A 98,266-nucleotide genomic window follows, 5' to 3' on the forward strand; every position below is an offset into this window, starting at 1 on the left:
TAGCGAAATTCCTTGTCGGGTAAGTTCCGACCTGCACGAATGGCGTAACGACTTCTCGACTGTCTCAACCATAGGCTCGGCGAAATTGCACTACGAGTAAAGATGCTCGTTACGCGCGGCAGGACGGAAAGACCCCGGGACCTTTACTATAGCTTGATATTGGTGTTCGGTTCGGCTTGTGTAGGATAGGTGGGAGACTGTGAAGCTTGGACGCCAGTTCAGGTGGAGTCGCCGTTGAAATACCACTCTGGTCGAATTGGATGTCTAACCTCGGTCCGTGATCCGGATCAGGGACAGTGTCAGGTGGGTAGTTTAACTGGGGCGGTTGCCTCCAAAAATGTAACGGAGGCGCCCAAAGGTTCCCTCAGCCTGGTTGGCAATCAGGTGTCGAGTGCAAGTGCACAAGGGAGCTTGACTGTGAGACAGACATGTCGAGCAGGGACGAAAGTCGGGACTAGTGATCCGGCACTGGCTTGTGGAAGCGGTGTCGCTCAACGGATAAAAGGTACCCCGGGGATAACAGGCTGATCTTGCCCAAGAGTCCATATCGACGGCAAGGTTTGGCACCTCGATGTCGGCTCGTCACATCCTGGGGCTGGAGTAGGTCCCAAGGGTTGGGCTGTTCGCCCATTAAAGTGGCACGCGAGCTGGGTTTAGAACGTCGTGAGACAGTTCGGTCCCTATCCGCCGCGCGCGCAGGAGACTTGAGAAGAGCTGTCCCTAGTACGAGAGGACCGGGACGGACGAACCTCTGGTGTGACAGTTGTCGTGCCAACGGCACTGCTGTTTAGCTACGTTCGGCAGGGATAACCGCTGAAAGCATCTAAGCGGGAAGCTCGCTTCAAGATGAGGTCTCCCACAGGGTCAACCTGGTAAGGCCCCCGACTAGACCATCGGGTTGATAGGCCGGAAGTGGAAGCCGAGCAATCGGTGCAGCTGACCGGTACTAATAGGCCGAGGGCTTGACCACAAACTGCTGCTGACTCCGGCTCCGCCGGAAAGGCATGCGCGTCCACTGTGCGGTTCCCGAGAAGCGGTCGGGAACCCGAACCACTTCCCGCAACGACCACGCGGGAAGCGGGTGCACCACCACATCTCCATAGAGTTACGGCGACCATGGCGAAAGGGAAACGCCCGGCTCCATTCCGAACCCGGAAGCTAAGCCTTTCAGCGCCGATGGTACTGCACGGGAGACTGTGTGGGAGAGTAGGACGTCGCCGGACAATCTTTGACGAGGCCCATCCACCCAGTGGATGGGCCTCGTCGCGTATGGGCCCAAGATATGCCGCAGGAGGCAGGACAGCATGGTGGTTCCCCAGGAGGATGCTGTAGGAGGCGGTGCCGGCCGCGCTGCGCGACCGGCACGCTCTGGCCCGGGCGCCGCACCATCGCGGCCGGGCCTGGGGGGCCGGGGGGCGGGCCGCGCCGCCCGGCCCGCTCGGGGAGACGTCCCGCCGGGTGATCCCGCCCGGGGCGGGCGGTCCGGCCGGCCATCCGGTGGGCCAGCCGCGGGTGCTCGCGGAAACCCCCAGAAGGCGAGGCAGCAGGGCGGCCGTCCGTCTGCCGGGCGGCCCGACGTGAGCCGCGAGCAGCTCGAGCAGCGGGTGTACGACCCGCGGCGCGAGGAGCGTCGCAAGGCCACCCGCGTGGCCCTGCCGGACGACATCGACCCGCGCATGCTCGACCCGGAGGTGCGTAAGGAGCTGCGCAGCCTTTCACGCGAGACCGGGGACCTGGTGGCCCGCCACCTCGTCGTCACGGGACAGTTGCTCGACGAGGAGCCGGACCGGGCGCTGACCCACGCTCGCGCAGCTCGCGCGCTGGCCGGGCGGATCGGCGTGGTGCGCGAGGCGGCCGGGCTGGCTGCCTACGCGGCCGGGGAGTGGCCGGAGGCGCTGTCCGAACTCCGCGCTGCCCGGCGGATCACCGGCCAGCCGGACCACCTGGGCATCTGTGCCGACTGCGAGCGGGCCCTGGGTCGGCCGGAGCGTGCGCTGGCCTACGCCGATGACCCGGACGTAGCCCGGCTGAGTCAGGACCAGCGGGTGGAGTTGGTCATCGTGCTCGCCGGTGCGCGTCGTGACCTCGGGCAGCACGATGCCGCGGTGCTCACGCTGCAGGATCCGGCTCGTCGGACAAGCGAGAAGCGGCCGTGGGCGGCCCGGCTCTGGTATGCCTACGCCGACGCCCTGCTGGCGGCAGGGCGGACGGCGGAGGCGAGGGACTGGTTCGCGCGAGCGGCCGACGTCGACCTCCACGGGGCCACCGATGCCGGCGACCGGGTCCTCGGGCTCGACGGGGTCGTTCTGGAGGACCTCGACGGGGACGAGCCTGCAGAGCGGGAGGATGTGCCGGGCCCGCAGGAGCTGGCGGAGTACGCCCGCAGCATGCAGCCCCTGGCCCAGGTGCCTGCTGAAGCGCCTGCTGAGCCGCCTGCTGAGCCGCCTGCCCCGCTGCTGGGCGCCGGACCGGACAGCGGCGGGGCAACCCGGAGCCGCGGGACACCGGGGATTGCAGAATCCCCGCGCAGCGGCGTCGTGCCGCCGCCCTTCATCGCCGCCCCGGCCGGGGACGAGGAGCACCCGACCCTGTTCGATTAGCCCGCGGCACCCACGCCGACCTGCTCTGCGTGGGAGGGAGGACGTGCACCTGCCCTGACCGGCTGCACGGCGACGTCAACACCGTGCGGCATCGGCGGTTCGATCCGGACGGTGCGGCCGGACGTGCACGTCCTCGCTCCCGGTACGGACCCGGAGCGGGCGCAGGTCGCCCTGTGGCGACGCGCGTCCACAGGGAGGCTGCTCGTCCACATGCGGGCGGGCACACCGCACCCGACAGCTCGGGGCGTCGCATCGTCGTTCCTGGCCGCCCGTCGGTGGCGGCGGAGGGAGGAGCGGTGCGATGGCGGCACGGGCAGTGCAGGCGCAGGTGCAGGAGGAGGCGCAGCCGGCCACGGTCGGACGCAACGAGGTGCTGCTCGTCGGCCGGGTGTCGGGGGCGCCGCAGGAGCGTGAGCTGCCCAGTGGGGATGCGCTGGTGTCGTGGCGGGTGATCGTCGACCGTCCGGCGCCGCGGCGGGCCCCGCCGGAGGGGGTGCGCCGGATCGCGATCGACACGCTTGACTGTGTTGCATGGACGGCGGCGCTGCGCAGCAAGGCGCGCAGGCTGGTGGATGGCGACATCGTGCACGTCGAGGGGGCGCTGCGGCGGCGTTTCTGGCGGGCCGGGGCGGGGGCGACGAGCCGCACCGAGGTGGAGGTCGGGCAGCTGCGTCGGCTCGCCCGTCGCGAGTCGGCGTAGACCCGCCGCCAGCTGCCGTGGGACCCGTCGCGAGTCGGCGTAGGAGCCGCCAGCCGCCGTAGGACTCTCCTCCAGGCGGCGCTGCAGACGCGTTCAGGCGTCTCGGTGGTCGCGGATGACCAGGCCGGTGCTGGGCTTGGGCGTGAACAACGTCGACTTGCGGGGCATCCGCTCGCCCGCTCCGGCAACCGCGGCGACCGCCTCGACCGGCGTCGGGTTGAGCAGCACGGCCGTCCCACCGGTGCGGGAGGCGGCGGCGAGCGCCGCCTCGGCCGAGTGCTCGTAGCCGACGTGCTCGATGTCGTCGGGCAGGCCCCACAGCGCGGTCACCAGGTAGGCGTGCAGCACGCTGACGTCCAGCGCTGCCCAGGCGGCCGAGCGGCCGGGCGGCACCGCCGCGGCGAGCTGCGCCGGGTCGGGTTCGGTGACCAGGTGCAACTCGGCGCCGTCACCGGAGGAGAGCAGGAAGGCCGCACCGCGGGTGCCGGCTTCGGCCAGGGTCGCCAGCGCCTCGTCCAGCCCGCCGGTCAGCCGGCGTACGGCCGCGCCTACGGCGGTGCGGAGCGCGAGCTCGGCGGCCGGCACCCCGGGGAGGTAGCGATGGATGGGATGCACCTGCGGGCCGAACGCGGTGGCGTCCACCAGCAGACACAGCCCGAAATCCCACGGACCGGGCCCGGCGCCGGCCTCGTGTCGTGCCGCCTGGCGGCGCAGGTAGGTGGCGTAGCGGTGGTGCCCGTCGGCGATCAGCGCCCTGCGGGGGTGCAGGTCGTCGGCGACGGCGGCCAGTGCCGCGCGGTCACTGAGCGCCCACAGCCGGTGTCGCAGGCCGTCGGCGAGGACCGCGTCCGCCAGCAGCGCCGGACCGGTGTCGCCGGGGCCCGGGTCGTCCACCGACGCGACGGCCCGGCTCGCCGCGCCGCCGCCGTCGTACACCAGGAAGATCGGCTCGAGGTCGGCGTCGGCCGCCGTGTAGAGCGCCAGCCGGTCGCTGACCGGTCCGGCCATCGTGTTCTCGTGCGGCAGGACGATCTCGTCCTCGGGTGGAGTGAGGGCGAGTGCCCCGAGCAGCCCACGCTGCACGTGGCCGTCCGGGGCCGCCTGCTCGTACACATACAGCGCGGGCTCGGGATCGGGCACCAGGATGCCGTCCGCCCGCCACCGCCGCAGCGTCGCCGCGGCCCGCGCGTAGCGGTCCTGCCGGGCATCGGTGCCGTCGCGTGGGAGGATGAGGCGTACGACGTTGTGCTCGCTGACTGCCTCGAGCGCGGCCACCCCGTCGGCGTCGATCACGTCGTACGGCGGGGAGGTCAGTGCGGCCAGGCCGCCGGAGAGCGCCGGGTCGTAGCGCAGCGCCCGGAAGGGCGAGAGCACCAGGCCGCCCGGACGGGGAAGGGAGCAGGACGCGGGACCCACAGGTGACGGGTCCTCGGGCCCAGGCCCGCTCTGGAGGCTGCCGATGCTCATGCGGCGACACTAGAGGTGCGGCCCGCACCGCACGACGAGGACGACCCAGGAGGAGACGGCGTGTCTGAGAGCCGGTACGACCCGAGGTACGACCCGCGCGCGCCCGACGAGGAGCGCCCGCGCCCGTTCTCCGACCTGCCGCCGCCGCCGGCCGACGTGGTGCCTTCCGGTGAGGTCTACGACTGGTACATCCGCGGCTGCGACCTGCTCGACAACGGTGACACCAACGCGGCCGTCCAGCTGCTCAGCCACTGCGCCCAGGCCGAGCCGGAATCGCGTGCGATCCGCGAGGCGTTGGCCCGTTCGCAGTTCGACATCGGGATGTACGACGAGGCCCGCGAGAACTTCGAGTGGATCATCTCGGTCAATCCGGCGGACGACTACGCGCAGTTCGGCCTCGGCCTGGCCGCCACCAAGGCCGGCGACCTGAAGTCGGCGGTGGAGCATCTGGCGCTGGCGGCGGCGATGCGCCCGGACATCGCCTACTACTCGACTGCGCTGCGCGGCGCGCGCGCAGCGCTGACTGCGGCACAGCGCTGACCACCTTGACGGAGCGGGGCCACCGGCTCGGCTCCTGTGACCGGCCGCTCACCGACCGTTACGACGCGGTGCTCTGCGATCTGGACGGCGTGCTCTACCTCGGCGACGAGCCGGTCGTGCACGCCGCCGCGACCGTGGCCGCGGCCCGTGCGGCGGGTATGCGCTTCGCCTACGTCACCAACAACGCCTCGCGCGCACCCGCGGTCGTGGCCGAGCAGCTGGCCTCCCTCGGCATCCCGGCGGAGCCCGCGGACGTGGTCACCAGCGCGCAGGCCGCAGCACGCATGCTGGCGCTGCACCTGTCTCCGGGAGCGGCCGTCCTGGTGGTCGGGAGCGACGCGCTGGCCGACGAGGTCGCGGGCGTCGGCCTGCGGCCGGTGCGGACCGTGGACGAGGCGGGGGAGCAGGGTCCGGTGGCGGTGGTGCAGGGGCTGTCGCAGACGATCGGCTGGCCGGAGCTCGCCGAGGCCGCCGTCGCTCTGCAGCGCGGCGCCCTGTGGGTCGCCGGCAACACCGACACCACCCTGCCGACGCCGCGCGGACCGTTGCCGGGCAACGGTGCGTTCGTCGCCGCGCTGCGCGCGGTCACCGGCAGGGAGCCGCTCGTCGCCGGCAAGCCGGACCCGGCGCTGCACCGGCTCTCGATGGAGCGGGTCGGCGCAACCCGCCCGCTGGTGGTGGGGGACCGGCTGGACACCGACATTCTCGGGGCCGTGCGAGGCGGTGCGGACAGCCTGCTGGTGCTCACCGGGCTGGCCGACGTCGAGCAGCTGGTGCAGGCGCCATCGGGCAGCCGCCCGACCTACGTCGCCAGCGACCTGCGCGGCCTGCTGGAGCCGCACCCTGACGTCCAGGTCGACGGAGCCGGCGCCCGTTGCCGAGGGGCCACCGCGACGTACCAGGACGGCGTCGTGCGGTCGTCGGACAGCTCCGACGACGGGTTGCGGGCGCGGGTCGCGCTGGCCTGGAGCTGCGCCGACCAGGGTCTGCCGGTGGCTCTCGGGTGACGAGCGGCCGGTATCGGGGGTTCGGTTGCCGCAGGCCAGCCGTGGCGCGGCGGGTCAGAGCAGCGCGCGGAGCTTGAGCAGGTCCAGCGGGCTGGCCTGCACCTTGAGCCGGCCCGTCGCCCAGGCCGCCGGCGCGGACAGCTCGCCCTCGACCAGGGCCACCAGGTCGTCGCTGTCGGCGACCAGGCGCACCTGGGCACCTTCGGTGTCCGCGCCGTCGCGGCAGCGAAGCCGGCTGATGCCGTCGTCGTCGAGGGTGGCAAGGAATACCACGTCCAGGTCGGGCACCCGGCAGGCGAGCGTGCGCTGGACGACGTGGCGGGCACGCACGTCCGGGTCGATGGCGGCGAGACGCTCGGCGAGCCCCTGCAGGGCCAGCACGCACTCCTGCAGCGTTGCCAAGCCCAGCCTCCCGTCCGCCGACCCGTGCGCCTTTCCCGGGGCGCGGACGTTCCACGCTACTGCCGGCTCTGCGCTGAGTCCCGCGGTAGCGTCCGGCTCCTCGAGGACAGGGGGCCGCGACGTGGACGACCAGCAAGGCCGAGAGGTGAACGAGGTGCCGGCCGGCGTGGCGACAGCGCTGAGCCGCCTCGAAGCGCTCGGCGGAAGGCCCGTCAGCGAGCATGTCGAGGTGTTCGACGAAGCGCACCGGCTGCTGCAGGACGCGCTCGCAACCCTCGACGAGGCCTGAACTGGCCCGCCGCGCCCGGCTCGACGCCGAGCTCGTCCGCCGCGGCCTGGCCCGCAGCCGTGAGCAGGCCGCCGAACTCGTCGCCGCGGGACTGGTGAAGGTCGGCGGCACGACCGCCACCAAGTCGGCGACCGCCGTCGAGCCGGCGACCGCGCTGCTCGTCGAGCAGCCCGCCGGCCCGTCGTACGTCTCGCGGGGCGGGCACAAGCTGGCCGGCGCGCTGGACACCTTCGGCTACCACCCGGCCGGAAAGCGGGTGCTGGACGCCGGGGCGAGCACCGGTGGCTTCACCGACGTCCTGCTCCGTCGCGGCGCCGCCCACGTGGTGGCGGCCGACGTCGGCTACGGGCAGCTGGCCTGGTCGCTGCAGACCGACGAGCGGGTGACGGTGCTCGACCGTACGAACGTGCGGGCGCTCGAACCCGAGCAGATCGGCGACCCGGTCGACCTGGTCGTCGCGGACCTGTCGTTCATCCCGCTCGGGCTGGTCCTGCCGGCGCTCGTGCGCTGCTGCACGCCCGCCGCCGACCTGCTGCCGATGGTCAAGCCGCAGTTCGAGGTGGGCAGAGAGGGGCTGCCGGCCGGTGGGGTGGTGCGCGACCCGGCGCTGCGCGCCGCGGCGGTACGCGGGGTGGCCCGGTCAGCGGCCGCGCTGGGCCTCGGCGTGCGGGCCGTCACGGCCAGTCCGTTGCCCGGCCCGAGCGGCAACGTCGAGTACTTCCTGTGGCTGACGGCCTCGGCACCGCCGCTGGACGAGGACCTGCTCGCCGCTGCCGTGGCGGCAGGTCCACAGTGAGCGCGGCCGGCGAACTGCCTGCGCCGGTGCAGGCGGTTCGGCACCGTCCCGGTGCAGCTGCCGCGGCCCGGCGGTGACAAGGTGTCCGCCGTGACCCGGTCCATCCTGCTGCTGACCCACACCGGCCGCCGCGACATCGCCGAGACCGCGCGGCACGCCGCCCGTCGGCTGCAGGACGCCGGCATCGAGGTGCGGGTGCTGGCGCAGGAGGCCGCCGACATCGGCCTGACCGGCATCCAGCACTGCGACGGCGGTCCGGGCTCTGCCGACGGTGCCGAGCTGGTGCTGGTCCTCGGCGGTGACGGGACGATCCTGCGCGCGGCCGAGCTGGCCCGGGCGGCCGCCGTACCGCTGCTCGGGGTGAACCTGGGGCGCATCGGCTTCCTGGCCGAGGCCGAGTCCGCCGACCTGGACGTGACGATCGACCGGATCCTGGACCGGGACGTGGAGATCGAGGAGCGGATGACCCTCGACGTGGACGTCGTCCTCGACGGCGAGCTCGTCGACACCGGCTGGGCGCTCAACGAGTGCAGCGTCGAGAAGGCAGCTCGCGAGCGGATGCTCGAGCTGCTCGTCGAGATCGACGGCCGGCCGCTGTCGCGCTGGGGCTGCGACGGGGTGGTGGCCGCCACGCCGACCGGCTCGACGGCCTACGCCTTCTCCGGTGGCGGCCCGGTCGTCTGGCCGACGGTCGAGGCGCTGCTCGTGGTGCCGATCAGTGCCCATGCGCTGTTCGCCCGGCCGCTGGTCGTGGCGCCGTCCTCGGTGATCGCCCTCAACGTCCTGCCGACGGGGACGACCGCCGGCATGGCCTGTGACGGCCGGCGCACACGGGACCTGCCGCACGGTGCGCGCGTCGAGATCCGCCGGGGGAGCGACCCGGTGCTGCTCGCGCGCGCCCCCGGCATGCCCTTCACCGACACGCTGGTCCGCAAGTTCGCGCTGCCGGTGGAGGGTTGGCGCGGCGTACGGGAGAACGTCCGCCGCGCGACCTAGTCTGCGGGGCGTGTTGGAGGAGATGCGGATCCGCGGTCTCGGTGTCATCGACGACGCCGTCCTGCAACTCGGGCCGGGGCTGACGGTGGTGACCGGGGAGACCGGCGCCGGCAAGACGATGGTGGTCCAGGGGCTGAGCCTGCTGTTCGGCGGTCGTTCCGACGCCGGCCGCATCCGTCCCGGCGCCGAGCGGGCGCTGGTCGAGGGCCGGCTGGTGCTGCCGGTCGGCTCTGCCGCCCTCTCGCGGGCCGCCGACGCCGGTGCCGAGCTCGATGACGATGCCCTGCTGGTCAGCCGCAGCGTCGGCGCGGATGGCCGCTCCCGGGCCCATCTCGGTGGCCGCAGTGTGCCGGTGGGCGTCCTGGGCGAGCTGGGCGAGAGCGTGCTGGCGCTGCACGGGCAGAGCGACCAGCAGCGCCTGCTCAAGCCGGCTCAGCAGCGCGCGGCGCTGGACCGCTACGCGGGCGCGCCGGTGGTGTCGCTGCGGGAGCGTTTCGCAGCCTCCTGGGCGCAGTGGCGTGACGTCCGCGCGACGCTCGAGCAGCTGCGGGCCGAGGCCGCCGAGCGGGCACGCGAGGCCGAGCTGCTGCGGCTCGGGCTGGCGGAGGTCGAGGCGGCCGCACCCGCGCCGGGCGAGGACACCGCGCTCGTCGCTGAGATCGAGCGGCTGGCCAACGCCGACGATCTGCGCGCCGCCGCGGCCGGCGCCTCGCAGGCGCTCACCGGCGACGAGTCGGCCCCTGACGCGGGCGATGCGCTCGCGCTGGTGACCGCCGCCCGGCGGGCGCTCGAGACGGCGCCGGGGCACGATCCCGACCTCGCCGCGCTGGCCGCCCGGCTGGGCGAGCTCGGGCACCTGGTGAGCGACGTGGCGCTGGAGCTGTCCTCCTACCTCGCCTCCGTCGACGCCGACCCGGTGCGGCTGTCGGTCGCGCAGGAGCGGCTCGCCGTCCTGACCGCCCTGGTGCGCCGGCACGGCGCCGCCGACCTGGACGGTGTGCTGGCCTGGGCCGCCCGCGCCTCGGACCGGCTGCTCGAGCTGGACCGGACGGACGATCGGGTCGCCGCGCTCGAGGAGCAGGACACCGCCCTCGAGAGGTCCCTCGGTCCGCTGGCGGCGGAGCTCAGCGCCGCCCGCGTCGCCGCGGCCACCCGGTTCGGCACCGCGGTCAGCACCGAGCTGGCGGAGCTGGCCATGCCGCAGGCCCGGGTCACCGCGCAGGTGACGCAGCGCGAGGAGCCCGACGGGCTGCCCGTCGGGGGGCACCGGCTGGCCGCCACCGCCGACGGCGTGGACGAGGTCGAGCTGCTGCTCGAGCCGCATCCCGGCGCCCCCGCGCGGGCGCTGCAGAAGGGCGCGTCGGGGGGTGAGCTCTCCCGCGTGATGCTGGCGGTCGAGGTCGTCTTCGCCGGGTCCGACCCCGTACCACTCATGGTCTTCGACGAGGTGGACGCGGGCGTCGGGGGCCGTGCGGCCGTCGAGGTCGGGCGCCGGCTGGCCCGGCTGGCCCGGGAGCACCAGGTCCTCGTCGTGACCCACCTACCGCAGGTCGCCGCCTTCGCCGACCGACACCTGCAGGTGGTCAAGGACAGCGACGGTTCGGTGACGCGCAGCGGTGTGGTGCCGCTCGACGACGCGGAACGGGTGGCGGAGCTGTCCCGGATGCTGGCCGGCGCCGATACGGGGCTGGCCCGCGGCCACGCCGAGGAGCTGCTCGTGGCGGCGGCACAGGAGCGCGCCGGGCAGGCCTGACCCGCGGCGGTTCCGCCCGCGCGCCTGTCGAGCCGGACAGGGCTGCTCTGGCAGACTCGACGGCGATGAGGCTGGTGACACTGCGACGCAGCCGGAATGCCGAACGGCTGCCCGGCACCGTCGGCGTCGCCCGGCTCGACCGCCGTACCAAGAACCTCACCAGGCGGTTGCGGCCGGGCGAGATCGCCGTCGTGGACCATGTCGACATCGACCGGGTCAGCGCCGACGCGCTGGTCAACGCCAAGGTGGCGGCCGTCGTCAACGCGGCCCCGAGCACCAGCGGGCGTTACCCGAACCTCGGGCCGGAGATCCTGCTCGCGGCCGGGATCCCGCTGCTCGACCGCGTAGGGGACACCGTCTTCGGCGAGCTGCGCGAGGGTGACGTCGTCCGGCTCGACGGCGACACGCTCTACGACCATCGCGAGCGGGTGCTGGCCACCGGCACGCCGCAGGACGCCGAGTCGATCGGGGCCGCCGCGGCCGAGGCCCGCGCGGGCTTGGCCACCCAGCTCGAGGCCTTCGCCGCGAACACCATGGAGTACCTGCTCAAGGAGCGTGACCTGCTCCTGGACGGCGTCGGGGTCCCGGAGATCCGCACGAAGCTGGAGGGCCGGCACGCGCTGATCGTCGTCCGCGGCTACGACTACCGCGAGGACCTGCGGGCGCTGCGGCCCTACATCCGGGAGTACCGTCCGATCCTGATCGGCGTGGACGGTGGCGCGGACGCGCTCGTCGAGGACGGCTACACCCCCGACCTGATCGTCGGGGACATGGACTCGGTCTCCGACGAGGTGCTGCGCGGCGGCGCCGAGGTCGTCGTGCACGCCTACGCAGACGGGGACGCCCCCGGACTGCAGCGGGTGCAGGACCTCGGCGTGCAGGCGATCGTCTTCCCGGCCGCCGGCACCAGCGAAGACGTCGCGATGCTGCTGGCCGACGAGGCGGGTGCGTCGCTGATCGTCGCGGTGGGGACGCACGCGACGCTGGTGGAGTTCCTGGACAAGGGCCGGCAGGGGATGGCCTCGACGTTCCTCACCCGGCTGCGGGTCGGTGGCAAGCTGGTGGACGCCAAGGGCGTGAGCCGGCTCTACCGCCAGCGCATCTCGGGCTGGTCGCTGGTGCTGCTGGTGTTGGCGACGCTGGTCGCCATGGCCGCGGCGGTGTCGGTGTCCGCTGCGGGTCAGGCCTACGGCAGCCTGCTCACCGATGTCTGGGCCAGCTTCGTCTTCTGGATCCAGGGGCTGTTCTAGATGGTCGACTTCCGCTACCACCTGGTGTCGATCATCGCGGTGTTCCTGGCCCTGGCCGTCGGGATCGTCGTGGGAACCGCGGCGCTCAACGGCCCGATCCAGGACAAGCTGAACGACAACATCAGCCGGTTGACGTCGGACAAGCGGGCGCTCGAGGCCGATCTGCGTGGGCTGCAGGGGGAGCTCACGGCCGCCGACGCGTTCGCCACCGCCTTCGGCCCGCAGCTCGTGGACGGTGCGCTGGAGGACCAGCGCGTGCTCTTCGTGACGACGCCGCAGACCCCCACCGATCTGGCCGAGCGGCTGCGCCCGCTGCTGAGCGACGCCGGCGCCACCGTCACCGGTTCCGTGGAGGTGCGGCCGACGCTGGCGGACCCTCAGCAGCGCCGGCTGCTCGAGGACCTCGTCGCGCAGGTGCTGCCGGCCGGTGTCGAGCTGCCGGACGGAGACCCGGTGGAGCGGGCCGCCGCCGAGCTCGCCGCGGCGCTGACCCACGGACGCCAGGACCCGGTCGACCGGGGTGAGGCGCAGGCCGTGGTGTCCGCCTTCCAGGAGGCCGGCCTGATCGGTTTCAGTGCGGATCCGGACACCAAGGACACGATCGCCTCCGCCACGGTCGTCGTGCTGCTCGCCTCGCCCGGCCTGGGTCGGGAGCCGGGGACCGCGGAGCAGCAGCAGCTCGAGGCGCTGCTGACCGTCGCCGCCGCCTTCGACACCCGCTCGCGCGGGGCCGTCCTTGCCGGTCCGGCGCAGTCCGCGGTGGACGGCGGGCTGATCCGCGCGCTGCGCACCTCCTCGACGCTGGCCCGCGGCGTGTCCTCCGTCGACAACGCCGACCGGGGCCCCGGCCGGATCGCGGTGGTCCTGGCGGTGGCCGAGCAGGTCGAGAAGGGCGTGGGGCAGTACGGCGCTGGGCCGGGTGCGTCCGCACCACTGCCGGCTGCGGCGACGTCGTGACCGACCGGCCCCGGTGAGCCCCGCGGCGGGCGCGCGAGCCGCCGCCGTCGGAGCCATGACCGCCCGGGTCGTCTGGATGACCCTGACCGCCCGGCCGCCCGGCGGCGCGCAGCGCTGGGAGCGGGTCAACCACCGCGGCCGGCCGCTGTCCTTGCTGTCCGGCCCGGCCCTGGTGGCCGCGCTCGCGGCCTCCACCGACCTGCCGCGCGCCGCCGCGGTCGTGGCGGCTGTCGGCGCCGGAGCCGTCGGCGGTTACGACGACGCCACCGGCAGCCGCTGCCCCCAGGACAGGGGGCTGCGCGGGCATGCCGCCGCGCTCCGCGCCGGCCGGCTCACCGGGGGGGCGGTGAAGGTCGTCGGGATCAGCGCGGTCGGCCTCCTGGCGACCCGGCTGCTGGGACGCACCCGTCCCGTCGACCTGCTGCTGGGCGGCGCCGTGGTGGCCGGCAGCGCGAACCTGGTGAACCTGCTCGACCTGCGGCCCGGCCGGGCGCTGAAGGCCGGCGGCGTCGCGGCGCTGCTGCTCGGCCAGCCCGGCCCCGCCGCCGCGACCGCCGCCCTGCTGACCGACGACCTGCACGAGCGCGCGATGCTGGGTGACGCCGGCGCCAACGCGCTCGGCGCCGTCCTGGGTCTGGCGCTGCTGCAGCGGCACCCGGAGCGGCGCCGCGCCGCCCTCGCCGTCCTCGTGGGGCTGACTGCCGCGAGCGAGATCGTGTCGTTCAGCCGGGTCATCGACGCCGTCGCGCCGCTGCGTTGGGTCGATCGGGCCGGTCGGCTGCCGTGAGGCCGCTGGCCAGGGGACTGTTGGGGGCGGCCGCCGGCATCGCCCTGGTCACCGTCGCCGCCCGCGTGGTCGGCTTCGGGCGCACGGCGGTGCTGTCCCGCACCCTGGGCACCTCCTGCGTCGGCGACGTCTACTCCGCGGTCAACGCCGTGCCGAACGTCGTCTTCGAGGTCGTCGCCGGCGGGGCCCTCGCCTCTGTCGTCGTGCCGGTGCTGGCGGGCGCCGTCGCGTCCGGAGACCACGCGGCGGCATCGCGTACGGCCAGTGCGTTGCTGTCCTGGACGGTCGCGCTGCTCGTGCCGGTCGCGCTGCTGGGTGCGCTGGCGGCGCCGCAGATCGTGCGGGCGCTGCTGGGTCCCGACCCGGCCTGCGCGGCTGCGGTCGGCAGCGGCAGCCGGATGCTGGTGGTGTTCATGCCGCAGGTCGTCCTGTACGGCATCGGCGTCGTGCTGACCGGCGTGCTGCAGGCACATCGGCGCTTTCTCGGCCCGGCGCTCGCGCCGCTGCTGTCCAGCCTCGTCGTGGTCATGGCCTACCTGGCCTACGCCGCGCGCGGTCCGGTCGAGGACGTCGCCGCGCTGCCGCGCGGGCAGGAACTCGTGCTGTCGGTCGGCACGACGCTCGGCGTCGCGGTGCTGGCGCTCAGCCTGCTCGTGCCGCTGCGCCGCTGCGACCTGCGGCTGCGGCCGACCTTCGCCTTCCCACCCGGCGTGGCTGCCCGGGTCCGCCGGCTGGCCGGCGCGGGGGTCGCCGGCCTGGCCGCCCAGCAGCTCGCACTGGTCGTCGCGCTGCGGCTCGCGCTGGGCGGCTCGCCCGGCTCCGTCGTCGTGTTCGCGGTGGCGACCGCGCTGTTCCTGCTCCCGTGGGCGGTGCTGGCCGTCCCCGTCGCCACCAGCGCGTTCCCGGCGCTGTCGGCCAGTGCCTCCGCCGGCCAGGAGCAGGAGTACGCGGCGGTCGCCCGGCGGTCGCTGCGCGTGGTGCTGCTCGCGATGACGCTGTCGGCGGCGGTGCTCGCGGCGGTGGCCCGGCCGGTCGCCCGGCTGCTCGTGCAGGGTGCGCCGGGGGTGGAGAGCAGCGAGGTCCTGGCCCGCGCGACGCTGGCCTTCGCGCCGGGACTGGTCGGCTACGGGCTGCTGGCCCTGCTCGGGCGTGCGCTCTACGCGCGGGGGGACGCTCGCACGTCCGGGGCCGCCACCGTCAGTGGCTGGCTGGCGGTGGCGGCCGCCGACGTGCTGCTCGTGCGCGCGTTGCCGGAGGTCGACCGGGTGGTGCTCCTGGGGGTGGGCAACACCATCGGCGTGAGCGTGGCGGGGGTCCTGTTGCTGGTGGGCCTGCAGCGGGCCGCCGGCCCTACGGCGCTGGCCGGCGCCGGTCGCTCGGCGCTGGTCGGCATCGTGGCCGGCGCCGTGGCGCTGGGCGGCACCGGGCTGCTCGACCTGCCGGCCGGGGGGGTGCTGCGCGACCTGCTCGGCGCGCTGCTCGCCGCGGGAGTCGTCGCCGGCGTCTTCCTCGCCGTCGTCCGGCTGCTCGATGCCCCCGGGCTGCGGGCCGTGCGAGGTGGCTGACGTGCGGGTGCTGCTGGTGCTGGCCACGAGCACCGGCGGCGTCGGCCGGCACGTCGCGTCGCTGGCGGCCGGGCTGGTGGCCCGGGGGTACCGGGTGACGGTGGCCGGGCCGGCGTCCAGCGGTGAGCTGTTCGACCTGCCATCGCACGAGGTGGTGGACATCGGGACCGGCCCGCGTCCGGTGCGGGATGTGGCGGCGGCGGCGCGGTTGCGTTCCCTGGCGCGCAGGTCCGATCTCGTGCACGCGCACGGGCTGCGGGCCGGCGCGCTCTCGGCGGTGTCGCCGCGGCCGCTCGTCGTGACGCTGCACAACCAGGTCACCGGCCGGACAGCCGCAGTACTCGAGCATCTGGTCGCCCGGCGGGCAGACGTGCTGCTCGCCGCGTGGGCCGACCTGGCGGCCCGGGCTCGCGAGGTGGGCGCCCGCGACGTGCGGCTCGCGCCGGTCTCCGCGCCGCCGCTGCTGCCGAGCGGTGTCGATCCTGGGCTCGGGCATCCGCTGGTGCTCGCCGTCGGACGGCTGCACCCGCAGAAGGGTTACGACACGCTCGTCACGGCGCTGCCGGCCTGGCCGGATGCGGTCGTCGCGGTCGCCGGGGACGGGCCGCTGCGCGCCGAGCTGGAGCGGGCGGCACCGTCGGTGCGCTGGCTGGGGCGGCGGGACGACGTCGCCGATCTGCTGGCGGCGGCGGACGTGGTGGTGCTGCCGTCGGTGTGGGAGGCCCGCTCGCTCACCGCACAGGAGGCGTTGCGGGCCGGCCGGCCTCTGGTCGCCAGCGCGGTCGGTGGGGTGCCGGATCTGGTCGGGAACGGCGCGCTGCTGGTCCCGCCCCGGGATCCGGCCGCGCTGGCCGCGGCGGTACGCCGGCTGCTCGACGATCCGGCGGAGGCGGCGGCGGTGGCGGCGCGGGGGCGGGCCGTCGCGGCCGGCTGGCCGGACGAGGCCGACACCGTGGCCCAGGTAGCGGGGGTCTACACGGAGTTGCTCTCGTGAGCCGGCCGGCCGGCGGCGGATGCGGCACGGCCCGGCGCCTGCTGCTGCTCGGGCTCCTGCTGGCGGCCTGGCTCGGGCCGGCCGCACCGGCGTCGGCGTCGCTGCTCTGCCTGCCGGACTGCGCTCCCGTGGTGGTCGTCGGTGTTCCGGGACTGCGCTGGAGCGACGTGGGGGCGGCGACCCCCACACTGCAGCGGCTGGCGGGCGAGAGCGCCGTCGGCGCGCTGTCGGTGAAGGCGGTGCCGGCCGTCAGCTGCCCCGCCGACGGATGGTTGACCCTCGGCGCGGGCAACCGCGCCGAGGCGGTCGGCGTCCGGCGTGACCCCTGCGGTGCGGATCTGCCGGGCGCTGGGACGCAGGTGGCGGCCGGCGCCGCGGAGCGCGAGGGGACAGAGCCCGGTGCCCTCGCCCGTGCGCTGGAGAACTCCGGCGGTGGCCCCGGCCGCTGCGTGCAGACGCAGGGACGCGGCCCCGCGCTGGCGACGGGCAACCGGGGCGGTGCCGACGCCGGGCGCGTCGAGCCCTGCCTGGTCCGGCTGCGGGCGGCGCCGGCCGTGAGTGGGGAGGGGGACGGACGTGCCGCGAGCGCACGGGTGGCCGACCGCGCCGTGGCCGCGCTCGTGCCGGAGGCAGCAACACTGCTCGTCGTCGGGCTGTCGGAGGCGCCCGGCGACCGGACCGCGGGGTTGCACGTCGCCCTCGCGCACGGCCCGTCCTTCGCGCCGGGCGCGCTGCGCTCGCCGTCGACGCGGCGGGCGCCCTACGTCCAGCTCGTCGACGTCGCGCCGACGGTCCTGGAGCTGGTCGGGGTGCCGGCCCCCGCCTCGATGACCGGGCAGCCGTGGCGCTCGGCCGGCCCGGCCCCCTCGCCCTCGGCGCTGGCCGGTGTCGCGCTGCAGGCCGAGGTGCACAAGGCGGTGACCGTGCCGTTCTTCGTGACGCTGCTCGCCGCCCAGCTGGTCCTGATCCTGCTGGCCCTGTGGCGGCGGTGGCCGCACCTGGCCGAGCTGATCGCGCTGGGCGGCGTCGCCGCACTGGGTGCGTCCTATCTGGCGAACCTGGTGCCGTGGTGGCGCTCGCCCGCACCGCTGCCCACCCTGCTGGTGGTCGTCGTCGCGTTGGCCGCGGCTGTCGTCGCCCTGTCGATGGCGACGGGCGGGCGGCGGCTGCTGCGTCCGGTGGGCCTGGTGTGCGGCTTCACCGCCGCCGTCCTGCTGCTCGACCTGGTGACCGGCGCGCACCTGCAGATGTCCAGCGTGGCCGGCTACAGCCCGCTGGTGGCCGGCCGCTTCGCCGGCATCGGCAACGTCGCCTTCGGCGTGCTGGCCGCCTCCGTGCTGCTCGCCACCGCCGCGCTGACCCGCCGCGCGCGCACGGTCGCCGCGGTCGGCGTCGTCACCGTGGCCGTCGACGGCGCAGCGCCGTGGGGAAGCGACGTCGGCGGCGTCCTCGCGCTGGTGCCAGCCTTCGTCCTGCTGGCGATGCTGCTGGCCGGCCGGCGCGTCACGCTGCTGCGACTGGCGCTGGCCGGTCTCGCGGGGGTCGCCGTCATCACCGCCTTCGCGCTGGTCGACTGGTCACGACGTCCTGCTGAGCGGACACACCTCGGGCGCTTCGTGCAGGACGTAGCGGAGGGGACGGCGGGCACGTTGCTGCGCCGTAAGGCCGAGGCAGTCCTCGGGCTACTGTTCGCCAGCCCGGTGACCGCCCTGCTGCCGCTGGCCGTCGCCGCCGCGGTCTACCTCCTCGTACGCCCTCCCGCTGCCCTGGAGCACGTCTTTCGGCGGGCGCCAGGCTGGCGGGCCGGTCTGCTGGCGACCGGTCTGGCCGGTGCGGTCGGCTTCGCCGTCAACGACAGTGGCGCCGCGGTGGTGGCACTGGCGCTGGCGGTCGCCGCGCCCGCCACCGCCGCCGTCGTGCTGCGCGCGCGTCGCGCGCCGGAAGTCCCGCCCTCGCTGCTAGCCTGAACCTCCGTGCAGCGGACCGGCCGGTCCGCTCCGAGCACGGGGAGCGACAGTGCCGCGTACGAGCCACCTGTTCGTGACCGGCGGCGTCGCCAGCTCGCTCGGCAAGGGGCTCACCGCCTCCAGCCTGGGCCGTCTGCTGAAGGCGCGCGGGCTCAGGGTCACGATGCAGAAGCTGGACCCGTATCTCAACGTCGATCCCGGCACGATGAACCCCTTCCAGCACGGCGAGGTCTTCGTGACCGACGACGGCGCCGAGACCGACCTCGACGTCGGCCATTACGAGCGGTTCCTCGACGAGAGCCTGCACGGCAGCGCGAATGTCACGACCGGGCAGGTCTACAGCGCGGTGATCGCCAAGGAGCGGCGCGGGGAGTACCTCGGCGACACCGTGCAGGTGATCCCGCACATCACCAACGAGATCAAGGAGCGCGTCCTCGCGCTCGGCGGGCCGGACGTCGACGTCGTCATCACCGAGGTGGGCGGCACCGTCGGGGACATCGAGTCGCTGCCGTTCCTGGAGGCGGCCCGGCAGGTCCGCCAGGAGGTCGGCCGCGACCGCTGCTTCTTCCTGCACGTCAGCCTGATTCCCTACATCGGCCCCAGCGGGGAGTTGAAGACCAAGCCGACCCAGCACTCAGTGCAGGCGCTGCGCACCATCGGCATCACCCCGGACGCCATCGTCTGCCGCTCCGACCGGCCGATCAACGATTCGATCAAGCGCAAGGTCGCCAACATGTGCGACGTCGAACAGGAGGCGGTCGTCTCCGCCGTCGACGCGCCCTCGATCTACGACATCCCGCGGGTGCTGCACGCCGAGGGGCTGGACGCCTACGTGGTGCGCCGGCTCGGGCTGTCCTTCCGCGACGTCGACTGGACCGACTGGGACCGGCTGCTGCAGCGGGTGCACAGGCCGGCGAAGCAGGTGACGGTCGCGCTGGTCGGCAAGTACGTCGACCTGCCGGACGCCTACCTCTCGGTCACCGAGGCGCTGCGCGCGGGCGGCTTCGCCAATGACGCGGGGGTGGAGATCCGCTGGGTGGCCTCGGCCGACTGCGAGACCCCGCAGGGTGTGGTGCGGGCGCTCGAGGGCGTCGACGGGGTGCTGATCCCGGGCGGCTTCGGAGTGCGCGGCATCGAGGGCAAACTGGGGGCGATCCGGTACGCCCGCGAGCGGTCGATCCCCACGCTGGGGCTGTGTCTGGGCCTGCAATGCATGGTGATCGAGGTGGCCCGTGACCTGGCCGGGATCGAGAAGGCCGACTCCGCGGAGTTCGACCCGATCACGCCCGATCCCGTCATCGCGACGATGGCCGACCAGCAGGACGTCGTGGCCGGCGAGCGGGACATGGGCGGCACGATGCGGCTGGGCCTGTGGCCGACGGCGCTGAAGAAGGGTTCGGTGGCCGCGCGGGCGTACGGGGACGACCCGGCGACCGAGCGGCACCGGCACCGGTACGAGGTCAACAACGCCTACCGCCCGCAGCTCGAGGCAGCGGGGCTGGTGTTCTCCGGGACCTCGCCCGACGGCAGGCTGGTCGAGATCGCCGAACTCCCCGCGGAGGTGCACCCGTTCTTCGTCGGGACACAGGCACACCCGGAGTTCCGGTCGCGACCGACCCGCGCGCACCCGCTGTTCTCGGCGTTCGTCGCGGCGTCGGTGAAGAACGCCGAGGGGCGCATGCTGCCGCTCTGACCGGGCGTGCCGGGTCAGCCGACCGGCAGCGCCTTCCGGGCCTTCTTGGCGCTCTTCTTCACCGACTTCCTGGTGTTCTTCGCGGCATCCTTCGTGCCGTCGATCAGCCCGTCGGCGACCAGCGCGAGGCCCACGCCGAGCATCCACACGTCCTTGGCGATCGGCGTGCCGGCCTGCGTGGGTCGGACCCCGTCGGACTCGGTGAGGCCGGGCGTGCTGCGGTACATCTGGAGCAGTCCGGCGCTGAAGGCCGTGAGCGCGGCCCCGGCCACCAGCGGCGACACGAACGGTGTCAGCAGCACCGCACCGAGGGCGATTTCGGTGGTGGAGAGTGTCTTGCCGAACTGCTCGGGGGGCATCTTCGCCAGCGAGGGGGCCTGCGGGAAGGCCCCCGCGGCCATGCTCTGCATGCCTGCGGCGCTGTCCGCGTCCAGGTGGCGCTTGGCGAGACCGGCGTTGAGGATGAAGGCGCCGGTGGCGAGGCGGAGGGGTATGTGGCTCAGTCGCATGGCCTGCCGCTACCCCACGACGACCGGTACCGAACGTCTCGCCGGGACCGACGGCGGGCAGACTGCGGCCATGCCAGGACGTCGCCCCGCTGTTGATCAGGACCAGGACCGTGAGCACGACTACGACGTCGTGTCCTCGGAGACGAGGTACCGCGGGCGGATCATCTCGGTCCGCAAGGACGTCGTGAAGATGCCGGGAGACACGACCTCTCCGCGCGATGTCGTCGAGCATCCCGGCGCCGTCGGGGTCGTCGCACTCGACGGGACCGGGCGGGTGCTGCTGGTCAACCAGTATCGGCACCCGGTCCGCCGCCGGCTCGACGAGCTGCCGGCAGGGCTGCTGGACGTCGAGGGGGAGCCGGCGCTGGAGACGGCCAAGCGTGAGCTGGCCGAGGAGGCCGGCTACGCCGCCGACACCTGGCACGTGCTGGTCGACACGCTGACCAGCTCCGGGATGACCGACGAGGCGATCCGGGTCTTCCTGGCCCGCGACCTGCGCGTGGTCGACCGCGACGTGCAGGAGCACGAGGAGGCCGACATGACCTCCTGCTGGCTCGACCTGCCGGTGGCGGTCCAGCGTGTGATGGCCGGGGAGCTCGAGAACGGCATGGCCGCCGTCGGGCTGCTCGCGGCCGATCGGGCGGCGCGGGACGGCTTCACCGGGCTGCGGCCGTCCGACGCGCCGTGGCCGTCGCGCAAGACCGGCGCCTGAGCCGGGGGCGCGCCTGAGCCGGGGGCGCGCAGGTCTCAGGCGCGCAGGCCCCGCGCCCGCAGCTCCAGCGCGGCCAGCGCCTCGGCCGCCCCCGGCTCGCCGCGCCGCCAGCGCCCGACCGGGTCCGGCCCCAGCCGGGCCAGCTCGGACAGCGGCCGATGCACCGCCGCGCGCAGCGCGAACAGCTCGACGTCGTTCCGCAGCCCGGCGGCAGCGCCCGCCTGCCGCGCCCAGCCGAGCCGCTGCGGCAGCCACCGCTGCAGCGCCCACGCGATCGGGATCCCGGCCAGCAGCAGCGCCAGCACCAGGGCCAGGGTGCCGACCGCCTCCTGCTGCGCCACACCGGCGCGGGCGCCGGCGTCCCCGGCGCCGGCCGCCACGTCCAGCGGCGCGCGCAGGCCGCCGCCCACGACCGGAACGTCGTCGGCCCGCTCGGCCGCCCGTCCCAGCCCGGCTGACAGTCCGCCGCCTGCCTCCTCGAGCTCGCGGCCCGGGGCAGCCAGCCGGCGCACCGCGTCGTACACCAGCATCCCTGCCCGGACCCACACCAGGAGCCACAGTGCGAGGGCGGCGTCGGTGAGCAGCTGACGGATGCGCAGGGGCCCGGTCTCGGCATACCACCTCATGCGGCGGCTCCTGCCCGGTGGGCGAACCCGCACCCGTGCACGAGGTCGGCGCCCTCGCACTGTGGATGCCGCCGGGGCGGGCAGCCGTGCGCTGCAGCATCCTCGCACAGGGACTTAGGATCACGTGATGACCTTGTTGCCTCACGTCATCGTGGCAGGGTATGCACAGCTACCGCAGACGACCGGCGCTGGCGTCCTGCACCGGCACCTCACGATCATCGTGAAGGTCGAGAGACGGACGAGTCTTGTCGTTGATGTTTCTACGTCGCTTGCCACCAGGGTGGCCGACGAGTTCGTGAGGGAGAATCTGCAGGGGCGGACACTCGGCAGCGCCGGGGACGACGAGGACTTCGTGCGCACGATCGAGGAGAACTACATCGGCAACGGCCAGAAGGCCATCGTCGGCGCCTACAGGGACCTGTGTCGCCGGTACTCCCACGGCGGGCGGGGCGTCAGCGACAGCCAATAGTTCGGCCAGCGAGTAGCACGGCCCGGGCTTTCTCTGCTGCTTGACGCGACAAGGCGCGACGCGTTTACTGGCGCAGCCCGGACGTGCGACACGCCGGATACACCGTTCCCTGGTGGGCCCTGCGCTTGCAAGCGCATACGACCCGCCCGTAGACAGCGGTGCAGCTTCTCGCTGTGCTCCGTCTACGAAAGGTTGGAACGTGGCGTCCCGCTCGGCACTCACACCCATCAAGATTGGCAGCACGACCCTGTCGAACAGGGTTGCGTTCCTCGCGACGGTGAACAACCTCGGACACAACCTGCAGGTCACCGACGCACAGGTCGCCTTCTACGAGGCACGCGCCCGAGGCGGTGCCGGACTCGTCGTGACGGAGGGCCTGTCGGTCCATCGCACCTCGGTGCCGAACGGCACCGTCCCGCTCGCCTACGACGAGAGCATGATCGCGGGCTTTGCTCGCATCGCCGACGCGGTGCACGCGCACGGCCGAGCGGTCGTCGGCCAGCTGTGGCACGTCGGTCGACAGGCTCTGTGGAATCCCTCGCTCCAGCCCTGGTCCCCGTCCGGCGAACGCGACCCCTACAGCGGTTCTACGCCGCACGCCGTGACAGCGACGGAGATCGCGGAGGTGGTCAGGGGGTATGTGCAGTCGGCCGCGAACCTGCAGCGGGCCGGTTTCGACGGGATCGAGCTGCACGGAGCACACGGCTACCTGATCACGCAGTTCTTGTCACCGTCCAGCAACCGGCGAACCGACGCCTACGGCGGCGACACCGCCGGCCGGACCAGGATGCTCATCGAGATCATCGCGGGCATCCGTGACCGGTGCGGCAATGACTTCATCCTCGGGCTGAAGCTCACTGCCCACGAGTACGTGCCGAACGGGCTGGATCTCGACGAGACTCAGCGGATCGTGGCGTTGCTGGCCGAGCAGCAGCGGCCTGACTACCTCGGCGTCAGCCAGGCGAACTTCAGTCCGAGCCTCGAGTACCACGTCCCGGACATGGCATTTCCCGACGTTCCCTTCGCGCACCTCTCGGCTGGTGTCCGGGAGGTCGCTGACGGCATTCCCACCATGGCACTGGCGAAGATCCCCGACGTGGAGACCGCCAGCGGGTTGATCGACACTGGTGTGGCGGACTTCGTCGGCATGTCGCGGGCATGGCTGGCCGATCCGGAGTTCGTGGTGCGCGTTGAACGCGGGGAGCGTCCGCGACCGTGTACGTATTGCAACATCTGCTGGGATTACATCCACACCGGACGTGCGGTGGCCTGCATGTACGCGCCGGAGACGGGCCGCGAGTCGGTGACGGCGCCGCTTGCGGAGCTGCCTGAGTCGCGCCGTCTCTCCGTGCACGTGATCGGCGCGGGACCGGCCGGACTCGAAGCCGCCCGGGTCGCGGCGACGCTGGGACACGACGTCGAGTTGCACGAGGCGGGCTCCCAGGCGGGTGGACGCCTGGCCTGGGAGGCAACCGTGCCGGGCCGTGAGCGCATGGGCGCGGCAGCGGAATGGCTGCTGGAAGCGGCCAAGGACGCGGGGGCCCGGGTCTACCTCGACGACGCTGTCGACAGCGACAGGAAGCGGGCATGGGAGGCGGACGCCGCGGTGATCGACGCCACCGGCGGATCGCCCGTGGTGGCTCCTCTCCCAGGAGCTGCACCCATCTCGCTTCAGGAAGCCTGGGAGCGCCGGGCTGAGCTCGTGGGGCCGATCGTCATCGTGGACGAGATGGAGGAGGAGCCGGTCTACGCGATCGCCACGGCACTGGCCGCTTCCGGATCGAAGGTCCATCTGGTGACGCGGCGCGAAGCTGTCGCCCGGCGGGTGGCCTTCGTGAGCAGGATTGGTCTGCTGCGACGCCTGGACCAACAGCAGATCGACATCCACACGCAGGTCGTGCCCGAGCGCGTCGAGGCCGGAGAGCTGACCGGGGTCCATGTCTTCTCGGGTCGTGAGCGGGTGATATGCCCAGTGGGGACGGTCGTGCGCGCCGGTCCTTACGCTGCCACGGCGTCCACGAATCCGGGCAGCACCATCGTGATCGGTGACGCTTCAGCACCGCGGGACTATGTCGCCGTCACGCAAGAAGCACGACGCGCTGTCGTCGCTCTCGGCGACCTCGTCGTTTCTGAAGGTCAGGCATGAGTAAGGCTGCCGAGGAGGATGCCGGCGACCTGGTACGCATGGTCCGCGAGTTCGTCAGGGAAGAAGTTGTCCCTGTCGTCAGCGAGTACGAGCGCTCCGATCGGTACCCGCACGAGCTCGTGGAACAGATGGCGGGCCTTGGCTTCTTCGGCCTGACCATCTCGGAGGAGTACGGCGGTTCAGGTGTCTCCACGCTCGCTTACTCGCAGGTCGTCGAGGAACTCTGCGCTGGCTGGATGAGCCTTGCGGGCGTCATCAACAGCCACCTGATCATGGCTTTCATCATCGGCCGGTTCGGGACCCCTGAGCAGAAACAGGACTATTTGCCGCGCATGGCCAGTGGCCACTTCCGCGGCGCACTGGGTCTGTCCGAAGCAGACGCTGGCAGCGATGCTGCAGCGATCCGCACGAGCGCCGTGCGTGACGGGAACGCCTACGTCGTCAACGGCAGCAAGCTGTGGGTCACGAACGGGAGGCATGGCAGCGGCATGATTCTCGCCGCCAAGACCGACCCGTCGGCCGAGCCCGCACGAAAAGGGATCAGCCTCTTCATCGCTGAGCATGGCGAGGGCTACCACGTGCAGCGAGATCACGACAAGCTCGGCTACAAGGGTGTGGAGACCAGCGAGATCGTGCTTGACGGATACCGCGCCGACAGCTCGAAGCTGTTGGGGGGGCGTGAAGGCGAGGGCTTCGCTCAGGTTCTGGCCGGCCTCGAGCTCGGCAGGGTGAACGTGGCGGCACGTGCTGTCGGCGTCGCCAGGGCCGCCTTCGAGCACGCGCTCGCCTACGCCCAGCAGCGAGAGACCTTCGGAAAGCCGATTGCGCAGCATCAGACCGTGCAGAACCAGCTGGCGGACATGGCCACGAACCTTCGCGCCGCGCGGCTGCTCACCAGGAGTGCTGCCGAGAAGATGGACCGCGGTGAGCGCGCCGACCTGGAGGCAGGGATGGCCAAGCTCTTCGCCTCCGAGACAGCAGCTTCGAACGCGTTGACAGCAATGCGGATCCACGGCGGATTCGGGTTCACCAAGGAGTTCGCTGTCGAGAGGTTCTACCGCGACGCACCTTTGATGCTCATCGGGGAAGGAACGAGCGAGATCCAGCGCCTCGTCATCGCCCGCGCCCTGCTCAAGGGGGGACAGCCGTGAGCAGCCGGATCGAGCAGCGCTACGGCCGTGCCTACGAGGACTTCGAGGTGGGAGCGATCTATGCCCACCGGCCGGGACGGACGATCACGGAGTATGACAACCTCTCGTTCTCCCTGCTCACCCAGAACCAGCATCCCCTGCACATCGACGCCGCCTACGCAGCTGAGACGCGATTCGGTCAACAGCTCGTGGTCGGCGTTCTGGTTCTGTCCGTGTCGGTCGGCCAGTCGGTCGCCGACATCAGCGGGATGGCTGTAGCCAACCTGGGCTACGAGCAGGTTCGGCATCTCGCCCCCACCTATCACGGCGACACGCTCTACTCCGAGACCGAGGTCCTGGACAAGCGTGTCAGCAGCAGTGACGCCGCGAACGGCATCGTCTATGTAGAGACGCGCGCCAACAATCAACGGGACGAGACGGTTCTGGTCTTCCGTCGCCACATCCTGGTGCCGTTGAGCAGGGTCCAGGGCCGGGAACGATGACTCTGCTGACCGGGCTCCGTGTGCTGACGGTGGACCAGTACGGGGCTGGCCCCTACGCCGGTCTGCATCTCGCCGACATGGGCGCAGACGTCATCAAGATCGAACCGCCGGAAGGCGGTGACTATGGGCGGAGTGTCCCACCGTTCACGACGGACACGGGTGACGACAGCCTGTTCTTCCAGGCGTTCAACCGAAACAAGCGGAGTGTCGCGCTCGACCTCGCGCACCCGCTCGGCGCCGACACGTTTCGCCGCCTGACGGCACGTGCCGATGCCGTGCTGACCAATCTCCGTGGCGATGCCGCACGCAGGCTCGGTCTCGGATACGAATTGCTTTGCGACGTGAACCCCCGGATCGTGTGCGCCTTCCTGACCGGATTCGGGAGAGACGGCCCGAGGTCGAACGACGCGGGCTTCGACTACATGCTGCAGGCGGAGTCGGGAATCATGAGCCTGGCGGGAGAGCCGGGCGGTCCGCCCGTCAAGGCGGGCGTGTCGATCATCGACTTCGCGGCGGGCATCTCCAGCGCGATGTCCCTGCTGGCGGGTGTGCTTTCGGCGCGCGAGAAGGGTCGTGGCGGAGATGTCGACGTCTCGCTGCAGGACACCGCAGCCAGCCTGCTCAACTACGTGGCGACATGGCAGCTGACCCGCGGCTACGAGACGCCCAGGTTGGCTCAGTCCGCGCACCCATCCCTCGTGCCGTCACAGCTGTTCGACTGCCTGGACCGCCCCATCATGGTGATGGTGAACAAAGAGGCGTTCTGGCCTCGCCTGGCAGCTGCCGTCGGTCGTCCGGAGTGGATGGATGCGCCGGACCGGGCTGATTTTTCGCAGCGGCTACGCAACCGGCAGGTGGTGACGAGCGACCTGCAGGACGTCTTCACGACGGGCACGGCAGCGCACTGGCTGGAGCGACTTGCTGCCCACGGGGTGCCCAGCGCTCCCGTGCGGACGGTGTCCGAAGCCTTCTGCGCGCCGGGATATGCCGACCGGACGGTGAGCTTCCCGCATGAGGAGTTCGGCGAGGTCCGCAGTCCTGGACCCCTGGTGAGCGCAGGGCCGCCGGTGGTGCCGCGGCGCGGTCCCTCGTTGGGTCAGCACACGGAGGAGGTGCTCGCTTCGGTTGCCGGGATGACGGCAACCGAGATCTCAGATCTTAAGTCCGCTGGTGTCATCCCAACGAAAGGTTGAGAACCATGTCCATGCACGTCAAGAGGAAGCTCATGCTCCTCAGGCTCGGCACGTTGGCGCTGTCTGCAGTACTCCTTTCGACCGGCTGCGCCGAAGTCGGCGAAACATCTGCGGACGATGACGGAAGCGGGCAGGCGTCGAAGGCTGCCGCGGCCCCCGAAGGATATCCGCAGCGGCCTGTGGAGCTGAATGTCGTCTACCCGGCCGGCGGTGGTATGGACGTCACCGCGCGCGCGCTCGCGGCCGCCGCCGAGGAGGTGATCGGCGACAAGTACCGCGTCGTCAACCGCGAGGGCGCCGGCGGGCTGGTGGGCCACACGTACCTCGCCAAGCAGGCCAAGCCCGAGGGGTACGAGCTGGGCGTCATCGCGGTGGACTTCCTGTTCTTCGACATCACGCTCCGCGATGCCACCTTCGGCAAAGACGATCTGGCGCCGCTGGCCTACATCGCGTTCGAGCCGGTCGTGCAGGTTGTGCGGGCCGACTCCGAGCTGGCCGACATGGAGTACAAGCAGATCCTGGCCCAGGCGAAGGAGAATCCCGGAGACCTTCGGGTCGGAGTGGTGCCGAACACGACGTTCGACGTGTTCACGAAGGTGGTGTCGCAGCAGTCGGGCGCCGAGTTCACCACCGTGCCTTTCGACGGGGGAAAGCCCGGTGTCACAGCTCTGCTGAGCGGGGACATCGACATCACGAATGCCTTCTACGGTGAGGTACAGGCATTCATCGACAGCGGTGATCTGGTGCCGATCGCGATCAGCGACAACACTGCATACGCGGCCCTGCCCGACGTCCCCACCATGAGCGACGTCGACATCGACGTCCCCGACAAGACCTTCGGGGCAGGTCGCATGCTCGTGGCTCCTGCCGGGATGGATCGCAACTTCCAGGAGTACCTCGCTCAGCAGTTCCTGGAAGTCCTGCAGAGCGACGCCGCGGTCAAGCAGTTCGAGGAGGTCGGTGCACCACTCGACCCAGCCGGGATCGAGCAGGCGCGGGAGCTGTATGCCTCCGTCTTCGAGGAGCTGCCGAAGGTGCTGGAGGAAGCGGGGAATGGGTGACCCGGACCGCGCGCACGGTCGACATCCGACGGACGTCCTGGCCCGGTATGCCCCTCCTGCGGTGGTGGCCGGGCTCGTCCTGGCAGCCGGGGCGGCCGTACTCACGCTGAGGACGCTTGATTTTCCGGAAACGTCGCGGGGTCATCCGCTCGTCGTGCTCGGGGGGGCCAGCGTCCTACTGGCCCTCTCGGCGCTCAAGAACCGTCAGTCACTCCCGTCGCAGTCCTCACCTGCGGCGAAGCCGACTTTCGATGCTCGTGTGTCAGCATTTTTTGGTATTTGGCTGCTGTACCCCATCGCGTTGCTGGCAGCCGGTTTCCTCGGCTCGACGATCGCGGCACTGGCTGCTTCGTTGTCCCTGCTCGGGATCAAGCGCCGTTGGGCCTGGGCTGCCGGCACTGTGCCGGTCACCTTGATGATCTTCGCACTGCTACAGGTGGTGCTGAACATCGCGATGCCGCAGAGTGTGGCGGACAGGCTGGTCGCCGACTTCCTCTACGGGCTGCGGGGCTGAGCCTGGTGGACGGCGCGCTGCTCGAAGGCATCCTGCTGGCCCTGCAACCGGTCAGCCTTGCCGCCGCCGTCGTCGGTGTCCTGCTCGGGGTGCTGGTGGGAGCCATTCCGGGTCTCACCGCCACGCTGGGTGTCGCGCTGCTTGTTCCGGTGACCTTCGTGCTGGATCCCAGCACGGGGATGATCATGCTCACGGGTGTTTACGCGGGCGCCATCTACGCCGGTGCCATCACGGCCATCTTGTTACGGATCCCCGGCACTCCGGCGTCCATCCCGGCGACGTGGGACGGGTACCCGCTGACGCAGCGCGGGCAGGCCCGTCTCGCGCTGGGGACGGCAGCCTTCGCCTCCGGGATCGGCGGGCTTCTGTCCGGGGTCGCCCTCTTCAGCTTGTCACCGTTGCTGGCACGGCTCGCGCTGAGCTTCGGCGCTGTCGAGTATGTGGCTCTCGTGCTGTTCGGGCTGATCGTGGTCGTCTTCCTCCTCGACGGCTCCCTCCTGCACTCCTGTGCTGGGGTCTTCGTGGGCATGTCGCTGGGTCTGGTCGGTCTGGACCCTGAGTTCGGCTTTGCGCGGTACGTCTTCGGCCGCTTCGAGCTGGCAGGCGGCCTGGGGGTCGTCCCCGTCCTCATCGGCGTGTTCTGCATCACGGAGGCGGGTCGGCTGGCAGCGCTGACCAGGTCTGACTACCGCCCGGGGGAGTCGGTGTCCATGGCGCCGGGCCGGCGTCTCCCTTCGCTTCGGGACGTGCGGAGCAACGGATGGAACCTGGGGCGCTCGTCCGCTATCGGTGTCGGGCTGGGTGTCCTGCCCGCGGTCGGACCCGAGACGACGCCCTTCATCAGCTATGCGGCGGCGCGCCGCGCGTCGAAGCGCAAGGACCTCTACGGGAAGGGGTCATTGGAGGGCCTCATGGCGGCAGAGGCCTCGAACAACGCCAACGTCGGTGGCTCCCTGATCCCGACGCTCGCGCTCGGCATCCCCGGCAGCGCCGTTGCGGCCGTCTTCCTGGGAGCCCTGACACTGCAGGGGCTACGTCCGGGGCCGCTGTTGTTCGTGGAGCAACCCGTCCTGGTGTACTCGATCTTTACCGGATTCATGCTCGTCAACCTGTTCATGCTGGTCGCGGGCATCGTCTTCGTCCGGCAGTTCGCCGTGGTGCTCCGCCTTCCGCACGCCGCGCTGGCCACAGCAGTCGCGTTCTTCTCCGTCATCGGTGCCTTCGCCATCGGCAGTAACATCTTCAATGTCTGGGTGATGTTCGCCGCCGGGCTGCTCGCGGCGCTGCTGCTGGCAGCACGGATTCCCCTGGCGCCGGTTGTCCTCGGACTGATCCTGGGTCCGATCCTGGAAACCAACCTCGTCCGGGCGCTCGCTGCCTCGCAGGGGGACTGGAGCATCTTTGTGCAGCGGCCGATCTCCCTGGGCTTCCTGCTGGCCGGGCTGGTCGTCGTTGCCGTCGTCTCCGTCGGACGCCTGCGCCGGGCTCGGGGCCGGACAGGGGAGCAGGCTGTCGCCGATTCCCTCGATGTCCGCTGACGGGGTGCGGTGGACACCGAACGCGCCGGCCAGGATGTCCTGTGCCCGGCCCCTGTGTCACCGACGCCTGCTGCTGACGGTCTGGGTAAAGGCCTGGGCCGGATCATGCGCGTAGGCGTCCAGCACGGGGTCAAGACCCAGCAGCGCTGACGTACGACGCCGTAGGTAAGACAGGGTGCGCAGCCAAGAGTCCGAGTGACATGGTGACGGCGTGCTGATCGAGATTGCAGCCGAGGACGACGTCTCCGATCTTGCAGTCCTTCTTGTGGATGCCGTAGCAGGCGGGGCCTGCCTGGGCTTCCTGGCCGGGGTCAGGCTCGAAGAGGCTGAGAACTTCTGGCGGGAGTCGCTGCGCGATGCCGACACCTGGGTGGCGCGGCTGGCCAAGGCAGGCCCTGCGGTCGGCGTCGTGCAACTGCACCCGGCCAGGTTGCCGAACGGGCAACACCGGGCGGAGATTGCCAAGTTGATCGTGCATCGTTCGGCGCGCCACGGGGGAGTCGCAAGGCAACTCATGCGCACGGCCGAGCAGGCGGCATCGTGGCAAGGCAGGTGGCTGGCACGGCCGAGCAGGCGGCATCGTGGCAAGGCAGGTGGCTGCTGCAGCTCGACACTGAGACCGGCAGCCCAGCCGAGCAGTTGTACGCGCGATCAGGGTGGCAGGTTCTTGGTGTGATCCCGGAACACGCCGTTCGACCGGACGGCGTGCTGGCTCCCATCACACCTCTTGTGCGGCGGCTCCTCGGCAGTTGATCTTCTGGATGCTGGATTCGCAGCAGACGCGCCGGCGTGTCCGCTGCCGATCCAGCAACCAAAAGATCACCAGGCGTGAAGATCTTGGTCGGGCCCCACGGTACTGGCTCTGCGGCGCCGCAGGAGTAGTCCCGTCGGCCGAGCCTCATGCGCGGGACACCGCTGACGGACTGTTGCTTGCGGACGAAGCCCATCGGCTGACCCCTACTCTGGCCGCATGTCCAGCCCTGCGGTCGGCAGCGCGCCCCAAGAATTGTCGAGGGTTTGTCAGCCATTCGCCGTTCCTGTGGGTTCTTCTGGGTTCCCGACACTCACGCTGTCGCCCGCTCTGACCTGCATCTACAGGAGATGCGGCTCATGCGTGTAGGCATCCCCCGCGAGATGAAGGACCACGAGTACCGCGTCGCGATCACCCCGGCCGGGGTGCAGGAACTCGTTGCCCACGGCCACACCGTGCAGGTCGAGAAGGACGCCGGCGTCGGATCCTCTATCCCGGACCAGGAGTACATCGCCGCCGGTGCCGTCATCATCGGCTCCGCCGACGACCTGTGGGCCGAGGCCGAGCTGGTGCTCAAGGTCAAGGAGCCGGTGCCTGAGGAGTATCCCCGTATGCGCCGCGGCCAGGTGCTGTTCACCTACCTGCACCTGGCCGCCTCCCGAGCGTGCACGGATGCCCTGCTGGCGGCCGGGACGACCGCCGTGGCGTACGAGACGGTGCAGCTGCCGGACCGCTCGCTGCCGCTGCTCGCGCCGATGTCGGAGGTCGCCGGCCGGATGGCGCCGCAGGCCGGCGCGCACTTCCTGGAGCGCGCCGCCGGCGGCCGGGGAGTCCTGCTGGGCGGCGTCTCGGGGGTCCACGCCGGCCGGGTGGTCGTCCTCGGGGCCGGCGTCTCGGGTCGCAACGCCGCCACCATCGCGCTCGGCATGCAGGCCGAGGTCCTGCTGCTCGACAGGAACGTCGCCCCGCTGCGGGAGGTCGACCGGATCTACCACGGCCACCTGCAGACCGTCACCTCCAACACCTTCGAGGTGGAGCGGGCCGTGCTCGCCGCCGACCTGGTGATCGGTGCCGTGCTCGTGCCGGGCGCCAAGGCACCCACGCTGGTATCCGATGAGTTGGTCGCCGCGATGAAGCCCGGCGCGGTGCTCGTCGACATCGCGGTCGACCAGGGCGGCTGCTTCGCGTCGAGCCGGCCGACCACGCACTCCGACCCGGTCTTCGAGGTCCACGGGTGCCTGTTCTACTGCGTCGCGAACATGCCCGGCGCCGTACCCAACACCTCCACGTACGCGCTGGCGAACGTCACGCTGCCGTACGCGGTGGAGATCGCCGACCGGGGGCTCGCCGCCGCGGTGCGCGCCGACCCCGCGCTGGCCCTCGGCGTGAACACCGTCGGCGGCTCGGTGGTTCACCCCGCCGTCGGGGCGGCGCACGGGCTGCCGGTCGCCGAGCTGTCCGAGGTGCTGCGCTGAGCGTCCGCACCCCCCTCGAACCCCCCGCCGGCCGTGCTGTCGAGGTCTACCTCGACCACCTCGCCGTCGAACGCGGGCTGGCGGCGAACACGCTGGCGTCCTACCGGCGCGACCTGACCCGCTGGGTCGGCTGGTTGGGCGCCACGGGCAGGGGCCGGCTGAGCGAGGTGACGGAGGCCGACGTGGCGGAGTTCCTCGCCTCGCTGCGTGCAGGCGACGCGGAGCACCCGGCGCTGTCGGCGTCCTCGGCCGGGCGGGCCGTCGTCGCCGTGCGCGGGCTGCACCGCTTCGCGCTCCGCGAGGGCTGGACCGACGTCGATGTCGCCCGCGAGGTCCGCCCGCCGGTTCCGGCGCGGCGGCTGCCCAAGGCGATCAGCGTGATCCAAGTGGAGGCGCTGCTCGCCGCACCGGACGCGAACACGCCGCTCGGGCTGCGCGATCGCGCGCTGTTGGAGTTGCTGTACGGGACGGGTGCCCGCATCTCCGAGGCGGTCGGGCTCGACGTCGACGACCTCGATCGGCACGTCGGGCTGGTGCGGCTGTCCGGCAAGGGCGGCAGGCAGCGGGTCGTGCCGTACGGCAGCTGTGCCGGGAGGGCGGTGGAGGCCTACCTGGTGCGGGCGCGGCCGGGGCTGTCGGCGGCCGGGGCCGGGACGTCGGCGCTGTTCCTCAACGCCCGTGGCGGCCGGCTGTCGCGGCAGAGCGCGTGGACGGTGTTGCGGGCCGCCGCCGTCCGGGCGGGGGTGCCGGGCGAGGTCTCGCCGCACACCCTGCGGCACTGCTTCGCCACCCACCTGCTGGACGGCGGCGCCGACGTCCGGGTCGTCCAGGAGCTGCTCGGGCACGCCTCCGTCACGACAACGCAGGTGTACACCCTGGTGACGGTCGACCGGCTGCGCGAGGTCTACGCCACGGCGCACCCCCGGGCCCGTTCCTGAGATAGCTGGCCCCGAGCGCGTTGATCCGTAGGGCCCGCTCCCCGTAGAGTCCCGCCCGACACCGTGCCGGTCTGCGCCGACGTGAGTTGTCGCGCCCACTGCCTCGGCGACGCGATCTGGAGACCCATGCCCAAGTCGACTTCCGGCGGCCGCCCAAGCGGCCGGGCACCGCGAGCGGCGTCGGCGCGCACGGTGGCGGCCCCCGGGAAGAAGACAGCGCCCGCGCAGAAGACAGCGCCGGCGCAGAAGGCGACGCCGGCGAAGGCGACGCCGGCGAAGGCAGCAGCCACGAAGAAGGCAGCGCGGCCGGCACGGGATCTGTCCAGCGCTGCCGAGGCCGCCAAGACGGTGGCCGGGGCGAAGCCGTCCCACGACGGCACCATTCCGGCGAGCGAGGCCCGTGCGCGCGCTGCCGGCGTGGGCCCCACCGGCCGCAGGAAGCCCGTCTTCGCCGACCCGAAGCCGCTCAGGAAGCACGGTCCGGCGCGCATCCTGGCGATGTGCAACCAGAAAGGTGGGGTCGGCAAGACCACGAGCACCATCAACCTGGGTGCCGCGCTGAGCGAGCTCGGTCGCCGCGTCCTGCTCGTCGACTTCGACCCACAGGGAGCGCTGTCGGTGGGCCTCGGCGTCAACCCGCTCGCGCTCGAGCAGACCGTCTACAACCTGCTCATGCAGCCCGGCGTCGCCGCCGACGACGTGCTGCTCAAGACCGGCGTGCCCGGCCTGGACCTGCTGCCCAGCAACATCGACCTGTCCGCCGCCGAGGTGCAGCTGGTCAACGAGGTCGCCCGCGAGCAGACGCTGGCCCGCGCACTCGGGCCGATCGTGGACGACTACGACGTCATCCTGATCGACTGCCAACCCTCGCTGGGCCTGCTGACGGTCAATGCGTTGACCGCTGCGCACGGCGTCATCATCCCGTCGGAGTGCGAGTTCTTCGCGCTGCGCGGCGTCGCGCTGCTCATCCAGACGATCGAGAAGATCCGCGAGCGGCTCAACCCCGAGCTCGAGCTCGAGGGCATCCTTGCCACGATGTACGACTCGCGGACCCTGCACGGTCGCGAGGTGCTGGCCCGCATCGTCGAGGCCTTCGGTGACCGGGTCTTCCACACCGTCATCAATCGCACCGTGCGCTTCCCCGAGACCACGGTCGCCGGCGAACCGATCACGACGTACGCCTCGGAGTCCGCGGGTGCGACGGCCTACCGGGAGCTGGCCAAGGAGCTGCTCGCGCGATGACCGCCCGAGAGCGCTGACGTGCTGTATGCCCTGGGCAGCCCCGGCTCGCTGGCCCTGTTGCTGGTGTCCTTCGTCGTCGCGGTGACCCTGCACGGCTGGGTCCAGTCCGTCGTGGCCGCCCGCGCCGGCGACCGGACACCGGCGGTCGAGGGGCGCACGGCGCCGGACCCCCGCCGGCAGCTGGACCCGTTCGGTGCCGTGTCCGCGGCCATCGTCGGGATCGGCTGGTCCAAGCAGGTCGAGCCGCCGGACCACCGCCAGCGGAACTCCATGATCCGGGTGCTGTTGAGCGGCGCCGCTGCGAACCTGGTCGTCGGGACGGCCGCACTGGCTGCGCTGCGACTGGTCTCCACCGATGCCGGCGGCGTCGTCGCGCTGGTGGGGCCCAGCCGGCTGCTCCAGTCCGGGATCGGCGGCGACCTCGTGCCGCGGGTGCTGCTGCTGTTCGGCCTGGCCAACCTGATGACGGGGCTGCTCAGCCTGGTCCCGATCCCGCCGCTGCCCGGCGGGCGGCTGCTGTTCGGGCTCGCGCCGCGCTCGGCCGGCTGGCAGAAGGCTGAGCATCACCTGGTCGAGCGCAACATCGGTGTCGCCATCCTGCTGGCGCTGCTGCTCATCCCGCTCGGCGGACCGCAGCCGCTGCTGCCGACGCTGCTCGACATCCTCGCGGGGCCGTTCGTCCGCCTCGTCACGGGTGGCTAGCAGGCTGGTGGACGAGGCGCCGATCCCCGTCTTCAGCGTCCACCTCGAGCAGTACGAGGGGCCGTTCGACCTGCTCCTGGGGCTCATCGCCAAGCACCAGCTCGACGTCACGACGCTGGCGCTGTCACAGGTGACGGACGAGTTCCTCGCCCACATCCGGGCCCTCGGCAGCTCCTGGGACCTCGGGCAGGCCACCGACTTCCTCGTCGTCGCGGCGACGCTGCTCGACCTCAAGACCGCGCGGCTGCTCCCGTCGGCGGCCGTCGAGGACGAGGAGGACCTGGCGCTGCTCGAAGCGCGCGACCTGCTCTTCGCCCGCCTGCTGCAGTACCGCGCCTACAAGCAGGCGGCCGCGCAGCTGGCGCAGCTGCTGGCGGGGGAGTCGCGCCGCTACCCACGGTCGGTGTCGCTGGAGCCGCGCTTCGCCGGCCTGCTGCCCCAGGTGCTGCTCGGCCTGGGCCCCGAGCAGTTCGCCGCGCTGGCCGCCCGGGCGCTCGCGCCGCGGCCGGAGCCCGAGGTGGCCGTCGACCACGCGCACGGCGGGACGGTCAGCGTCCCGGAGCAGACCGCGCTGCTGCGCGAGCGGTTGCGCCGCGCCGGCAGCGGGTCGTTCCGGTCACTGACCGCCGACTGTGCGGGGACGCTGGAGGTGGTCGCCCGCTTCCTCGGCCTGCTCGAGTTGTACCGCGAGGGGCTCGTCAGCTTCGAGCAGGTCGAGGCGCTGGGAGACCTGCACGTGCGCTGGACCGGCGAGCCCGTGCCGGAGGAGGAGAGCCGATGACCGAGCACGTGAGCCAGCCGTACCCGCAGCCGGTGGAGCTGCCGGCCGTCCTCGAGGCGGTGCTGCTCGTCACTGACGAGCCGGTGCCGGCGACCACCCTCGCGCAGGTCGCCGAGCGGCCCACCGTCGAGGTCGAGCGGGTGCTGCAGGCGCTGGCGCAGCAGTATGCCGATGCCGGCAGAGGTTTCGAGCTGCGTCTGGTCGCCGGCGGCTGGCGGCTCTACACCCGCGCGGACTGCGCCCCGTACGTCGAACGGTTCGTCCTGGACGGACAGCAGGCCCGCCTGACGCAGGCGGCGCTGGAGACGCTCGCCGTCATCGCCTACCGTCAGCCGGTGACCCGCGCGCGGGTCAGCGCGGTGCGCGGCGTCAACGTCGACGGCGTCGTACGGACCCTGCTCGCCCGTGGGCTGATCGCCGACGCGGGCCAGGACCCGGACAGCGCCGGAACGCTGTACCGCACGACGCCGCTGCTCCTGGAGCGGCTCGGCCTGCAGTCGCTCGACGAGCTGCCCGCGCTCGCGCCGCTCCTGCCCGAGCTCTCCGAGCTCGACGAGGCATCCAGCCCCCCGTGAGGATCCCATGACCGACTCCGACGGCACCGCCGACGGCATCCGCCTGCAGAAGGTGATGGCGGCCGCCGGCGTCGGCTCCCGCCGCGCCTGCGAGGCCCTGATCGAGGCCGGCCGGGTGTCGGTGAACGACGAGGTCGTGCTCGGGCAGGGCCGCCGGGTCGACCCGCTCACCGACGTGATCCGGGTCGACACGATGCGCATCAACACCGCTCCGGGCAACGTCTACCTGGCGCTGAACAAGCCGCGTGGCTACGTCACCGCCATGACCGATCCCGAGGGTCGGCCCACCGTCGGTGACCTGGTGGCCGACCGGGTCGAGCGGCTGTTCCACGTCGGCCGGTTGGACGCCGACACCGAAGGCCTGCTGCTGCTGACCAACGACGGCGAGCTGGCCCACCGTCTCTCGCACCCGTCGTACGAGGTGCCGAAGACCTACCTGGCAGAGGTGCTCGGACCGATGGAGAAGGGGGTGGGTAGGCGGCTGCGTGAGGGCGTCGAACTCGACGACGGGATCGTGCGCTTCGACGCGTTCCGCATCGTCGACTCGACCTCGAATCGGCTGCTGCTCGAGGTGGTGCTGCACGAGGGGCGCAAGCACATCGTGCGCCGCGCGCTGGCCGAGGTCGGTCACCCGGTGCAGCAGCTGGTCCGGACGGCGGTCGGCCCGGTGCAGCTGGGGGCGCAGAAGCCGGGTCGGATCCGGGCGCTGAGCCGCGAGGAGCTGGCCGGCCTGTTCAGTCTGGTGGGCATGTAGGGCAACATCGGCTGGCTAGGGTGTCCGTATGGCGGTGCGGGCGGTGCGCGGGGCGACGCAGGTGGAGGCGGACGACCGCCAACAGATCCTGGACGCGACGACCGAGCTGCTCCAGGAGGTTCTCGCGCGCAACGCCCTGTCGCCCGACGATCTGATCAGCGTGGTCTTCACCGCGACACCGGACCTGACCGCGGAGTTCCCGGCCTACGCCGCCCGGCAGATGGGTCTGGTGGACGTCCCGCTGCTGTGCACCGGCGAGATCGCCGTCCCGGGCGCGATGCCACGGGTGCTGCGCCTGCTCGCCCACGTCGAGACGGACCGGCCGCGTGCCGAGGTCCGGCACGTCTACCTGCGGGGCGCCGCCACCCTGCGGACGGACCTGCCGCGGTGACCTGTGCCCGCTGACCTGCTCGTCGTCGGCACCGGTCTGATCGGCACCTCCGTCGGGCTGGCGCTGCGCGGACAGGCCGACGTGCTGCTGAGCGACCCCGACGCCGCGGCCGTCGACGTCGCGACCGACCGCGGCGCCGGCCGACGCTGGGACGGCCGCGAGAGCTTCTCGCACTGCCTGGTGGCCTGTCCGCCGGGAGCCGTGGCCTCGGTCGTGGCGGGCCTTGCCGGCGCGGCGACGGTGAGCCACGTGGCCTCGGTCCAGCGGGCGGTGCAGGACGACCTGCGCGCTGCCGGTGTCGACCTGACGCGCGTCTGCGGCAGCCACCCGATGGCCGGCAAGGAGCAGTCCGGGCCCCAGGCCGCCTCCGCCGAGCTGTTCGTCGGCCGCCCGTGGGTGCTGTGTCCGGACGAGGCGACCTCGGCGGCGGCGCTGACGACGACCCGACAGCTCGCCGAACAGTGCGGCGCCGAGCCGCTGGTCATGCCCGCCGAGCAGCACGATGCCGCCGTCGCGCTGGTCAGCCACCTCCCGCAGGTCGCCGCCTCCGCGGTCGCTGCCGTCCTGGCCCGCGCGGGCAGCGGCCTCGAGCTGGCCGGCCCCGGGCTGCAGGACACCACCCGCATCGCCGCCAGCGACCCGCGGCTGTGGATCGACGTGCTGCGCCAGAACGCCTCGGCGGTCGCCCCGCTGGTCCGGCTGCTGGCCGACGAGATCGATGCCGCCGCGAGGGCGCTGGACCGACTGGCCGCCGACTCCGACGCCGACTCCGACTCCGACTCCGGCCCGGACCCTGACGCCGCGGTCGTCGAGGACCTGCTCCGGCGCGGCAACGCCGGCCGCGCCCTCGTGCCCCGCAAGCGCGGCGAGCACGACCGGGACTTCGTGCCGGTCTGCGTCGTCGTGCCCGACAGCCCCGGCGAGCTGGCCGGTGTCCTGGTCAGCGCTGCCCTGGCCGGGATCAACGTCGAGGACGTACGGGTGGAGCACCTGCCCGGTCGGCCCACCGGTGTCATCGAGCTGCTGGTCCTGCTGTCCGAGCAGACGGACGCCCGGCGGGCCCTGACGGCCGCCGGCTGGAAGGTGGCCGGCGGCTGAGCCGCAACTAGGCTGGCGGCCCCCCTCGACCTCAGGAGCACCGTGCCGACAGGAACGACCCGGGTGATCGCGCTCGACGGGCCGTCCGGCTCCGGCAAGAGCACCGTCGCCCGCGGGCTGGCCCGCTCCCTGAACTGGCGCTACGTCGACACCGGCGCGACCTACCGCGCCGCGACGCTGGCGGTCCTGCGCGCCGGCGCCGACCTGGCCGACGCGGCCGCCGTCGCCGTCGCCGTCCAGCGCGCCCGCATCGCCGTGTCCACCGATCCCGACGCCCCGTCCACCACCCTGGACGGCGAGGACGTCAGCGCCCTGATCCGTGGGCCCGAGGTCACCGCGGCGGTGAGTGCGGTCAGTGCCGTGCCGGCTGTCCGCACCCACCTCGTCGCCCTGCAGCGCGAGCTGGCCGGCGCCGACGGAGCCATCCTGGAGGGCCGGGACATCGGCACCGCCGTCTTCCCCTCGGCCCCGGTGAAGGTCTTCCTCGACGCGTCGCCGGAGGTCCGGGCGAGCCGCCGGGCCGGCGACGCCGACACCGGGATCGCGCCGGGTGGGACCGATGTCGTGCAGCAGGTGGCTGCCGACCTGGCGCGGCGGGACGGGCTGGACAGCTCCCGGGCCGCCAGCCCGCTGCAGGCGGCGGACGATGCGGTGCACCTGGACAGCAGCGCACTGGACGCCGACGCCGTCGTGGAGCGGGTGCTGCAGCTTGCCGGACGTGCGGGTCTGACCGCCGGCCGGACCTGATGACCGCCGTCGTCCCGCCGGCGACCGCCCGCCGCCGCGCGACCGGCACGCTCAAGCCGCCGGTACGCGCCGGGGTCCGCCTCGTCGGCACGGGGCTGGCCCGCAGCGTGCTGCGCCTGACGGTCGAGGGCGCGCAGCACGTACCGGCACACGGTCCCGTCCTGCTGGCCGGCAACCACAGCGGCATCCTCGACGGCCCGCTGGTCTTCTTCGTCAGCCCCCGGCCCGCCGGCCTGCTCACCAAGTCCGAGGTCTTCGTGGGGCCGTGGGCGCGGGCCTGCGGGTGGCTCGGGCTCATCCCGGTGCATCGCGGCCAGGCCGACCGCGCCGCTCTGCAGGCCGGTCTCGCGCAGCTGGCCGGCGGCGGCGCTCTCGGTGTCTTCCCGGAGGGGACGCGGGGCAGCGGCGGCTTCGACCAGATCACCGACGGGCTGGCCTATCTGGCGCTGCGCAGCGGTGCCCCGGTGGTCCCCATCGCCGTGCTCGGCACCGGCGCCGCGCTGCCCAGAGGGAGGACGGTCCCGACGCTGCGCGCCCCGGTGCGCGTGGTCTTCGGCCCACCGGTGACCGTCGACCCGGTCGGGGACCCGCGCGCACGCCGTACGGTCCGCGCCGCCGCCGAGCAGCTGCGCCTGGCGCTGCTCGGCCATCTGCAGAGCACCCAGCAGCCCAGCAGCACCGAGGAGCCGGCATGACCGAGGACCCGTCCCCCGACAGCGAGGACCTGACCCCGCAACCGGTGCTGGCCGTGGTCGGCCGGCCCAACGTCGGCAAGTCCACCCTGGTCAACCGCATCCTCGGCCGCCGCGAGGCCGTCGTCGAGGACGTGCCGGGGGTGACCCGGGACCGCGTGACGTACGACGCGCAGTGGCGTGGTCGGCGCTTCACCGTCGTGGACACCGGCGGGTGGGATCCGGACGCCGTCGGGCTGCAGAAGGCGGTCGCCGCGCAGGCGGAGGTGGCGGTCAGTGCCGCCGATGCCGTGCTGTTCGTCGTGGATGCGACCGTCGGAGCGACCGACGCCGACGAGGCGGTGGTTCGGGTGCTGCGCAAGGCCAAGAAGCCCGTCGTGCTGGTCGCGAACAAGGTCGACGACGAGCGCGGCGAGGCCGATGCCGCGATGCTGTGGTCGCTGGGCCTGGGTGAGCCGTACGTCGTGTCCGCGCTGCACGGCCGGGGGAGCGGGGACCTGCTCGACGTGATCCTGGACGCGCTGCCCGAGACGCCGGCCGAGCGCTTCGACGAGCCGGCCGGGCCGCGCCGGGTCGCGTTGGTCGGCCGCCCGAACGTCGGCAAGTCCTCGCTGCTGAACCGACTGGCCGGCGAGGAGCGGGTCGTGGTGGACGAGGTCGCCGGGACGACCCGCGACCCGGTCGACTCGATGGTCGAGGTCGGCGGGGAGACCTGGCGCTTCGTCGACACCGCGGGACTGCGCCGGCGGGTGGCGCACGCCTCCGGAGCGGAGTACTACTCCTCGCTGCGGACGCAGTCGGCCATCGACGCGGCGGAGGTCGCGGTCGTGCTGCTCGACGCGAGCGAGCCGATCAGCGAGCAGGACCAGCGGGTCATCGGGATGGCGGTCGAGGCGGGGCGGGCGCTGGTCATCGCGTTCAACAAGTGGGACCTGGTCGACGAGGACCGCCGGCCGCAGCTGGCCAAGGAGATCGACCGTGAGCTGGCCCGGGTCGAGTGGGCGCCCCGGCTCAACGTCTCGGCGCTGACCGGTCGCGCCGTCGACAAGCTGGCGCCGGCGCTGCACACCGCGCTGGACGGCTGGGAGACCCGCATCTCCACCGGCAAGCTCAACTCCTGGATCGGCGGGCTGATCGCCAGGACGCCGCCGCCGGTGCGCAGCGGCAAGCAGCCCAAGATCCTGTTCGCCACCCAGGCTGGAACCCGGCCGCCGCGGTTCGTGCTGTTCACCAGCGGCTTCCTCGAGGCGGGCTACCGCCGCTTCATCGAGCGCCGGCTGCGCGAGGACTTCGGCTTCGCCGGCAGCCCCATCGAGGTCAGCGTCAAGGTCCGCGAGAAGGGCAAGCGGTAGCGGCGAAACTGTCGGACCCGAGCGGGACGATGACGACGTCGTCATCGCATCTTGGAGGTCCTGTGCAACCAGCCGGTCTGTTCCAACAGCAACTCCCCCTTGGGCTCACCGAGCAGGGTCTGCGTGATCTGGTGGGGGCGAACCGGTCGTGGCGCGCGGTGCTGCGGGCCGCAGGCTCTCGATCAGCGCACCAGGGACGCCAGCTGCGCAAGGCGTGCGACGAACTCAGAATCGACTATGGGCATTTCACCATGAGGACGTGGACGGACGAGCAGCTGCGTGCCGCTGTCGCCACGGGGCGATCCTGGCCTGAGGTTCTGGGGGCACTCGGCTTCGCGCAGAACTCCGGGTCGGCGCGGGCGACGGTTCGGCGGCACGCCGCCCGACTCGGTCTCGACATGAGCGGGCTGTCCGACCCGTCCGTTGCACTGCCGGCGGACCCCTTCACCGCGGCTCCCGAGCTGAAGCACCTTCGGGCGTCGGGCGCCTACATCGTTGCGGGGGCGTGTGCCCTCGCCGGCTACAAGGTCTCGTGGCCGCTCGAGCCCGCCATCTACGACCTACTCGTGGACACCGGCACCATTCAGCGGGTGCAGGTGAAGACGACCACGCACCGCGTCGACGGCACGTGGTCGTGCATGATCACCCACAGCTCGTCGTCCGAGCGGGCATGGTACACGTCGGACGAGATCGACTTCTTCGGCATCGTCGATCCGGAGCTCAACGTGTACATGATCCCGGTGCACGTTCTCGACGGCCACGCGCGGATCTACGTCCGCCGGTACGACGCCTACCGACTCCCTCGACTCGCAGTCGAGGGGCTCACGGCGTCGAACGGCTCCTGAAGGCGCGAAGGCCCGGCGCGTGCGCGAGGCCCTCGAGAACTGCGTCGGGCTGACAGGATTCGAACCTGCGGCCTTCCGGCCCCCAGCCGGACGCGCTACCAAGCTGCGCCACAGCCCGTGGTGCACGGCAGGAGCCTAGCGGAACGACCCCCAAGGGCTCCGCAGCGCCGTTGCTGCGTGCGTTCCTGCCGGGCTGAGCACATCCTGCTGGCCGTCCTCGCCCTGAGCGAGTACGGTCGTCGGCTCCGCCCGACCCCGCCCCGGCTGCTGCCGGGTAGGTGGGCCCCCAGCGATGGCACCCCGCGCCGGGACCTGCTGACCTGAGGCTCCGGCATGCCCGACGACGTCCTGACCGCCGAGCGGGCGCACCTGGTGCGCGCCCGCGCCGATCTCCGACGGATGCGCGAGCACACGCGCACCCTCCTCGACACCCAGAGCGCCTGGGGCAACGACGAGCTGACGACGCGGGCGCTCGCCGCCAGCCTGGCCCGTCGGTTCGACCAGCTGCTCGACGACGGGGTCACGCCGCTGTTCTTCGGCCGCCTCGACACCGAGTCCGACGAGGTCTTCCACCTCGGCCGCCGGCACGTCAGCGGGCAGGACGGCGAGCCGGTCGTGCTCGACTGGCGCGCTCCCCTCGCGGGGGCCTACTACCGCGCATCGGCGCGCGACCGGCAGGGCATCGTGCTGCGCCGCCGCTTCGGGTTCCGGGACGGGACCCTCACGGCGTACGAAGACGACCGCCTCACCGCCGGCGGCTCCGTCAGCGCGCTGCTGGTACAGGAGATCGAGCGGCCGCGCAGCGGTCCGATGCGCGACATCGTCGCGACCGTCCAGCCGGAGCAGGACGTCCTGGTGCGTGCGCCGCTCGAGCAGACGGTCTGCGTGCAGGGCGCTCCGGGCACCGGCAAGACAGCGGTCGGGCTGCACCGGGCCGCCTACCTGCTCTACGCGCACCGCGCCCGGTTGGCCGCCACGGGAGTGCTCGTCGTCGGCCCGAACCGCGCCTTCCTGTCCTACGTGCAGGAGGTGCTCCCGGCCCTCGGGGAGGTCGCGGTGACGCAGGCGACTCCGGACGAGCTCGCTCCGCCCGTCCCCGTACGCCGGATCGCCGGCGCCGCCGAGGCGCAGGTGAAGGGAGACGCCCGCGTCGCGACTGTGCTCGAGCGGGTCCTGTGGCTGCACGCTGCGCGGGCGAGCGAGTCGCTCGTGCTCACGGTCGGATCGCGCCGTTGGCGGCTGCAGCCGGAGGACGTACGCGAGTTCGAGCGGGCGGTGCGCGGCCGCGGCCTGCCGTGGTCGGCCGGTCGGGCCGCCTTGGCGGGCGCCCTCGCCGGCGCTGCTGCGGCTGCAGGAGGACGCCGGCATCGCCACCAGCGAGCGTGCGGTCGAGAAGCTGGCGCGCAGCCCGGTCGTGCGCGGGTACGTCGACGCGCTGTGGCCACCCGTGACCGCCGAGCGGCTGGTCGCCGCAGTGCTGGGCGACCGGGACCTGCTGGCCCGCGCCGCCGCAGGCGTGCTCACCGAGCAGGAGCCGGACGACCTGGCCGGCGGCGGCGCTCCCGGCCGCTGGTCGCGCGCCGACCTGCCGCTGCTCGACGAGGCCTCGTACCTCCTGGAGCGCTCTTCGGGCTACGCGCACGTGGTCGTCGACGAGGCGCAGGACCTGTCGCAGATGCAGCTGCGGGCGATCGGCCGACGCTGCGTGACCGGGAGCGCCACCGTGCTCGGCGATCTCGCGCAAGGGACGACGCCGGGCGCCCCGGGCAACTGGTCCGACGTCCTGCTGCACCTCGGCAAGCCCTCCGGCCGGCTCGAGGTGCTGAACACCGGATACCGGGTGCCTCGCCAGGTGCTCGACCTGGCCAACCGGCTGCTGCCGCACATCGCGCCCGGGATCGCCCCCGCCGCATCCCTGCGGTCGGCGCCGGACTCGCTCGAGCTGCGCCGTACGAGCGTTCTCGTCGTGGACGCGGCCGCTGCCGTACGGGAGCGGACCGGGTCGGGTTCGGTAGCCGTCGTCGCGGCGGGCGCGGCGCTGCTGACGGCTGCGGGCGAGCAGCTCGCTGCGGACGGGGTCGGCGCCGAGCTGCTCGGCGAAGGGATCCCCGCCGGACAGGTCGCCCTCGTGCCGGCCGACCTGGTGAAGGGGCTGGAGTTCGACTCCGTCGTCCTGCTCGAGCCGGCTGCGATCGCTTCCCGTGGGCAGTACGGGCTGCGCTTGCTCTACGTCGCCCTGACCCGGGCGGTGTCCTCGCTGCTGGTCCTGCACAGCGAGGACCTCCCGCGCGAGCTCGCCGGCTGACACGTCGCAGAGCGGCACCTCTCGTGCGGGGGGCCGTCGGCAGTTGATCTTCTGGATGCTGGATTCGCAGCAGACGCGCCGGCGTGTCCGCTGCGGATCCAGCAGCCGCAAGATCAACACTGGGCGCGGTGACGGGCCGCCGGCGTGTCCACGCCTGGTCGGACACACCTCGGCTGAATCGGAAAAGTTAGGGAAGGGACCCCTAACTCTGCACTACAGTTCGGGTCGTGCCGCTCGTCGCTCCCACGCCGCCCCGGACGGCGCCCTCCTTCGTCCGGGACCTCGCGCGGCACGGTGACGCCCCGGCGCTGCTCACCCGGCAGGGCCGGCTGAGCTACCGGGAGCTGGCGGCGCGGGTCGGCGACGTCGCGCAGCAACTCGGCCCGACCCGCCGGCTGGTCCTGCTGGAGGCGGCCAACACGGTCGAGGCCGTCGTGGCCTACCTCGCCGGCCTGACCGCCGGCTGCCCGGTGGCGCTGGCGCCGGCGGCGGCGCTCGCCTCGCTCACCGCGGCGTACGACCCCGACGTCGTGATGACCCGCGACGGGGGCTGGGGGGTGGACGCACGACGCGACGGCAGCGCCCACGAGCTGCACGACGAGCTCGCGCTGCTGCTGAGCACCTCGGGCTCGACCGGCTCACCCAAGCTCGTGCGGCTGTCCCGGGACAACCTGAGCGCGAACGCGCAGGCCATCGCCGACTACCTCGACCTGCGCCCGTCCGACCGCGGGCCGACCGTCCTGCCGCTGGGCTACTGCTACGGGCTGTCGGTGCTCAACAGCCACCTGGAGCGCGGCGCCGGGCTGCTGCTCACCGACCTGTCGGTGGTGGACGGCTGCTTCTGGGAGCTGTTCCGGGAGCACGGCGCGACCTCGCTGGCCGGTGTCCCGCACACCTTCGACCTGCTGGACCGGGTCGGCTTCGCCGACATGGACCTACCGTCGCTGCGCTACGTCACGCAGGCGGGCGGGCGGCTGGCGCCCGAACGGGTGCGGGCCCTGGCCGAGCTGGGGCAGCAGCGCGGTTTCGACCTGTTCGTGATGTACGGCCAGACCGAGGCAACGGCCCGGATGGCCTATCTGCCGCCCGCGCTCGCGCACACCGCCCCCGGCTCGATCGGCCTCCCGGTGCCGGGCGGCGGCTTCGCCCTCGACCCGGTGCCCGACAGCGACGAGCCCGGCGTCGGGGAGCTGGTCTACAGCGGGCCGAACGTCATGCTCGGCTACGCCGCCGGACCCGCCGACCTGGCCCTCGGCCGCACCGTCGACCGGCTGCACACCGGCGACCTGGCCCGCCGCGACGCCGGCACCGGGCTGTACGAGATCGTCGGCCGGCGCGCCCGCACCTCCAAGGTGCTCGGCCTGCGGATCGACCTCCAGCGGGTCGAGGACCGGCTGGCGGGCCTCGGCATCCCGGCCTGCTGCGTGGGCGGTGACGACGAGCTGGTCGTGGTCGCCGCGACACCCCGGCAGGTGGCCGCGGAGGTCGCCGCCGCTGCCGGCCTGCCCGTTCGCGCCGTGCGGGTGGTCGGCGTCGAGGCGCTCCCGCGGCTGGACAGCGGCAAGCCGGACCTGCGGGCCGCGGCCGCGCTGGCCGTCCGCGATCAGCCCGCTCCCGTCGCCGCGCTGTCCACCGGCCCAAACGTCGACGGGCTGTGTGCGCTCTACGCGGACGTGCTCGACCGGCCGGTGCGGCCGGAGGACACCTTCGTCGGCCTGGGCGGCGACTCGCTGTCCTACGTCGAGACGTCGCTGCGCCTCGAGCAGGTGCTCGGGGCGCTGCCGCCCAGCTGGCACACGACGCCGATCCGGGACCTGGCTCCGGCCCGCCGGCCGCCGCGAGCCGGCCGGGCGCTCGAGACGGGGGTGGCGCTGCGGGCCGCGGCCATCGTGGCGATCGTCGGGTCGCACGCAAACCTCTGGACGCTGCTCGGTGGCGCGCACATCCTGCTCGGGGTCGCCGGCTTCAACTTCGCCCGCTTCCACCTGAGCGGGACCGGCCTGGCGTCCCCAGCCGGTCGGGCACTGCGCAGCGTCCGGCGCATCGTCGTGCCGAGCGTGCTGTGGATCGCCCTCGCGGCGATGATCACGGAGCGCTACACGCTCACCAACGTGCTGCTCCTCAACGGCGTGGTCGGCCCGGAGAAGTTCGGGCCCAGCTGGCACTACTGGTTCCTCGAGGTGCTCGTCTACCTGCTGCTCGCCTGCGCGGCGCTGCTGGCCGTCCCCGCGGTACGCCGGGCGGAACGGCGCTGGCCGTGGGGCTTCTCGCTGGTGCTGCTCGCCGTCGGCGTCGCCAGCCGCTTCGCACCGGGTTGGCTGCCGACCGGGCCGGACCGGATCCACACCGCACACGTCCTGTTCTGGCTCTTCGCACTCGGTTGGGCGGCGGCGCGGGCCGGCACCGTGCCCCGCCGGTTGCTGCTGACGGCCGTCCTGCTCGCCACCGTGCCCGGTTTCTTCGGCAACCCGTGGCGCGAGGCGCTCGTCGTGGCGGGGCTGCTCGCGCTGCTCTGGATCGGCACGGTGCGCGTCCCGGCGGCCGTCGCGCGCGGCGCGAGCCTGCTGGCCGCGGCCTCGCTGCACATCTACGTCACGCACTGGCTGGTCTACCCGCACCTCGAAGTGCAGTGGCCGCTGGCCGCGACGCTGGCCTCGCTCGCCGTCGGGCTGGCCTACCGGGAACTCGAGACCCGGGCGACCGCACTCGTGCAGAGCCTGGGCCTGGGCCGCCGCGTGCCGACCTCGTGGAGCCGGCGCAGGGCCGTCCGGGCCGGGTTCGGCAGGCGCTGATCTCGCGCCCCGGCTGCCCGCACGGATAGTGTCGCGCCGACGGCGTGACCGGGTGCGCGCGGGACAGGGGAGGCAGCATGACCGAGCGGCTCGGGACCTCCGAGCCACAGCTCTCCACCCGGATCTGGACCATCCCGAACGCCCTGTCCATGCTGCGGCTGGCCGGCGTACCGGTGTTCCTGTACTGGGTGCTGATCACCGAGCAGGACGGCCGGGCCATCCTGCTGCTGATGGCCGCGGGCGCCACCGACTACTTCGACGGCATGATCGCCCGCAGGTACTCGCAGTTCACCCGGCTCGGGGAGCTGCTCGATCCGCTCGCGGACCGCCTCTACATCTTCGCCACGCTGCTGGCCCTGGTCTACCGGGACGGGCTGCCGCTGTGGTGGGCGCTGGCGCTCATCGGGCGCGACGGGGTGCTGGCGGTGTGCCTGGCGGTGCTGCGCCGGGCGGGGCACGGGCCGTTGCCGGTGCACTTCCTCGGCAAGGCGGCCACCTTCAACCTGCTCTACGCCTTCCCGATGCTGCTCGCCGCCCTGCCCGGCAGCCAGGGTCTGCTCGCGACCGTCTTCCGGCCGATGGGCTGGGCGTTCGCCGCCTGGGGAAGCGTCCTCTACCTGTGGGCCGGCGTCCTGTACGTCGTGCAGGTGCGCCAGGTGCTGCGCGCCGACCGCTCGTGAAGGCGGTCGTCATGGCCGGGGGCGAGGGGACCCGGCTGCGCCCGATGACCGCGAACCAGCCCAAGCCGCTGCTGCCCGTGGTGAACCGGCCGATCATGGCGCACGTCCTGCGGCTGCTGAAGCGGCACGGCTTCGACGAGAGCGTCGTGACCGTGCAGTTCCTGGCCAGCCTCGTACGCACCTACTTCGGGGACGGCGAGGAGTTCGGGATGTCCCTGTCGTACACCACCGAGCAGACGCCGCTGGGTACCGCAGGCTCGGTGGCCAACGCCCGCGCCGAGCTGGGTGACGACGCCTTCCTGGTCATCTCCGGCGACGCCCTGACCGACATCGATCTGGGGGCACTGGTGCGGGCCCACCGGGCGACCGGCGCCCTGGCGACCGTCTGCCTCACCCGGGTGCCCGATCCGCTGGAGTTCGGGATCGTGGTCCAGCACGAGTCCGGCCGCATCGAGCGGTTCCTGGAGAAGCCCACCTGGGGCCAGGTGTTCACCGATACCGTCAACACCGGCATCTACGTCATGGAGCCCGAGATCTTCGACCATGTCCGGCCGGGCGTGCCCGTGGACTGGTCCGGCGACGTCTTCCCCGCGCTGCTGGCCGGAGGAGCGCCGCTGTACGGCCACGTGGCCGACGGCTACTGGGAGGACGTCGGCACTCTCAGCTCCTATATCCGTGCGCAGGCCGACGTGCTCCACCGCCGCGTCGACGCCGAGATCGACGGCTTCGAGATGGCCACCGGCGTCTGGGTGGGCGAGGGGGTGGACATCGACCCGGACGCGACGCTGATCGGCCCACTGTGCATCGGTGACAACGTCAAGATCGAGGCGGGCGCACGGGTCGGGGAGCTCTGTGTGCTCGGGGACAACGTCGTGGTCAAGAGCGGCGCCTCGCTGGAGCGCTCGGTCGTGCACGACAACGTCTTCGTCGGGCTGCAGGTCAGCCTGCGCGGCGCGGTGATCGGCAAGAACACCGACGTCATGCGGGCCGCCCGCGTCGGGGAGGCGTCGGTCGTCGGCGACGGGTGCGTCCTGGAGGAGGAGGCCTACCTCTCCGACGGCGTGCAGGTCTACCCGTTCAAGACGATCGAGGCCGGCACCGTCCTGCACACCAGCGTCATCTGGGGGAGCCGCGGCAGTGCCTCGCTGTTCGGCCCGCGCGGCATCTCCGGGCTGGTCAACGTCGAGATCACCCCGGAGTACGTCGTGCGGCTGGCCGCGGCGTACGCCACCACGCTGCCCAAGGGGAGCGTCGTCGTCACGGCGCGGGACGCCTCCCGCGCCGCCCGGGCGCTCAAGCGTGTCGTCACGGGGGCGCTCAACGCCAGTGCCATGGACGTGCGCGACCTGGAGGTGACGCCGCTGCCGGTCGCCCGCTTCATGACCTCGGGCAGCAACGCGGCCGGCGGGATCGTGCTGCGCGCCACACCCGACGACCCGCAGTCGGTCGACATCGTCTTCCTGGACGAGGGCGGGGGCGACCTGTCGCCGGCCCGCCAGCGGGCTCTCGAGCGGGTCGTCAGCCGGCAGGAGTTCCGGCGCGCCTTCCCCGGCGAGATGGCCGAGCTGGCCTTCCCGTCGCGCACCGTCGAGACCTACGTCCAGGAGCTGCTCCGGGCTGTCGACGTGTCGGGTCTGGGTGAGGCCCGGATGAAGGTCGTGCTCGACACCGCCGGCGGCGCCGTGTCGCTGGTGCTGCCGGCGCTGCTCGGGCGCCTCGACGTGGAGGTCCTGACGGTGAACAACCGGCTCGACGAGCGGGCGAGCGGGGAGACCGTGGCGGAGCACATGCGCGACCTGGAGCGACTGGGCGAGCTGGTGTCCGGCTCGCGGGCCGCCTTCGGCGTGCGTTTCGACCACGTCGGGGAGCGGCTCACGGTCGTCGACGAGCGCGGCCGGTTGATCCACGACGACCGGGCCCTGCTGGTCGTGCTCGACCTGGTCGCCGCCGAGCGACGCTGCGGGCGCATCGCGCTGCCGGTGACCACCACCCGCGTCGCCGAGCAGGTCGCGAACTTCCACGGCACCGACATCCTGTGGACCTCCACGTCGCCGGCCGATCTCACCGCCGCCGCCGCCACCCCAGGGGTGATCTTCGCCGGCGACGGTCGCAGCGGCTTCGTCGTGCCCGAACTCGCCCCCTCCCTGGACGGCATCGCCGCCTTCGTGCGGCTGCTCGGGCTGGTCGCCCGGACCCGGTTGACGCTCTCCCAGATCGACGCCCGCATCCCGCAGGCCCATCTGGTGCGCCGGGCGGTCCCCACGCCGTGGGCGGTGAAGGGCGCGGTCATGCGAACGGTGCTGGAGGCCGCGGGCGGCCGGGCGGTCGACACCACCGACGGCGTACGGCTCGTCGAGGCGGACGGGGCCTGGGCGCTCGTGCTGCCCGATCCGTCGGAGGCGGTCACGCACGTCTGGGCGGAGGGCCCGGATGCCGGCCGCGCCACCGACCTGGTGACCCGCTGGGCCGAGGCGGTCGAGTCGATGCAGGCGTAGCTCGCGCAGGGGCGGCCGGCGGCGACGACCGGTCCGGCCGGTGCGGCAGGATGGGGGCGTGACCCCCACCCCGACCCGGACCGGGCAGGACGCCGCGCCGCGCCGGGTGGACGGGTCGATGTCGCTGCTGGTGGACGTGATGGCCAACTCGCTCGACGAGGGCTATGCCGAGCGGGCGGCCCGCAAGGCAGGTGAGCAGGCGGGGGTGCCGGCGGCTGCGGCTGTCCCGGTGCGCGGCCTCACCACCGTCGTCGGCCTGGTCCTGCTCGGCCTGGTCACCGGCACCGCGGTGGCCCAGGTGCGGGCGCGCCAGGACGAACGCGCCGGCGTGCGCACCGGCCTCGCCGCCGAGGTGCGTGAGCGGACGGGAGAGACCGACGAGCTGGCCGACCGGGCCGAGCGGCTGCGCGCCGAGGTGGCCGCCACCCAGGCCGAGGTGCTCGGTGTCGACGCCGCGGGGCGCAGCGTCGCCCGGCGGCTGGTCCAGCTGGGTCTGGCCAGCGGCACCCTGCCCGTCCAGGGGCCGGGAATCGTCGTCACGCTGCAGGACGCGCTCCCCGAGCAGGAGCCTGCCGCGGTCCCGCGGCAGGGCGGGCCGGCCGAGGGGCGGGTGCAGGACCGTGACATCCAGGACCTCGTCAACGCGCTCTGGGCGGCCGGCGCCGAGGCGGTCAGCGTCAACGACGTGCGGCTGACCGCGCTGACCGCGATCCGCAGTGCCGGTGACGCGATCCTCGTCGATTTCCGGCTGCTGTCCCCGCCCTACGTCGTGCGGGCCGTCGGTGATCCGGCGGTGCTGGAGTTCGAGCTGCTGGACGGGGCGGCCGGCCGGCGCCTCGCGACGTACGTCTCGCTCTACGGCCTGCGCTTCGAGAGCCGGCGCGAGGAGTCGCTGTCGCTGCCCGGGGCGAGCACCCGCGAGCTGCGCGCCGCGCTGCCGGGGGAGGGGCCGTGATCCCCGCCCTCGCGCTCGTGCTCGGGGTGGTGCTCGGCCTGGTCTTCGAGCCCACCGTCCCGGCCGCGCTCCAGCCGTACCTGCCGATCGCGGTGGTCGCGGCGCTCGACGCGGTCTTCGGCGCGGTACGGGCCCAGCTCGAGGGCATCTTCGACGACCGGGTGTTCGTGGTGTCCTTCGTGAGCAACGTCCTCGTCGCCGCCCTCGTGGTCTTCCTCGGAGACCAGCTGGGCGTCGGCGGCCAGCTCTCGACCGGCGTGGTGGTCGTGCTCGGCATCCGGATCTTCTCCAACGCGGCCGCCATCCGCCGCCGCGTCTTCGCCGCATGAACGGCGGGCGGCTGCGCCGGCTGCTGACGCCGCGGCTGCGCCCGGTCGACCTCGCGGTGGCGGTCCTGCTCGCGGTCCTCGGCTTCGCGGCGGTCGTGCAGGTGCGCTCGACCCAGGACGGCCCTCTCGCGGCGGCCCGCCAGGAGGATCTGGTCCAGATCCTGGACGAGCTGGCCAACCGCAACGACCGGTTGCGGGCGGAGGTGTCGGCCCTCGAGCGGGCCCGGGCCGAGCTGACCAGCGGCGGCGACCGGACAGCGGCGGCGCTCGCCGAGGCCCGTCGCCGCGAGCAGCTGCTCGGCGTGCTGGCCGGCACGGTACCCGCCCGGGGCCCGGGTCTGCTGCTGACGATCACCGACCCCGAGGAGTCGATCGGACCGGACGTGCTGCTCGACGCGCTCGAGGAGCTGCGGGCCGCCGGCGCCGAGGCCATCCAGCTCGAGGGGCCGGTCGATCTGAGCGTCGACGGCGCGAAGGCCGCCGTCGGCGCGCAGGTGCGGGTGATCGCCTCCACCGCGCTCGAGGCGGGCGAGCGGGGCGGGGTGGTGGTCGACGACGTCGCGCTCTATCCGCCGTACCGCTTCGTCGTGGTCGGCGACGCCTCCACGCTGGCCTCGGCGGTGGGCATCCCCGGCGGGGTCGTCGACAACGTCGAGCTTCGCGGCGGCGCGGCTCTGGTCGAGCAGCGCGACGAGGTCCGGGTGGTCGCCTTGCGACCGCTCCAGCAGCCTCGTTACGCTCGGCCCCCCCCCCCCACCCGGGGGGGGGGGGGGGGGGGGGCCCCGTCCGCACGCTCCGACGAGAGAAGGCCCAGGCCGTGGATCTCCAGTACACCGCCGAGCACGAGTGGGTCGCGATCGTCGGCACCGGCGAGTCGGCGGTCCTGCGGCTCGGCATCACGCCCTATGCCGCGGAGGCACTCGGCGACATCGTCTTCGTGACGCTGCCCACGGTCGGGACCCAGGTGACGGCCGGCCAGGCCTTCGGCGAGGTCGAGAGCACCAAGAGCGTCTCGGACGTGTACGCGCCGGTCGCCGGCACCGTCGCGGCCCGCAACGACCAGTTGGACAGCACTCCCGAGCTGGTGAACAGCGACCCGCTGGGAGAGGGCTGGATGGTCGAGCTCCGCCCCGCGGAGGGGGTCGAGGCGGCGCTGCAGTCGGCCGCGCTGCTGGACGCCGACGCCTACGCAGCCCTGACCGTCACGGAGTCCTGACAACTCCACCTGAGGTCGAGGTCCAGGCGGCCCGTCCTCGACGCCGGGTTGACCCTCGATGCGGCCCCCGACTACCTTCGCGCTGCGTCCGGGGGCCGCTCTGTCAGGCCTCTGGACGAAGGGGACTCACCTCCGGACAGCATGACCGGACCCGCGCCGCGGGCACCGGCGGGCACCCGCCCGCGCACCACCACCTCAGGAGGCGGGCGAGACCGTGTTCTGCACCCACTGCGGCCACCAGAACCCCGACGGCAGCCGGTTCTGCGCCCGCTGCGGGACAGCCCTGCCGCGGGCCGGCTCGGAAGGCGCGGCCAGTGCGGTCGAGACCACGTCCGCCATCTCGCTCACGGCGCTGGAGGTCGGCCTGGAGGAGGGCACGGCCGCTGCGGCCGACGCCGCCCCCGACGCGGGTCCGCTAGAGGCCCTGCCGCCCGGCAGCGCGCTGCTGGTCGTCAAGCGCGGCCCGAACGCCGGAAGCCGTTTCCTGCTGGACGCCGAGGTCACCACGGCCGGGCGGCACCCGGAGTCCGACATCTTCCTCGACGACGTCACGGTCTCCCGTCGGCACGCCGAGTTCGCCCGCGAGGGCGGCGGCTTCCTCGTCCGGGACGTCGGTAGCCTGAACGGCACCTACCTCAACCGGGAGCGCATCGACGCTGCGGGCCTGGCCGGCGGCGACGAGGTGCAGATCGGCAAGTACCGCCTGGTCTTCCTGGTCGGGTCGCGCGGCGGCGAGGGATGAGCGCCAGCTCTGCAGCCCGCCCGGTGGCGATCCGCGCGTTCATGAGCATCGGGGAGGTGCTCGGCCAGCTGCGGCCGGACTTCCCGGACATCACCATCTCCAAGATCCGCTTCCTCGAGGCCGAGGGTCTGGTGGAGCCCGAGCGGACGGCGTCGGGCTACCGCAAGTTCTCCCGCGAGGACCTCAGCCGGCTGCGTTACGTGCTGTCGGCGCAGCGTGACCACTACCTCCCGCTCCGGGTCATCAAGGAGCATCTGGACGCCATCGACCGCGGCCTCGATCCGCCGGACCTCGGCACCAGCGGCCCCAAGGTGCCCCGGGCCCTGGTGGCCGCCGAGGGGCTGCCCGGCGCCGACTCCTTCCTGCCCGACGTCAGCGAGATGCGGCTGTCCCGCAGCGAGCTGCTCGCCGCCGCCGGCCTGTCTCCGGAGCAGCTGGAGCAGCTGGAGCAGTACGGCCTGGTGGCGCCGCGCCAGGGGGGCAGCCACTACGACGGCGATGCACTGGTGGTGGCCAAGACGGTCGCGGAGATGGCCCGCTTCGGCATCGAGGCTCGCCATCTGCGCCCGTTCAAGGCGGCTGCCGAGCGTGAGATCGGGCTGGTCGAGCAGGTCGTCACACCGCTGGTACGCCAGCGCAACCCCGAGGCGCGGGCCCGCGCCGAGGAGGTCGCCCGGGAACTCGCGGCGCTGTCGGTCAAGCTGCACGCCACCCTGGTGCGCGCGGGACTCGGGCCGGGCCTGCGGCGCTGAACGTTGCGCCGTGCAGCTGCAGGCCTGCGCGGCGCGGAGTAGGGTCGAGGGAGGTCGAGGACCGCCCCGGGCGACCCCGGCCGTACTGCCTGTCGACGTCCTGGAGGACCCCGTGGAGCCGTCCGGTGAGGGCACCTCGCTGTCGGAGTTGAGCGTCGTCGGCGTGCGCGTCGAGCTGCCGAGCCAGCAGCCGATCGTGCTGCTCAAGGAGGTCGGCGGCGACCGCTACCTGCCGATCTGGATCGGTGCTGTCGAGGCGACTGCGATCGCCTTCGCCCAGCAGGGGGTGGTGACGGCCCGGCCGATGACGCACGACCTGCTCCGCGACCTGCTGGAGGCGTTCGAGCGGCCGCTGAAGACCGTGACGATCACCGAGCTGCGCGAGGGCGTCTTCTATGCCGAACTCGGCTTCGACGGAGGCCTCACGGTCAGCGCCCGCCCCTCGGACGCGATCGCGCTGGCCATCCGCAGCGGTGCCGTGATCCGCGGCGAGCAGGAGGTTCTCGCGGAGGCCGGCATCGCGATCCCGGACGAGCAGGAGGACGAGGTGGAGAAGTTCCGCGAGTTCCTCGACACCGTCACCCCCGAGGACTTCAGCCCAGGATCCTGACCCTCTGGTGTAGGTCGAGGGTTGCGACATGCCGGACGACATCGTTGACCGAGCCTCGAGGACTGCCTAGCGTGCCGGTTCTGGTCGACCCGCGCCGGACCCCACGGGACCCCGCCCGCCGGCCCCCGCTGGAGCCGCAGGACCACAGACAGGAGCCGACCGTGGTGGACGAGCCCGTCGAGCCCGCCGTCGTTCCGGCGCCGCCGGGCAGCTCGGCGCGGGCACCGCTGGGCCTGCAGGGGACGCTGTTCGACGACCTGCCGGAGGAGCAGCGACCCGGTGGTTCCCCCCAGGACGTCGGGTACCGCGGTCCGACGGCGTGCAGCGTCGCCGGCATCACCTACCGCCAGCTCGACTACTGGGCACGCACCGGGCTGGTCGAGCCGACCGTGCGGGAGGCCTCCGGATCCGGGACCCAGCGGCTCTACAGCTTCCGCGACATCCTGGTGCTGCGGGTGGTGAAGAACCTGCTGGACGCCGGCGTCTCGCTGCCCAACATCCGCACCGCGATCGCCACCCTGCGCGAGCGGGGGGTGGCCGATCTGGCCGAGATCACGCTGATGAGCGACGGCACGACGGTCTACGAGTGCACCTCCACCGACGAGATCCTCGACCTGCTCAAGCGCGGCCAGGGCGTCTTCGGGATCGCGGTGGGCCGGCACATCGGCGACGTCGAGGGAACCCTCGCCGCGCTGCCGAGCGAGCGGGCCACCGCCGGCACGGCGGCCGCGTCGGGCGACGCCGCGGCCGACGAGCTGGCCACCCGCAGGCGCCGGCGCACCACCGCCTGATCGGCTGCCCCGACGCCGTGGAGCGGTAGCCTGAGGAGCGCCGACCACCCGTACGGGAGAGTTCCCTCACCGCCGGTGGGCCCCCGACGCTTCCCGCCCGGAGTCCTTCATGCGCCCCCGCCCGTCCCTGCGCGACCTCGAGACCGCCGCCCCCTTCGCCGGCCGGCACATCGGCCCCAGCCCGGACGACCAGGCCAAGATGCTCGCCGTCCTCGGCGCCGGCTCGCTGGAGGAGCTCGCGGACGCGGCCGTGCCCGAGGCGATCCGGGCGACCGCACGGCTCGACCTGCCGGCCGGGCGCTCCGAGGCCCAGGTGCTGACCGAGCTGCGCGCCCTCGCCGACGACAACACCGTCACCACGCCGATGATCGGCCTGGGCTACTCCGGCACCCACACGCCACCGGTGATCCTGCGCAACGTCCTGGAGAACCCGGCCTGGTACACCGCCTACACCCCCTACCAGCCCGAGATCAGCCAGGGCCGGCTCGAGGCGCTGCTGAACTTCCAGACCGTCGTCACCGACCTGACCGGCCTGCCGGTCGCCGGCTCCTCGCTGCTCGACGAGGGCACGGCCGCCGCTGAGGCGATGACGCTGGCACGGCGCAGCAGCCCGGCGCCCGCCGGCGCCGCGTTCCTCGTCGACGCCGACTGCCATCCGCAGACGATCGCGGTCGTGCAGACCCGCGCGATCCCGCTGGGCCTGGACGTCCGGGTGGTGGACCTGTCGGCCGGGCTGCCGGCCGGTGACGTGTTCGGCGTTCTGGTGCAGTACCCCGCGAGCTCCGGCGCCGTCCGCGACCCCAAGCCGGTCCTGGACGCCGCGCGCGAGCGGGGCGCCCTGACGGTCCTGGCCACCGACCTGCTCGCCCTGACCCTGCTGACCAGTCCGGGGGAGCTCGGCGCGGACGTCGCGGTCGGCAGTAGCCAGCGGTTCGGCGTGCCGCTGGGCTACGGCGGCCCGCACGCCGGCTTCCTGAGCGTCCGCGCAGGGCTGGAGCGGACCCTGCCCGGGCGGCTGGTCGGCGTGAGCATCGACGCGGACGGCAACCAGGCCTACCGGCTGGCGCTGCAGACCCGCGAGCAGCACATCCGCCGCGAGAAGGCGACCAGCAACATCTGCACCGCACAGGTGCTGCTGGCCGTGCTGGCCGCGATGTACGCCTGCTACCACGGTCCGGACGGGCTCGCCGACATCGCGCGGCGGACGCACCGCTACGCCGCGCTGCTCGCCGCCGCGCTCCGCACGACCGGGGTGCAGCTGCGGTCCGACGCCTTCTTCGACACCGTCACCGCGACCGTCCCGGGCCGGGCGCGCGAGGTGGTCGACGCGGCGGCAAGCGCCGGCGTCGACCTGCGTCTCGTGGACGGCGACACGGTCGGCATCTCCACCGACGAGACCACCACCCGCCCGCACCTCGACGTCGTGGTCGCGGCCTTCGGCGGCGAACCGCAGGACTGGGACACCCTGGATGCGGTCACCGACGACGCGCTGCCGGCCGGGCTGGCGCGCACCAGCTCCTACCTCACCCACCCGGTCTTCTCCGAGCACCGCAGCGAGACGGCCATGCTGCGCTACCTGCGCCGGCTGTCCGACCGGGACCTGGCGCTGGACCGGACGATGATCCCGCTCGGCTCCTGCACGATGAAGCTCAACGCCACCACCGAGATGGAACCGATGACCTGGCCGGAATTCGGCGCGCTGCACCCCTTCACCCCCGCGGTCAACGCCCGCGGCTACCGCCGGCTGATCGACGACCTCGAGCGGTGGCTGTGCGAGATCACCGGCTACGACGCGGTCAGCCTGCAGCCCAACGCCGGCAGCCAGGGCGAGCTCGCCGGGCTGCTCGCGATCCGCAGCCACCACCTGACCAACGGCGACGCGCAGCGCGACGTCTGCCTGATCCCCGCGTCTGCGCACGGCACCAATGCCGCCTCAGCCGTGATGGCCGGGATGCGCGTGGTGGTCGTGGCGACCGCGCCCACCGGTGACGTGGACGTCGACGACCTGCACGCCAAGATCGCGCAGCACGGGGACCGGCTGGCCGCGTTGATGGTCACCTACCCGAGCACGCACGGGGTCTTCGAGGAGACGATTCACTCCATCTGCGCCTCGGTGCACGACGCCGGCGGCCAGGTCTACGTCGACGGCGCGAACCTCAACGCGCTGGTGGGCCTGGCCCGGCCCGGGCGCTTCGGGGCCGACGTCAGCCACCTGAACCTGCACAAGACGTTCTGCATCCCGCACGGCGGCGGTGGCCCCGGTGTCGGACCGGTCGCGGTGCGGGCGCACCTGGCGCCGTACCTGCCCAACCACCCGCTGGCGCCCGAGGCCGGTCCGGCGACCGGCCCCGGCCCGATCAGTGCCGCGCCGTACGGCAGCGCGGGCATCCTGCCGATCAGCTGGGCGTACGTCCGGCTGATGGGCGGCGAGGGACTGACCCGGGCGACGCAGGTCGCGGTGCTGAACGCCAACTACGTCGCGCACCGGCTGCAGCCGCACTTCCCCGTGCTCTACACCGGCCGCGGCGGGCTGGTCGCGCACGAGTGCATCGTGGACCTGCGCGCGATCACCAAGCAGACCGGTGTGAGCGTCGACGACGTGGCCAAGCGGCTGATCGACTACGGCTTCCACGCCCCGACGATGAGCTTCCCGGTCGCGGGGACGCTGATGATCGAGCCGACCGAGAGCGAGGACCTGGCCGAGCTGGACCGGTTCTGCGACGCGATGATCGCGATCCGCCGGGAGATCGACGAGGTCGCTGCCGGGTCCTGGCCGAAGGAGGACAACCCGCTGCGCGGCGCCCCGCACACCGCGTCCTGCCTGGCCGGAAAGTGGGACCGCAGCTATCCGCGCGAGACAGCGGCCTTTCCGGCGGGCGTGTCGCGGACGAGTAAGTACTGGCCGCCGGTGCGGCGGATCGAGGGGGCCTACGGCGACCGGAACCTGGTCTGTTCCTGCCCGTCGCCTTCCGCGTACGAGCGGAGCTAGCCGGCCGGTCGGGCCAGACTAGGCTGCGGTCCAGATCCGGCAGGTGGGGCGGTGCGGCGCCACCGCCCGGCCGTCCGGGAGGATCTCGCCGGTGTCGTCGAACAGCACGACGCCGTTGCACAGCAGGCTCCACCCCTGGTCGGAGTGGCGGGCCACCACCCGGGCCGCGTCGTGATCGGGCGCTGCGGCACCCGGGCAGGGCGGGTTGTGGGTGCAGGGTAGGCACATCGTCGTGCTCCAGGTCGGTCTGGCGGGTCGGAGGAGGTGCGAGGGCGTTCGCCCCATCCTTCACGTCGGATGGCCCACGTGGTTGCTGAACGCTCGAACGGGGGAGGGTCGGTGCGGCTGTCCACAGCGGTGCCCGGCCTGCCGCCGGGGTCCTACCAGGAGCTGGAACGGCTGGAATGGCGCCCGGGGGATGCCGGTGAGCCGGCCGACCTGCTCGCCGACCTGCTCGCCGAGCACGGGCTGGACGGGCCGGCCGGGGGTGGGTCGACCGGGGGTGGGCCGGCCGGGCGCGGGCGCGGGACGGTCGTCGCGCTGCTGCTCGGCGCGAACGGCTGCGCCCGGTTGGCCGGACTGCCGGCGGGGCCGGCCTCGCCGGTGCCCGCTGTCCCCGAGCTGGTGGCGGTCGCGCTGCGGGCCGGCGACACGACCCTGTACGGGCCGCAGCCCGGCGGCGACACCCCCTACCTGCCGCAGCCGCCGCGGGTGGGGGAGTGGGCGAGCTCCTGGACCGATCCGGAGCATGCCGCGGCGGTCGAGACCGTGCGCGCGGCAATCGCCCGCGGCGAGGTCTACCAGGCCAACGTGGTCGGCCACCGCAGCGCCGGGCACAGCAGCGACCCCCGCGACGTCGCAGCCGCCGTGGCCGGCCTGCCCGGTGCCACCTACGGCGGCACGCTGAGCGGTCAGGGGTGGGCGGTCGGCTGCGCGTCGCCGGAACAGCTGGTGCGGGTGGCCGGCGACCGGATCAGCACGGTCCCGATCAAGGGGACGCTGCGGGTGGCCCCGGGCGCGCAGGCTGCGCTGCGGGCCAGCAGCAAGGACCGTGCGGAGCACGTGATGATCGTCGACCTCGAGCGCAACGACCTGTCGCGGGTGGCCGTCACCGGCAGCGTCGAGGTCGAGGAGCTCTACGCCCTGACGACCTGGGCCGGGCTCTGGCACGCCAGCTCCACGGTCGCGGCGCGGTTGCGCCCGGACGTGACGGTGCTCGACGTGCTCCGGGCGCTGGTGCCGGGCGGCTCGGTGACCGGTGCGCCCAAGCGGGCGGCGTGCGCTCTGCTGGCCGACCTCGAGCCGGTGGGGCGGGGTCCGGCGATGGGCGCGCTGGGCGTCGTGACCGCGACCGGGTTGGAGCTCGGGCTGACCATCCGGACCGTCGGGGTGGACCACGACCGGGTCCACCTGTGGGCCGGCGGCGGCATCACCTGGGGCAGCGACGCGGCGGCCGAGGTCGAGGAGGCGCACGCCAAGGCCGGCCCCGTGCTGCGGACCCTGTCGGCCGCTGCGTCATGCTGAGCGCGGCCCAGCGCGCTCCAGCGAGCATGACGCAACGAGCTCAGGTGCGGCCCTCCTGCTCCTGGGCCTCGTGCAGCACCGGCTCCTGGCCCATCCACCTCGCCCGCAGCACCGGGAGGCCGGCCGCCTCGTAGGCGTCGCAGACCTGCGGGTCGTCGTCGACGGCCACCGCGACGGTGCGGTCGGCGGCCAGCCGGCGCAGCAGGTCGAGTTTGGCCACCCGCGCCGGACGGCGGTCGTGCGGCCGCCGCATCGACAGCCGCCCCTGCGGCAGCCCGTGCTCGGTGAACCAGGCGAGGGTGTCCGCCCGGCACTGCTCGGGGCGGCCGGTGACGTAGACGACCTCGCACTCCTTCGCGCTCTCGCGGGCCAGCGCGACGCCCTGCGCCAGCGGCGGGTCGTCCACGGCGGCGGCGAAGAAGCCGTCCCAGTCCTTGGGTCGCCGTTCGACGAAGTGCAGCCGGTGCCGGACGTCGGCGAGCACACCGTCGACGTCGAAGACGGCCAGCGGGGGAGTGCTCATGGGGGAACCGGTTCCCGGATCGGACCGGCCAGACGCTCGAGCGGCAGGAACGACAGCAGCGCCACGACGTGCGGCAGGAAGATGATCGTGACCGTGGCGAACGTCAGGAGATGGAAGCCGAGGAAGCCCAGCGCCAGCAGCCAGGTGACGCGGGGGGTGCGCCAGCGCACCAGCAGCAGGGGGGCGACCGCCAGCTCGAGCAGCAGCAACCCGTACTGCGCCGCGTGCAGCACCCGCGGCACCTCCAGCAGCGGCTCGGACAACGGCGTGTTGCGGCGCAGCACCGCCCGGGTCAGGGTCGCGCCGTCGACCCAGTCCCAGCCACCGAAACGGATCTTGGCGACGGCGGCGAGGGTGTAGGTGGCCACGACGGCCAGCGCGGTGACCTGCAGCGCCCAGCCGGCGGCCGCCGAGCGCCCGCCCGGGCGCAGCGGTGCCACCCCCACGCTCGGCAGCACGAACAGCAGCACCAGGAAGGCGAACCGGTCGTGGTCGACCTTGCCGTAACTCATCGCCACGACCATCCACTCGAGGTAGAGGACCGCGACCAGCCAGCCGGTCGTTCGCGGCAACCGGTCGCGGGCCGCGGCCAGTGCGGCGACCAGTGCCGCGCCGACCAGGACGAGTTGGAGGATCTCCACCCACGGTCCGGGCGCAGGCAGGTGCAGCAGCCGCCCGATCCGCAGCGGGACGTACAGCTCGGCCGGGACCTGCGCGTGCGCACGCACCCACGGTGTCGTCACCAGCACGTCCACCGGGACGAACAGGTAGGCGATCAGCCGCAGGACGGCGATCCGGGCCAGGGGAGCGGGGCAGAACAGCCACCCGCTCACGGGCGCTGCCACCGTACGAGGGTGCGCTCGGCCGGTCGGCCGGTCGGCCGGCTGTCGCGCAGCCGGTAGCGCCGCTGCACCACCCGTACCTCGGTGTAGGGCGGCTCCTGCGGGCGGAGCCGGTCGTGGGCGCGCGAGAGGGCGCCGAGCAGCTCGGGGTCGGCCAGGAACCGGTCGACCTGCCCCTCGACCTCGGCGCGCCGGAGCCCGGTGGCTCGTTCGTCGACGACCCGCAGCCGGCCGGTGGCGTCCCGCGCCTCGACCCGGGTGCTGGTGACCGTGCCGTCCGGGGCGTCGCGGGTGGCGTACATCCGGAAGGGACCGAACGGGAAGTCGTCGTCCTGCCCGACCAGGGTGCCGGCCAGCGTGAGCGCCACCAGCAGGAGGACCACCACGGCACGGACCCGGCGGCCGGCCCTCGTCAGCACCTCCGGAGAGTAACCATCATGTCCAGCTCAGTTACTCAAGGTGACAAAGCATCGCGACGAAGGGACAGCATCCCCCAAACAGAGGCAATGACATGCAGCTTCGCTCACTGTCGGTAGCGGTACTCGCCGCGATCCTGCTCGTGCCGGTCAGCGGCACCGCCGCCCATGCCCTCGGAACCTCCTCGGTCTCCACCGTGCAGAGCACCTTCAAGAACTCCGCGGTGCAGAAGGCCAAGCGGTCGGCGTGGGCCAGCAGGGTGCCGCAGACCGGGGCGGTGACCGCGCCGACGCCCGTCGCCAGCTACGCCGACCGGGTGCTGACCCTCACCAACCGTGAGCGCACCAGCCGCGGCCTGCGCGCCCTGTCCTTCTCCGGATGCGCCGACGGCTACGCCGACAGCTGGGCCCGTTCGCTGGCCAAGGCGGGGGTCCTGTCCCACCAGCCGCTCGCGCCGATCCTGACCGCCTGCCGCGCCCGCGCCGTGGGCGAGAACGTCGCCTACGGCAACCACACCCCGGAGCAGCTCGTCCAGCGATGGATGGCCTCGCCCGGCCACCGGGCGAACATCCTCACCGCGGGCTTCACCCACCTGGGCGTCGGCGACGTCACGACCTCCACCGGCCGCGTCTATGCCGTCCAGGTGTTCCTCACCCTGTAGCCGCGCCGGCGACCAGCGGGGGGCGCCCTCGAGGCTGCACGCTTTGACTTGACATAATGTGGATTATCGGCGGCAGCCGACGATCCTCCTGTGCTTGAGCGCGCGAGCGCGCCGGCGGACTGCAGGAAGCGGCGGCGATCCAGGTGCATGCAGCCGGATTCGCTCCCGGACAGCCTGCTCCTGCCTAGGACGTCCTGAGCGCTTCCTCGATCTGCGCGTCGGCCTGCTCGAGCGCGTCCTCGAGGCGCTGACCCGCGCCTGGCGCGTCGCCCTCGACGGCGGCGACCGCCCGGGACACCTCGATCATGGTCTCGCGCTCGACCACCTTCACCCGCTCGCGGATCCGCTCGTCCGGCAGCGGCCCGTACGCCGCGCCGAGAGCCAGCTCGTGGGCGTCCAGCAGCTGCCAGCCGTCCCACGTCGTGTAGGCGATCCCCCGCGACATGAGGAACTCCGTCACCGCCTCGCGCGACGGCTCGGACGCCTCGGGCATCGTCGGCAGGTCCTCGAGCAGCGAGCCGATCGTCTCGATCGCGTCGCCCTTGGTGTGGCCGATCAGGCCGACCGGGCCGCGCTTGACCCAGCCGTTGACATAGACGCCGGGGATCGGTGCGCCGTCCAGGTGCAGCACCCGCCCCGCGGCGTGCGGCACCACGTGGTTACGGCTGTCCCAGGGCAGCCCGGGCAGCTCGGTGGAGCGGTAGCCGACGCAGCGGTAGACCGCCTGCACCGGCCAGTCCCGAAACTCCCCGGTCCCCTGCACGCTGCCGTCGCCGGTCAGCTCGGTCCGCTCGGTGCGGAAGCCCTCCACCGTGCCGTCGCCGAGCACCTCCACGGGCGACTCGAAGAAGTGCAGCCAGAGCTTGCGCGGCCGGTCCCCCTCGCCCTTGTCGGCGGTGCGCATCGCGTACTTCTCCAGCTCGCGGACCACGAGCTTGGTCTGGTTGTCGGAGTTGATCGCAGCCACGGACCCGTCGTCGTACTCGATGTCCTCGGGGTTGACCAGGACCTCGACGTTCGGGCTGTGGTCGAGCTCGCGCAGCTCCAGGGGGGTGAACTTCGCCTGCGCCGGGCCGCGCCGGGCGAAGACGTGCACCTCCTCGACCGGCGAGGCCGCAAGACCCCGGTAGACGTTGTCCGGGATCTCGGTGACCAGCAGCTCGTCAGCCGTCTTGGACAGCATCCGCGCGACGTCGAGCCCGACATTGCCGGCCCCCACGACGGCGATCGAGCGCGCCTCGAGCGGCCACTCGCGCGGCACGTCCGGGTGCCCGTCGAACCACGACACGAACTCCGCGCCGCCGAAGCTGCCGGCCTTGTCGATGCCGGGGACCTCCAGGTCGCGGTCCTTCTCGGCGCCGGTCGTGAACACCACCGCGTCGTAGTAGCGGCGCAGGTCGTCGAGCTTGATGTCCACGCCGTACTCGACGTTGCCGAACAGGTGGACCTGTGGCTTGCTCAACACCTGGTGCAGCGCCTTGACGATGCCCTTGATGCGCGGGTGGTCCGGCGCGACGCCGTAGCGGATCAACCCGAACGGTGCGGGCTGCCGCTCGTACAGGTCGATCGAGACGGGGGTGTCGGACTTCATCAGCACGTCGGCGGCGTAGATGCCGGCCGGTCCGGCGCCGACGATCGCCACCCTCAGCGGGCGGTCCTCGGTCCCTGGGCGTGCCACGAGCACTCCTTGCCGTCGATGATGGTCCGTCCCCCCGCAGAACGCGGGCCGGCCACTGCATTGTTCCGTACGGGTCGGCTGTGACGTCCGCCACGACGGCGGTTCAGAACAGACCGCTCAGCAGGACCGTGCCGAGCACCGCGAACAGCCCTGCCGTGCCGAGCCGCACGGCGCGTGCGGGCAGCCGGCTGAACAGGGTCCTACCCACCAGGACCGCGAGCGCATCGGCGAGCACGAACCCGGTCACCCCGCCCAGCCAGGTGAGCAGCGGGCCCTCACGGGCGGCCAGCGCCGCGGTGGCCAGCATCGTCTTGTCGCCCAACTCGGCCACCAGCACCGCCCCGAACGACAACAGCACCGTGGCGACCGGCCGGCCCGGGCCGAGCGGTCCGTCGTCGTCGCGCCGCCACGCCAGCAGCGCGGCCAGCCAGAAGCCCAGGCCGGCCACGAGCAGGACCGTCGAGGCAGAGACGGCGGAGGCCAGCGCCGCGCCGACTCCGGCGGAAAGCCCCTGCAGCACCACCGCGACCAGCGCCAGGCCGAGCAGCACCTGGCCGGCCGGCCGACGGGCCGCCAGCGTCAGGGCCAGCAACTGGCTCTTGTCGCCGAACTCGGCGACGAAGACCACGCCGAGGGCGAGCAGGAAGATCGACACGTTCCCCGTCCCGGCCGGGACGGTTGCGGCAAACGCCTCCGGCCCGGCAGCTTCGCTGCCAAGGACCGAAGGTCTCGCCCGCCCGGCTCCTGCGTGCAGGACGGCCGGACCCGGCTGACCGGGCACACCCGGGGGCGCACCAGCATGTCGACCAACCGGTGAGGGGGCTACTCCCCTTCGTCGTACGAGCAGCAGCGTACCAACCGAGGAGTCAGCCGAGGCGGACCAGCCGCACCGACGGGGTCGCGTAGACCCGCCGCACCACCACCCGGCCGTGCGTCTGGGAGGCATCGGCCATGTAGCCCCAGCCGAGGTAGACGCCGAGATGGGTGGCCGGCTGGTTGTAGACGACGACGTCACCGATGCGGGCCTCGGCCAGCGCAACCGGCGTGCTGCGCTGCACCAGGGCCTGACGGTCGTGCGGCAGCGGCCTGCCGCCGGCGTGCTTCCAGGCGGTGGCGACCAGCGAGACGTCGTTCCAGCCCGTGGGCCCGGCGGGGCGGCCGGCGACGCCGACGGCCTTGGCGTTGGCGGCGGCCCGAAGGGCGACCGGGCTCGAGGGGGAACGCTGCACGCCCGGCAGGCCCTGGAGCGGCGTCAGTCCGCCGCCGGCCGGCTTGGGTGCGGCCGCCGGCTGGGGTGCGGCCGGCCTGGGTGCCGCGGGTCGGGGAGCGGCCGCCGCAGCCTCCGGCGAGTCCGCGACGGGGGCGCTGCTCGCCGGCGCCGGCAGCGGCGGGGGTGTCCACGGCCGGACCTTCGGCATCCCGGGCCGCGGCACCCGCCCGTACCGCACGACGCCGGTGTTCCAGATCAGGCGCTGCACGACCGCGCCGCGGGACTCGCCGGCGTCGATCATGTAGCCGCCACCGGACACGATGCCGACGTGCGTCACCGGGTGGCCGAAGAAGACCAGGTCGCCCCGCAGCAACTGCTCGGGCGGGACCGGAACGGCCCAGGCCTGCTGGTCGCGGGAGACACGCGGCATGTCCTTGGCGCCCCCGACCGTGCGCCACAGCGAGGTCAGCCCGGAGCAGTCCCAGCGGTCCGGGCCGTTGCCGCCCCACTGGTAGGGGTCGCCGAGCTGGTTGCGGGCGACGTGCAGCACGTCCGCCGCGGCCTGGTCGGGGGCACCGTCCAGCGGCACCCGGGAGCTGCTGGCGTGGAAGGTCGTGGTCGCCGCGAGCGCCAGGCAGGCCAGTACGAGACCGGCCGCGCGCCGCCGGGGTCCGGAACATCCGACGGGCCGCACGGCGCGCCTCCTGGTGTTGAAGTGACAGATGATGTAGCGCTCCTCGGCAACGTAGACCTTCGGCCTGAGTCGCGCAGCCGCTTCAGCTGTCGCTGTCGGGCTCCTGCAGCGCCTGCACCCCCAGGGCGACGGCAGCCGCGGCCACCGCCAGCACGGTGCCGCCGGCCCGGCGGGCGACGCGGCCCCGGGCCAGGGCGCCGCCGATGGCGAGCACGTCCGCGGCGTCGCAGAACGTGCCGACCGCCAGCCAGCTGCGGGCCGTCCGGCGATCGGGGCTGCGCAGCGCGACCAGCGTGCCGAGGCCCAGGGCCAGCTCGCGGGCGCCGAGCATCTGGACCGCCCAACCGAGCCGGGCGCTGGTGGCCGAGTCGACCCCCAGCAGTTGCGGCAGCGTGCGTGGCCGGACGGTGAGCACGAGCCCGGCTCCGGCCCGGCCGAGCGCGAGACGGCGCGGCGACCCCCAGCCGATCACCGCCCGTACGGCGGAGGAACGCGCGGTCGGGGCAGCGGGGCGGATGAGCAGCGGCACGGAAGGCCTCCTCGACGTCGGCGGGGCGCGCAGAGGTGTCCGCGGCGCCCGGTCCGGGAATCCTCCCGGGCGTCTGCACGTTGGCACAGCAGACGCCCTGACCCAGGAGGCACCCATGAGCGACCGAGTTCTGCGAGGCACCCGCCTCGGCGCCGTGAGCTACGAGAGTGACCGGCACACCGAGTTCGCGCCGCGCTCACGGACTGCCTACGACTGCCCGGACGCGCACGCGACGGAGGTCCCGTTCGCGGCCGAGGCGGAGATCCCCTCGATCTGGGAGTGCCGCGTGTGCGGGGCGCCGGCGTTGCTCCGCGACGGCGCCCAGCCCGAGGAGAAGAAGGGCAAGCCGGCCCGTACGCACTGGGACATGCTGCTCGAGCGTCGCTCCCCGGCCGAGCTCGAGGAGGTGCTGGCCGAGCGGCTGGCCGTCCTGCACGAGCACCAGGGCAAGGTGAAGGCCGCGCTCAAGAGCGAGCGCGCCAAGGAGCGCAAGAGCGCCTAGTCGGCGGGTGCAGTTCGCCGTCGCCGGCTAGTTCCCTCCGTCCTGCGGCGGCTTGCCCCCGTCCCGCGGCGGCGCCTCCGGGCCCTCCACGACCTCACCGTCCACGATCTCGCCGCCCGCGACGTCGCCCCGGCGCTTCGGCGGTCGCCGGGCCCGCTCCGCCGCCAGCCCGCCCACCATCCCGACCACGCCGAGCCGCCTGGTGACCAGGCCGGTGAGCATCCGGCGCAGCACGGCGCGCGACGGTGGCAGCACACACAGCAGCCCGAAGGCGTCGGTCGCGAAGCCCGGGGTCAGCAACAGTGCGCCGCCGAAGATCACCAGCGCACCGTCGGCCACTTCCCGCGCCGGCACCCGGCCGGAGCCCAGGGCCGTCCGGAAGGCACGCCAGGTCCGGGTGCCCTCCCGGCGCAGCAGGTAGGCCCCGAGCAGCGACATGACCAGCAGCAGGACCAGCGTCGGAAGGATGCCGAGTAGCTGACCGACCTGCACGAGGAGGTAGATCTCCACGAGCGGGACGATCACCAGGGTGGCGACCAGCAGGGCGGGCATGTCAGCCGCTGTCCGGGCGGCTGGGCCGGACGCCGCTCTCGCGATGGGTGGGTCGCACTTCCCGCCGGCGGCTGTTGCGCAGGCCCCACCAGGTGACCCGCCAGAGGGCCTCGAGCACGATCGCGCGGTTCATCTTGGACTCGCCCCGCTCGCGTTCGACGAAGGTGATCGGCACTTCGACGACCTCCCAGCCGGCCTTCCACGACTGCCAGGCCAGGTCGACCTGGAAGCAGTAGCCCTGCGAGGCCACCTCCCCCAGGGGCAGCGCGTCGAGCACCTCCCGGCGGTAGGCGCGGTAGCCCCCCGTCGCGTCCTGCAGCGGTAGTCGTAGCAGGGTGCGGGCATAGGCGTTGCCGCCCCGGCTGAGGATCTCGCGTGACCTGGGCCAGTTGACCACCTTCCCGCCGGTGACCCAGCGGCTGCCGAGCACCAGGTCGGCGTGCTCGAGCGCCGCCAGCAGACGCGGTAGCTGCTCGGGTGAGTGCGAGCCGTCGGCGTCCATCTCCACGACGACGTCGTAGCCGTTGTCCCTCGCCCAGCCGAACCCGGCGATGTACGCGGCGCCGAGCCCAGTCTTGCCGGTCCGGTGGAGCACGTGCACCCGGTCGTCCGCGGCCGCCATGGCGTCCGCGATCTGCCCGGTCCCGTCGGGGCTGTTGTCGTCGACGACGAGCAGGTGCGCGCCCGGCACGGAGGCGAACAGCCGGCTGCCGATGATCTCGACGTTGTCCTTCTCGTTGTAGGTCGGCACGACGACGAGCACCCGGTCCAGCGGTGCCCTCATGCGGACCGCCGCCGGCGCGCAGCGAGCAGCCCCAGCAGGCCCAGCCCGGACAGCACCGCCTCGGGCGCGGCACCGAGCCGGGTGGCCGGCGTGCGGCCGGTGCGTACCGGAACCTCGTGCACCAGGACCTCCCGGGTGAAGACGGCCGCCTGCTCCACCAGCGTCCCGTCGGGCGCGATCACGGCGCTGATGCCGCTGGTCGCGGCGACCAGCACGGTGCGGCCGTGCTCGACCGCGCGCAGCCGGCCCATGGCCAGCTGCTGCACGGTCTCCCCGCTGCGGCCGAAGGTCGCGTTGTTGGTCTGCACGACGATCAGCCTGCCTCCTCCCGTGACGACATCGCGCACCAGGTCGTCATAGGCCACCTCGAAGCAGATGACGTCGCCGAGCCGGACCGGGCCGACGTCCAGCACCCCCACCTCATTGCCTGCGGCGAAATCGCGCGGGACCAGGTCGACCTTGCTCGTCACCCTCCGGACGAGGGAACGGTAGGGGATGTACTCCCCGAACGGCACCGGGTGGCGCTTGACGTAGCGGCGGCCGGGGCCGCTGACCGGGTCCCAGACGATGCCGGCGTTGCTGACCTGCTCCCCCGGGCCCAGCAGGACCGCGCCGACCAGGACCGGCACACCGATGTCCTGCACCGCCCCGTCGATGGCGGTGAAGGCCTCCGGATCGGTGAAAGGGTCCAGGTCCGAGGCATTTTCCGGCCAGATCACCAACTCGGGCCGCTCGGCCCGCCCGGCGCGCACGTCGGCCGCCAGCTCGCGGGTCGCGCTCACGTGGTTGGCCAGCACCGCGGCGCGCTGGGCATTGAAGTCCAGCCCGAGGCGCGGGACGTTGCCCTGTACGACGGCCACCCGTACGGACTCGCCCCCGGTCGGCAGCGGGACGACAGCGCCGGCTCCGGCAGCCAGGGCGCTGCCGCCGACGGCGACCAGCGCGGCCAGCACCGGCCCGCGCCGGGCGTGCAGCACCGACCAGGCCAGCGCGCCGGCCAGCAACGCCACGGTGAAGGTGACCAGCGGCGCCCCGCCGAGTGCGGCCAGCGGCGTGAGGGCGCTGTCACCCTGGCTGAACGCGAGTCGCCCCCAGGGGAAGCCACCGAACGGAAGCCGCGCGCGCAGCGCCTCCTGCCCGGTCCAGAGGGCAGCCGACCACAGCGGCCAGGCCGCGGTGCGGGTGGCGAGCGACAGCGCGGCGCCGAGCAGCGCGAGGAAGGCGGCCTGCAGCAGCGCGAGCGCCAGCAGCGCCCCGGGACCGGCGATGGTGGCGGTCCAGCTGACCAGCGGCAGGAACAGCGCCAGACCGTGGACCAGCCCGAGCAGGGCGCCGCGACGGGCCGACGTCCCCCGGCAGACCAGGGTCAGCAGCGCCACGGCGGCAGGCGCCAGCCAGGGCAGGTCGACGGGCGGGAACGCCAGGTAGAGCAGCAGGCCGGACAGGACGGCGCCGGTCAGCCGGAGGCCGGCGGCGCGGCGGCGGGGCAGCCCGGCCAGCCGGCAGGGCGGCTCCCCCGGTGGGATCGGGGCCCGCTCCGCCGGCTGATGCAGGCCCACGGCCGCCCGGTGCTCCACCGGCTCCATTGTGCCCGTCCTCGGGCCGGGCCGGCGGGGCCCACCGAAGCAGGCGCCCGGGTCCCTTCGGACCGACCGGGCAGCGGCTGGGAGCCGCCGACCTGCCGTTGTCTACTGAGCCCGGGCGCCTGCCCTCGGGTGGACCGGAGCCGAGGGTAGCGGCCACCGCCCTTGCGCTGTCAACCGGCCTCTGACCTGCACCTTTACCTCGTTCATGCAGGTCAGAGCGGGTGCCGGAAGAACCGGCTGATTAGCTCTTGATGTTGCGGCGTTCATGTGGTCCACACCTCCCGTCCACCCACGACCGTGCGCCGGCAGAGCGGGTCATCGGCGGACAGGTCGGGCAGGCCGGCCACTCCGGAGCGCGGGTCGGTCGACCACGCCGAGATCCGCTCGTCGGGCATCTGCACCACCAGCTCGGTCGGCAGGTCCCAGACGGCGAAGCTCGCGGGAGCACCGGGGGTCAGCTCCCCCGCACCCTCGACCCGTGCCGCGCGCCAGCCACCGCGGGTGTGCGCCGAGAAGGCCGCCCGGGCCGACAGCCCGCTGCCGGGGCTCCGGTGGTGCACGGCGGCGCGCAGCGTTCCCCAAGGGTCCAGCGGTGTCACGGGGGCATCCGAGCCCAGAGCCAGCGGGACGCCCGCAGCGGCCAGCGCCGCATAGGGGTTCATCGTCCGGGCCCGTTCGGCCCCGAGGCGCTGCACGTACATCCCGCTCTCGCCGCCCCAGCGCGCGTCGAAGGCCGGTTGCACGCTCGCGACCACGCCGTACGCCACCATGGCCGCGATGAGCGGTGCGGTCAGCAGCTCGGCGTGCTCGACGCGGTGCCGGGCGGCGCGGAGGGCCGGCAGCCCGACCTGCTCCGCTGCCCGGCCGATGCCGGCCAGCACGTTGTCCAGCGCGGCGTCGCCGATGGCGTGGAAGCCGGCCTGCAGCCCTGCCCGGGTGCAGGCGGCGACGTGCCGGGCGACCTGCTCCACGGTGAGGTAGCCGTGCCCACGGGTCGGCTCGTCGAGGTAGGGCTCGTGCAGGTGGGCGGTGTGGCTGCCGAGCGCGCCGTCGGCGAACAGGTCCCCGCCGGCGCCGACCGCACCCAGCTCGCGCGCGCGCTCGATCCCGTCCAGCTCGCCCCAGTAGCCGACCACCTCGACCCCGTGCCCGAGCGCCAGCAGCGTGCGGAAGTCCTCCTCGCCGCCGATGTCGGGGCCGCCGCACTCGTGCACGCAGGCGATGCCGAGCTGCGCGGCCCGGTCGAGGGTGGCCTGCTGCGCCGCACGGCGCTGGCCCGTTGTCACGGCGGCGTAGGCGGCGCGGCGGACGACGTGGTGGGCGTCCCGGCGGACCAGGCCGTCGCCGAGGAAGCCGGCCGCGCGGCGGGTGTCGGGCGCGGCCGCGAGCAGCGCGCTCGACACCACGGCGCTGTGCACGTCGGCGCGCGCGAGATAGACGACGCCGCCGTACGACGCGCGGTCCAGCTCGGCTGCCGTGGGCGCCCGGCCCTCGGGCCAGTCGGTCTCGTCCCAGCCGGTGCCGAGCACCACTGCCCCGCGGGCCTTGCGCGCGGCGGCCGCGACCCGGTCGAGCGCCACGGCCAGCGAGGGTGCGTCGGTGAGGTCCAGCCCGGTCAGGGCCAGGCCGGTGGCCGTGGCGTGCACGTGCGCGTCGACGAACGCGGGCGCGAGCCACGCGTCCTCGAGGTCAACGGTCCGGTCGCAGCTCATGGCGTCGGCCGCGCCCTCGCCGCCGACCCAGGCGACGGTGCCGCCGTCCACGAGCAGGGCGGTCGCGAACGGGTCCGCCGGCGAGCGGACCCGACCACGGCGGTACAGCGTCGTCGTCACCCGGTCGAGCCTAGGGACCACCTCGCCCCCTCTTTCCGCCCGTACGCCGGGAGCAACGGGAGAAACCCGGCGTGAGGTGGCTACGGGCGTACCGGCGCAGGGCATGCTGCCCGCGGTGATCGGGCGGTGGTGCAGGAGACGGCGGCGCAGATCCGGGCGGCCGGCGGGACGGCGTCGGCCGTCGTCGTGGATCTCGCCGATCCTGAGCAGATCGCCCGCGCGATGGCTCAGGTCAGCGACGAGTTGGGGACGGTGGATGTCCTGGTGAACGCCGCGGGCACCGACGTGCCGGGGCCGGTGGCCGAGCTGTCCCTGGCCGGCTGGGACCGGGTGCTCGACGTGAACCTGCGGGCCTGCTTCCTGCTGGCGCAGGCGGTGTGGCCGGGCATGCGGGACGCCGGAGCCGGCACCATCGTGAACGTCTCCTCGGTCGCCGGCCGCCGCGGCTGGGCCAACGCCGCCGCCTACTGCGCCGCGAAGTTCGCCCTGACCGGCTTCACCCAGGCCCTCGCCGCCGAAGGCCGGCCGTACGGCATCCGGACCTGCGTGCTCTACCCCGGAGCGATGGACACCAGCTGGGGGATCTGGTCGCCCGACGACCGTGGCAGCGGCGAGCCGACGGTCCCGGCGGATGCCCTTGCCCCGGACCAGGTCGCCCGGCTGATCACCTGGATCGCCTCAGCACCGGCCGATCTGGTGCTCAACGAGGTGACCGTGACACCGCTGCTGGAGCAGGGCTGGCCGTGAGCGCCGCCGGTCGGCGGTGCGACTGACGGACAGGCGCGTCCCGGGGCGTGGGACCGTGGACGACGTGGCTCTGCACCTGACCGGCGCGCCGGGACAGCCCGAGCTGTTCGACCTGCCATGGCACCTGCCGCTCGAGCAGTGGCCCGCCGAGTGGCTGGTCGGGCTGCCCCGCGGCGTGTCCCGGCACGTCGTGCGGTTCGTGCGGCTCGCCGACGACGTCTACGCCGTGAAGGAGATCGGCCGGCATGCCGCGGAGCGGGAGTACCGCGTGCTCCGCGCGATGGAGCGCGCCGAGGTGCCGGCCGTACAGGCGGTCGGCATCCTCGAGGGCCGGACCGGCCGCGCCGGCGAACTGCTCGAGACCGCCCTGGTCACCCGGCACCTGCAGTTCTCGCTCCCCTACCGCGCGCTGTACTCCCAGACGCTGCGCCCGGAAACCGCCGTCCGGCTGCTCGACGCGCTCGCGGTACTGCTCGTCCGGCTGCACCTGGCCGGCTTCCACTGGGGTGACTGCTCGCTGTCGAACACCCTGTTCCGGCGGGATGCCGGCTCGTTCGCGGCCTACCTGGTCGACGCCGAGACCGCGGAGCAGCAGCCACGGCTCACCGACGGGCAGCGTCGCTACGACGTCGAGCTGGCCCGTACCAACATCATCGGCGAGCTGATGGACCTGCAGGCCGGCGAGCTGCTCGATCCCGCCGTCGACCCGATGCACATCGGGGACACCATCGTCTGCCGGTACGGCGAGCTGTGGTCGGCGCTGACCGGGCCCGAGGTGTTCCGGCGCGGCGAGCGGTACCGCATCGACGCCCGGATCCGCCGGCTGAACTCGCTCGGCTTCGACGTGGCGGAGCTCGAGGTCGAGACCGGGCTCGAGGGCGACCGGGTGCTCGTGCAGCCCAAGGTCGTCGACGCCGGGCACCACGCCCGCCGGCTGCTGCGGCTGACCGGGCTGGACGTCGAGGAGAACCAGGCGCGCCGGCTGCTCAACGACCTCGACGCCTACCGTGCGGCGCTCGGTCAGCAGGGCGAGCCGGAGGAGCTGGTCGCTCACCAGTGGCTGACCGACGTCTTCTCCGCCGTCGTGCGGGCGGTGCCCCGGAGCCTGTGCGGAAAGCTGGAGCCGGCGGAGGTGTTCCACGAGGTGCTCGAGCACCGGTGGTTCCTGTCCGAACGGGCCGGCCGCGACGTGGGGACCGCGGAGGCGGTGCGCAGCTACGTCGACCAGGTGCTGCCGCTCAAGCCGGACGAGCGGGCGGTGTTGGCCGCTGTCCCGCCGGGCGCACTGCCGCCCCCGGGTCCGTAGGGCGGGGAATGTCCGGTCTGCCGGCTCTGGGGTACGGCGTCGCGACCTCCGCCTACCAGATCGAGGGCGCGGTCGCCGAGGACGGCCGCGGCCCCTCGGTGTGGGACGTGTTCACCAGGCAGCCCGGCGTGGTGCTGGACGGCACCGACGGGTCCGTCGCCTGCGACAGCTACCACCGGCTGGACGACGATCTGGTTCTGCTGAGCGCGCTCGGCGTCTCGGCGTACCGCTTCTCGATCGCCTGGCCGCGGGTGCAGCCGCTCGGGCACGGCCGGATCGAGCCCCGTGGGCTCGACTACTACGACCGCCTCGTGGACGGCCTGCTGGCCCGCGGGCTGCGGCCGTTCCCGACCCTGTACCACTGGGACCTGCCGCAGCCGCTCGAGGATGCCGGTGGCTGGCCCGTCCGGGACACCGCCGAGCGGTTCGCCGACTACGCGCGTGCCGTCGCGGGCCGGCTCGGCGACCGGATCGACACCTGGGCGACGCACAACGAGCCGTGGTGCACGGCCTTCCTCGGGTATGCGGCGGGTGCCTTTGCACCCGGCCGGCGGGATCCGCACGCGGCGTACGCCGCCGCCCACCACCTGTTGCTCAGCCACGCCCTCGCCGGCGCCGCCCTGCGCGCCGAGGTCGCGGGCGCGCAGGTCGGCCTGGTCCTCAACCTCGCACCGGTGTGGCTGGACCGGGACGGCGACCCGGCGGCGGCCGACCACGTCGACGCGGTCCAGAACCGGTTGTGGCTGGACCCGCTCACGCGGGGCGCCTACCCCGAGCTGCTGGCCTCACGGGCCCTCACTCCGGCAGGCGTCGCGCTGCCGGAAGACCTCGAGCGGATCCGTGGCTCGGTCGACTGGCTCGGCGTCAACTACTACACCCCCTTCCGGATCGGCGCGGCGGGCAGTGCCGGCAGCGGCGTCGGCCAGGACGCCGGCGGCTACCCGGGCGCACCCGACTTCGCCTTCCGCCCCCGCGGGCCGCTGACGACCATGGGCTGGGAGGTCGAGGCATCCGGGCTCGAGGAGGTGCTGCGGCGGGTGGCCGAGGAGTTGCCGGGTCTGCCGCTGCGGGTGACGGAGAACGGCGCGGCGTTCCCGGACGACGCGCGGGGGCCGGCCGGCGAGGTCGAGGACCTCGACCGGATCGACTACCTCCGGCGGCACCTTGCGGCGGTCGAGCGGGTACGGGCGGCGGGTGTGCCGGTGCTGGACTACTTCGCCTGGTCGCTGCTGGACAATTTCGAGTGGGCGCAGGGCTACACGCAGACGTTCGGTCTGGTGTCGGTGGACCCGGTCACCCGGCAGCGGACGCCCAAGCGCTCCTTCTCCTGGTACGCCGGGCAGGCCCGGGCGGGCTCTGCCCGGTGAAGCCCGCCAGCGTCAGCCCTTGAGGCCGCCGGCGAGCAGCCCTCGTACGAAGTAGCGCTGCAGTGCGAGGAAGACCGCGATCGGCACGAGGATCGACACGAACGCGCCGGCCGAGAGTAGGTGCCAGGCGGTGCCCTGGGTGCCGGCGAGGTTGGCGATCGCTACCGTGATCGGCGCGACGTCCGGGGAACCGCCTGCGAAGGTGAGGGCCACGAGCAGGTCGTTCCACACCCAGAGGAACTGGAAGATGCCGAACGCCGCGAGCGCGGGCGTCAGCAGCGGCATCAGCACCTTGAACAGGATCTGCACGTGCCCCGCCCCGTCCACCCGGGCCGCCTCCAGCAGCTCCTTGGGGATCTCGCGCATGAAGTTGTGCAGCAGGAAGATGGCCAGCGGCAGCGCGAAGATCGAGTGCGACAGCCAGATCGTCCAGAACGACCCGGCCAGGCCGGCGTCGACGTAGAGGGTCAGCAGCGGGATCAGCGTCACTTGAATCGGCACGATCTGCAGCGCGAAGACGACGACGAACAGCAGGCTGCGGCCCTTGAAGTCGACCCACGCGAAGGCGTAGGAGGCCAGCAGGGCCAGGGTGATCGGGATGAGGACCGACGGGATCACGATCACGAAGCTGTTGACGAAGTAGGCACCGAGACCCGCCGATCCCTCGGTGCTGAGCACGGTCCGGTAATGGTCGAGCGTGACGGCGGGGTTGGTGAAGAAGGTCCACCAGCCGCTGGTGTTGATGTCGCGCTGCGGCCGGATGGAGGTGATGAGCAGGCCGAAGGTCGGCAGTGTCCACAGGAATGCCAGCACGACCGCGAACAGCGAGGCCCACGGGCTGGTCAGCCTCTTCTTGGCGTTGTCGGCTGCGAGCGTGACGGGGTTGACGGCGGGTGTCGTCGTCGTGGCCGTGGTGCCACCGGTGGGCTCCGCGGCGGGAGTGGCGGCGGTCATCGGGCCTCCGTGGACCGCAGCTGGCGGACGTTGTACGCGACGATCGGGATGACGAGCAGGAACAGCAGTGTGGCCAGCGCCGCGCCGAGCCCCTGGTTCGCGCTGCGGAAGCTCTGGCTGTAGAACTCGTTCGCCACCACGCTGGTGTTGAACTGGCCGCCGGTCATGGTGCGGACGATGTCGAAGACCTTCAGCGTCGCGATGCCGATCGTGGTGAGCACGACGATCACCGCGGGGGCGATGGTCGGCAGCGTGACGTAGCGGAACATCCCGAGCCGCTTCACCCCGTCGAGCCGGGCCGCCTCGACGATGTCCTCCGGGACCGCCTTGATGGCCGCGGAGAGCACGGTCATGGCGAATCCGGCCTGGATCCAGATCATCACGACGATGAGGAACAGGGTGTTCCACGGTTCGTCCAGCAGCCACTGTCTGGGGCTGCCGCCGAGTGAGACCAGGATCTGGTTGAGCAGGCCGATCTGATTCACTCCCGGCTGGTCCGGGCGGAACTCGTAGACGAACTTCCAGATGATCGACGCGCCGACGAAGGAGATCGCCATCGGCAGGAAGATGAGCGCCTTGGCGAGGGCCTCCATCCGGGCCTTGTCGATCAGGATGGCGTAGAGCAGGCCGATCGCGGTGGCGACGAAGGGCGTCAGCACCACCCACAACACCGTGTTGCGCAGCACGGTCAGCTGGCCGCTGTCGGTGAAGATCGTCGCGTAGTTGGCCAGCCCCACGAAGGAGTTGCCCCCGGCGTCGAGGAAGGACTGGTAGATCGTCCGCAGTCCGGGATAGATCAGACCGATCGCCACCAGGAGCCCAGTCGGCAGCAGGAACGTCAGCGCCACCCAGCGCTCGGCGGAGCGGCCCCTGAACCGGCTGGCCACGAAAAGGATCACGCCGACCACCGCGAGAAACATCGCGACGGCCAGGCCCATGCGCAGGAACTTGTCGGTCGCGCTCATGCCTCGCCCTCACCTCCGCACGGCACCGGGGCCGGCGGGTGCGCATTCTGCACCCTCCGGCCCCGTTCCGTGATCCACGGTCCGACCCGGCCCGACGTCAGCTCAGGACTTCGGCCAGGCCCTTTCGATCGCGTCCACCGTCGTCTTCGTGTCCTGACCGGTGATCCAGTTCGTCGCCTGCTTCCAGTACTCGTTGGAGCCGATGGCCCCCGGCATCTGGTCCGATCCGTCGAAGCGGAAGACCGCACCCTCGTCCTGGAAGGTCTCGGCCGCGAGTCGGTCGATCGGGCTCACCAGCTTGTCGACGTCGAGCCCCTTGTTGGCGCTGACCCAGCCGCCGTTCGGGCTCGCCTCGGCCTTGTTGTTGGCCCAGGTGTCGGAGGACAGGTAGATCTGGAAGGCCTGGACCGCGGGACGGTCGTTGAAGGCGAGCAGGAACTCTCCACCGCCGAGCACCGGCTTCTCATCCGCCGTCTTGCCCGGAAGGTAGAAGGCGAAGACGTCGCCGTCCTCCGACACCTCGGTGCCCTCCGGCCAGTTCGACGCGTAGAAGCTCGCCTGACGGTGCAGCGAGCAGTTTCCCTCCAGGATCGGCAGGCCACCGTCCTGGAACGTGGTCGTCGCGATGCTGCGGACATCGCCCAGACCGCCGTTGACGTACTTGTCGTTCTTGAGGTACTCGCCGGCGGCGTCGAGCGCGGCGGCCGACTCCGGTCCGTTGAAGGGGATCTCGTGGTCGACCCACTTGTCATAGGTCTCTGCGTCGGAGGTGCGCAGCATGAAGTCCTCGTGCCAGTCGGTGATCGGCCAGCCGGTGGCCTCGCCACTGCTGATGCCGGCGCACCACGGCTTGCGTCCACCCTCGGCCAGCTCGTCCGAGACCTCCTTCAGCTCGTCGAGCGTCGTGGGGATCTCGATGCCCTTCTCCTCGAACTCGGCCGGCGAGTACCAGACCAGGCTCTTCATGCTGGCACCCAGCGGCGCGGCGTAGAAGGTGCCGTCGACGGTGCCGTAGCCCTTCCAGTCCTCGCCCCAGAACTCGTCGACGTTGGCGGCGACCTCGTCCGGGGCGGCCACCGCCTTGCCGGTGCCGACCAGCTGCGTGAGCAGACCCGGCTGCGGGATGATCGCGAGGTCCGGCGGGTTGCCGGCCTGCGCGCGCACGAGAACCTGCGCCTCGAAGCTCTTGTCACCTTCGTACCGGACGCTGGCGCCGGTGCACTGCTCGAAGGGCTTGTAGCTGTCGATGTGCGGCTTGTCCTCCGGCGTGACGATGCCGGTGTAGACGGTGATGCTCTCGCCGGACAGGTCGCCGTACTTTTCGTAGTCGGCGCAGTCCACGTCGCCGGTGACACCGCCGGCGGTGGTGCCGCCGCCACCACAAGCCGCAAGCGCCAGGCTGAAGGCGCCGACCAGCGCGACCGTCCTCAGCCTCTTCGGGGGGAGGGCCATGCCCGTGCCTCCTCGTTCTCCGCGCCCGGCGGCGGAGAGCGCGCCGGCGTCATCGGTTGGGTGCAGGGCCTTCCTATGTCCGCCACGGCCGGGCTGCAACGTCACCCGCCGAGATGATCGCGTAACGATCGCGTCACGAGGCTTCCGTGGGTGTCGCCAGGGCATGGGTGTCCAGCCGGCGGCCGCGCATGAGAACCTGCGGGCGTTCGGCAATGGACTTCCACTCGGATCGTCCGGCACGTACCTGCCGGTGGAGGGATCGACAGACATGGCCACGGTGACCTTCGACAAGACGACGCGGCATTACGCCGGTGCGGAGACCCCCGCGGTCGATGCCCTTGACCTCGAGATCGGCGACGGCGAGTTCCTCGTGCTCGTCGGTCCCTCGGGCTGCGGCAAGTCCACGTCCCTCCGGATGCTGGCAGGCCTCGAGCCGGTGGACCGCGGCGCCATCCGGATCGGCGAGCGCGACGTGACGGACGTCGAGCCGAACCACCGCGACATCGCGATGGTCTTCCAGACCTACGCCCTGTACCCGCACATGACGGTGGCCGAGAACATGGGCTTCGCGCTGAAGATCGCCGGGAAGCCGAAGGAGGAGATCCGCACCCGCGTGGAGGAGGCGGCCCGGATCCTCGACCTGACCGACTACCTCGACCGCAAGCCCAAGGCCCTCTCCGGTGGTCAGCGTCAGCGGGTCGCCATGGGTCGGGCCATCGTCCGCAGCCCCCAGGTCTTCTGCATGGACGAGCCCTTGTCCAACCTCGACGCCAAGCTCCGCGTCGCCACCCGCACGCAGATCGCCTCGCTGCAGCGCCGGCTGGGTACGACCACCGTCTACGTCACGCACGACCAGGTCGAAGCGATGACCATGGGCGATCGGGTCGCGGTCCTCGACGCGGGCGTCCTGCAGCAGGTCGACACCCCGCGGCACATGTACGACAACCCCGCGAACCTGTTCGTCGCCGGCTTCATCGGCTCCCCGGCGATGAACCTGCTGGACGTCACGATGAACGGTGGGGGGCCCCGGCTGGGTGGCTATGAGTTCCGCGCGCCGCGCGAGGCGCTGGCCGGGGTCACGACGGGCACGGTCACCGTGGGCGTGCGCCCGGAGAACCTCGAGATCTGCGGCAACGACACCGGTGTCGAGGCCGAGGTCATCCTGGTCGAGGAGCTCGGTTCGGACGCTTTCGTCCACGCGAGCGTGCAGCAGGAGGGCAAGGAACTTCTCCTGGTCGCCCGCGTCGACCCGCGGAGCCCGCCGAGCAAGGGCGAGCGCATCCGGCTGGCGCCGACCTCCGACATCCACCTGTTCGACACGGTCACCGGCACGCGGCTGACCGGGTGAGGCGGTCGGCGGTCACGCCGTCAGTGAGCGGCCGATGACCAGGCGCTGCACCTGGTTGGTGCCCTCGACGATCTGCAGGATCTTGGCCTCGCGCAGATAGCGCTCCGCCGGGAAATCCTCCACGTAGCCGTAGCCGCCGAGGATCTGCACGGCGTCCGTCGCGACGCGCATGGCGGTGTCGCTGGCGAACAGCTTGCTCATCGCCGCCTGGGCTGCGTACGGCCGGCCGGTGTCGCGCAGCCGGGCGGCCGACAGGTACAGCGCCCGCGCCGCCTCGATCTGGGTCGCCAGGTCGGCGAGCAGGAAGGACAGCCCCTGGAAGTCGCCGATCCGCTGGCCGAACTGCTTGCGCTCCTTTGCATAGTCCACCGCCAGGTCGAGCGCCGCCTGGGCGAGCCCCACGGCGCACGCCGAGATCCCGAGCCGCCCGCCCTCGAGGGCGCTCATCGCGATGCGGAAGCCCTCACCCTCGGCACCGAGCAGCCGATCGGCCGGCACGCGAGCCTGCTCGAGCAGGATCGTCGCGGTGGTGCTGGACCGCATCCCCATCTTGCGTTCCGGCGGCTGCGGCGAGAGCCCGGGCGTTGCCGCGGGAGCGAGCAGGCACGAGATCCCCTTCGGGCCCGGGCCGCCGGTGCGGACCATGAGGTTGTAGAAGTCCGCCTCGCCGCCATGGGTCACCCAGGCTTTCGCGCCGTCCACGACGTAGCTGTCCCCGTCCAGAACCGCCCGGCTCTGCAGCGCGGCGGCGTCCGACCCGCTGCCGGACTCCGACAGGCAGTACGCGCCGAGCAGCTCACCGCCGAGCATGTCGGGCAGCCACCGCCGCTGCTGCTCTGCCGTGCCGTACGCCGCCAGGGGAAAACAGCTCAGCGTGTGCACACTGGCCCCGAGCCCGACCGCGAGCCAGCCGCGGCTGAGTTCCTCGAGCACCTGCAGATAGACCTCGTACGGCTGCCCGCCCCCGCCGAACTCCTCCGGATACGGCAGGCCCAGCAGGCCGGCCTTGCCGAGGGTGCGGAACAGCTCGCGCGGAAACTGCTCGCGCGCCTCCATGTCGACCGCGCGCGGTGCGACCTCCCCCTCGACCAGGTCACGGGTGAGCCCCAGCAGCGACTCCGCCTCCTCGGACGGCAGCGAACGGACGACGGGCGGCATGCACAGCCTCCGGAAGCAGTCGGATCGACCCCGCCACGCTAGCGCCGCCGGCGCGCAGGACGTCCAGCCCACCCGCGTGGGCCATCCTCCGTACGGAATTGCTGCCGCGCGGACCGGCACGTTCACCCACGCGGCAGCAGCATGACCGGTGGCGCGTATATGGAACTGCTGCCGCGCGGACCGGCAGTTTCATACGTGTGTCCGGCAGCACCATGTCCGCCGGTGCGTATATGGAGCTGCCGACGTCAGCGCCAGCAGTTCCATATACGTCGGCACCTCACACACCGCGGCAGCCCAGGTACGCGGCAGCCCAGGTGCGCGGCAGGCTGAGCCGCTGCACAGCGAGCCGCCCAGTCCACAGTCCCCTGCAGCTGCCCTCCGCGCCGCCGGGAGTGCGGCACGCTCAGAGGGTGGAGGCAGCCGAGATGCTGAGGGCGGTGCGCCGGCGGCAGCGTTGGAGTCAGCGCGAGCTCGCCGCGCGCACCGGCGTCCACTCCCGCACCGTCGCTGCGGTGGAGGCCGGACGGCGCTTGCCGACCCTGGCCGTGCTGATGGCAGTGCTGGAGTCGGCGGGTCTGGAGCTGGCAGTCGATCTGCCGCCACCGGCTCCGACGGCGGAGCTGCTGGTCTTCCTCCGCCGAAGCCTCACACACCGGCTGGTCCAGGCGGTGGGTGACCAGCCCGGCTCCTGTCAGCACGGACCACTGTGGGAGCAGCTGCGTGCGCTGGCCCGTCACGGTGACGTCGTCCTGCACGGGCCCGCTGCACTCGCCCTGTGGACGCCGAGGGAGCAGCCGCTGAGCCAGATCGAGGTGTGCTTCCCGGGTCGATCGATCGGGGACGTTCCGAGCACGCCCCTGCTGCACGTACTGCCGTCGTGTGCGGTTCACTCGGGTGCGCCCGTGGCCGTCAGCCTCGAGTCCTGGGAGGTCGGGGTCGATCCGCCGGCGGAGCTGGCCCTGCAGCCGGCCTTCGCTGCCGAGCGTCCGCTGCTGCGATGTGTCGCGCGGGTCCTGCACGAGGAGGCGGCGGTGGATCGGGCGGGTCGGCGGGTGGCCGCCCACAAGGATCCCGCCCATGCCGCCGAAGAGGCCTACGTCTTTCACACCAAGCGGTTCGGCCAGCGCCCGATGCCGGACCGGGGTGACCGTCGCGGCTGGCGGCTGCGGGACGACGCGAGCCTTGCCGCCTGGCTCCTCCGGTACGGGTACCCGGCCTGACAGCCTCCTGGCCATTCCGATCTGACAGCCTGGCGGGGTGCCTGGACAGCTGACCCTGCTCGATACCCCCTCGCTCTGGTACCGCGCCTTCCACGGCGTGCCGGAGTCGGTCACCGCACCGGACGGCTCGCCGGTCAACGCCGTGCGCGGGACGATCGACCTGATCGCGCGGATCGTCCGGGACACCCGGCCGGCCCGGCTGGTCGCATGCCTGGACCTCGACTGGCGCCCCGCGTTCCGGGTCGCCGCTGTCGCCTCCTACAAGGCGCACCGGCTCGCGGACAACGGCGCGGAGGCGGAGCCGGCGAGCCTGAGCGGCCAGGTCGGCGTACTGCTGGAGGTGTTGGACGCGATCGGCATCGCGACGGCCGGCGTCGAGGGGTACGAAGCCGACGACGTGCTCGGGACGCTGTCGGCGCGGGAGGCCGGGGCGGTGGACGTCGTGACCGGTGACCGAGACATGTTCCAGCTGGTCCGCGACGAGGGTCCCGTCCGCGTGCTGTACACGGTGGACAAGCTCGCGCCGTACACCCCGGGAACGGTCGCGGCCAAGTACGGCATTTCTGGAACGGCCTATGCGGAGTACGCCGTGCTGCGCGGCGATCCGTCGGACGGGCTGCCCGGCGTCAAGGGTGTCGGCGACAAGACCGCTGCGGCGCTGGTCAGCCGGTTCGGGACGGTGGAGGGCATCCTGGCCGCGCTGGACACCGGAGAGCAGGACGGCTTCCCGGCCGGCGCACGGGCCAAGCTCGAGGCCGCGCGGGCCTACCTCGCGGTGGCGCCCGCGGTGACCCGTGCCGTGCGCGACCTGCCGGTGCCGGAGCTGTCCGACGTACTCCCCCGCGGGCCGCGGGACCCCGCTCGGCTGGTGGCGCTGTCGGACCGCTGGGGTCTGGACAGCCCGCTGGACCGGCTGCTGAGGGCCTTGGAGACCGCGGCTGACCGCCCTGGTGGCTGACCACCCTGGTGGCTGACCACTAACCACCCTGGTGGCTAACCACCCTGGTGGAAGGCGCCGGCATCGTCTGGTGGGGTCGGGTCCAGCGGGTCGCGCAGCCAGTGCTCCGGCAGCACGACGTGCCGCGGCCCCTGCACGTGTCCGCGGGGCAGCAGCTCCGAGCCGGGCGGCAGCTGGGCGGTCGGGTCGAGGGCGTCGAGCAGGTCGTCCAGCTCAGCGAGCGAGGAGGCCATCGCCAGCGCCTTGCGGGCCGACCCGCCGACGGGGTAGCCGGTCATGTACCAGCCGGTGTGCCGTCGGAAGTCGCGGACGGCGAAGCCCTCGTCGCCGCGGGCCTCGACCAGCATCCGGGCGTGCCTCTTCATGACCGGCACGACGTCCCCGATCGGCGGCGGACCCTGCACCTCGCGTCCGGCGAAGGCATCCGCCAAGTCGCGGAACAGCCACGGCTTGCCCAGGCACCCGCGGCCGACCACCACCCCGTCGCAGCCGGTGCGCTCCATCATCCGCAGCGCGTCGCTCGCGGCCCAGATGTCGCCGTTGCCGAGCACCGGCACATGCCCGAGCGCCGCCTTAAGCTCGCCGATCGCCTCCCAGTCCGCCCGGCCGGAGTAGAACTGCTCGGCGGTGCGGGCGTGCAGCGCCACGGCCGCCGCGCCCTCCTCCTGTGCGCGCCGCCCGGCCTCGAGGTAGGTCAGGTGCGCGTCGTCCACGCCGGTGCGCATCTTCACCGTGACCGGCACGTCGCCGGCGGCGCGCACGGCGGAGCGCACCAGGTTGCCGAACAGCACCGGGTGCGCCGGCAGGGCCGCTCCGCCGCCCCGGCGGGTGACCTTCGGCGACGGGCAGCCGACATTGAGGTCGACGTGGTCCACGCCGTCCTCCTGCACCAGCTTGCGCACTGCGGCGCCGACGACGTCGGGGCTGGTCGCGTAGAGCTGGATGCTGCGCACGGTCTCGTCCGGGCCGAACGACGCCCGCCGGTTCGTCGTCTCGTTGACCTCGAGCAGCGCCCGCGCGGAGACCATCTCGCTGACGTACAGCCCGGCGCCGTACGACCGGCACAGCGAGCGGTACGCCGCGTTCGTGACGCCGGCCATCGGGGCCAGCACCACCGGCAGGTCGACCGTCAGCGGCCCGATCCGCAGCCCCGGCTGCAGGGCGGTCGTCACGAGGCCCACAGGTCTGTGATGCCGATACCCAGGTCGGCGAGCAGCGACCGCAGCAGCGGCAGCGACAGGCCGATCACGTTCCCGGGGTCGCCGTCGATGCCGTCGACGAACGGCGCGGAGCGGCCGTCGAGGGTGAAGGCTCCGGCGACGCGCAGCGGCTCTCCCGTGGCGACGTATGCCGCGATCTCGCGGTCCGACGGCGAGCCGAAGCGCACAGTGGTCGCTGCGACCCCCGAGGTGATGCGGCCGGCGGCGACGTCGACGACCGCATGGCCGGTGAGCAGGGTGCCGCTCCGGCCGCGCATGCGTGTCCAGCGTGCCGTGGCGTCGGCGGCGTTCCGCGGCTTGCCCAGGATCTCGCCGCCGAGCTCGAGCATCGAGTCGCAGCCCACCACCAGCTCGTCGCCGGCCAGCGACCCGGCGACGGCGGCGGCCTTGAGTCGGGCCAGCTCCACGACCAGCGACGTCGGATCAGGGGCGGCGACGCCCTCCTCGTCCACGCCGCTGACGACCACGCGCGGGTCCAGACCGGCGTCACGCAGCAGGCGCAGCCGGGCCGGTGAGGCGCTGGCGAGCACCAGCGGACGGGCAGTCACATCCGTCGAGGCTAGCCGCCACCCCGCCCCGCCCCCCTGTTGCGTCATGCTCTGTGGAGCGCGCGGTGCGCGGCGCGGCAGGACGCAGGGGGTATCAGCTCAGGATCAGCTCAGGATCAGCTCGAGGTCAGGCCAGGCTGCTGTAGGCCACGACGCCGCGGCGTACGGCCTCCATCGCCTTGCGGGTTGTCCGGCGCAGCTCCTCCCCCTTGGGCGAGAGCTCCTCGGCCACCACCGCGATCTGCCCGAGCAGGTCGACGATCTGCTTGCACCAGCGCACGAAGTCGCCGGCGGTCATGTCCGGGTCGTCGCCGAGCACCTGTTCCAGCGTTGCCCCACCGGCCCAGCGCCAGGTCGCCCAGGCGAAGCCGTTGTCGGGCTGGCGCAGGAACTGCACGCCGGCGTCGGCTTCGACGTGCGACAGCGAGCGCCACAGCCGGTCCATCTCCTCGAGGGCGACCCGCACCGGGCCGGACGGGACGAGCGGGTTGGACTCCCCGGGCCGGCGCGCAGAGTAGACGAGTGTCGACACGACCGCCGCCAGCTCTGCTGCCGACAGGTTGTCCCACAGCCCCTGGCGCAGGCTCTCCACCGTGAGCAGATCGGACTCGCTGTAGACCCGGGACAGCGACCGCCCGGCCGGCGCCACCTGCTCACCGTCGAGGTAGCCGAGCTCGTCGAGCACGACGCAGACCCGGTCGAAGGTGCGGGCGATGGAGCTGGTCTTGCCGGCCACCCGCCGCTCGAGCTTGTCGGTCTCCTCGCGCAGCCGGCGCCAACGCTCAGCCCAGCGCAGGTGCGCCTCCCGGTCGTCGCAGCCATGCACCGGGTGGCGGCGCAGCGCGACCCGCAGCCCGCTGAGCTTCTCGTCGTCCGCGGCACCGCTCCGGCGTCTGCCGGGGCGGCCCGGCACGGGCAGGTCCAGCGCCCGCAGGCTCGAGGCCAGGTCACGCCGGGCCTGCGGTGAGCGGGCGTTGAAGCCCTTGGGCACCCGAACCTTCGCCAACGGCTCGACCGGCGTGGAGAAGTCGGCGGCGGGCAGCCGACCGGCCCAGCGGTCCTCGGTGAGAACCATCGGGTGGATGTCGCCGTTGCTGCCGACGCCGGGATCGAGTACGACCGCCAGCCCCGACCGCCGCCCGGTCGGTACCCGGATGACGTCGCCGACGCGGAGCTGTTCGAGCGACGCGGCCGCAGCGGCCCGGCGCTGGGTGGCGCCGCTGCGGGCGAGCTCGCCCACGCGCCGCCACAGCTCCGCACGCAGCCCGGCGTACTCCTGTACCTCACCGAGGTGGCAGGTCATCGCCTCGCGGTAGCCCTCGAGCCCCTCCAGGCTGCGGGTGATCTGGCGGGCCAGCCCGACGACGGACGCGTCGGCCTGGAACTGCGCGAACGAGCTCTCCAGCAGAGTGCGTGCCGATTCCCGGCCGAGTGAGCCGACAAGGTTCACCGCCATGTTGTACGAGGGTCGGAAGCTGGACCGCAGCGGATAGGTGCGGGTCGATGCGAGACCGGCCACCTGCCGCGGATCCATCCCCGGCTGCCACAGCACGACCGCGTGGCCCTCGACGTCGATGCCGCGGCGGCCGGCCCGACCGGTGAGCTGGGTGTACTCCCCCGGCGTCACGTCGGCGTGCGTCTCGCCGTTCCACTTGGTCAGCTTCTCCAGCACCACCGAGCGGGCCGGCATGTTGATGCCGAGCGCGAGCGTCTCGGTCGCGAAGACGGCCTTCACCAGCCCGTCCACGAACAGCTGCTCCACGACCTCCTTGAACGTCGGCAGCATCCCGGCGTGGTGCGCGGCGATGCCCCGCTGAAGGCCCTCCAGGAAGTCCCAGTAGCCGAGCACCCGCAGGTCCTCGCGCGGAATCGACGCGGTCCTGCGCTCCACCGTCAGCCGGACCCGCTCGGACTCCTCGGCGGTGTTGAGGCGCAGCCCCGAGCGCAGGCACTGCTGGACTGCGGCCTGGCAACCGGCCCGGCTGAAGATGAAGGTGATGGCCGGCAGCAGCCCCTGACCGTCCAGCCGGGTCAGCACCTCCGAGCGCGACGCCATCGGCCGCCGGTGGCCGCCACGCGAGGTCCCACGGGGGCCGCGCCCGCCGCGCGCCGGCAGCCGGCCCTCGTCGCGGGCCAGCCGCTCGAGCTGCGGGTTGACCCGGACCGCCCTTGCGCCTGCGGTCGCCTCCGCACCGACGCCCTTGACACGTTCGTCTCCGACGCCCTTGACACGTTCGTCTCCGACGAAGAGGTCGTAGAGCCGGGTGCCGACCAGCACGTGCTGCCACAGCGGGACCGGCCGGTGCTCCTCGACGACCACTTCGGTGTCGCCCCGGACCGTGCCGAGCCACTCGCCGAACTCCTCGGCGTTGCTGACCGTCGCCGACAGCGACGTGACCTGGACGTTCTCCGGCAGGTGGATGATCACTTCCTCCCACACGGCGCCACGTTCGCGGTCGGCGAGGTAGTGCACCTCGTCCATCACGACGTGCACGAGCCCGCGCAGCCGGTCGCTGGAGGACGGACCGCCCGCGCCGCCCAACCCCTCGGCGTACAGCATGTTCCGCAGCACCTCGGTGGTCATGACCACCACGTCCGCGTCGCCGTTCACGGCGTTGTCGCCCGTCAGCAGCCCCACCCGGTCGGCGCCGTGCCGCTCGACCAGGTCGTTGTACTTCTGGTTCGACAGCGCCTTGATCGGCGTCGTGTAGAAGCATTTGCGGCCGGCGCGCAGCGCGAGGTGGACGGCGAACTCGCCCACGACCGTCTTGCCGGCGCCGGTGGGCGCGGCCACCAGGACGCCGCGGCCAGCCTCCAGGGCGGCGCAGGCGGTGCGCTGGAAGGCGTCCAGCCCGAACGGGTAGCCGAGCTGGAACTCCGTCAGCGCCGGCCCGGTCTGTGAGCGACGGAACGCCGCGTAGCGCTCGGCCGGCGACACCGCCTCGCTGGTCACGACCTCAGGCTACGTCGGCGCGGCCGGTGGGAAAGTCGGTCAGGGCCCGGCCGCGCCGTCCTCGAGCGCTGAGGTCTCGTCGTCGCTCAGCCGCTCCAGTGCCTGGGCACCCGGCTCGACCGCGCGCCGCCGCCGCTGGGCCCGCTCGCGCACCCGCGCGAGCACGATGCAGCCCTCGTAGAGCCCGTAGAGCGGCAGCGCCATCGCCAGAAACGTGAACGGGTCCTGGGAGGGGGTCAGCACGGCGGCGGCCACCGCGATGCCGACGATCATCCCGCGCCGCCAGGACCGCATCCGCGCTGCGGGGAAGACGCCGACGATGTTCAGAAACAGCACGAGGACCGGGAACAGGAACGCCACGCCGAAGGCCAGCAGCGTCAGCGTGACAAAGGACAGGTAGCTCTGGATCGAAGGCAGCGTGACGATGCCCTCGCCGCCGAAGGACAGCAGGAACTGCAGCCCTCGCGAGATCGTGAAGTAGGCGAAGACGATGCCGGTCGAGAAGAGCACCAGCGACGCGGCGAGGAAGGCCGCGGCGTACTGCTTCTCCCGGCGGTGCAGCGCCGGGGTGATGAAGGCGCCGAGCTGGTAGAGCCAGACCGGGGCCGACGCGAGAACCGCGGCGATGAGCGCGACCCGCAGCGAGACCGCCAGCTGCTCGAACGGGCCGAAGGCGTAGAGGTCGCACTGGTTCCCCGTACGTGCGGCGGCCTGCCTGGCCACCTCGGTCTCGCAGTACGGGCGCTTCAGCAAATCGAAGATGTGTTCGCGCAGGAGCAGCGCGACGACGACGCAGACGGCCAGGGCCAGCAGCGAGACGGCCAGCCGGTTGCGCAGCTCGCGCAGGTGTTCGGCCAGAGCCATCCGGCCGTCGGGCGGGCGTGCCTGCCGGCTCTTGCGGGCAGGACGTCGGGCCGGTCCGCGAACGGGGCCGGCCACCTACGGCTGGCGCGGCTGCGTGGGATCGGCGGCCGGTAGCGGCTCCTGGGTGGCGGTCACTGTGGTGTCGGAAGGCGTGCTGCCCGCGATGGTGGTGTCGCTGTCGTCGCGCAGCCCCTTGGTCTCGGCCTTGAAGATCCGCATCGAGCGGCCGAGCGAACGCGAGGCCTCCGGAAGCCGCTTGGCCCCGAACAGCACCATGATGACGAGCACGACCAGGACCAGCTCCCAGCCACCGGGCAACGACACGATTCCGCTCCTCCGCACTTGACGACGCGGTCGAGCCTACGCCTGCAGGTCGCCGTCAGCGGTCCGCGCGGCGACGCGCAGGTGGCCGGGAGGTGAGCAGTCGGGCGGGCGCGCCGCAGGTGGGGCACGGTCCGGCCCGGGGCGGGGCGGCCGGCCGGGCGTCGTCGAGAGCGGCAAGGCTCTGCTCGGCCAGTGCGGTCGCCGTACGCAGCCTGCCGCCCAGCTGCGTGACCTGCCGCCACAACGTGAGCAGGACCGCTGCGAGCAGGGCGAGGGAGAGCAGTACCAGGACGGCGAGCAGGAGCCAGAACACCTGCCGAGGCTAGCGTGCCGGTCAGCTCCGGACGCAGGCCGCGGCGACGGCGGCGAGCAGGTCGGTCTCGCCCAGCTGCAGCCCGAAGTCCAGCAGGTCGTCGTAGGACAGCCGCGGGCCGTCCTTGGACTCGAGCGCCTCGGCGGGCAGGTCCCAGACCTGAGCCGGCACGCCTCCGGAGACGAGCAGGGACACGACGTGGTCGTCGGCCGGCTTGCGTACCTCGTCGAGGCAGCCCGGGCAGCGGAACGCGTAGTAGGACAGTGGCGCGTGGCTGCAGACCATGAGCGAGAGGTCGGCGGGCGTGAGCTCGACCTCGCCACAGCTCGGGCAGGTCGCCTTGATGGTGGTCATGGCCCGCTCTCCCTCGTCGTGCCGCACGGCGTGCGACACCGCTTTCTTCGGCAGGGGCCGGCAACTGCTTGACTTCTTCGCGGCTCAATCACTCGTCGTGGTGACGGCTGCCCAGAGGCGGATCAGCCCTCCTGGTAGGCAGCCAGTGCCGACGCCGCGTCGGCGCGGACCGACTGGGCGAGCTCAGCCGGTGCCAGCACCCGTCCGGAGTCGCCCAGTCGCAGGGCGAGGCGGCGCACCCAGCCGGTGTCCCGCGCCCGCAGGTGCACGACCAGTCCTCCGCCGCCCGACTGCGTGACCGACTCGCACGGGTGGTAATCGGCCACCCAGGCCGCCTCGGGACGCAGCGCCAGGGTGACCAGCAGGTCGTCCGGGGCCGGCCGGAACAGCCCCTGGGACAGGTCGCGGGGTGCGGCCTCCGGCGGCGGTGCGGCCGGTTGCTCGAGCAGGGTCACCTCGCGTACCCGGTCCAGGCGGAACAGCCGCACCCCGTCGACCCGGCGGCACCACGCCTCCAGGTAGCTGCGGCCCTCCACGAGCAGCAGCCGCATCGGGTCGACGTCCCGCTCGGTGGTCTCGTCGCGCCCGGGGACGTAGTAGGACAGGTGCAGCCGGCGGCCCTGGTCGAGGGCGCGGCGCGCGACCGGGAGTACCCGCTGCTCGCCCTCGACGGCCACTTCGACGCGGTGCGCCGGCTCGGCGGCGTCGCCCGCGGCCTGCTCGACCTTGATCAGCGCCCGGTCGACAGCGTCCTTCTCCTCCAGCCCGGGCGTGTCCGCGAGCGCGCGCAGCGCCACGATCAGGGCCAGCGCCTCGTCGACCGTCAGTCGCAGCGGCCGGGTCACCCCGGCCGGCTCGAGCAGGGTGACGGTGTCCCCCTCGAACTCCACGTCGATCAGGTCGCCCGGCCCGTGTCCCGGCAGTCCGCAGACCCAGAGCAGGTTGAGGTCCGCGCGCAGCCGCTCCTCGTCGACGCCGAAGTCCGCAGCCACGTCCGCCAGCCGCACCCCCGGTCGGGCCAGCAGGTACGGCACCAGCGCCAGCAGGCGGGGAAGCTGCCCTCGCGTGCCGCTCACGACGCGAGCCCCCGCAGTCGGCGGACGACCGCCGCGCGGGCGCTCTGCGGGTCCAGGACGACGGCATCGGCGCCGAAGCCGACCACCCGGTCGGCGAGCCGCTCGGGGTCGGCGAAGCCGATGTCGTACACCGTCCAGCCGGCCCGGTCGGGATCGGCCGCACTGGCCGTCGCCTCGCGGCGCAGCTCCCAGCCGGCGCCGTCGCGCAGCGACACCCGGGCGGTCTCGCGCGGTTCGTCGGTCGCCATCCGGGCCACCATCGCGCGCAGGTCCACCCCCTCGGGGGGCACGACCGCCCCCGGCTCCCCGAGCGGGGCCACCTCCCCCACGATGCGGGACAGCCGGAAGACCCGCTCGGCGCCCCGGTCGGTGTCGTGCCCGACGAGGTACCAGCGGCCGCGCCACGACACGACGCCCCAGGGCTGGACGGCGCGTTGCTGCGGCCCCTTCCCGCCGCTGGCGCGGTAGCCGAAACGGACCGCCCGGCCGTCGCGGACGGCCGCCAGACAGGCCGCGAACGCCGGTTCGCTGGCGCCGACCCGCGGCTCGAGCGCGGCCGGCGCGACCGGCGCCTCCACGCCCGCGGCCCGCAGCTTGAGCAGCGCGGTGCCGGTGGCGCCGGCCAGCGGCGCGGACTGCCACAGCCGGGCGGCCAGGCCCAGTGCGGCGGCCTCGTCCGGCTCCAGCGTGATCGGCGGCAGCTCGTAGTCGCGGCGGGCGATCCGGTAGCCCGGCTCGTCGTCGTGGACGGCGCTGTTGGTGCCGGTCTCGAGCGGGATACCGACGTCGCGCAGCTCCTCCTTGTCGCGTTCGAACATGCGCCGGAAGGACTCCTCGGTGTCCTGCGCGTAGCCGGGCACCGCCGCGCGGATCTCCTGCACGGACAGGAACCGCCGGGTGTGCAGCAGGCAGATCACCAGGTTGAGCAACCGCTCGGTCTTCTTGGCGGACACGCAGCCGACGTTAGCCTGAGGGCCGGGCTGCGAGGGGGCACAGTGACAGGCGTCCAGTGGCGGCGCGGCGAGGTCGTGGCGCTGGGCCCGTCCTGGTCCGGTGCGCAGGAGCTCGACGTCGATGTCGACGGCAGCGTGCTGAGGGCGCTCGCCCACCCGCCGCTGGTCGGGCAGCCGCAGGTCGGCGACGTCGTGCTGGTGAACGTCGGCGCGCTCGACCTCGGGCTGGGCACTGGCGGCTACGCGCTGGTCGTGGCCCTGCCGGAGCGGCTGCCGGCCGACCGGGAAGGCGTGGGCCATCTGGTGAAGGCCCGCTACACGCCGCTGCAGACGGTGGTGCTGGGCGCGGACGAGCAGGACTCCCCCAGCCATGACCTGCTCGCCGGGGACGACCTCCTGCCGGGAACGCCGGTGGTCGTGGCCGACCTGCACTCCTCGCTGCCCGCCGTGCTGGCGGGGGTGCTGGAGGCGCGGCCGGCGACCCGCGTGTCGTACGTGATGACCGACGGCGGCGCCCTGCCGCTGTGGTTCAGCCGGGCGGTTGCGGCCCTGGCGCCGAGGCTGGCCGGCACCGTCACCGTCGGGCAGGCCTTCGGTGGCGACCTGGAGGCCGTGACGCTGCACAGCGGGCTGCTCGCCGCGGTGCGGGTGCAGCAGGCCGAGATCGTCGTCGTCACGCAGGGGCCGGGCAACCTCGGCACCGGGACGACGTGGGGGTTCTCCGGAGTCGCCGCCGGCGAGGCGGTCAACGCCGCTGCCGCGGTCGGCGGACGGCCGGTCGCCGTCCTGCGGATGTCGCAGGCCGACCGCCGCCCCCGGCACTGCGGCGTCAGTCACCACAGCACCACGGCGTACGGGCGGGTCGCGCTCGCGCCGGCCGACGTGGTGGTGCCGGCCTCGTACGCCGAACTGGTGGGGGCCGACCTGTTCCCGCGCCACCGCCGGGTGGACGTGCGGGACGACGACCTGGTCGAGATCCTGCGCCCGTGGTCGCCGCTGTTGTCGTCGATGGGTCGGGGCCTCGACGACGACCCGCTGGCCTTTGTCGCGGCGGCCGCCGCCGGGCGGCACGCCGCAGCGCTGCTGTGAGGCGCGAGCAGGTACGCCGACGCCGCTCGGGCGGACGCGCGCTGCGCTCCTACCTGGTCAGCGGACGCCCAGCAGGTCGACCACGAAGACCAGCGTCTCGCCGCCCTGGATGACGCCGCCGGCGCCACGCGAGCCGTAACCGAGCTCCGGCGGGATCGTCAGCCGGCGTCGCCCGCCGACCTTCATGCCGGCCACACCCTGGTCCCAGCCGGAGATGACGCTGCCCTGGCCCAGGCCGAAGCTGAACGGCTGGCCGCGGTCCCAGGAGGCGTCGAACTGCTGCTTGGTCGACCAGGCGACACCGACGTACTGCATGGTGCAGGTGGTGCCGGCGGTGGCCTCCGGACCGTCGCCGACGGTGAGGTCGTCGATCACCAGGCCGGTCGGGGGCGGGCCGTCGGGGATCTCGACGGAGGGCTTGTCAGTGGCTGCGGGACTCATCCGGCCAGGGTGTCACATGCTGGCGATGAGCTTGTCCACCCGGTCGTCGACCGCGCGGAACGGGTCCTTGCACAGCACAGTGCGCTGCGCCTGGTCATTCAGCTTGAGATGCACCCAGTCCACGGTGAAGTCCCGCCGCTTCTCCTGCGCGCGCCGGATGAACTCCCCGCGCAGCCGGGCGCGCGTCGTCTGTGGCGGCACCGACTTGGCCTCGAACACGGCCAGGTCGGTGGTGGCCCGCTCCACCGCCCCGGTGCGCTCGAGCAGGTAGTACAGACCACGCCTGCGGTTGACGTCGTGATAGGCCAGGTCCAGCTGGGCGACCCGCGGGCTGGACAGCGGCAGGTCGTGCTTGAGGCGGTAGCGCTCGATCACCTGGTGTTTGGTCACCCAGTCGATCTCCCGGTCGACCAGCGACAGGTCCCCGGTCTCGACGGCGGTCAGCGTGCGGCCCCACAGGTCGAGCACCCGCTGGACGACGTCGTCGCCGCCCCGCCGGGCGATGAAGTCGACCGCCTTGCCGTAGTACTCGCGCTGCATCTCCAGCGCGCTGGCCTCCCGGCCGTTGGCGAGTTTGACCTTGCGCCGGCCGGTGACGTCATGGCTGATCTCGCGGATCGCCCGGATCGGGTTCTCCAGCGTGAGGTCCCGCATCACCACGCCGGCCTCGATCATCCGCAGCACCAGGTCGGTGGCACCGATCTTCAGCAGGGTCGTGCACTCGTTCATGTTGCTGTCGCCGACGATGACGTGCAGCCGGCGGAACCGCTCGGCGTCGGCGTGCGGCTCGTCGCGGGTGTTGATGATCGGCCGGCTGCGGGTGGTGGCGCTGGAAACGCCCTCCCAGATGTGCTCGGCGCGCTGGCTGACGCAGTAGACGGCGCCGCGCGGCGTCTGCAGCACCTTGCCGGCGCCGACCACGATCTGCCGGCTGACCAGGAAGGGGATCAGCACGTCGGCCAGCCGGGAGAACTCCCCCTGCCGGCCCACCAGGTAGTTCTCGTGGCAGCCGTAGGAGTTGCCCGCGCTGTCGGTGTTGTTCTTGAACAGGTAGATGTCGCCGGCGATGCCCTCCTCACGGAGCCGCCGCTCGGCGTCCATGAGCAGCCCCTCCAGGATCCGCTCCCCCGCCTTGTCGTGGGTGACCAGGTCGACGGCCCGGTCGCACTCGGGGGTGGCGTACTCCGGATGGCTGCCGACGTCGAGGTAGAGCCGGGCGCCGTTGCGCAGGAAGACGTTGGAGCTGCGTCCCCAGGACACCACCCGGCGGAACAGGTAGCGGGCGACCTCGTCCGGCGAGAGCCGGCGCTGCCCGCGGAAGGTGCAGGTCACGCCGTACTCGTTCTCGATCCCCAGAATTCGACGCTCCACAGGTGGCAGCCTCGCACGGAACCGGGTGCAACCGCTGCCCGCGAGACGCATGGCAAGCCCCCGCCCTCACCACCGCGGGCATCAGCGTGCGACTACTCCACCAGTGGTCGTACGCGAGGGGGCGGACTGCTCCCCTGCTTGCATCGTGCCTCCCCGACGCGCTCAAGGTCGCTTGCCGACGGGGTCAGCGCGACGCGCGTTCGTCCGTCGAGCCCGCGCTGGCGTCGCGTGCTGGTCCGCTGTACCAGTCGAGGATGAGCACGGTCGCGTCGTCCTCCAGCTCGCTGCCGGCGGCTGTCGAGACGGCTGCAGTGAGGGTCTGGACCGCTTCGCGGGGGTGCAGGTCGCAGACGTCGGCCAGCAGCCCCGGGACGTCGGCCGCCTGGGCCTTGCGTTCGAGCATGCCGTCGGTGAGCAACACCAGTCGGTCTCCTGGCCGCAGGGTGAAGCCCTGCACGCGGTAGTCGGTCGTGGGGTCGATCCCGAAGGCCTGGTCGGCGTCGAGCGCGATCTCGGAAGTCGTGCCGTCCCGGACGAGCAGGGGCGGGACGTGTCCGGCGTTGACGACGTGAACGATGCCGGTGGCGAGGTCGACGCGTAGGAGCTGGCCGGTGACGAACTGGTCGTCGCTGGCGTGCTCGATGAGGTGTGTGTTGGCCTGGCGGGCGTGCTCGGTCAGGGGCAAGCCTGCGCGGCGGCTGTTGCGCAGGCTTCCGACGGTGAGCGTCGCGAGCAGCGCCGCGGCGACGCCGTGCCCCATCGCGTCGGTCATGCTGATGTGCAGCACGTCCCGGTCGAGGGCGTAGTCGAAGGTGTCGCCGCCGGCGGAGGAGGCCGGGACGAGCCAGCCGCCGAGGGTGAACTGGCCGGCCTCGCAGGTGTAGGACGTCGGCAGGAGGCGCCGCTGGATCTCGGCCTCCAGCGTCAGCGGCGCGCTGCGCGAGCCCCACTCGTACAGGTCGGTGTAGCGGCGGTCGGCGATGACGACGTAGGCGAGCGCGTGGGCGGCGGAGGCGAGGTACCCGGCGGTCTCGGCGTCCGGCTCGACCGGCAGGAGCAGCTCCAGCACGCCGACGGCCTCGCCGCGTTCGGTCACGGGCGCGAACACCCACACTCCGTCGCCGTCCGCCGCAGGCGCCGATCTCACCGTCTGGGTGCGCAACGCGCGGCCAGCCTCGGTCCCGTCGATGGGTACGGTGTCGGCTGCCTCGCGTGCGCGGGAGGGCTTGCTGCCGGCTCCGGCCCGTGCCAGCCGGACGAGCGTCCCGCCGACGATGTCCGCGATGAGGAAGCCGACCTCGGCTGCGCCGATGTTCTTGGCGAGCTCGGCGGCGAGCGCGTCCACGCCGTCGGTCGGGGACGCCGACTCCGCCGCGTCGAGCAGCGCCCGGAGGTCGACCGCGCGCTCGAGGGGCATGTCTGGAGCGTAGGGCGCAACCGGGTCAGAGACTGGCCGCGACCTACCGGCACGGCTGACGCCTCCTGTTTCCGGCGAGACCCGGTGGCTGGTTACTCGACCGGGGCGGTCCCGCCGCGCCTGGCCGGCCTCCGACTGCAGCATTAGCCTGCGCGTGCGCGGCGGGTGCCGGACGCAGAAGGGGACGACATGAGGGAACGGCGCCGGGACGCGGACGATCGCGACGCGGAGGCGGACCGTCGGGACGAGGTGGCGGACGAGCGGGACCGCGCCGCGGACAGGCGGGACGCCGCGGCGGACCTGCGGGACCTGCGCAGCGGCCAGTCCGGCCCAGATGTGGTCGCGCTGGTCGAGGCGGCTGACCGGCGGGATGCGTCGGCGGAGCGGCGGGACCGGGCTGCGGAGGCCCGTGACGACGCCGCGGACTCGCGGTCCGGCGGGACGGACGCGGATCTGGCTGCGGCGCGGGACCGTGGTTGGTCGGCGACGGATCGGGTTCATGCGGGCCAGGATCGGGATGGCTCGGCGCAGGACCGGGTGTCGCTGCTGGAGGCGCGGGCGCGTGCGGCGGAGCGGCGGGACGCGGCGGCGGGGGCGCGTGAGGAGTCGGCGCTGGACCGGATGGCGGCGGAGGGCGACCGGAAGGCCAGCGACAAGGACCGGGAGGCCGCCGCGGCGGACCGCGCTGCGGACGCCGACCACGACGAGAGAGGCGGCGACGGCGCCGGCGACGACGGGGCTGGCCGGTCCTAGATCCCGACCTCGAACCAGACGGTCTTGCCGCCGGGCGCAAGGTCGGCGCCCCACCCGACGGCGAGGGCCTCGACGAGCGCGAGGCCGCGGCCGTCCTCGTCTCGCGCGGGAGCGTTCCGGGGAACGGGAAGCGCAGGGCTGCCGTCGTGCACCTCGACGCGGAGCCGGAGCCCGCGGTCGAGGACGCGGACGCGGATCTCCGAGCCGTAGGCGTGCAGGACGGCGTTGGTCGCCATCTCGCTGACGAGCAGCGCGACGGTGTCGGCGGAGTCGTCCCAGCCGAGCGCGGCGCAGGCGTCCAGCGCGTACCGCCGGACCAGCGCGACGCTGCGCGGGGCGCTGGCGACGACCAGCCCCGGCTCGTCGGCGACGGCGCCCTCGCCGGGCGGCTCGGGGGCGGTCATCTGGCGTGCGTACCCCGCCGCTGCTCATCGAAAGCGAGCGTCGACGGGACGCGTCTCGTCCCTTAATGGCGGGTTCGCCCGTTCCGCAGTACCGTCCACGGGGCGTGCTCCGGGCGCGCCACGTCCAGCCAGCGGTGACGACAGCCGGGCGGACCGGCTCCGTCTGACCCAGATCCGCGAGTAGTGGCTGGTTCGGGCGCGTCGTGAACAGGCA

96 protein-coding genes, 1 tRNA gene and 2 rRNA genes are annotated in these 98,266 nt (G+C 72.9%); 64 read left to right on the forward strand and 35 right to left on the reverse strand.

Going from position 1 to position 98,266, the window contains the following annotated elements:
• The 4 genes from WD794_10995 to WD794_11010 all read left to right on the forward strand — a co-directional run.
• Window positions 1-970: ribosomal RNA gene (locus tag WD794_10995) — 23S ribosomal RNA — on the forward strand; the annotation flags it as partial.
• Between the two features lie 136 nt (window positions 971-1,106).
• Window positions 1,107-1,223: ribosomal RNA gene (gene rrf, locus WD794_11000) — 5S ribosomal RNA — on the forward strand.
• A gap of 354 nt (window positions 1,224-1,577) precedes the next feature.
• The gene (locus WD794_11005) at window positions 1,578-2,600 is read left to right on the forward strand and encodes a hypothetical protein (protein ID MEX2290838.1); all 1,023 of its coding nucleotides are present in this window, start codon (window positions 1,578-1,580) and stop codon (window positions 2,598-2,600) included.
• Window positions 2,601-2,901: 301 nt separating this feature from the next.
• Window positions 2,902-3,300 carry a single-stranded DNA-binding protein gene (locus WD794_11010; GenBank protein MEX2290839.1) on the forward strand — a complete coding sequence of 133 codons (399 nt, stop codon included), beginning with the start codon at window positions 2,902-2,904 and terminating at the stop codon, window positions 3,298-3,300.
• Window positions 3,301-3,393: 93 nt separating this feature from the next.
• Here WD794_11010 and WD794_11015 read toward each other — a convergent pair whose 3' ends face one another.
• A complete protein-coding gene (locus tag WD794_11015) occupies window positions 3,394-4,767 on the reverse strand; it encodes a DUF1015 domain-containing protein (protein ID MEX2290840.1) in 1,374 nt (457 codons plus the stop codon).
• A 60-nt stretch (window positions 4,768-4,827) separates the two neighbouring features.
• Between WD794_11015 and WD794_11020 the strand changes: the two genes are divergently transcribed.
• Complete coding sequence (locus tag WD794_11020; GenBank protein ID MEX2290841.1) at window positions 4,828-5,307, forward strand: tetratricopeptide repeat protein; 480 nt, start codon at window positions 4,828-4,830, stop codon at window positions 5,305-5,307.
• Between the two features lie 5 nt (window positions 5,308-5,312).
• A complete protein-coding gene (locus WD794_11025; protein MEX2290842.1) occupies window positions 5,313-6,314 on the forward strand; it encodes an HAD-IIA family hydrolase in 1,002 nt (333 codons plus the stop codon).
• Between the two features lie 54 nt (window positions 6,315-6,368).
• On the opposite strand, the gene WD794_11030 is transcribed toward WD794_11025, so the two are convergent.
• The gene (locus WD794_11030) at window positions 6,369-6,716 is read right to left on the reverse strand and encodes an SCP2 sterol-binding domain-containing protein (protein ID MEX2290843.1); all 348 of its coding nucleotides are present in this window, start codon (window positions 6,714-6,716) and stop codon (window positions 6,369-6,371) included.
• Window positions 6,717-6,861: 145 nt separating this feature from the next.
• Here WD794_11030 and WD794_11035 point away from each other — a divergent pair, with 145 nt between their 5' ends.
• From WD794_11035 to WD794_11085, 11 genes are all read left to right on the forward strand, one after another.
• A complete protein-coding gene (locus WD794_11035) occupies window positions 6,862-7,005 on the forward strand; it encodes a hypothetical protein (GenBank protein MEX2290844.1) in 144 nt (47 codons plus the stop codon).
• A 1-nt stretch (window position 7,006) separates the two neighbouring features.
• Window positions 7,007-7,801 carry a TlyA family RNA methyltransferase gene (locus WD794_11040; protein ID MEX2290845.1) on the forward strand — a complete coding sequence of 265 codons (795 nt, stop codon included), beginning with the start codon at window positions 7,007-7,009 and terminating at the stop codon, window positions 7,799-7,801.
• Window positions 7,802-7,882: 81 nt separating this feature from the next.
• Window positions 7,883-8,797: an NAD kinase gene (locus tag WD794_11045; GenBank protein ID MEX2290846.1), complete on the forward strand. Its 915-nt coding sequence runs from the start codon at window positions 7,883-7,885 to the stop codon at window positions 8,795-8,797.
• Between the two features lie 10 nt (window positions 8,798-8,807).
• Window positions 8,808-10,550 (forward strand): DNA repair protein RecN, encoded by a 1,743-nt coding sequence (gene recN / locus WD794_11050; protein MEX2290847.1) that lies wholly within the window; start codon window positions 8,808-8,810, stop codon window positions 10,548-10,550.
• A 65-nt stretch (window positions 10,551-10,615) separates the two neighbouring features.
• The gene (gene steA / locus WD794_11055; GenBank protein MEX2290848.1) at window positions 10,616-11,800 is read left to right on the forward strand and encodes a putative cytokinetic ring protein SteA; all 1,185 of its coding nucleotides are present in this window, start codon (window positions 10,616-10,618) and stop codon (window positions 11,798-11,800) included.
• Window positions 11,801-12,757, forward strand: coding sequence for a copper transporter (locus WD794_11060; protein MEX2290849.1), 957 nt, complete (start codon window positions 11,801-11,803; stop codon window positions 12,755-12,757).
• Window positions 12,758-12,812: 55 nt separating this feature from the next.
• On the forward strand, window positions 12,813-13,544 hold the full coding sequence (locus WD794_11065) for a hypothetical protein (protein MEX2290850.1): 732 nt from the start codon (window positions 12,813-12,815) through the stop codon (window positions 13,542-13,544).
• Entirely contained in the window at window positions 13,541-15,109 is a 1,569-nt protein-coding gene (locus WD794_11070; protein MEX2290851.1) for a lipid II flippase MurJ, read from the forward strand. The genes WD794_11065 and WD794_11070 overlap by 4 nt, the downstream gene beginning before the upstream one ends.
• A gap of 1 nt (window position 15,110) precedes the next feature.
• The gene (locus WD794_11075; GenBank protein MEX2290852.1) at window positions 15,111-16,103 is read left to right on the forward strand and encodes a glycosyltransferase family 4 protein; all 993 of its coding nucleotides are present in this window, start codon (window positions 15,111-15,113) and stop codon (window positions 16,101-16,103) included.
• Window positions 16,100-18,070 carry a hypothetical protein gene (locus WD794_11080; protein ID MEX2290853.1) on the forward strand — a complete coding sequence of 657 codons (1,971 nt, stop codon included), beginning with the start codon at window positions 16,100-16,102 and terminating at the stop codon, window positions 18,068-18,070. The genes WD794_11075 and WD794_11080 overlap by 4 nt, the downstream gene beginning before the upstream one ends.
• Before the next feature lie 49 nt (window positions 18,071-18,119).
• Window positions 18,120-19,763: a CTP synthase gene (locus WD794_11085; GenBank protein ID MEX2290854.1), complete on the forward strand. Its 1,644-nt coding sequence runs from the start codon at window positions 18,120-18,122 to the stop codon at window positions 19,761-19,763.
• A gap of 14 nt (window positions 19,764-19,777) precedes the next feature.
• On the opposite strand, the gene WD794_11090 is transcribed toward WD794_11085, so the two are convergent.
• Window positions 19,778-20,272: a hypothetical protein gene (locus WD794_11090; protein ID MEX2290855.1), complete on the reverse strand. Its 495-nt coding sequence runs from the start codon at window positions 20,270-20,272 to the stop codon at window positions 19,778-19,780.
• A 70-nt stretch (window positions 20,273-20,342) separates the two neighbouring features.
• Between WD794_11090 and WD794_11095 the strand changes: the two genes are divergently transcribed.
• Complete coding sequence (locus tag WD794_11095) at window positions 20,343-20,984, forward strand: NUDIX hydrolase (GenBank protein MEX2290856.1); 642 nt, start codon at window positions 20,343-20,345, stop codon at window positions 20,982-20,984.
• Between the two features lie 35 nt (window positions 20,985-21,019).
• Here the strand turns inward: WD794_11095 and WD794_11100 are convergent, their stop codons facing one another.
• The gene (locus WD794_11100; protein MEX2290857.1) at window positions 21,020-21,610 is read right to left on the reverse strand and encodes a hypothetical protein; all 591 of its coding nucleotides are present in this window, start codon (window positions 21,608-21,610) and stop codon (window positions 21,020-21,022) included.
• Window positions 21,611-21,737: 127 nt separating this feature from the next.
• On the opposite strand from WD794_11100, the gene WD794_11105 reads away from it, so the two are divergent.
• The 22 genes from WD794_11105 (at window position 21,738) to WD794_11210 (ending at window position 42,507) form a co-directional block, all read left to right on the forward strand.
• Entirely contained in the window at window positions 21,738-22,079 is a 342-nt protein-coding gene (locus WD794_11105; GenBank protein ID MEX2290858.1) for a DUF3870 domain-containing protein, read from the forward strand.
• Between the two features lie 40 nt (window positions 22,080-22,119).
• Window positions 22,120-24,225, forward strand: a complete 2,106-nt coding sequence (locus WD794_11110) for an FAD-dependent oxidoreductase (GenBank protein MEX2290859.1) — start codon at window positions 22,120-22,122, stop codon at window positions 24,223-24,225.
• Window positions 24,222-25,376, forward strand: a complete 1,155-nt coding sequence (locus WD794_11115) for an acyl-CoA dehydrogenase family protein (protein MEX2290860.1) — start codon at window positions 24,222-24,224, stop codon at window positions 25,374-25,376. The genes WD794_11110 and WD794_11115 overlap by 4 nt, the downstream gene beginning before the upstream one ends.
• Window positions 25,373-25,858, forward strand: a complete 486-nt coding sequence (locus tag WD794_11120) for a MaoC family dehydratase (protein ID MEX2290861.1) — start codon at window positions 25,373-25,375, stop codon at window positions 25,856-25,858. The genes WD794_11115 and WD794_11120 overlap by 4 nt, the downstream gene beginning before the upstream one ends.
• A complete protein-coding gene (locus tag WD794_11125; GenBank protein ID MEX2290862.1) occupies window positions 25,855-27,051 on the forward strand; it encodes a CoA transferase in 1,197 nt (398 codons plus the stop codon). The genes WD794_11120 and WD794_11125 overlap by 4 nt, the downstream gene beginning before the upstream one ends.
• Window positions 27,052-27,056: 5 nt before the next feature.
• The gene (locus WD794_11130; GenBank protein ID MEX2290863.1) at window positions 27,057-28,112 is read left to right on the forward strand and encodes a tripartite tricarboxylate transporter substrate binding protein; all 1,056 of its coding nucleotides are present in this window, start codon (window positions 27,057-27,059) and stop codon (window positions 28,110-28,112) included.
• Window positions 28,105-28,626, forward strand: coding sequence for a hypothetical protein (locus WD794_11135; GenBank protein MEX2290864.1), 522 nt, complete (start codon window positions 28,105-28,107; stop codon window positions 28,624-28,626). The genes WD794_11130 and WD794_11135 overlap by 8 nt, the downstream gene beginning before the upstream one ends.
• A 5-nt stretch (window positions 28,627-28,631) precedes the next feature.
• A complete protein-coding gene (locus tag WD794_11140) occupies window positions 28,632-30,164 on the forward strand; it encodes a tripartite tricarboxylate transporter permease (GenBank protein MEX2290865.1) in 1,533 nt (510 codons plus the stop codon).
• Window positions 30,165-30,375: 211 nt separating this feature from the next.
• Window positions 30,376-30,840, forward strand: a complete 465-nt coding sequence (locus WD794_11145) for a GNAT family N-acetyltransferase (GenBank protein ID MEX2290866.1) — start codon at window positions 30,376-30,378, stop codon at window positions 30,838-30,840.
• Between the two features lie 434 nt (window positions 30,841-31,274).
• Window positions 31,275-32,390, forward strand: a complete 1,116-nt coding sequence (gene ald / locus WD794_11150; GenBank protein ID MEX2290867.1) for an alanine dehydrogenase — start codon at window positions 31,275-31,277, stop codon at window positions 32,388-32,390.
• Entirely contained in the window at window positions 32,387-33,328 is a 942-nt protein-coding gene (xerD, locus tag WD794_11155; protein ID MEX2290868.1) for a site-specific tyrosine recombinase XerD, read from the forward strand. The genes ald and xerD overlap by 4 nt, the downstream gene beginning before the upstream one ends.
• Before the next feature lie 417 nt (window positions 33,329-33,745).
• Window positions 33,746-34,570, forward strand: coding sequence for a ParA family protein (locus WD794_11160; protein MEX2290869.1), 825 nt, complete (start codon window positions 33,746-33,748; stop codon window positions 34,568-34,570).
• 18 nt (window positions 34,571-34,588) lie between these two features.
• Window positions 34,589-35,272, forward strand: a complete 684-nt coding sequence (locus WD794_11165; GenBank protein ID MEX2290870.1) for a hypothetical protein — start codon at window positions 34,589-34,591, stop codon at window positions 35,270-35,272.
• The gene (locus tag WD794_11170) at window positions 35,265-36,053 is read left to right on the forward strand and encodes a segregation/condensation protein A (protein ID MEX2290871.1); all 789 of its coding nucleotides are present in this window, start codon (window positions 35,265-35,267) and stop codon (window positions 36,051-36,053) included. The genes WD794_11165 and WD794_11170 overlap by 8 nt, the downstream gene beginning before the upstream one ends.
• Complete coding sequence (gene scpB / locus WD794_11175) at window positions 36,050-36,628, forward strand: SMC-Scp complex subunit ScpB (GenBank protein MEX2290872.1); 579 nt, start codon at window positions 36,050-36,052, stop codon at window positions 36,626-36,628. Before WD794_11170 ends, scpB begins: the two co-directional genes overlap by 4 nt.
• Window positions 36,629-36,635: 7 nt before the next feature.
• A complete protein-coding gene (locus WD794_11180; GenBank protein MEX2290873.1) occupies window positions 36,636-37,382 on the forward strand; it encodes a pseudouridine synthase in 747 nt (248 codons plus the stop codon).
• Window positions 37,383-37,410: 28 nt separating this feature from the next.
• Window positions 37,411-37,773, forward strand: coding sequence for a chorismate mutase (gene aroH, locus WD794_11185; GenBank protein MEX2290874.1), 363 nt, complete (start codon window positions 37,411-37,413; stop codon window positions 37,771-37,773).
• A 3-nt stretch (window positions 37,774-37,776) separates the two neighbouring features.
• Window positions 37,777-38,871: a prephenate dehydrogenase gene (locus WD794_11190; GenBank protein MEX2290875.1), complete on the forward strand. Its 1,095-nt coding sequence runs from the start codon at window positions 37,777-37,779 to the stop codon at window positions 38,869-38,871.
• A gap of 42 nt (window positions 38,872-38,913) precedes the next feature.
• Window positions 38,914-39,618 (forward strand): (d)CMP kinase, encoded by a 705-nt coding sequence (gene cmk / locus WD794_11195; protein MEX2290876.1) that lies wholly within the window; start codon window positions 38,914-38,916, stop codon window positions 39,616-39,618.
• Window positions 39,618-40,313 (forward strand): lysophospholipid acyltransferase family protein, encoded by a 696-nt coding sequence (locus tag WD794_11200; GenBank protein ID MEX2290877.1) that lies wholly within the window; start codon window positions 39,618-39,620, stop codon window positions 40,311-40,313. The genes cmk and WD794_11200 overlap by 1 nt, the downstream gene beginning before the upstream one ends.
• Entirely contained in the window at window positions 40,310-41,662 is a 1,353-nt protein-coding gene (gene der / locus WD794_11205; protein MEX2290878.1) for a ribosome biogenesis GTPase Der, read from the forward strand. The genes WD794_11200 and der overlap by 4 nt, the downstream gene beginning before the upstream one ends.
• A 251-nt stretch (window positions 41,663-41,913) precedes the next feature.
• Window positions 41,914-42,507: a group I intron-associated PD-(D/E)XK endonuclease gene (locus WD794_11210; protein ID MEX2290879.1), complete on the forward strand. Its 594-nt coding sequence runs from the start codon at window positions 41,914-41,916 to the stop codon at window positions 42,505-42,507.
• Between the two features lie 44 nt (window positions 42,508-42,551).
• Here WD794_11210 and WD794_11215 read toward each other — a convergent pair.
• Both WD794_11215 and WD794_11220 read right to left on the reverse strand, forming a co-directional pair.
• Window positions 42,552-42,625, reverse strand: a tRNA-Pro gene (locus tag WD794_11215).
• 17 nt (window positions 42,626-42,642) lie between these two features.
• Entirely contained in the window at window positions 42,643-43,692 is a 1,050-nt protein-coding gene (locus WD794_11220; protein ID MEX2290880.1) for a hypothetical protein, read from the reverse strand.
• 229 nt (window positions 43,693-43,921) lie between these two features.
• Here WD794_11220 and WD794_11225 point away from each other — a divergent pair, with 229 nt between their 5' ends.
• The 13 genes from WD794_11225 to gcvP all read left to right on the forward strand — a co-directional run bounded on the left by WD794_11225 (window position 43,922) and on the right by gcvP (window position 59,163).
• Window positions 43,922-44,812 carry an ATP-binding domain-containing protein gene (locus WD794_11225; GenBank protein MEX2290881.1) on the forward strand — a complete coding sequence of 297 codons (891 nt, stop codon included), beginning with the start codon at window positions 43,922-43,924 and terminating at the stop codon, window positions 44,810-44,812.
• Between the two features lie 227 nt (window positions 44,813-45,039).
• Complete coding sequence (locus WD794_11230; GenBank protein MEX2290882.1) at window positions 45,040-47,604, forward strand: AMP-binding protein; 2,565 nt, start codon at window positions 45,040-45,042, stop codon at window positions 47,602-47,604.
• Between the two features lie 77 nt (window positions 47,605-47,681).
• Window positions 47,682-48,284, forward strand: a complete 603-nt coding sequence (locus tag WD794_11235; protein MEX2290883.1) for a CDP-alcohol phosphatidyltransferase family protein — start codon at window positions 47,682-47,684, stop codon at window positions 48,282-48,284.
• On the forward strand, window positions 48,281-50,779 hold the full coding sequence (locus WD794_11240; GenBank protein ID MEX2290884.1) for a mannose-1-phosphate guanyltransferase: 2,499 nt from the start codon (window positions 48,281-48,283) through the stop codon (window positions 50,777-50,779). The genes WD794_11235 and WD794_11240 overlap by 4 nt, the downstream gene beginning before the upstream one ends.
• A gap of 58 nt (window positions 50,780-50,837) precedes the next feature.
• Window positions 50,838-51,734, forward strand: coding sequence for a DUF881 domain-containing protein (locus WD794_11245; protein MEX2290885.1), 897 nt, complete (start codon window positions 50,838-50,840; stop codon window positions 51,732-51,734).
• Window positions 51,731-52,063, forward strand: a complete 333-nt coding sequence (locus WD794_11250; protein MEX2290886.1) for a small basic family protein — start codon at window positions 51,731-51,733, stop codon at window positions 52,061-52,063. The genes WD794_11245 and WD794_11250 overlap by 4 nt, the downstream gene beginning before the upstream one ends.
• Window positions 52,060-53,004 carry a DUF881 domain-containing protein gene (locus tag WD794_11255; protein MEX2290887.1) on the forward strand — a complete coding sequence of 315 codons (945 nt, stop codon included), beginning with the start codon at window positions 52,060-52,062 and terminating at the stop codon, window positions 53,002-53,004. The genes WD794_11250 and WD794_11255 overlap by 4 nt, the downstream gene beginning before the upstream one ends.
• The gene (gcvH, locus tag WD794_11260) at window positions 52,920-53,279 is read left to right on the forward strand and encodes a glycine cleavage system protein GcvH (protein ID MEX2290888.1); all 360 of its coding nucleotides are present in this window, start codon (window positions 52,920-52,922) and stop codon (window positions 53,277-53,279) included. The genes WD794_11255 and gcvH overlap by 85 nt, the downstream gene beginning before the upstream one ends.
• A 214-nt stretch (window positions 53,280-53,493) precedes the next feature.
• Window positions 53,494-54,021, forward strand: a complete 528-nt coding sequence (locus WD794_11265; GenBank protein ID MEX2290889.1) for an FHA domain-containing protein — start codon at window positions 53,494-53,496, stop codon at window positions 54,019-54,021.
• Window positions 54,018-54,773 (forward strand): MerR family transcriptional regulator, encoded by a 756-nt coding sequence (locus tag WD794_11270; protein MEX2290890.1) that lies wholly within the window; start codon window positions 54,018-54,020, stop codon window positions 54,771-54,773. The genes WD794_11265 and WD794_11270 overlap by 4 nt, the downstream gene beginning before the upstream one ends.
• A 139-nt stretch (window positions 54,774-54,912) precedes the next feature.
• A complete protein-coding gene (locus WD794_11275; protein ID MEX2290891.1) occupies window positions 54,913-55,383 on the forward strand; it encodes a bifunctional nuclease family protein in 471 nt (156 codons plus the stop codon).
• A gap of 245 nt (window positions 55,384-55,628) precedes the next feature.
• The gene (locus tag WD794_11280; GenBank protein MEX2290892.1) at window positions 55,629-56,174 is read left to right on the forward strand and encodes a MerR family transcriptional regulator; all 546 of its coding nucleotides are present in this window, start codon (window positions 55,629-55,631) and stop codon (window positions 56,172-56,174) included.
• A gap of 109 nt (window positions 56,175-56,283) precedes the next feature.
• Window positions 56,284-59,163 carry an aminomethyl-transferring glycine dehydrogenase gene (gcvP, locus tag WD794_11285; protein ID MEX2290893.1) on the forward strand — a complete coding sequence of 960 codons (2,880 nt, stop codon included), beginning with the start codon at window positions 56,284-56,286 and terminating at the stop codon, window positions 59,161-59,163.
• 18 nt (window positions 59,164-59,181) lie between these two features.
• Here gcvP and WD794_11290 read toward each other — a convergent pair whose 3' ends face one another.
• Window positions 59,182-59,391 (reverse strand): DUF5999 family protein, encoded by a 210-nt coding sequence (locus WD794_11290; protein ID MEX2290894.1) that lies wholly within the window; start codon window positions 59,389-59,391, stop codon window positions 59,182-59,184.
• 111 nt (window positions 59,392-59,502) lie between these two features.
• Between WD794_11290 and WD794_11295 the strand changes: the two genes are divergently transcribed.
• Window positions 59,503-60,687, forward strand: coding sequence for a chorismate-binding protein (locus tag WD794_11295; GenBank protein ID MEX2290895.1), 1,185 nt, complete (start codon window positions 59,503-59,505; stop codon window positions 60,685-60,687).
• 40 nt (window positions 60,688-60,727) lie between these two features.
• Here WD794_11295 and WD794_11300 read toward each other — a convergent pair whose 3' ends face one another.
• Genes WD794_11300 through WD794_11310 form a run of 3 tightly spaced genes read right to left on the reverse strand, consistent with a single transcriptional unit; the run spans window position 60,728 to window position 62,471 of the window.
• Complete coding sequence (locus tag WD794_11300) at window positions 60,728-61,210, reverse strand: hypothetical protein (GenBank protein MEX2290896.1); 483 nt, start codon at window positions 61,208-61,210, stop codon at window positions 60,728-60,730.
• On the reverse strand, window positions 61,207-62,055 hold the full coding sequence (locus WD794_11305) for a hypothetical protein (protein ID MEX2290897.1): 849 nt from the start codon (window positions 62,053-62,055) through the stop codon (window positions 61,207-61,209). Before WD794_11305 ends, WD794_11300 begins: the two co-directional genes overlap by 4 nt.
• Window positions 62,040-62,471, reverse strand: coding sequence for a hypothetical protein (locus WD794_11310; GenBank protein ID MEX2290898.1), 432 nt, complete (start codon window positions 62,469-62,471; stop codon window positions 62,040-62,042). The genes WD794_11305 and WD794_11310 overlap by 16 nt, the downstream gene beginning before the upstream one ends.
• A 92-nt stretch (window positions 62,472-62,563) precedes the next feature.
• Between WD794_11310 and WD794_11315 the strand changes: the two genes are divergently transcribed.
• Complete coding sequence (locus WD794_11315) at window positions 62,564-63,130, forward strand: CAP domain-containing protein (GenBank protein ID MEX2290899.1); 567 nt, start codon at window positions 62,564-62,566, stop codon at window positions 63,128-63,130.
• A 184-nt stretch (window positions 63,131-63,314) separates the two neighbouring features.
• Here the strand turns inward: WD794_11315 and WD794_11320 are convergent, their stop codons facing one another.
• The 4 genes from WD794_11320 to WD794_11335 all read right to left on the reverse strand — a co-directional run bounded on the left by WD794_11320 (window position 63,315) and on the right by WD794_11335 (window position 67,241).
• Entirely contained in the window at window positions 63,315-64,808 is a 1,494-nt protein-coding gene (locus WD794_11320) for an FAD-dependent oxidoreductase (GenBank protein ID MEX2290900.1), read from the reverse strand.
• A 103-nt stretch (window positions 64,809-64,911) separates the two neighbouring features.
• Complete coding sequence (locus WD794_11325; GenBank protein MEX2290901.1) at window positions 64,912-65,463, reverse strand: TMEM165/GDT1 family protein; 552 nt, start codon at window positions 65,461-65,463, stop codon at window positions 64,912-64,914.
• A 211-nt stretch (window positions 65,464-65,674) separates the two neighbouring features.
• Window positions 65,675-66,712 (reverse strand): NlpC/P60 family protein, encoded by a 1,038-nt coding sequence (locus WD794_11330; GenBank protein ID MEX2290902.1) that lies wholly within the window; start codon window positions 66,710-66,712, stop codon window positions 65,675-65,677.
• A gap of 82 nt (window positions 66,713-66,794) precedes the next feature.
• A complete protein-coding gene (locus WD794_11335) occupies window positions 66,795-67,241 on the reverse strand; it encodes a hypothetical protein (GenBank protein MEX2290903.1) in 447 nt (148 codons plus the stop codon).
• Window positions 67,242-67,356: 115 nt separating this feature from the next.
• Between WD794_11335 and WD794_11340 the strand changes: the two genes are divergently transcribed.
• A complete protein-coding gene (locus WD794_11340; protein MEX2290904.1) occupies window positions 67,357-67,743 on the forward strand; it encodes an RNA polymerase-binding protein RbpA in 387 nt (128 codons plus the stop codon).
• A 27-nt stretch (window positions 67,744-67,770) separates the two neighbouring features.
• Here WD794_11340 and WD794_11345 read toward each other — a convergent pair whose 3' ends face one another.
• The 4 genes from WD794_11345 to WD794_11360 all read right to left on the reverse strand — a co-directional run bounded on the left by WD794_11345 (window position 67,771) and on the right by WD794_11360 (window position 72,497).
• Complete coding sequence (locus WD794_11345; GenBank protein MEX2290905.1) at window positions 67,771-68,295, reverse strand: FxsA family protein; 525 nt, start codon at window positions 68,293-68,295, stop codon at window positions 67,771-67,773.
• 1 nt (window position 68,296) lies between these two features.
• On the reverse strand, window positions 68,297-69,079 hold the full coding sequence (locus WD794_11350) for a polyprenol monophosphomannose synthase (GenBank protein ID MEX2290906.1): 783 nt from the start codon (window positions 69,077-69,079) through the stop codon (window positions 68,297-68,299).
• Window positions 69,076-70,665 carry an apolipoprotein N-acyltransferase gene (gene lnt, locus WD794_11355; protein MEX2290907.1) on the reverse strand — a complete coding sequence of 530 codons (1,590 nt, stop codon included), beginning with the start codon at window positions 70,663-70,665 and terminating at the stop codon, window positions 69,076-69,078. The genes WD794_11350 and lnt overlap by 4 nt, the downstream gene beginning before the upstream one ends.
• Window positions 70,666-70,928: 263 nt before the next feature.
• Window positions 70,929-72,497: an amidohydrolase family protein gene (locus tag WD794_11360; protein MEX2290908.1), complete on the reverse strand. Its 1,569-nt coding sequence runs from the start codon at window positions 72,495-72,497 to the stop codon at window positions 70,929-70,931.
• Between the two features lie 126 nt (window positions 72,498-72,623).
• Here WD794_11360 and WD794_11365 point away from each other — a divergent pair, with 126 nt between their 5' ends.
• From WD794_11365 to WD794_11375, 3 genes are all read left to right on the forward strand, one after another.
• Window positions 72,624-73,244: an SDR family NAD(P)-dependent oxidoreductase gene (locus WD794_11365; GenBank protein ID MEX2290909.1), complete on the forward strand. Its 621-nt coding sequence runs from the start codon at window positions 72,624-72,626 to the stop codon at window positions 73,242-73,244.
• Window positions 73,245-73,308: 64 nt separating this feature from the next.
• A complete protein-coding gene (locus WD794_11370) occupies window positions 73,309-74,550 on the forward strand; it encodes a DUF4032 domain-containing protein (protein MEX2290910.1) in 1,242 nt (413 codons plus the stop codon).
• An 8-nt stretch (window positions 74,551-74,558) separates the two neighbouring features.
• Entirely contained in the window at window positions 74,559-75,917 is a 1,359-nt protein-coding gene (locus WD794_11375) for a GH1 family beta-glucosidase (protein ID MEX2290911.1), read from the forward strand.
• 12 nt (window positions 75,918-75,929) lie between these two features.
• On the opposite strand, the gene WD794_11380 is transcribed toward WD794_11375, so the two are convergent.
• The 3 genes from WD794_11380 to WD794_11390 form a co-directional block, all read right to left on the reverse strand.
• The gene (locus WD794_11380; protein ID MEX2290912.1) at window positions 75,930-76,871 is read right to left on the reverse strand and encodes a carbohydrate ABC transporter permease; all 942 of its coding nucleotides are present in this window, start codon (window positions 76,869-76,871) and stop codon (window positions 75,930-75,932) included.
• A complete protein-coding gene (locus tag WD794_11385; protein ID MEX2290913.1) occupies window positions 76,868-77,836 on the reverse strand; it encodes a sugar ABC transporter permease in 969 nt (322 codons plus the stop codon). The genes WD794_11380 and WD794_11385 overlap by 4 nt, the downstream gene beginning before the upstream one ends.
• Window positions 77,837-77,938: 102 nt before the next feature.
• Window positions 77,939-79,288: an ABC transporter substrate-binding protein gene (locus WD794_11390; GenBank protein ID MEX2290914.1), complete on the reverse strand. Its 1,350-nt coding sequence runs from the start codon at window positions 79,286-79,288 to the stop codon at window positions 77,939-77,941.
• 268 nt (window positions 79,289-79,556) lie between these two features.
• Between WD794_11390 and ugpC the strand changes: the two genes are divergently transcribed.
• Window positions 79,557-80,636, forward strand: a complete 1,080-nt coding sequence (gene ugpC, locus WD794_11395; GenBank protein ID MEX2290915.1) for a sn-glycerol-3-phosphate ABC transporter ATP-binding protein UgpC — start codon at window positions 79,557-79,559, stop codon at window positions 80,634-80,636.
• Between the two features lie 12 nt (window positions 80,637-80,648).
• Here ugpC and WD794_11400 read toward each other — a convergent pair whose 3' ends face one another.
• The gene (locus WD794_11400; protein MEX2290916.1) at window positions 80,649-81,794 is read right to left on the reverse strand and encodes an acyl-CoA dehydrogenase family protein; all 1,146 of its coding nucleotides are present in this window, start codon (window positions 81,792-81,794) and stop codon (window positions 80,649-80,651) included.
• A 410-nt stretch (window positions 81,795-82,204) separates the two neighbouring features.
• Here WD794_11400 and WD794_11405 point away from each other — a divergent pair, with 410 nt between their 5' ends.
• Together WD794_11405 and WD794_11410 are read left to right on the forward strand one after the other, a co-directional pair.
• Window positions 82,205-83,014, forward strand: a complete 810-nt coding sequence (locus WD794_11405) for a helix-turn-helix transcriptional regulator (protein ID MEX2290917.1) — start codon at window positions 82,205-82,207, stop codon at window positions 83,012-83,014.
• Between the two features lie 37 nt (window positions 83,015-83,051).
• The gene (locus WD794_11410) at window positions 83,052-83,972 is read left to right on the forward strand and encodes a 5'-3' exonuclease (GenBank protein ID MEX2290918.1); all 921 of its coding nucleotides are present in this window, start codon (window positions 83,052-83,054) and stop codon (window positions 83,970-83,972) included.
• Window positions 83,973-84,007: 35 nt separating this feature from the next.
• On the opposite strand, the gene dusB is transcribed toward WD794_11410, so the two are convergent.
• The 9 genes from dusB to WD794_11455 all read right to left on the reverse strand — a co-directional run bounded on the left by dusB (window position 84,008) and on the right by WD794_11455 (window position 92,577).
• Window positions 84,008-85,153, reverse strand: a complete 1,146-nt coding sequence (dusB, locus tag WD794_11415; protein MEX2290919.1) for a tRNA dihydrouridine synthase DusB — start codon at window positions 85,151-85,153, stop codon at window positions 84,008-84,010.
• Window positions 85,141-85,740 (reverse strand): nucleoside triphosphate pyrophosphatase, encoded by a 600-nt coding sequence (locus tag WD794_11420; GenBank protein MEX2290920.1) that lies wholly within the window; start codon window positions 85,738-85,740, stop codon window positions 85,141-85,143. The genes dusB and WD794_11420 overlap by 13 nt, the downstream gene beginning before the upstream one ends.
• Window positions 85,741-85,867: 127 nt before the next feature.
• Window positions 85,868-88,624 carry a DEAD/DEAH box helicase gene (locus WD794_11425; GenBank protein MEX2290921.1) on the reverse strand — a complete coding sequence of 919 codons (2,757 nt, stop codon included), beginning with the start codon at window positions 88,622-88,624 and terminating at the stop codon, window positions 85,868-85,870.
• 108 nt (window positions 88,625-88,732) lie between these two features.
• Window positions 88,733-89,557, reverse strand: a complete 825-nt coding sequence (gene tatC / locus WD794_11430) for a twin-arginine translocase subunit TatC (protein ID MEX2290922.1) — start codon at window positions 89,555-89,557, stop codon at window positions 88,733-88,735.
• A gap of 75 nt (window positions 89,558-89,632) precedes the next feature.
• A complete protein-coding gene (tatA, locus tag WD794_11435; GenBank protein MEX2290923.1) occupies window positions 89,633-89,881 on the reverse strand; it encodes a Sec-independent protein translocase subunit TatA in 249 nt (82 codons plus the stop codon).
• A 55-nt stretch (window positions 89,882-89,936) separates the two neighbouring features.
• Complete coding sequence (locus WD794_11440) at window positions 89,937-90,194, reverse strand: hypothetical protein (GenBank protein MEX2290924.1); 258 nt, start codon at window positions 90,192-90,194, stop codon at window positions 89,937-89,939.
• A gap of 21 nt (window positions 90,195-90,215) precedes the next feature.
• Entirely contained in the window at window positions 90,216-90,548 is a 333-nt protein-coding gene (locus tag WD794_11445; GenBank protein ID MEX2290925.1) for a hypothetical protein, read from the reverse strand.
• Window positions 90,549-90,670: 122 nt separating this feature from the next.
• Complete coding sequence (locus tag WD794_11450) at window positions 90,671-91,624, reverse strand: WYL domain-containing protein (GenBank protein MEX2290926.1); 954 nt, start codon at window positions 91,622-91,624, stop codon at window positions 90,671-90,673.
• Window positions 91,621-92,577 (reverse strand): WYL domain-containing protein, encoded by a 957-nt coding sequence (locus tag WD794_11455; protein MEX2290927.1) that lies wholly within the window; start codon window positions 92,575-92,577, stop codon window positions 91,621-91,623. Before WD794_11455 ends, WD794_11450 begins: the two co-directional genes overlap by 4 nt.
• Before the next feature lie 42 nt (window positions 92,578-92,619).
• Here WD794_11455 and WD794_11460 point away from each other — a divergent pair, with 42 nt between their 5' ends.
• Window positions 92,620-93,666, forward strand: coding sequence for a DUF3866 family protein (locus tag WD794_11460; protein ID MEX2290928.1), 1,047 nt, complete (start codon window positions 92,620-92,622; stop codon window positions 93,664-93,666).
• A gap of 57 nt (window positions 93,667-93,723) precedes the next feature.
• Here WD794_11460 and WD794_11465 read toward each other — a convergent pair whose 3' ends face one another.
• The 3 genes from WD794_11465 to WD794_11475 all read right to left on the reverse strand — a co-directional run bounded on the left by WD794_11465 (window position 93,724) and on the right by WD794_11475 (window position 96,895).
• Window positions 93,724-94,107 (reverse strand): FKBP-type peptidyl-prolyl cis-trans isomerase, encoded by a 384-nt coding sequence (locus WD794_11465; GenBank protein ID MEX2290929.1) that lies wholly within the window; start codon window positions 94,105-94,107, stop codon window positions 93,724-93,726.
• Between the two features lie 12 nt (window positions 94,108-94,119).
• Window positions 94,120-95,478 (reverse strand): Pup--protein ligase, encoded by a 1,359-nt coding sequence (pafA, locus tag WD794_11470; GenBank protein MEX2290930.1) that lies wholly within the window; start codon window positions 95,476-95,478, stop codon window positions 94,120-94,122.
• Between the two features lie 184 nt (window positions 95,479-95,662).
• The gene (locus WD794_11475) at window positions 95,663-96,895 is read right to left on the reverse strand and encodes a PP2C family protein-serine/threonine phosphatase (protein MEX2290931.1); all 1,233 of its coding nucleotides are present in this window, start codon (window positions 96,893-96,895) and stop codon (window positions 95,663-95,665) included.
• Between the two features lie 189 nt (window positions 96,896-97,084).
• On the opposite strand from WD794_11475, the gene WD794_11480 reads away from it, so the two are divergent.
• Window positions 97,085-97,648: a hypothetical protein gene (locus WD794_11480; protein ID MEX2290932.1), complete on the forward strand. Its 564-nt coding sequence runs from the start codon at window positions 97,085-97,087 to the stop codon at window positions 97,646-97,648.
• On the opposite strand, the gene WD794_11485 is transcribed toward WD794_11480, so the two are convergent.
• On the reverse strand, window positions 97,645-98,052 hold the full coding sequence (locus WD794_11485) for an ATP-binding protein (GenBank protein ID MEX2290933.1): 408 nt from the start codon (window positions 98,050-98,052) through the stop codon (window positions 97,645-97,647). The two genes, WD794_11480 and WD794_11485, sit on opposite strands and share 4 nt — an antisense overlap.
• Window positions 98,053-98,266: the final 214 nt, after the last annotated feature.

It is taken from the genome of Mycobacteriales bacterium (assembly GCA_040902655.1).
Taxonomy (GTDB): Bacteria; Actinomycetota; Actinomycetes; order Mycobacteriales; family SCTD01; genus SCTD01.

Bases quoted from the DNA above. Each gene is read 5' to 3' on its own strand.
- WD794_11010 (MEX2290839.1), top strand. From the start codon at position 2,902: ATGGCGGCACGGGCAGTGCAGGCGCAGGTGCAGGAGGAGGCGCAGCCG.
- WD794_11015 (MEX2290840.1), bottom strand. From the start codon at position 4,767: ATGAGCATCGGCAGCCTCCAGAGCGGGCCTGGGCCCGAGGACCCGTCA.
- steA (MEX2290848.1), top strand. From the start codon at position 10,616: ATGAGGCTGGTGACACTGCGACGCAGCCGGAATGCCGAACGGCTGCCC.
- WD794_11060 (MEX2290849.1), top strand. From the start codon at position 11,801: ATGGTCGACTTCCGCTACCACCTGGTGTCGATCATCGCGGTGTTCCTG.
- WD794_11065 (MEX2290850.1), top strand. From the start codon at position 12,813: ATGACCGCCCGGGTCGTCTGGATGACCCTGACCGCCCGGCCGCCCGGC.
- WD794_11090 (MEX2290855.1), bottom strand. From the start codon at position 20,272: ATGCGACTGAGCCACATACCCCTCCGCCTCGCCACCGGCGCCTTCATC.
- WD794_11095 (MEX2290856.1), top strand. From the start codon at position 20,343: ATGCCAGGACGTCGCCCCGCTGTTGATCAGGACCAGGACCGTGAGCAC.
- WD794_11100 (MEX2290857.1), bottom strand. From the start codon at position 21,610: ATGAGGTGGTATGCCGAGACCGGGCCCCTGCGCATCCGTCAGCTGCTC.
- WD794_11105 (MEX2290858.1), top strand. From the start codon at position 21,738: ATGACCTTGTTGCCTCACGTCATCGTGGCAGGGTATGCACAGCTACCG.
- WD794_11115 (MEX2290860.1), top strand. From the start codon at position 24,222: ATGAGTAAGGCTGCCGAGGAGGATGCCGGCGACCTGGTACGCATGGTC.
- WD794_11125 (MEX2290862.1), top strand. From the start codon at position 25,855: ATGACTCTGCTGACCGGGCTCCGTGTGCTGACGGTGGACCAGTACGGG.
- WD794_11130 (MEX2290863.1), top strand. From the start codon at position 27,057: ATGTCCATGCACGTCAAGAGGAAGCTCATGCTCCTCAGGCTCGGCACG.
- WD794_11135 (MEX2290864.1), top strand. From the start codon at position 28,105: ATGGGTGACCCGGACCGCGCGCACGGTCGACATCCGACGGACGTCCTG.
- ald (MEX2290867.1), top strand. From the start codon at position 31,275: ATGCGTGTAGGCATCCCCCGCGAGATGAAGGACCACGAGTACCGCGTC.
- scpB (MEX2290872.1), top strand. From the start codon at position 36,050: ATGACCGAGCACGTGAGCCAGCCGTACCCGCAGCCGGTGGAGCTGCCG.
- WD794_11180 (MEX2290873.1), top strand. From the start codon at position 36,636: ATGACCGACTCCGACGGCACCGCCGACGGCATCCGCCTGCAGAAGGTG.
- aroH (MEX2290874.1), top strand. From the start codon at position 37,411: ATGGCGGTGCGGGCGGTGCGCGGGGCGACGCAGGTGGAGGCGGACGAC.
- WD794_11200 (MEX2290877.1), top strand. From the start codon at position 39,618: ATGACCGCCGTCGTCCCGCCGGCGACCGCCCGCCGCCGCGCGACCGGC.
- der (MEX2290878.1), top strand. From the start codon at position 40,310: ATGACCGAGGACCCGTCCCCCGACAGCGAGGACCTGACCCCGCAACCG.
- WD794_11210 (MEX2290879.1), top strand. From the start codon at position 41,914: ATGAGGACGTGGACGGACGAGCAGCTGCGTGCCGCTGTCGCCACGGGG.
- WD794_11235 (MEX2290883.1), top strand. From the start codon at position 47,682: ATGACCGAGCGGCTCGGGACCTCCGAGCCACAGCTCTCCACCCGGATC.
- WD794_11255 (MEX2290887.1), top strand. From the start codon at position 52,060: ATGAACGGCGGGCGGCTGCGCCGGCTGCTGACGCCGCGGCTGCGCCCG.
- WD794_11270 (MEX2290890.1), top strand. From the start codon at position 54,018: ATGAGCGCCAGCTCTGCAGCCCGCCCGGTGGCGATCCGCGCGTTCATG.
- gcvP (MEX2290893.1), top strand. From the start codon at position 56,284: ATGCGCCCCCGCCCGTCCCTGCGCGACCTCGAGACCGCCGCCCCCTTC.
- WD794_11290 (MEX2290894.1), bottom strand. From the start codon at position 59,391: ATGTGCCTACCCTGCACCCACAACCCGCCCTGCCCGGGTGCCGCAGCG.
- WD794_11300 (MEX2290896.1), bottom strand. From the start codon at position 61,210: ATGAGCACTCCCCCGCTGGCCGTCTTCGACGTCGACGGTGTGCTCGCC.
- WD794_11315 (MEX2290899.1), top strand. From the start codon at position 62,564: ATGCAGCTTCGCTCACTGTCGGTAGCGGTACTCGCCGCGATCCTGCTC.
- WD794_11340 (MEX2290904.1), top strand. From the start codon at position 67,357: ATGAGCGACCGAGTTCTGCGAGGCACCCGCCTCGGCGCCGTGAGCTAC.
- WD794_11345 (MEX2290905.1), bottom strand. From the start codon at position 68,295: ATGCCCGCCCTGCTGGTCGCCACCCTGGTGATCGTCCCGCTCGTGGAG.
- WD794_11350 (MEX2290906.1), bottom strand. From the start codon at position 69,079: ATGAGGGCACCGCTGGACCGGGTGCTCGTCGTCGTGCCGACCTACAAC.
- lnt (MEX2290907.1), bottom strand. From the start codon at position 70,665: ATGGAGCCGGTGGAGCACCGGGCGGCCGTGGGCCTGCATCAGCCGGCG.
- WD794_11375 (MEX2290911.1), top strand. From the start codon at position 74,559: ATGTCCGGTCTGCCGGCTCTGGGGTACGGCGTCGCGACCTCCGCCTAC.
- WD794_11380 (MEX2290912.1), bottom strand. From the start codon at position 76,871: ATGACCGCCGCCACTCCCGCCGCGGAGCCCACCGGTGGCACCACGGCC.
- WD794_11385 (MEX2290913.1), bottom strand. From the start codon at position 77,836: ATGAGCGCGACCGACAAGTTCCTGCGCATGGGCCTGGCCGTCGCGATG.
- WD794_11390 (MEX2290914.1), bottom strand. From the start codon at position 79,288: ATGGCCCTCCCCCCGAAGAGGCTGAGGACGGTCGCGCTGGTCGGCGCC.
- ugpC (MEX2290915.1), top strand. From the start codon at position 79,557: ATGGCCACGGTGACCTTCGACAAGACGACGCGGCATTACGCCGGTGCG.
- WD794_11400 (MEX2290916.1), bottom strand. From the start codon at position 81,794: ATGCCGCCCGTCGTCCGTTCGCTGCCGTCCGAGGAGGCGGAGTCGCTG.
- tatC (MEX2290922.1), bottom strand. From the start codon at position 89,557: ATGGCTCTGGCCGAACACCTGCGCGAGCTGCGCAACCGGCTGGCCGTC.
- WD794_11445 (MEX2290925.1), bottom strand. From the start codon at position 90,548: ATGACCACCATCAAGGCGACCTGCCCGAGCTGTGGCGAGGTCGAGCTC.
- WD794_11465 (MEX2290929.1), bottom strand. From the start codon at position 94,107: ATGAGTCCCGCAGCCACTGACAAGCCCTCCGTCGAGATCCCCGACGGC.
- WD794_11475 (MEX2290931.1), bottom strand. From the start codon at position 96,895: ATGCCCCTCGAGCGCGCGGTCGACCTCCGGGCGCTGCTCGACGCGGCG.
- WD794_11480 (MEX2290932.1), top strand. From the start codon at position 97,085: ATGAGGGAACGGCGCCGGGACGCGGACGATCGCGACGCGGAGGCGGAC.
- WD794_11485 (MEX2290933.1), bottom strand. From the start codon at position 98,052: ATGACCGCCCCCGAGCCGCCCGGCGAGGGCGCCGTCGCCGACGAGCCG.